At 40.7% G+C, this 89383-nt stretch carries 86 protein-coding genes, 1 tRNA gene and 1 rRNA gene; 22 read left to right on the top strand and 66 right to left on the bottom strand.

Translation table 11 applies throughout. The annotated features are described in order from the left end of the window. Both H3V11_RS10250 and H3V11_RS10245 read right to left on the bottom strand, forming a co-directional pair. Positions 1-933: ribosomal RNA gene (locus tag H3V11_RS10250) — 16S ribosomal RNA — on the bottom strand; the annotation flags it as partial. A gap of 95 nt (positions 934-1028) precedes the next feature. Continuing rightward, a complete protein-coding gene (locus H3V11_RS10245; RefSeq protein ID WP_198224827.1) occupies positions 1029-1169 on the bottom strand; it encodes a hypothetical protein in 141 nt (46 codons plus the stop codon). A gap of 401 nt (positions 1170-1570) precedes the next feature. Here H3V11_RS10245 and H3V11_RS10240 point away from each other — a divergent pair, with 401 nt between their 5' ends. Further along, positions 1571-2296 carry a 16S rRNA (uracil(1498)-N(3))-methyltransferase gene (locus tag H3V11_RS10240; protein ID WP_084585638.1) on the top strand — a complete coding sequence of 242 codons (726 nt, stop codon included), beginning with the start codon at positions 1571-1573 and terminating at the stop codon, positions 2294-2296. A gap of 65 nt (positions 2297-2361) precedes the next feature. Here H3V11_RS10240 and ppk2 read toward each other — a convergent pair whose 3' ends face one another. Together ppk2 and H3V11_RS10230 are read right to left on the bottom strand one after the other, a co-directional pair. Continuing rightward, a complete protein-coding gene (gene ppk2, locus H3V11_RS10235; RefSeq protein WP_025329815.1) occupies positions 2362-3255 on the bottom strand; it encodes a polyphosphate kinase 2 in 894 nt (297 codons plus the stop codon). A 139-nt stretch (positions 3256-3394) separates the two neighbouring features. Continuing rightward, a complete protein-coding gene (locus H3V11_RS10230) occupies positions 3395-4588 on the bottom strand; it encodes an MFS transporter (protein ID WP_198224825.1) in 1194 nt (397 codons plus the stop codon). Between the two features lie 392 nt (positions 4589-4980). Between H3V11_RS10230 and H3V11_RS10225 the strand changes: the two genes are divergently transcribed. From H3V11_RS10225 to H3V11_RS10215, 3 genes are read left to right on the top strand one after another with little or no spacing between them, the layout of a single operon-like run. Then, positions 4981-6396 (top strand): aspartate aminotransferase family protein, encoded by a 1416-nt coding sequence (locus H3V11_RS10225; protein ID WP_084547501.1) that lies wholly within the window; start codon positions 4981-4983, stop codon positions 6394-6396. Positions 6397-6449: 53 nt separating this feature from the next. Continuing rightward, a complete protein-coding gene (locus H3V11_RS10220) occupies positions 6450-7538 on the top strand; it encodes a GNAT family N-acetyltransferase (protein WP_198224823.1) in 1089 nt (362 codons plus the stop codon). Further along, entirely contained in the window at positions 7531-8421 is an 891-nt protein-coding gene (locus tag H3V11_RS10215; RefSeq protein ID WP_198224821.1) for an arginase family protein, read from the top strand. The genes H3V11_RS10220 and H3V11_RS10215 overlap by 8 nt, the downstream gene beginning before the upstream one ends. Here H3V11_RS10215 and H3V11_RS10210 read toward each other — a convergent pair. The 6 genes from H3V11_RS10210 to H3V11_RS10185 form a co-directional block, all read right to left on the bottom strand. Continuing rightward, a complete protein-coding gene (locus H3V11_RS10210) occupies positions 8403-9590 on the bottom strand; it encodes a DegT/DnrJ/EryC1/StrS family aminotransferase (RefSeq protein ID WP_198224819.1) in 1188 nt (395 codons plus the stop codon). The two genes, H3V11_RS10215 and H3V11_RS10210, sit on opposite strands and share 19 nt — an antisense overlap. A 30-nt stretch (positions 9591-9620) precedes the next feature. Then, positions 9621-10031, bottom strand: coding sequence for a multidrug efflux SMR transporter (locus H3V11_RS10205; RefSeq protein WP_198186731.1), 411 nt, complete (start codon positions 10029-10031; stop codon positions 9621-9623). Further along, positions 10031-10387, bottom strand: a complete 357-nt coding sequence (locus tag H3V11_RS10200) for an EamA family transporter (protein ID WP_041881574.1) — start codon at positions 10385-10387, stop codon at positions 10031-10033. Before H3V11_RS10200 ends, H3V11_RS10205 begins: the two co-directional genes overlap by 1 nt. Positions 10388-10421: 34 nt before the next feature. Beyond that, positions 10422-11243: a carboxylesterase gene (locus H3V11_RS10195; protein ID WP_084547506.1), complete on the bottom strand. Its 822-nt coding sequence runs from the start codon at positions 11241-11243 to the stop codon at positions 10422-10424. A 24-nt stretch (positions 11244-11267) separates the two neighbouring features. Further along, a complete protein-coding gene (locus H3V11_RS10190) occupies positions 11268-12014 on the bottom strand; it encodes an MtnX-like HAD-IB family phosphatase (RefSeq protein WP_198186730.1) in 747 nt (248 codons plus the stop codon). Positions 12015-12819: 805 nt separating this feature from the next. Next, positions 12820-14037: a LysM peptidoglycan-binding domain-containing protein gene (locus H3V11_RS10185; RefSeq protein WP_198207997.1), complete on the bottom strand. Its 1218-nt coding sequence runs from the start codon at positions 14035-14037 to the stop codon at positions 12820-12822. Between the two features lie 161 nt (positions 14038-14198). Here H3V11_RS10185 and def point away from each other — a divergent pair, with 161 nt between their 5' ends. From def to metF, 7 genes are all read left to right on the top strand, one after another. Continuing rightward, positions 14199-14702 (top strand): peptide deformylase, encoded by a 504-nt coding sequence (gene def, locus H3V11_RS10180; protein ID WP_025329805.1) that lies wholly within the window; start codon positions 14199-14201, stop codon positions 14700-14702. A 67-nt stretch (positions 14703-14769) separates the two neighbouring features. Continuing rightward, positions 14770-15711: a methionyl-tRNA formyltransferase gene (fmt, locus tag H3V11_RS10175; protein WP_084550139.1), complete on the top strand. Its 942-nt coding sequence runs from the start codon at positions 14770-14772 to the stop codon at positions 15709-15711. Beyond that, on the top strand, positions 15708-16961 hold the full coding sequence (gene rsmB, locus H3V11_RS10170; RefSeq protein ID WP_198224817.1) for a 16S rRNA (cytosine(967)-C(5))-methyltransferase RsmB: 1254 nt from the start codon (positions 15708-15710) through the stop codon (positions 16959-16961). Before fmt ends, rsmB begins: the two co-directional genes overlap by 4 nt. Then, positions 16927-17523, top strand: coding sequence for a DUF4390 domain-containing protein (locus H3V11_RS10165; RefSeq protein WP_025329802.1), 597 nt, complete (start codon positions 16927-16929; stop codon positions 17521-17523). Before rsmB ends, H3V11_RS10165 begins: the two co-directional genes overlap by 35 nt. Positions 17524-17528: 5 nt before the next feature. Continuing rightward, entirely contained in the window at positions 17529-19631 is a 2103-nt protein-coding gene (locus H3V11_RS10160; protein WP_084550136.1) for a PAS domain-containing sensor histidine kinase, read from the top strand. Then, positions 19618-20889 carry a sigma-54 dependent transcriptional regulator gene (locus tag H3V11_RS10155; protein WP_025329800.1) on the top strand — a complete coding sequence of 424 codons (1272 nt, stop codon included), beginning with the start codon at positions 19618-19620 and terminating at the stop codon, positions 20887-20889. The genes H3V11_RS10160 and H3V11_RS10155 overlap by 14 nt, the downstream gene beginning before the upstream one ends. Positions 20890-21053: 164 nt before the next feature. Beyond that, entirely contained in the window at positions 21054-21887 is an 834-nt protein-coding gene (gene metF, locus H3V11_RS10150) for a methylenetetrahydrofolate reductase [NAD(P)H] (RefSeq protein ID WP_025329799.1), read from the top strand. Between the two features lie 163 nt (positions 21888-22050). Here metF and H3V11_RS10145 read toward each other — a convergent pair whose 3' ends face one another. The 3 genes from H3V11_RS10145 to H3V11_RS10135 all read right to left on the bottom strand — a co-directional run bounded on the left by H3V11_RS10145 (position 22051) and on the right by H3V11_RS10135 (position 24447). Further along, on the bottom strand, positions 22051-22779 hold the full coding sequence (locus H3V11_RS10145; protein ID WP_025329798.1) for an amino acid ABC transporter ATP-binding protein: 729 nt from the start codon (positions 22777-22779) through the stop codon (positions 22051-22053). Positions 22780-22816: 37 nt separating this feature from the next. After that, complete coding sequence (gene rsmA, locus H3V11_RS10140; RefSeq protein WP_198224815.1) at positions 22817-23602, bottom strand: 16S rRNA (adenine(1518)-N(6)/adenine(1519)-N(6))-dimethyltransferase RsmA; 786 nt, start codon at positions 23600-23602, stop codon at positions 22817-22819. A 107-nt stretch (positions 23603-23709) separates the two neighbouring features. Beyond that, positions 23710-24447: a peptidoglycan DD-metalloendopeptidase family protein gene (locus H3V11_RS10135; protein WP_232335814.1), complete on the bottom strand. Its 738-nt coding sequence runs from the start codon at positions 24445-24447 to the stop codon at positions 23710-23712. Positions 24448-24654: 207 nt separating this feature from the next. Between H3V11_RS10135 and H3V11_RS10130 the strand changes: the two genes are divergently transcribed. Further along, positions 24655-25113: an FxsA family protein gene (locus tag H3V11_RS10130; RefSeq protein WP_025329795.1), complete on the top strand. Its 459-nt coding sequence runs from the start codon at positions 24655-24657 to the stop codon at positions 25111-25113. Between the two features lie 70 nt (positions 25114-25183). Here H3V11_RS10130 and lysS read toward each other — a convergent pair whose 3' ends face one another. Then, positions 25184-26707 carry a lysine--tRNA ligase gene (lysS, locus tag H3V11_RS10125; RefSeq protein WP_084550130.1) on the bottom strand — a complete coding sequence of 508 codons (1524 nt, stop codon included), beginning with the start codon at positions 26705-26707 and terminating at the stop codon, positions 25184-25186. Between the two features lie 636 nt (positions 26708-27343). On the opposite strand from lysS, the gene pgl reads away from it, so the two are divergent. Continuing rightward, the gene (gene pgl, locus H3V11_RS10120; RefSeq protein ID WP_198224813.1) at positions 27344-28042 is read left to right on the top strand and encodes a 6-phosphogluconolactonase; all 699 of its coding nucleotides are present in this window, start codon (positions 27344-27346) and stop codon (positions 28040-28042) included. 45 nt (positions 28043-28087) lie between these two features. Here the strand turns inward: pgl and H3V11_RS10115 are convergent, their stop codons facing one another. The 3 genes from H3V11_RS10115 to H3V11_RS10105 all read right to left on the bottom strand — a co-directional run bounded on the left by H3V11_RS10115 (position 28088) and on the right by H3V11_RS10105 (position 36361). Then, a complete protein-coding gene (locus H3V11_RS10115) occupies positions 28088-30568 on the bottom strand; it encodes an autotransporter outer membrane beta-barrel domain-containing protein (RefSeq protein WP_198224811.1) in 2481 nt (826 codons plus the stop codon). Between the two features lie 486 nt (positions 30569-31054). Continuing rightward, complete coding sequence (locus H3V11_RS10110; protein ID WP_198224809.1) at positions 31055-34270, bottom strand: autotransporter outer membrane beta-barrel domain-containing protein; 3216 nt, start codon at positions 34268-34270, stop codon at positions 31055-31057. A 1773-nt stretch (positions 34271-36043) separates the two neighbouring features. Beyond that, the gene (locus H3V11_RS10105; protein ID WP_078474189.1) at positions 36044-36361 is read right to left on the bottom strand and encodes a DUF3761 domain-containing protein; all 318 of its coding nucleotides are present in this window, start codon (positions 36359-36361) and stop codon (positions 36044-36046) included. 1626 nt (positions 36362-37987) lie between these two features. Here H3V11_RS10105 and H3V11_RS10100 point away from each other — a divergent pair. From H3V11_RS10100 to H3V11_RS10085, 4 genes are all read left to right on the top strand, one after another. Beyond that, positions 37988-38395 (top strand): hypothetical protein, encoded by a 408-nt coding sequence (locus H3V11_RS10100; RefSeq protein WP_198224807.1) that lies wholly within the window; start codon positions 37988-37990, stop codon positions 38393-38395. A 48-nt stretch (positions 38396-38443) separates the two neighbouring features. Beyond that, positions 38444-39139 carry a hypothetical protein gene (locus H3V11_RS10095; protein WP_198224805.1) on the top strand — a complete coding sequence of 232 codons (696 nt, stop codon included), beginning with the start codon at positions 38444-38446 and terminating at the stop codon, positions 39137-39139. Positions 39140-39200: 61 nt separating this feature from the next. Further along, entirely contained in the window at positions 39201-39638 is a 438-nt protein-coding gene (locus H3V11_RS10090) for a hypothetical protein (RefSeq protein ID WP_198224803.1), read from the top strand. 129 nt (positions 39639-39767) lie between these two features. Next, positions 39768-40847, top strand: coding sequence for an XRE family transcriptional regulator (locus tag H3V11_RS10085; RefSeq protein ID WP_232335813.1), 1080 nt, complete (start codon positions 39768-39770; stop codon positions 40845-40847). Between the two features lie 494 nt (positions 40848-41341). On the opposite strand, the gene H3V11_RS10080 is transcribed toward H3V11_RS10085, so the two are convergent. The 7 genes from H3V11_RS10080 to H3V11_RS10050 all read right to left on the bottom strand — a co-directional run bounded on the left by H3V11_RS10080 (position 41342) and on the right by H3V11_RS10050 (position 45548). After that, positions 41342-41722 (bottom strand): phage antirepressor N-terminal domain-containing protein, encoded by a 381-nt coding sequence (locus H3V11_RS10080; protein ID WP_198224801.1) that lies wholly within the window; start codon positions 41720-41722, stop codon positions 41342-41344. 2 nt (positions 41723-41724) lie between these two features. Then, the gene (locus tag H3V11_RS10075) at positions 41725-42264 is read right to left on the bottom strand and encodes a TIGR02594 family protein (RefSeq protein ID WP_198224799.1); all 540 of its coding nucleotides are present in this window, start codon (positions 42262-42264) and stop codon (positions 41725-41727) included. Continuing rightward, complete coding sequence (locus tag H3V11_RS10070) at positions 42261-42608, bottom strand: hypothetical protein (RefSeq protein WP_174830935.1); 348 nt, start codon at positions 42606-42608, stop codon at positions 42261-42263. The genes H3V11_RS10075 and H3V11_RS10070 overlap by 4 nt, the downstream gene beginning before the upstream one ends. Before the next feature lie 3 nt (positions 42609-42611). Beyond that, complete coding sequence (locus H3V11_RS10065; RefSeq protein ID WP_174830934.1) at positions 42612-43118, bottom strand: hypothetical protein; 507 nt, start codon at positions 43116-43118, stop codon at positions 42612-42614. Positions 43119-43259: 141 nt separating this feature from the next. Continuing rightward, on the bottom strand, positions 43260-43838 hold the full coding sequence (locus H3V11_RS10060) for a hypothetical protein (RefSeq protein WP_174830933.1): 579 nt from the start codon (positions 43836-43838) through the stop codon (positions 43260-43262). Continuing rightward, positions 43831-44754 (bottom strand): hypothetical protein, encoded by a 924-nt coding sequence (locus tag H3V11_RS10055; protein ID WP_174830932.1) that lies wholly within the window; start codon positions 44752-44754, stop codon positions 43831-43833. The genes H3V11_RS10060 and H3V11_RS10055 overlap by 8 nt, the downstream gene beginning before the upstream one ends. Next, positions 44748-45548, bottom strand: a complete 801-nt coding sequence (locus H3V11_RS10050) for a hypothetical protein (protein WP_198224797.1) — start codon at positions 45546-45548, stop codon at positions 44748-44750. The genes H3V11_RS10055 and H3V11_RS10050 overlap by 7 nt, the downstream gene beginning before the upstream one ends. A 507-nt stretch (positions 45549-46055) precedes the next feature. Here H3V11_RS10050 and H3V11_RS10045 point away from each other — a divergent pair. Next, positions 46056-46131: transfer RNA gene (locus H3V11_RS10045), tRNA-Ile, on the top strand. Positions 46132-46174: 43 nt separating this feature from the next. Here the strand turns inward: H3V11_RS10045 and H3V11_RS10040 are convergent. The 3 genes from H3V11_RS10040 to H3V11_RS10030 all read right to left on the bottom strand — a co-directional run bounded on the left by H3V11_RS10040 (position 46175) and on the right by H3V11_RS10030 (position 47110). After that, entirely contained in the window at positions 46175-46387 is a 213-nt protein-coding gene (locus H3V11_RS10040) for a CopG family antitoxin (protein WP_198224795.1), read from the bottom strand. Then, complete coding sequence (locus H3V11_RS10035; protein WP_198224793.1) at positions 46384-46665, bottom strand: BrnT family toxin; 282 nt, start codon at positions 46663-46665, stop codon at positions 46384-46386. Before H3V11_RS10035 ends, H3V11_RS10040 begins: the two co-directional genes overlap by 4 nt. Positions 46666-46729: 64 nt before the next feature. Beyond that, positions 46730-47110, bottom strand: coding sequence for a Panacea domain-containing protein (locus H3V11_RS10030; protein ID WP_198224790.1), 381 nt, complete (start codon positions 47108-47110; stop codon positions 46730-46732). 295 nt (positions 47111-47405) lie between these two features. On the opposite strand from H3V11_RS10030, the gene H3V11_RS10025 reads away from it, so the two are divergent. After that, positions 47406-48092 carry a S24 family peptidase gene (locus H3V11_RS10025; protein ID WP_198224788.1) on the top strand — a complete coding sequence of 229 codons (687 nt, stop codon included), beginning with the start codon at positions 47406-47408 and terminating at the stop codon, positions 48090-48092. A 175-nt stretch (positions 48093-48267) separates the two neighbouring features. Continuing rightward, on the top strand, positions 48268-48684 hold the full coding sequence (locus H3V11_RS10020; RefSeq protein WP_198224786.1) for a DUF3037 domain-containing protein: 417 nt from the start codon (positions 48268-48270) through the stop codon (positions 48682-48684). A gap of 151 nt (positions 48685-48835) precedes the next feature. On the opposite strand, the gene H3V11_RS10015 is transcribed toward H3V11_RS10020, so the two are convergent. From H3V11_RS10015 to H3V11_RS09915, 21 genes are all read right to left on the bottom strand, one after another. Beyond that, positions 48836-49315: a hypothetical protein gene (locus H3V11_RS10015; RefSeq protein WP_198224784.1), complete on the bottom strand. Its 480-nt coding sequence runs from the start codon at positions 49313-49315 to the stop codon at positions 48836-48838. A 46-nt stretch (positions 49316-49361) separates the two neighbouring features. After that, positions 49362-49811 carry a hypothetical protein gene (locus tag H3V11_RS10010; protein WP_198224782.1) on the bottom strand — a complete coding sequence of 150 codons (450 nt, stop codon included), beginning with the start codon at positions 49809-49811 and terminating at the stop codon, positions 49362-49364. Positions 49812-49871: 60 nt separating this feature from the next. After that, on the bottom strand, positions 49872-52886 hold the full coding sequence (locus H3V11_RS10005; RefSeq protein WP_198224780.1) for a hypothetical protein: 3015 nt from the start codon (positions 52884-52886) through the stop codon (positions 49872-49874). A 12-nt stretch (positions 52887-52898) separates the two neighbouring features. After that, on the bottom strand, positions 52899-53972 hold the full coding sequence (locus H3V11_RS10000; RefSeq protein WP_198224778.1) for a hypothetical protein: 1074 nt from the start codon (positions 53970-53972) through the stop codon (positions 52899-52901). Continuing rightward, the gene (locus H3V11_RS09995; protein ID WP_198224776.1) at positions 53965-55512 is read right to left on the bottom strand and encodes a hypothetical protein; all 1548 of its coding nucleotides are present in this window, start codon (positions 55510-55512) and stop codon (positions 53965-53967) included. The genes H3V11_RS10000 and H3V11_RS09995 overlap by 8 nt, the downstream gene beginning before the upstream one ends. Before the next feature lie 147 nt (positions 55513-55659). After that, positions 55660-56253 (bottom strand): tail fiber assembly protein, encoded by a 594-nt coding sequence (locus tag H3V11_RS09990; protein WP_198224774.1) that lies wholly within the window; start codon positions 56251-56253, stop codon positions 55660-55662. Positions 56254-56263: 10 nt separating this feature from the next. Continuing rightward, positions 56264-57562, bottom strand: coding sequence for a phage tail protein (locus H3V11_RS09985; protein ID WP_232335812.1), 1299 nt, complete (start codon positions 57560-57562; stop codon positions 56264-56266). A 27-nt stretch (positions 57563-57589) separates the two neighbouring features. Next, positions 57590-58300 (bottom strand): hypothetical protein, encoded by a 711-nt coding sequence (locus H3V11_RS09980; protein ID WP_198224772.1) that lies wholly within the window; start codon positions 58298-58300, stop codon positions 57590-57592. Positions 58301-58302: 2 nt separating this feature from the next. Beyond that, positions 58303-59715 (bottom strand): hypothetical protein, encoded by a 1413-nt coding sequence (locus tag H3V11_RS09975; RefSeq protein ID WP_174830914.1) that lies wholly within the window; start codon positions 59713-59715, stop codon positions 58303-58305. A gap of 76 nt (positions 59716-59791) precedes the next feature. Further along, positions 59792-60085 (bottom strand): hypothetical protein, encoded by a 294-nt coding sequence (locus tag H3V11_RS09970; RefSeq protein ID WP_198224770.1) that lies wholly within the window; start codon positions 60083-60085, stop codon positions 59792-59794. 6 nt (positions 60086-60091) lie between these two features. Next, a complete protein-coding gene (locus H3V11_RS09965; RefSeq protein WP_198224768.1) occupies positions 60092-60955 on the bottom strand; it encodes a hypothetical protein in 864 nt (287 codons plus the stop codon). A gap of 12 nt (positions 60956-60967) precedes the next feature. Further along, positions 60968-61393, bottom strand: coding sequence for a hypothetical protein (locus tag H3V11_RS09960; RefSeq protein ID WP_198224766.1), 426 nt, complete (start codon positions 61391-61393; stop codon positions 60968-60970). 2 nt (positions 61394-61395) lie between these two features. Next, complete coding sequence (locus H3V11_RS09955; protein ID WP_174830910.1) at positions 61396-61893, bottom strand: hypothetical protein; 498 nt, start codon at positions 61891-61893, stop codon at positions 61396-61398. Positions 61894-61906: 13 nt separating this feature from the next. Next, positions 61907-62791, bottom strand: a complete 885-nt coding sequence (locus tag H3V11_RS09950; RefSeq protein WP_174830909.1) for a hypothetical protein — start codon at positions 62789-62791, stop codon at positions 61907-61909. Positions 62792-62801: 10 nt separating this feature from the next. Beyond that, positions 62802-63554 carry a hypothetical protein gene (locus tag H3V11_RS09945; protein ID WP_198224764.1) on the bottom strand — a complete coding sequence of 251 codons (753 nt, stop codon included), beginning with the start codon at positions 63552-63554 and terminating at the stop codon, positions 62802-62804. 11 nt (positions 63555-63565) lie between these two features. Then, positions 63566-65197 (bottom strand): hypothetical protein, encoded by a 1632-nt coding sequence (locus tag H3V11_RS09940; RefSeq protein WP_198224762.1) that lies wholly within the window; start codon positions 65195-65197, stop codon positions 63566-63568. Positions 65198-65200: 3 nt separating this feature from the next. Next, on the bottom strand, positions 65201-65629 hold the full coding sequence (locus H3V11_RS09935) for a hypothetical protein (RefSeq protein WP_198224760.1): 429 nt from the start codon (positions 65627-65629) through the stop codon (positions 65201-65203). 12 nt (positions 65630-65641) lie between these two features. After that, a complete protein-coding gene (locus tag H3V11_RS09930) occupies positions 65642-67378 on the bottom strand; it encodes a hypothetical protein (protein ID WP_198224758.1) in 1737 nt (578 codons plus the stop codon). Positions 67379-67433: 55 nt separating this feature from the next. Next, positions 67434-67952, bottom strand: a complete 519-nt coding sequence (locus H3V11_RS09925; RefSeq protein ID WP_174830904.1) for a hypothetical protein — start codon at positions 67950-67952, stop codon at positions 67434-67436. Positions 67953-67965: 13 nt separating this feature from the next. Next, a complete protein-coding gene (locus H3V11_RS09920; protein ID WP_198224756.1) occupies positions 67966-69036 on the bottom strand; it encodes a hypothetical protein in 1071 nt (356 codons plus the stop codon). Between the two features lies 1 nt (position 69037). Beyond that, positions 69038-69352, bottom strand: coding sequence for a hypothetical protein (locus H3V11_RS09915; protein WP_198224754.1), 315 nt, complete (start codon positions 69350-69352; stop codon positions 69038-69040). A 91-nt stretch (positions 69353-69443) separates the two neighbouring features. On the opposite strand from H3V11_RS09915, the gene H3V11_RS09910 reads away from it, so the two are divergent. Next, positions 69444-69950: a hypothetical protein gene (locus tag H3V11_RS09910; protein ID WP_198224752.1), complete on the top strand. Its 507-nt coding sequence runs from the start codon at positions 69444-69446 to the stop codon at positions 69948-69950. A 117-nt stretch (positions 69951-70067) separates the two neighbouring features. On the opposite strand, the gene H3V11_RS09905 is transcribed toward H3V11_RS09910, so the two are convergent. From H3V11_RS09905 to H3V11_RS09820, 18 genes are all read right to left on the bottom strand, one after another. Further along, positions 70068-70481, bottom strand: coding sequence for a hypothetical protein (locus tag H3V11_RS09905; RefSeq protein WP_174830900.1), 414 nt, complete (start codon positions 70479-70481; stop codon positions 70068-70070). Beyond that, positions 70481-77014, bottom strand: a complete 6534-nt coding sequence (locus tag H3V11_RS09900) for a DEAD/DEAH box helicase family protein (protein WP_198224750.1) — start codon at positions 77012-77014, stop codon at positions 70481-70483. Before H3V11_RS09900 ends, H3V11_RS09905 begins: the two co-directional genes overlap by 1 nt. Before the next feature lie 19 nt (positions 77015-77033). Beyond that, positions 77034-78392 carry a hypothetical protein gene (locus tag H3V11_RS09895; RefSeq protein ID WP_198224748.1) on the bottom strand — a complete coding sequence of 453 codons (1359 nt, stop codon included), beginning with the start codon at positions 78390-78392 and terminating at the stop codon, positions 77034-77036. Next, positions 78389-78877: a hypothetical protein gene (locus tag H3V11_RS09890; RefSeq protein ID WP_198224746.1), complete on the bottom strand. Its 489-nt coding sequence runs from the start codon at positions 78875-78877 to the stop codon at positions 78389-78391. Before H3V11_RS09890 ends, H3V11_RS09895 begins: the two co-directional genes overlap by 4 nt. 181 nt (positions 78878-79058) lie before the next feature. Then, positions 79059-80642, bottom strand: coding sequence for a hypothetical protein (locus H3V11_RS09885; protein WP_198224744.1), 1584 nt, complete (start codon positions 80640-80642; stop codon positions 79059-79061). A 7-nt stretch (positions 80643-80649) separates the two neighbouring features. Next, a complete protein-coding gene (locus H3V11_RS09880) occupies positions 80650-80898 on the bottom strand; it encodes a hypothetical protein (RefSeq protein ID WP_198224742.1) in 249 nt (82 codons plus the stop codon). After that, positions 80891-81718, bottom strand: coding sequence for a hypothetical protein (locus H3V11_RS09875; protein WP_174830894.1), 828 nt, complete (start codon positions 81716-81718; stop codon positions 80891-80893). Before H3V11_RS09875 ends, H3V11_RS09880 begins: the two co-directional genes overlap by 8 nt. Then, positions 81699-82418 (bottom strand): hypothetical protein, encoded by a 720-nt coding sequence (locus H3V11_RS09870; RefSeq protein ID WP_198224740.1) that lies wholly within the window; start codon positions 82416-82418, stop codon positions 81699-81701. Before H3V11_RS09870 ends, H3V11_RS09875 begins: the two co-directional genes overlap by 20 nt. 72 nt (positions 82419-82490) lie before the next feature. Further along, entirely contained in the window at positions 82491-83186 is a 696-nt protein-coding gene (locus H3V11_RS09865; protein ID WP_198224738.1) for a helix-turn-helix domain-containing protein, read from the bottom strand. Positions 83187-83271: 85 nt separating this feature from the next. Next, entirely contained in the window at positions 83272-83712 is a 441-nt protein-coding gene (locus tag H3V11_RS09860; RefSeq protein WP_198224736.1) for a RusA family crossover junction endodeoxyribonuclease, read from the bottom strand. A 105-nt stretch (positions 83713-83817) separates the two neighbouring features. After that, positions 83818-83958: a hypothetical protein gene (locus H3V11_RS09855; RefSeq protein WP_198224734.1), complete on the bottom strand. Its 141-nt coding sequence runs from the start codon at positions 83956-83958 to the stop codon at positions 83818-83820. A 369-nt stretch (positions 83959-84327) separates the two neighbouring features. Then, the gene (locus H3V11_RS09850; protein ID WP_198224732.1) at positions 84328-84621 is read right to left on the bottom strand and encodes a DUF1364 domain-containing protein; all 294 of its coding nucleotides are present in this window, start codon (positions 84619-84621) and stop codon (positions 84328-84330) included. Positions 84622-84623: 2 nt separating this feature from the next. Further along, on the bottom strand, positions 84624-85223 hold the full coding sequence (locus H3V11_RS09845; protein ID WP_198224730.1) for a DUF1367 family protein: 600 nt from the start codon (positions 85221-85223) through the stop codon (positions 84624-84626). A 146-nt stretch (positions 85224-85369) separates the two neighbouring features. Next, positions 85370-85639, bottom strand: a complete 270-nt coding sequence (locus H3V11_RS09840) for a hypothetical protein (RefSeq protein ID WP_198224728.1) — start codon at positions 85637-85639, stop codon at positions 85370-85372. Then, positions 85632-86447: an ATP-binding protein gene (locus H3V11_RS09835; protein ID WP_198224726.1), complete on the bottom strand. Its 816-nt coding sequence runs from the start codon at positions 86445-86447 to the stop codon at positions 85632-85634. The genes H3V11_RS09840 and H3V11_RS09835 overlap by 8 nt, the downstream gene beginning before the upstream one ends. Then, a complete protein-coding gene (locus H3V11_RS09830; RefSeq protein WP_198224723.1) occupies positions 86441-87295 on the bottom strand; it encodes a hypothetical protein in 855 nt (284 codons plus the stop codon). The genes H3V11_RS09835 and H3V11_RS09830 overlap by 7 nt, the downstream gene beginning before the upstream one ends. A gap of 84 nt (positions 87296-87379) precedes the next feature. Beyond that, positions 87380-87619 carry a helix-turn-helix domain-containing protein gene (locus tag H3V11_RS11910; RefSeq protein WP_370570184.1) on the bottom strand — a complete coding sequence of 80 codons (240 nt, stop codon included), beginning with the start codon at positions 87617-87619 and terminating at the stop codon, positions 87380-87382. A 66-nt stretch (positions 87620-87685) separates the two neighbouring features. Then, on the bottom strand, positions 87686-87889 hold the full coding sequence (locus tag H3V11_RS09820) for a carph-isopro domain-containing protein (RefSeq protein ID WP_198224721.1): 204 nt from the start codon (positions 87887-87889) through the stop codon (positions 87686-87688). 138 nt (positions 87890-88027) lie between these two features. On the opposite strand from H3V11_RS09820, the gene H3V11_RS09815 reads away from it, so the two are divergent. Further along, positions 88028-88732, top strand: coding sequence for an XRE family transcriptional regulator (locus tag H3V11_RS09815; protein WP_198224719.1), 705 nt, complete (start codon positions 88028-88030; stop codon positions 88730-88732). Positions 88733-89383: the final 651 nt, after the last annotated feature.

The following is an 89383-nucleotide window of genomic DNA, read 5'->3' as shown; positions in this document are numbered from 1 at the left end:
GCGGGTCCCCGTCAATTCCTTTGAGTTTTAATCTTGCGACCGTACTCCCCAGGCGGACAATTTCACGCGTTAGCTTCGCTACTAAGACATCTAGTGTCCCAACAGCTAATTGTCATCGTTTAGGGCGTGGACTACCAGGGTATCTAATCCTGTTTGCTACCCACGCTTTCGAGCATGAACGTCAGTGTTATCCCAGGAGGCTGCCTTCGCCATCGGTATTCCTCCACATCTCTACGCATTTCACTGCTACACGTGGAATTCTACCTCCCTCTGACACACTCTAGTTATCCAGTTTCAAATGCACGTCCCAAGTTGAGCTCGGGGATTTCACATCTGACTTAATTAACCGTCTGCGCTCGCTTTACGCCCAGTAATTCCGATTAACGCTCGCACCCTACGTATTACCGCGGCTGCTGGCACGTAGTTAGCCGGTGCTTATTCTTTAGGTACCGTCAGCACCAGGTGGTATTAACACCCGGCTTTTCTTCCCTAACAAAAGTCCTTTACAACCCGAAGGCCTTCTTCAGACACGCGGCATGGCTGGATCAGGGTTCCCCCCATTGTCCAAAATTCCCCACTGCTGCCTCCCGTAGGAGTTTGGGCCGTGTCTCAGTCCCAATGTGGCGGATCATCCTCTCAGACCCGCTATGGATCGTCGCCTTGGTAGGCCTTTACCCCACCAACTAGCTAATCCAACATCGGCCGCTCAAATAACGCGAGGTCACTAAGATCCCCCGCTTTCCCCCTCAGGGCGTATGCGGTATTAGCCATCCTTTCGGACAGTTATCCCCCATTACTCGGTACGTTCCGATGCATTACTCACCCGTTCGCCACTCGCCACCAGAGAGCAAGCTCTCCGTGCTGCCGTTCGACTTGCATGTGTAAAGCATGCCGCCAGCGTTCAATCTGAGCCAGGATCAAACTCTTATGTTTAATCTTAGCTTTTTTGTAATCCCGAAGTTCCCTTCGGTTTCACTGGTCTGCTTCAAAGTTATTGACAAGAAATGTTTTTATCTTGTCTCTCTGAATCAGTGTGAGGCCTCTTGGCACTCACACTTATCGGTAATCTGTTCTGTTAAAGAGCGTTGCTTTCGACTGCGTTCTACTTTAAACTGTGCGTTTGTTTCGTGTCGCGTCATCAGCGAAGAAGGCGAACTATACGCCTCCACAAACCCCCTGTCAACTCCTGCTTGCATTTATTTTTGACTTTCTTCTCATTCAACTGTTTTACTTGCGTTTATTTTTGGTGCCTTTGACTCAGTTTGATTACTTTTCAAACTTTCATGACTTGCTTTGTCTGTGTGTTTATTAAACGAGCTGTGTATTCATATTCGTTAGTTCTAAGAATTAATACTCTTTAGATTGCGAAAAGGTATCATTGTTTATAATTTGTATTGCTGATATAAGAATTAATGTTTGTAGATTTATTTAAATGTATGGCTTATAGATTAGGTATTTTTATACTCGTTTTTGTATTTCTATAAACAATTAGAATAGTCATTTAATTTTTTAAATGTTAATCCGGCTATTTTTATTCTCTGGATTATTGATTGATTTTTTTACTACTATTATGCCCCGTTTTTATTTGCCGCCCAGTGTTTTAGTTTCAGATGCATTCTCTTTACCTGATACGGCTGCTCGCCATGTACAGGTGTTACGCTACCAGCCAGGTGAGGTAATTGAGCTTTTTGATGGGCTTGGAAAGGTCTATCAGGCTGAAATTACGTCAATGGGTAAGAAAAATGTGGATGTACTGATTCGTGAAAGTACAGATATTAATTTAGAGTCACCATTAAATATTACGTTGATGCAATCCATATCAAGTAGTGATCGTATGGATTTAACTATTCAAAAGGCTGTGGAACTGGGCGTAACTGTGATTCAGCCAGTACTGACGGAACGCAGTAGCCAGCGCTTAAGTGGCGAACGGGCAATGAAAAAACTTGAGCGCTGGCTGGATATTGCTATTGGTGCCTGTGAACAATGCGGCAGAACGGTAGTACCTCAAATTCAACCGATAACGGGATTGTCAGATGCATTGTGTGCTCTGGGTGTGGATGATTTAAAACTGCTGATGAGTTTAAACCAGCCCCGAGCATTAAATCAGTTTACACAGCCACAGGCAGTAGTATTGCTGGTTGGTCCTGAAGGCGGATTAAGCCAGGCTGAAGAAGAGCTGGCAATTAATCATGGCTTTAATGCAATCAGCACAGGACCCAGAGTATTACGGACAGAAACAGCATCTTTGGCAGCTATTGCGGCAATGCAGTTGCTATGGGGAGACTTTCGCGGGTAAATTAGAAAAATCCGGAACTGATAATAAAACCAGCCAGTTTAGTCTGCTATCTGGCTGGTTCTGTATTAATATTCTTCTGGTATATAACGATAAGGATAATTAGGTTCCTGATAATCACCCTTATCCTGACGTTTTGGTAATTCGACCTTTTTCCGTGGTGTCTTTTTATACGGAATTTCACTCAATATATGTTTAATGATATTCAGACGCGCTTTCTTTTTATCATTAGAATCAACCACGTACCACGGTGCCCATGAGGTATCAGTTGCCATAATCATTTCATCACGAGCCCGGGAGTAGTCATACCAGCGACTGTAGGACTTGATATCCATAGGAGAAAGCTTCCAGATTTTACGCGGGTCGTTAATTCGCCCAAGCATACGTCTATGCTGTTCTTCCATACTCACTTCAAGCCAGTATTTAAGCAGGATGATACCGGAATTAACTATAGCTTTTTCCATAAATGGAATAACTTCGAGAAATTCTTTACTTTCTTCTTCGGTACAGAATCCCATCACGCGTTCTACACCAGCACGGTTATACCAGCTACGGTCGAAAATAACGACTTCTCCAGCCGCAGGTAAATGAGGAATATAGCGCTGCATGTACATTTGTGACTTTTGGCGTTCACTTGGTGCCGGCAAGGCAATAGTTTGAAAAATACGAGGACTAACTCTCTCTGTGACAGCTTTAATTGCACCACCCTTACCTGCTCCGTCGCGACCTTCAAAAATAATACATACTTTTTGTCCGGAGGCTTTTACCCATTCTTGCAGGGCAACCATTTCACCCTGAAGTTTTTCCAGCTCTTTGTAGTATTTCTTTTGAGATAATTTTTTATGTTTGGTATTTTTATCTTGATTATGTTTGGTACTTTTATTCGGACAAGTGTTATTCTGGCTTTCTCCCTGCTCAGTATCAGGTATTTTGGTTTCAGATTGCTGCTGGTTTGCAGTCATAATACTTCCCCTATCTGTTGTTATTAATAATTAAAGTAAATTTAATATTAACAGATTATTAATGTTAACAGTTATTTGCAACATCAGTTACATGTTTTTACAATATTATTTACTGTTCTGTATACATGAATAAACTTAGTTATTGCAGATTTGCGGCAGCAGTGCGCTGTTCATCTTTTACTGTAAACCACCATACGATTAAACCGATGATAGCAAGAGCGACGCCAACCCATGCTGTACTTGTCCATCCCCAGCCGGCGGCAATGGTTAAGCCGCCTAAATAGGGTCCTAAGGCATTGGCAGCATTAAAAGCACTATGGTTGAGTGCTGCAGCCAGTGTCTGAGCTTCTTTAGCTACATCCATCAAACGAATTTGTAATAATGTACCTACAGCACCGCTCATACCGATTAGTACAACCTGAATACATATCCAGTAAGGATGATGCACTGCAAAAGGATATAAGGCCAGCATAGCAGCAGACCAGGCCAGTAAGCATGCTAATCCACCCATCACATGGCGACCGGCCAGGCGTGGCACGATAATATTGCCAAGAGTCATGCCTACACCGTAAAGACACATCACCAGTGGTACGCTTTTAGGTGACATACCGGTAATATCTTCAAGTGTTGAAGCCATGTAAGCATATATGCCAAACATGCCGCCAAAACCAATGGCTCCTATAGCCAGTGTCAACCATATTTGCCGGTTGGTCAGTGCACTAAGTTCACTCAGCGCATTGCTACCGCCTCCTTGCATACAATTTGCCGGTAAAAAAAGAGCTACCAGTATCACTGTTAAAGCAGCCAGTATGGCAACGATAAGAAAAACAACCCGCCAGCCTACTGCTTGAGCCAGCCAGCTACTCAAAGGTACGCCGATGGTAGTAGCAATGGTTAAACCGATCATCATTAATCCTACAGCCTGAGTTCTCTTATCCGGAGGCACCATAGCTGCGGCAACCAGTGCACCAACACCAAAATAGGCTCCATGCGGCAAGCCACTTAAAAAGCGAAATAACATCATACTGCGGTAATCTGGAGCCAGCATCGTGCCGAGATGTGTCAGAGAGAAAAATGCCATAAGCACCAGTAACAGGCTGCGCCTGCTAAAGCGTGCACCAAATATGGCAATAACCGGAGCGCCTATGACAACACCCAGTGCATAAATGCTGATTAGATGCCCTGCTATAGGTTCGCTTATATTTAAACCACTGGCGATATAGGGCAAAACACTCATGGTGGCAAATTCTGTAGTGCCGATTGCAAAACCGCCAACAGCAAGAGCAAATAAAAGCCAGCGGGGATGAGGAATGCGATTAGGTTCTGTGTTCATAGTTGTGTGATTAGGCTGATCAATAGTAGCCAGTAATATTGTGTGTTTATTGTGATTTAAGTCTAACTGATTGAGAAATATTAGTAAAAATTGATTTTAGTTTTTTTGCATAAGTCTATTGCGGATCATTAAATATTGTTTAGTTTTGTGAATATAAAATTTTATTTGGTTAGGGTGCAATCTATATATTGTCAGTGAATTGCTAAGCCAATATGTTTTACACATTTTCTTTTTTTAAATTAAGTGCAAAGATAATTGAATATTGAGCAGATAATGGTTTTATCAGGTTATTAGCCTTTGTTTCTTACGGTTTTGATGCTTTAGCAGGATATAATAGTATTAATTATGTACTTTTTATTAAGATGTTTTATTTTAAATGAATGGAATAAATGATGAGTAAGCCTAGTGCTCAAACACTTGTAAATCGTCCTGATGATGCACAGTTACTGGCAGATGAAGCAAAGTACTGTTCGTTTGGTGATACGGTACATTATGTGAATCCGCCAAAAATCTTTGATGGCTGCGAAGGCAGCTATATGTACGATAAAAATGGTACGCCTTATCTGGACTTACAGATGTGGTATTCGGCCTGTAATTTTGGCTATGCAAATGAACGGCTGAATGCTGTGCTGAAGCAGCAGGTTGATACATTACCGCAATGTGCCAGCCAGTATTTGCATCCTACTAAAATTGAGCTGGCTAAAACCATTGCTCTGGATATGAAACGTAAATTTGGTCATGATGGTCGTGTGCATTTCAATGTCGGTGGTTCTCAGTGTATTGAAGATTCATTGAAAATTATCCGTAATGCATCTGAAGGGCGTTCATTAATGTTTGCGTTTGAAGGTGGCTACCATGGACGTACTTTAGGTGCATCTTCGATTACATCCAGCTTCCGTTATCGCCGGCGTTATGGCCATTTTGGTGATCGCGCTATGTTTATTCCGTTTCCTTATCCGTTCCGCCGCCCTAAAGGAATGACGGCAGAAGAGTATGGCGAACATTTGGTGGCAGATTTTGCCCGCCTGTTTGAAACAGAATACCATGGTGTGTGGGATCCGAAAGCCGGACAAGCTGAATATGCAGCATTCTATGTGGAACCACTGCAAGGAACAGGCGGATATATTGTACCGCCACGCAACTACTTTAAAGGACTGAAAAAAGTTCTGGATCAATATGGTATTTTGCTGGTTGTTGATGAAATTCAGATGGGTTTTTATCGCACCGGTAAATTATGGTCAATTGAACACTTTGATGTAAAACCAGATATGCTGGTATTCGCTAAGGCACTGACCAATGGTATGAATCCGCTTGGTGGTCTGTGGGCGCGGGAAGAACTGATTAATCCTCAGGTATTTCCGGCTGGTTCTACTCATTCTACTTTTGCCTCAAATCCATTAGGAACAGCAGTAGGTCTGGAAGTATTTAAGATGATGGCCGAAACTGATTATGAAAAAATGGTTATGGAAAGCGGAGCGTATTTCCTTGAGGGCTTAAAAACACTGGAACAGCGCCATAAGGAAATAGGTGAAGTAGACGGTCTGGGGCTGGCTTTACGTGCCGAAATCTGCACAGAAGACGGCTTTACTCCGAATAAAGCTCTGGTAGACAAAATGGTGGATATTGGTATGTCCGGCGATCTGGACTGGCAGGGTCAGAAAATGGGGCTGGTACTGGATATTGGCGGTTATTACAAAAATGTCATTACTTTTGCGCCTTCATTACATATTACTAAACAGGAAATTGATCAGGGTATTGAATTGCTGGATCAATTGATTACACGTGCTAAAAAAGAGTTAACGGCTTAGGGCTGGTAATGGCAGCCGGCTGATATTCAGGCTGGCTGCCGTATTAGTAAATTATGAATTATCTGACTCAACTGGAACCGAATGAACTGGTCGACACTTTTCTGACCAGTCCGCCTCAGGATTTTACAGCATGGCAATTAACTAGCGGGGTACCGGCATTTGCTGCACGGTTTGATTTACTGACTACCGCAGAATCAGATTTTCAGCAAAAAATTCGCCATTGGCCGTTATTTAACTGGTGGCAGCAGTTTCTGAAACCTGAAACTTGTTTTATTGGTACTACTGTATCGGAATATGCCCTGTTTACTCAACAACAATCTGTGCAGCAGTTAGCTACGGAAATTAAACAGCATTATGGCAAAAAATATCCGCTGCTGATTGTGAAAGATATTCCTCAGCAATCACCATTACTGGATCATCAGGCAAATGAATATGCTGCATCGCTGATACAGGTATTGCAACAAGAAGGATTTATTGCAGTAGAAGGTCAGGCATTAGCCTGGGTACCGATAGATTTTAATGATATCGATGAATATTTAGGCCGTCTGTCTTATCAGCGGCGTAAAAACTTCCGGCGTAAATTAAAAACGCAATCGCTGGTAGAAATTGGTTGTATACACAGTGGTGATGCCTATTTTCAGAATAAGGCCGTTTTAGATGAGTACTATCAGTTATATCTGAATGTTTATAATCAAAGTGAAATCCATTTTGATTTATTAACCAAAGATTTTTTTGTGCGCCTGTTACAGGACAGCAGCAATCAGGCCAGGATTTTTACCTACCATTATCAGCAAGAACTAATTGGTTACAATATCTGTTTTGTTCTGAACGGTATGCTGGTAGATAAATATATCGGTTTTGTTTACCCTCAGGCACGGGAACTGAATCTGTATTATCTGAGCTGGTTTTACAATCTAAATTATGCCAAAGAGCATGGGCTTAAAGTTTATGTCGCCGGCTGGACGGATCCGCAAGTTAAAGCATCTTTAGGTGCACAATTTACTTTTACCAAACATATGGTGTATGTCCGCAATCCTGTTTTAAGAAAGCTACTGGCAAAAATCAGTACTCGTTTCGAACAGGATAAAATCTGGCAGGAAAATAGCAATCAGCCTACTCAGGATAGTAAAAAACATGAATAAAACGATAATTCTGGATTTTGACCACAGTACAGGATCTATACCAGATGCAGTAAGAATTGAACTTGGTCAATGGCAGGAAGTTATTCGTTTTGGTTGCTCTCAGACTAGTTTTAAGAAATTACAGGCTGAACTGAATCAGCAATTACCCGAACATTATGGTACGGTATTAACCGGCAGTGGCGACTATCATCATATTTCACTATTGTTGATTAACCGTTTACAGCAATTTTTCAGTGCCTCCAATCCGATACAAATCATTATTTTTGATAATCATCCGGATAATATGCGTTATCTGTTCGGAATTCACTGTGGTTCGTGGGTCAGTTACGTGGCGCAATTGCCTTTTGTCAGCCATGTACATGTATTAGGTATTACTTCAAATGATATAGGGGTGGCACACAGCTGGGAAAACCGGCTGGCGCCATTATTTCAGGGTAAATTAACCTACTGGTGTATGGATGTACGGGTTGGCTGGGCAAGAACAATTGGTCTGAAACAGGCTTTTCGAGCATTCTCCTCACCAGAAGAACTGGTAAGCGCTTTTATCCAGACACAGCAACAAACTAATGAACCTGTATATATCTCGATAGACAAAGATGTTCTGGGTAAGGACGTAGTACAAACCAACTGGGATCAGGGGCGCATGCAACTGGAACATTTATTAACTGTGATTAACGCTATGAATCAGCGGATTATTGGCAGCGATATTACTGGTGAAGTATCTCAGTGGGAATATACCAGCCTGCTAAAACGCTTACTGAGTGCAATGGACAAACAGGAACCTATTCCGGCTACTACACTGACTGCATGGCAGGAAAAACATCATGCTGTTAATCAGCAATTGCTTGCTGCTCTGGCTCATAATCAGCGCACAGCATCCTGAATAACTTCACATATCCGGGAAAATTGAGCATCAGTAAGCCACAGGCTGTTGGTAATAGTGAACATACGTGCAGCAAAATCTTCAGCATTCGGCATGGATGAAGCAGGTACAATCGGCTGCAAATAATCGTATTGAGACAGTGGATGAATAAATAACCGCGTTACCCCCAGCGGACTTGTCCATAGCTGTTTTAATACAGCATCGCGATGTTGGCCTGTAGGCAATAACACCATTAGAAAAGGCCATACACCCCGACCATGCTGATCGACGATCACCTCTATTCCAGAAATACTCTGCAATTGTTCAATACGCTGGTAGACCTGCTTTTGCAACATATCTAGAAATGCCGGTAAACGCAGGAAAGCATTAGCAGCTACATGTTGACGCCAGCGACTAACCCGATGCATTGGAATATCAAAATCAAAATCATCTCCAACGGCTGCAATCCATTGCTGCCGGCGCAATGCCTTTCTCCTGCCTTGCCCATAAACAAAATATAAACCGGCAGGATTATACAAAGCAGTGTATCCAAATAATTCCAGGGTTCTCAGCAACTCCCATTTGTACCGGCGTGGCAATAATTTTTCGGACATAGCTTGTAAATTACTGCGTAATTGCATATCACTGGCGGTTAACAAACCGCCTTCATACATAGTTAGCCCTTTACCGGCTGCCAGACTGAACAGCACAATATCGCCATGCTGCCCTACTTCTGCACCCAATGCCTGCGCTGCATCCTCTATCACACTAATCTGATAGGACTGAGCCAGCTGTTTAACGGTACTGACATCTGTCACCCGGCCGCCCAAGTGTGTAGGTATCACTGCCAATACCTGCTCATTTAACAGAGTACTTAACTGAGCGATATCCATATCGATACTACCGGGTTTTAAATCACATAACTGTAACTGTAAACCACAATGATGAACGGCCAGCGCAACCAGCGGACAGGTATATGCCGGTACAATTACGATTTTACGCTGTGGCTGTTGCTGTGCCAGTGTTGTTAACGCAATAATCAGTGCTGCTGTACCTGAACAGGTAAGCTGTACGGGCGGCAGATGCAATTGTTCGCTGACTCTGCTCGTAAGTGACTGACCAGCCGGCCACCAGTCAGACCACTTTAGCGGTAATCCGGCAGTAGGCGGGTTCTCATAGTAGTATGACATAAATAATACTAATCTTCTGAACCGGAAAAGTTAACACGGCTCATCATCTTTACTGTGCTCCTCCGTTTCCATGATCTCTTTTTCAGCCAGTGCTAAAAAGATAATACCAGCCACAATAAATATCGCGCCGAGGATGCGAATATTTGTAATGTGCTCATGAAACAGAAAAGCTGAAACCAGCATTACCGTAATTACTTCCAGATGCGATGCAGCAAATGCCGGACCAACCGGTGCTTTTTTCAACAGCATCATCCAGGTAAAAAAAGCACCAATATAACCGGCAATGGCAATATATACCCACGGCTGAGTAAATACGCGGGAAATCCAGTCCCAATCCGCAGCAAGCGGCTGCGCATGAATAGCAGTTAATTTAAAACTGCTCTGTCCCAATGTATCAAACAATAATAAGAGCGCAAAACCAACTATATAAAATTTACGCATTATGACGCTCCTACCAATACTACTCCGATGGTAATACAAAACATACCGACTAACCGGAAACGGGTAAGCTTTTCCTGAAACAAAACCCGTCCTACCAGCATCAGTACGATAATGTTAATTGAACCAAGCAAAATACCCTGTGACAATGGTACCTGACTTAAAAATGCTAGCCAAAGCAAAAATTCAGCGACATAGGAACCAATCCCAATCCACAACCAGTAATTACTGAACAGATCAATCCAGTAATACCAGCCATTGCGGTTATCTGGCGCAATGGCTGCATATTTAAATGCTATTTGCCCGAGCGTATCAAAACAGATATTGGCAAACCATAAAATGAATACAAGCATCGTCATATAATATTTCCTTTGCTGTGAGATAGATATTCACTTACGCTGTTTGCGCTATATGCTCGAAAAAGGCAACTGATTCATTGATTACTTCGCGCCGCTGCCGATCAATGGTAATCAGGTGATAGCTGTCATCCAGAACGATAAATTTTGTTACTCCGTTAACATATTTTTCTACCAGACGCGCATTAGTTTTAATATTGGCAATATCATCATGACCGGAATGCATAATCAGACAGGGAGCTGTAACCTGTGGCAACTGTCGCCGCACTATTTTGGCCAGTGCCTGCATTTCTGCCAGCGCCGGAAACGGATTACCGGCCAGGCCGGCACTGGCACTATCGCCACTGAACATACTGGCAGCAACAGTTGCACGAATACGTTCATCTTTCAGCCCGTACGGCGGTTTCTCTATAAATGAGGTTTTCTGAAATAAATGAAATTTTTTAAAAAACGGTAATAGCACAAAAGATTGTTTTGCCCAGAATGGAATAGACCAGCCATCATAGCTGAATGTTACACCATAGACACCCACACCCTTTACAAGCTCAGGCTGATCGGCCGCCAGTTTCAATGCCAGCAGCGCACCCATCGATAATCCTGCTACAAACAGACAATCGACTTTTTGCTTTAGAAATTGCGCAGCCTCCTGCACACTGGCATACCAATCATGCCAGGTAGTCTGACATAAATCAGCTTCATCACCGCAATGGCCGGCCAACTGCATGGCATAGACAGTAAAACCTGCCTGATGCAGTCCTTTGGCCAGAATACGCATTTCATTGGGTGTACCGGTAAGACCATGTACCAGCAGAACACCGTTGCGATTACCGGGTAAAAAATAAGAAGAATCTTGAATCATAATTATAAATCAGGTATTAATGCCTTATGCTGGAATCAGGCAGCTATTCTCGGTCGGAGCTTTCAGCAACTCAGGCAAAATGGCAGTAACATCGCCAAAATTCTTGATTGGATAATATGCAATCCGCTGTTGCTGACAAAAATCAATTAATTTATCTTTGGCAAATACCATATCTACTTTATCTGCCACACAAAAATCCGATGTACCATCACCAACATAAAAAATCTTTTGAAAACCAGTCAGTTTCCGACGGTGCTGACATTTACAATTACCACTGGCCTTAAGGCAGTGATCATTGGCATAAGGAAAATCCAGTGCCCAGCCATGCTGTTGATTATGCAATAAGCGATTGGCAAAAACCGGTAAAAAGTTCAGATTATACCGCTTAAGGATGGACTGAATGGCATAGTCCAGTCCATCACTGACAATATGTACATTTAAATTTCTGCTTTGTGCAAAGCTGATAAATTCACTAAAAGCAGGATCAATTTTAATTTGTGCCAGCACACTGTCCAACTCAGCCTGACTGGCCTGCATATTAGCAATCTGCTGATGCATGCATTCCCGCGAACCAATAATACCTTGCTGCCACTGCTGCTCAAATAAGGCACATTTCTCATTACCAAAATGATTCAGTAAGGTATCAGTAACATCTTTTTCACTAATGGTTCCGTCAAAGTCACACAATACTGAATACTGACTCAAATCGTTAGCATAAAAAAGTGACTGATGATTTTGCGGGCTTTCCGCAACGGGGAAGAAACAACTCATATTGTTCCATATAAAAATTACAAATGAAAACAGGCTGGCATTGTAACAAGGAAAATGAAAGATAATGCAAGATGCTTGAATATCTTAGTGTGTAAAGGCTAAACGTAAATAATTTCACTAAATTTTAGCCAATTACCCTAACATGATAATTGGCTAAATATGGCTGATAGATCGGAGATTAAGGGTACTAAATATATATTCTATAAATAGAATAATACCCGTTCACTTTGAACACTAATTTCAGTTTAATATAAAATAAACGAAAATACATGTCAGAAATGTATCTTATACTTTGCTGAAACTCAGATTACCTGTCTGCTATACCAAGCCGCCAAATCTGTCCACAACAGAACTAATCTATACAGATAGCTGATATGTCTAGATATTTTAACCGAATAATTGATCTATTTTAAAACATTTCTACCAGAAATTAAACTGACTGGATTTAAGTATACTTAATGCAATATCAATATTGGAAAGAAGTAAGCTAATAATTGTTATTTTTTCACAATAATTTAAATTATATAGATAATTTATTTAAATCAAATGGCATAAAATAATCAGAACCGATACTCAGTAAAGACGATTCAGAAACAAATAATTGTTTATCCGATATTTATTATTCTGATAAATATCGGATAATAAGCATAACTGCTATTTTTAGCAGCAGAGAATTTTGATATCTATGCTTATAGAGAGCAATAGATAAAACTATATAAAATAAAAGTGCGGATATATCCGCACTTTTATTCGATTCATTTCATCAGTAATACATTTTTTACCAATATATTATTCGCTGTTTCAATTAGTGAATTTCTTTGAATGAATTGATTAGGTAAGTTGAGTCCTGTGTAACATCATCCAGATCATGACCCGGGTTCATTACTAAATCTCCTATCTGCACAGCTTGAGATGCATTAATAATAAGAGCTGAAGACAAATTATCACTTACCCGATAAATCAGTGCCAGACCAACTTCCTCTGCCGGAATACTCAGATATTTAACCACACTGCGTGATTTCTTAGGCTCATTAGATAAATCAGCCTTAAGTTGGCGACTTTTTTTATACAGGCTAACTACGGTACCTTTATCAACTCCATCATTAGTACCTAAATTCAAAGTAATTGTCTGATAAGGACCTGCTTCCTGAATACCGTCCATTACAGAAACAATTTTACCTTTAATCTGAGTAGTGGGCCCATGAGGCATCATCTGGAACGGATCATGCTCATCTGTAATTTTTAACAGATAATCACCCTTATTAATTTCTGACGCTGAATTGGTAATAACCAGTGGCTGAGCTGTACGCGTAGGAACCTTAATCAGTGGTGTCTTACGGGTATAATACTCATCTTCAGGTAAGCTGGCTGCATCCTTTGGACTGCGTTCAGCCAGAGCAGTGTTCTGTCCGGCCAGCGTTGCTGCTTCACCACTAAAGCGTACCAGCTGTCCCAGATATTTATGGGTATCAGGATCAGTAATATTCTGTTCTATACGGTAAATCAGATAGCGACCAGGCTCTAACTGACGATCCGCATAGATACGGTCACCTGTAGAATAAATAACCCGGTTATCCGGTCCGGCAATCAGACGTGGTGCCTCTCTGGTTTGTTCTTTACTAATTACTTGCGGATGCTGCATAAACATACGGAAAAAATCGACATCTATGGTACTGATGCCATAACCAGAAGACAGATTACGTATTTGTGGCTGCAGTTTAATGGTTGGAATACCTCCGCTGTTATCAAAACCCAGACGCGGCTGCCCGTTAACATAGCGCAGACTTAAAACCTGTCCCGGATAAATTTTTTGCGGATTCCGAATCTGATCCCGGTTAGAACCCCACAGTTGCGGCCATTGCCAGGGGCTGTAAAGATACTTACCGGATATGCTCCACAAAGTATCACCACTTTTCACTACATATTGTGCCGGTGCATCCGGACGTAATTTTAATTTGGCCATTACCGGTGCAGATATTGCCATACTTAGTGCACACAGCAGAGTTATAATATGTTTATGCATGTAAGGTATCCTTAGGGAGTTTGCTATTTTAAATGATTGTGATATGACATAGTATGGATATTAGTATCAGTTTACCTGAATCCATATCAACAATCTTTAAAAAATCCATATTGCCATCATGTACTCAGGTCAGATTGATTGAACAAGGAATTAAACACATAATGGCTCTCTTAAACATTTTACAATATCCTGATGAGCGTTTACATACTGTTGCGCAACCTGTTACAAAATTTGATGACAGAATTCGCACGCTGGTACAGGATATGGCGGAAACTATGTATCAGGCACGCGGTATCGGACTGGCGGCAACTCAGGTTGATGTGCATGAACGTGTAGTAGTAATGGATCTGTCTGAAGAACGTAATCAGCTGCGTGTATTTATTAATCCGGTTATTACTTACAGAGAAGGTGATACCGAGTACGAAGAAGGCTGTTTATCTGTTCCCGGTATTTACGAGATGGTGCACCGCTCTGAGCGCATTACCGTTGAAGCCTATGATGAACATGGTGAAAAATTTACACTGGAAGCAGACGGATTACTGGCCATCTGTATTCAGCATGAACTGGATCACCTTGCCGGCAAGGTATTTGTAGAATATCTGTCGCCACTGAAACAGAACCGTATCAAAACTAAGCTTAAAAAACGCGCACGCGAAAGAATGTAACAAAACCTGTTGTCGGAATTTTTTATTGGCATAGCGATAGCTGTTATGCCTGTTGTGGATTTATTGCATGAAGCCTTCTGTTATTTTCGCCGGAACCCCTGATTTTGCTGCGGCTGCACTCAATGCTATTGTTGCAGCCGGTTTTAACGTGCCTCTGGTACTAACCCAGCCAGACCGCCCTAGCGGCCGCGGGTTAAAGTTACAACCCAGTGCAGTTAAAAAAGCAGCACTGACACACGGCCTTACCGTAATGCAGCCAACTACATTAAAAACGGCCGAAATTCAGGCGATATTGGAAAATCAGCAGGCTGATGTCATGGTTGTAGCTGCTTACGGGCTATTACTGCCACAGGCAGTGCTTAATATTCCCAGATACGGCTGTCTCAATATTCATGCGTCGCTGTTGCCGCGCTGGCGTGGTGCCGCGCCGATTCAGCGTGCAATTGAAGCCGGCGATCACGAAACCGGGGTATGTATCATGCAAATGGATGCCGGTCTGGATACCGGCTCAGTAATCAGTCGTCATAAATATACTATTAAAACAGACGATACAGCGAGTGAAGTCCATGATGCATTAATGCAGCTGGGTGCTGATGCAATTGTTGCTGATTTACAACAAATTAACCAGCTACAGCCAATTCCACAAAGTGAAACAGGCGTTACTTATGCTCATAAATTAAGCAAAGCTGAAGCACAAATTAACTGGGCCCGGCCTGCTGCAGAAATTGTACGAAAAATTCGTGCTTTCAATCCGGTACCCGGAGCATGGACTGTCTGGCAGGATAAACCGCTTAAAATCCGGCGCGCTAAAATAGTTTCATACACAGGCATACCGGGAATGGTTTTACACAGTAATGAACATGAACTGATTGTAGCCTGTGGCAAAGACTCCATCAGTATTGAAGAAATTCAGAAAGCGGGTAGCAAAGCCATGTCTGTAACCGCATTCCAAGCCGGTAATATCTTGCAACAGGGTACATTACTCGCTTCAGCGGAGACTGATGCATGAGTATGGCTCGCGCCCAGCAATTAGCAGCAAATATCATCGGCGAAGTCCTAAACGGATGTAATCTCAATGAAATTCTGATTCAGGTAATACAGCAACATCCTGAACTGTCAGCCTCTGACAGAGCTGCCTTGCAAGATCTTACTCATGGTAGCCTGCGTTATTTAGGTCTGTTGCAACAACTTGTACAGCAAATGACCACAGCTTCACCACCGGCAGATATTCGCCATCTTCTTATCATTGCTTTATACCAATTACATTTTACTCGCAATGCACATCATGCCGTTGTGAATGAAGCTGTGAATCATGCACGCCGATTGCACGGTGGTCGTTACCAGAAACTGGTTAATGCTCTGTTACGGCGCTTTCTACGCGAGCATGAGGACTTATTAGCCAATGCACTTAAACAGGATACAGCCCGTTTCAATCTGCCTGCATGGTGGGTAAACTATCTTAAAAAGCATTATCCTCAGCATTGGCATAATATGGTTACAGCAATGGCTCAGCATCCGCCTATGACATTGCGAGTTAATCGTCGCTATACTGATGCTGAGCAATATCAAACCAAACTGGCCGCAGCCGGTATACCAGCCAGAATTCTCGATACACACAGCATTATGTTGCAACAGGCAGTAGCCGTATCAAAGCTACCGGATTTCGCTTCAGGACATGTGTCTGTACAGGATTTTGGGGCTCAGCAAGCCATTCCTTTGCTCAATCCGCAATCCGGTGAGCGCATTCTGGATGCATGTGCTGCACCGGGTGGTAAAACAGGACATATGCTTGAATGGGCAGACTGCGATGTAACCGCACTGGATATAGATTCGCAGCGTTTTGAGCGCGTACAGGAGAATCTGCAACGCCTGCATCAGCAGGCTCATTTGCATTGTGCCGACGCAAAAGATCTGCACTCATGGTATGATGGCAACACTTTTGATGCCATTCTTGCTGATGTACCCTGTACAGCTTCAGGTGTAGTAAAACGTCATCCTGACATCAAATGGTTACGTCAGCCTCAGGACGGACAAAAAACTGCACTACAGCAGGAAGCTTTACTGGATAATCTGTGGCTTACTTTAAAATCAGGTGGGCGCCTGCTTCTGGCCACCTGTTCGATTTTTACAGAAGAAAACCAGCAACAAGTAACCCGTTTTTTAACCCGACATGCGGATGCCCGCGAGCGTCTCTCACGTATTTTATTACCGAACAGCAGACAAGATGGCTTTTTTTACGCGCTTATCGATAAAATCTAGTCTACTTTTTGCCTGTCTCCTCTGCCTGAGCATTACTGCAGCACTGGCCGAAGGCATAAGCACCACCCGTGCTCAGGCTAATATTACCAGTAATGGTCAGCTTTCCATCAATACACGTTTTAATACCCAGCTGCCCGACCAACTGAAACAGGCTCTGACTCAGGGCGTACCATTAAATTTTGATCTGAACTATCAGTTAACAGCCCCCACGCTCGCTTCTTACCGTAATCGGATTAATAACCTGATTGGCGGTGATAACCTTATACAGTACAAACTCGCTTATCACCCGCTGACTAACCGCTACCGTGTCAGCATGGGTTCCACGTTCTCTACCGAATACAACAGCCTTGATACCGCACTTAGAGCCGTTGGTGCTGTAGCCAACTGGCGCGTCCTGAGCAATGGCACACTCAGTGGTGTCTCTGCGAATGAAGTGCGTGCTGATGTTCGCCTTAGTCTGAGTATCAGCCAGTTACCCAAGCCATTTCAGATTAATGCTCTCACTTCCCATAGCTGGCAATTGGATTCCGGCTGGCATCGTCTAGTCATTAACGCGGACTGACCACAATGAGACGGCTGATTCTGGTCATGGCAGTACTCTGTGTAGTGACCCTGTATGTTCTGGCTGTCGCTACCGGCAACACTAATGTTTTCTCAAAATATTTCTGGTTTGCTTTTGGATTTGCTTCACTACTGGTACTGGCACTGATGCTGATGGCCGGTTCTTATTGGTGGAAATTGCTGCAAAGCCGGCACAGACAGGAGTTCGGTTCCAAAATTGCATTGCGTTTGGCTTCCATGTTTACCCTGGTAGCTGTATTACCCGGTTTATTTCTGTTCGGAGTATCTGCACAGTTTATCTCGCACAGTATTCATTCGTGGTTTGGTAACGATACAGAAGAAGCACTAAACCGCAGTATCAGCCTGAGTAAATCGGCTCTGGATTATGAGCTGGACAACACAGTTCGCCGGGCGGCCAATATTCAGATCGCCCTGATTGCAGCCAATGGTCTGGAACAACCACTAGTACCCGTTCTAGAGAAAAATGGCAAAAGCAGACAGTTCAGTCAGTTAGATATTTATAATTTAAACAATAAACGGCTTGAAGCCGAATATAATCCTCAGCACCTGTCCACTCCTGAACTTAACCCGAATCTGATTCAGCAGTTGCATAATTCAGGCTCTGTCCGTGAGATTGAAAGTATCAATAATATTCTTTATGCACAGGGCTGGCTGCTTTTACCCGGACACAACAGCGATAAAGCCCTGTTTTTCCGCCAGCCAATTCCGGCCAAAGTAGCACGGGATGCAACTCTGATTGAAGCGGCACGGGCAAAATATGGGGAGCTGAGCTTTACTAAACAAAGTCTGCAAACCTTTTTTCTGGCTACATTACTAATGGCTACCCTGCTGTCCATTATTCTGGCTCTGCTGGTGGCGTTATATTTTGCCCGGCAATTTGTTGCCCCTATTCTGTCACTTGCCGATGGTGCCCGTGCAGTGGCCAAAGGTGATCTGGACGTACAACAAACCATTTATCGCAATGATGAGCTGGGAAAATTAACCGGTCTGTTTAATCACATGACAATACAGCTGCGCCATTCACGTGAACAACAGGAAGCGGCCAGACATTATCTGGAATATATACTTAATAGCCTGACCACTGGTGTAGTTACCCTCAATCCAGAAGGATGCCTGATTACCTTTAATCAAATGGCGGAGAACATCCTTGGCCAGAATCTGAATCCGATACTCGGGCAAAATATCAGCCAACTTACAGAACAAAGCCCGCAAACAGCAATGCTGGCTGATGTATTTCAACAGATACTGACTACAGAATATCAGAACAAACCGGCGCAAATTACCTATAATCACAAAGATGAGGCTCTGATATTACTAGGGAAGGCCACACCTCTGCCCGAAGACAGCGGTGGCGGTACTGTACTGGTGTTTGATGATGTTACAGCTCTGGTAAGTGCTCAGAAAGAAGCAGCATGGGGTGAGGTTGCCCAGCGGCTGGCACATGAAATCCGTAACCCGCTGACACCAATTCAACTATCTGCCGAACGGCTGGCGTGGAAGCTCAGTGATAAATTAAACGAAGCGGACAGACAAATTTTAAGCCGTGCTACTAATACCATTATCCGTCAGGTAGCAGCAATGAAAGATATGGTTGAAGCATTCCGCAATTATGCCCGTTCACCGGCATTAAAATTCACAAACCTTGATTTAAATGAACTAATACGCGAGGTTTTGGTACTTTATGAAGGTAGTAATTGTACATTTACAGTTAATTTGAGTAAGATAGTAATGAATGTTAACGCTGACAGCGGAGCTTTACGTCAGGTTATTCATAATCTGCTGAAAAATGCAGTAGAGGCAGCTGCAGCATCTGACTCTCCTGAAGTAAGCATACAAACTGAATTAAATAGCGAACATATTCTTTTCTACGTAAGTAATAATGGTAAAACATTTAGTCAGGAGATGTTATTACATGCATTTGACCCTTATGTAACAGACAAACCCGGTGGTACCGGACTGGGATTGCCGGTAGTAAAAAAAATCATTGAAGAACACGGCGGGCGGATCCAAATCAGTAATCAGAAAAACGGACTGGCTTGTGTCAAAATAACCTTACCATTACAGGTGAATAGAAATGCGAAGCAGTGATATTTTAATTGTTGATGATGAAATAGGTATCCGCGATTTATTATCGGAAATCTTGCAGGACGAAGGTTATACCGTCACCACAGCCGAAAATGCCGATACTGCCCGCCAACTACGCCAGCAAACACGCCCTGCGATGGTATTACTGGATATCTGGATGCCTGACTGCGATGGGATTACCTTACTTAAAGAATGGGCAAAATCCGGACAGTTAACTATGCCGGTAGTGATGATGAGCGGCCATGCCAGCATTGACACTGCCATAGAAGCCACAAAAATTGGCGCACTGGATTTTCTGGAAAAACCTATTTCCCTGCAAAAACTGCTTAGTACCGTAGACCGTGCTTTAAAATACGGGCAAATGCAGGCTGCTTCCAATCTGACACTGGATAAGCTCGGTCACAGCCCTGCAATTAAAGAATTAAATCAGCAACTGGAACGTATAGCTAAATTCAGTACTCCGGTATTACTAACCGGTGAACTGGGCTCTCCTTTTGAACTGGTAGCACGCTCATTTCATAAAAGCTCAACTCCCTGGGTAGAACCCTCCAAAGTAGAACAAATCGTTGACGCTCCTATTGAATTATTGCAGAAAGCCACAGGTGGCATACTTTATCTGGGCGATATAGCCCAGTATGGTAAAAGTACCCAGCAAAGTATCGGTTTCATTCTGACTAAAGCAGACCGCTACAACGCACGCATTATCTGCGTTTGCAGCAGATCAATTAAAGAAATGATTACCGATCCGTTACAGGATAACAAGCTGCTTAATACCTTGTCATCACTAATTGTTGCCATTCCTCCGTTGCGTTCGCAGCTGGATGATATGGTATTTCTGGTTGAACAAATAACGACCGAACTGGCAGAAAGTCAGAAAATTCCGCCAGTAAAATTCACTACTGCCGCCTTGAATGAATTGCGTCAGTACGACTGGCCGGGTAATCTGGAACAGCTGCGCAGTGTTGTTAAAAGCCTGATGCTCACAGCAGAAAATAACGAAATTGACGTTAATGTTGTCAGTACTATTCTGAATCAGTTCAAACATAACCAGCCTCATGAAACCATGAACGGCTTCAATTTTGATCTGCCTCTGCGTGAACTGAGAGAGGATCTGGAACGACGCTATTTCGAATACCACATAGCTCAGGAAGGACATAACATGAGTAAAGTGGCTCAGAAAGTAGGGCTGGAACGAACTCATCTTTATCGCAAACTTAAACAGCTTGGTATTCAGTTTTCGCGCCGGCAAGCTGAAAAATAAATCAGATAAACCGGATAATAAATTCTCTGCAAATTTTATTATGAATTTTATTCATATTATTTAGCGGATTTTTCAAAGAAAATCTGCAATAAAACATTGATTGAGCATGTCTGAAACGTTATGGTTAGATATCTAACCATAACCTACGGAGAAACTGTTTAATCATGAGTTTTACCCAGTTGAGCTTTGAATTTTTTCCGCCGCGTACTGAAGAGGGACGGCGCAAACTGGCCATCACCCGCAAACAGTTAAGCCAATATCAACCTGAATATTTTTCATGTACTTATGGTGCAGGTGGAACTACACGAGCCGGTACATTGCAAACAATTACCGATATTATGAATGATGGAGTAGCAGCCGCTCCCCATCTGGCCTGTATTGGCGCCAGCCGTGAAGAAATGATCAGCCTGCTCCAAACCTACAAAGACATGGGCATTCGTCATATTGTAGCCTTACGTGGTGACGTTCCGTCAGGCGTGGGCTTTGGACATCAGGGGCTGCGCTATGCAAATGAGCTGGTTGCTCTTATCCGCCAGGAGTTTGGTGACTGGTTTCATATTGAAATTGCTGCCTATCCGGAATTTCACCCTCAATCACGCAGTGCTGAAGACGATATCAATCATTTTGTACGTAAATGTCAGGCCGGCGCCGACTCCGCAATTACCCAATATTTTTTCAATGCAGACAGTTATTTCTGGTTTGTGGACGAAGTGCAAGGCAGAGGAATAGATATTCCCATTATTCCCGGAATTATGCCTATTGCCAGCTTTTCCAAATTGGCACGCTTTTCAGAAACCTGTGGCGCAGAGATTCCGCGCTGGTTACGCCTAAAACTTCAGTCTTATGCAGATGATACAGCATCAATTAAAGCACTTGGGCTGGATGTAGTAACTGAAATGTGCGACCATTTGCTTCAGCAGGGAGCACCCAGCCTGCATTTTTATACTCTGAATCAGGCCGGACTTGTATCGACTATATGTCAGCGATTAGGTTACTAAAACTAAATAATAAATAAAATTAAAATATAAATTTGTTAATACAATACAAATGAAATAAGCCCTTATCGTCTTAATGATAAGGGCTGTAAAATCTGATTAATTTTTTATCAGCGAAATTATATGACTGTCTAATTTAAATTAATCACAACAAAATAATTAATAGCTAATGAGTTAACAACTGATTAAGAAACTGCTGAGCTCTTTCATGTTGCGGGCGCTGGAAAAATTCTTCCGGAGTAGCCTCTTCAACAATTTCACCATGATCAATAAATACTACCCGATCAGCTACTTCACGGGCAAAACCCATCTCATGCGTGACCACCATCATTGTCATACCACTAAGCGCCAGATCTTTCATAACTTTCAGCACTTCACCTATCATTTCCGGATCCAGAGCAGAAGTCGGCTCATCAAACAGCATTACTCTTGGTTCCATAGCCAGACCGCGGGCAATGGCGACCCGCTGTTGCTGACCGCCCGACAACTGCTGCGGAAAAGCATCGCATTTATGCGCCAGCCCTACTTTAGCCAGCAGTTCCTTAGCTTTGGCTTCAGCCTGCGCGCGACTTTCTTTTTTCACCTTCATCGGTGACAAAATAATATTTTCCAGAACTGTAAGATGCGGATATAAATTAAAATGCTGAAATACAAAACCAACCTCAGTTCGTACCCGATTTAAATCAGCTTTCGGATCAGCAACATTAATCCCGTCAACCCAGATTTCACCCTGCTGGATTTTTTCCAGCTGATTTACAGTACGAATCAGCGTAGATTTACCGCTGCCAGAAGGACCGCATACCACTACCACCTCCCCCTGACTAACAGTCAGATTCACACCATTAATAACATGCAAATCTTTAAACCATTTATGGACATTCTTAAATTCAATCATGTATTCCCCACATCCTGTAACTGTCTGCATTAATCATTCAGACAGAAGCGCCATTGTGCAACAAATGATTACTTAATGCCACATAAAGCTCTGGCGTAACCCGCTCTGGCCTGCTGCCGGGATCAATACCTACAGCCATCAATGCTGCATCATCTACTGATTCTTTCAGATTATTATGAATAGTTTTACGTCTCTGTTGAAAAGCCTGTTTGACCAATGCAGCAAAATGATTAAAATCCTCAGCAATACCAATGCGACCACACTGCGGAATCATTCGTACCACAGCTGAATCTACCTTTGGTGCAGGTATAAAGGCCTGAGGCGGCACATCAAGTAAATTTTCCATCTCAAAAAAATACTGCAACATGACACTTAAACGCCCATAATCATTACTGCCTGCTACTGCCACCATACGTTCAACCACTTCTTTTTGCAGCATAAAGTGCATATCTATAATATCATCAGCATACTGACCAAAACGAAATAACAACGGCGTGGAAATATTATACGGCAAGTTACCAACAATCTTTTTTTTGCCGGGTACAGTATTAAAATCAAATTGCAGGACATCACCCTCATGAATTAATAGTTTTGATGCAAATGGCAGCGTACGTAATCGGGCTACAATATCACGATCAATCTCAATCACATGCAGTTTATTGACAGCCATAGCAAGAGGTTCCGTAATTGCGGCCAGACCCGGACCAATTTCAATTACCATATCCTCAGGCTGAGGACGAACCGCACGCACAATATCCTGAATAATACTTTTATCCTGCAGAAAATTCTGACCAAAACGTTTGCGGGCACGATGTTCTTTCATAATACTTCCTTCAATTTTGCCCAATTATAAAATAAAACCACCATTCTCAACTTACCAGACTAATCAGTACAACGTACCTGTTAACATCTGCTTTCAGTAGTCTGACGCTAATTTGACAGATAACGTAAAGGATTAACCGCCTTACTATTCACTCGAACCTCAAAATGCAGTTTTACACCAGTGGTTCCACTGTCTCCCATGGTTGCGATTGTCTGTCCGGCCTGAACTTTCTGCCCATTAACAACTTTCAGGGAATCATTGTATGCATAGGCCGTCATCGTACTGTTACTATGCTTAATCAGTACCAGTTTGCCATATCCGCGCAGTTCCTCTCCGGCATACTCTACGATACCCGCTGCCGCTGCTTTAACCGGCGTACCACGGCTACCGGCAATATCAATACCCTTTTGCGTCTGACCATTAAATGTACTGATTACTTTTCCCCGTACCGGCCATTGCAAACGAATATCAGGAGCAAGTGTTGTAGTCGTTCCGATATCCGGTTTAGGTGCAACACGACCAGGCTGTCGTTTTACTCCCGCAGAACCACCTGATACAGAATTTGGTTTACGTACCCGAATCAACTGCCCCACTTCAATAGCATGAGGATTAGCCAGATGATTCCAGCGAACAAGCGTATTCACATCCTGATTAAATCGCAAACCAATGCGATATAACGTATCTCCGCGCTGTACCCGGTAATAACCATTTTGTGCCTTGCCATTCATTACCGGCGCTTTAGCCGGATTATTATTGGCACAGCCACCTAGCAACAAACAGCCGCCTAGCAACACGCTTAAACCGGAACGCCATAATATCCCGCTCAATTTCCATATCTGTATCATTGATTTACCAAAATCTTAACAAGAATCTGTATAGCATAGCTTGTTTAGTTAATCTTAGCTTGATATTAACATAGCTTTTCCCGCCTCATTGACTAGTAAGCCCCTCTTTTCAGACAGGCAGAGAAATCCATTTCACAACTGCTATATTGAATTCTTCGATCCTGCAACCATCTGTTAAAAATGTTATAGCTTAAAAGGGTAACTTACATGCGTTACATAGGTTGGGCATTACCGATACTGGCAGTACTGGAAGTCCTTTCCATTATTCTGGTTAGCAATCTGATTGGCGGCGGCTGGACACTGCTTATCATCTTACTGTCAATTGTCTGCGGTATTTTTATGCTGCGTAATATTGGCGTGTCCGGCTTATTTCTTGCAATGGCTACCATTCGTACTGGCAACAATGTATCGCTTTACCAGCTATTATGGCCAGTGCGCTACATATTCGCCTCCATCATGCTTATTAGCCCCGGATTTGTCTCAGATATATTTGCTGCCTTGTTATTACTACCTATTAGCGGCAAGCCTCTGACCGGCACAACCCAATCCTTCTCCCGTTCAACACAACCAGAACAGGGGGACATTATCGAGGGTGAGTACACTGTAGAAACCGATAACGAACAAACAGCTCACTCCGGCACACAATCAAATCTTCCACATAAATAACCGAATAACAAAACCAAAAGCCGCACAGAATTAATCTGGCGGCTTTTAAATTACAGAAAGGCGATTCTGACTACTCTAAACGCATTTGCGGAAACAGAATAACATCACGTATTGTTTGAGCATCTGTCAGCAGCATAATCAGACGATCCATGCCAATACCGCAGCCGCCGGTTGGCGGTAAACCATATTCCATAGCACGAATATAATCCGCATCGTAATGCATTGCTTCATCATCACCAGCATCCAGCTGTGCTACCTGAGCTTTGAAACGCGCAGCCTGATCTTCAGGATCATTTAATTCCGAATAGCCGTTAGCCAGTTCGCGTCCGACCACAAACAACTCGAAACGCTCGGTTAAACCCGGTTTAGTATCCGATGCACGTGCCAGTGGTGATACTTCTACCGGATAATCCACAATAAATGTAGGCTGCCATAATTGCGCTTCCGCGCACTCCTCAAATAAAGCCAGCTGCAAACTACCCAGACCCTGAGCCATAGGTAAAGCTCCGCCCAGTTTTTTAATTTCAGCCTTCAGCCAGGCCTCATCCGTCAGCTGTTCATCCGTATACTGCGGATTAAAATGTTTAATTGCTTCTACAATAGTCATACGAGCAAACGGCTGGCTTAAATCTACCTCCTTACCGTTATAACTCACCACAGCACTGCCTGTTGCCTCAATAGCAGCAGCACGGATTACCTTTTCTGTCATGTCCATCATGCGCTGGTAATCACCATAAGCCTCATAGAATTCCATCATCGTGAATTCCGGATTATGGCGTGTACTCATGCCCTCATTGCGAAAATTACGGTTAATTTCAAACACACGCTCCAGACCGCCCACAACCAGCCGTTTCAGATAAAGCTCAGGAGCCACACGTAAAAATAAATCCATATCCAGAGCATTATGATGCGTAACAAACGGCTTTGCTGTAGCTCCGCCCGGAATCGGATGCATCATCGGTGTTTCCACCTCCAGATAGCGCTCACCTACCATCACATTCCGTATCGCCTGAATAATCCGACTCCGTTTCACAAAAGTGTCACGCGTTTGCTCATTGGTAATTAAATCTACATAGCGCTGGCGATATTTCTGCTCCTGATCAGCTAAACCGTGAAACTTATCAGGTAATGGTCGCAAAGACTTAGTCAGCAACCGCAGACCAGACACCCGTACCGTAAGCTCACCGTGATTGGTTTTCATCAGTTCACCTTCAGCACCCACAATATCACCCAGATCCCAGTGCTTGAATGTATCATGAACTTGCTCACCAACACCCTGATTGTTGATATACAGCTGAATACGGCCGGTCATATCCTGAATGGTCGCGAAGCTGGCTTTACCCATATGACGTTTCAGCATAATACGTCCGGCTACCTTTACTGGAATTGCCTTTTCTGCTAGCGCATCCTTATCAAACTCATCATAAAGCTGATGCAAATCTCCGGCAAAAGCATCCCGCTTAAAATCATTTGGAAAAGCAATTCCCTCAGCACGAATCGCCGTCAGCTTCTCACGGCGGTGTGCCATAATCTGGTTTTCATCCAGTTGTTCTTCTTGCGCGGCAGCTACCGGCGCATTCTGCTGTTCACTCATATGCATCCTCATACTATATGCAATTGTTATCAACTAACAACTGCCCGCCTAACACCATTGAGCATAGTATTAAATTCAGGCAATAAAAAATTAAAAATAACCGCCTATTTTAAGTCAAAACAGCCAGTTTGACATCTAAAACACCTGATTCAGTTACAGCAATCCCATATTGCCATAACAAATTTCTTCAACCAGCAGCAATAACTTAACACCATCCGGCAGCAAAAACTTTAAACATCATCCCAAAGAAATAAATTATTACCAAACTGTAACCAAAGCACATAAACCTGCCCGGGTAAATTAATGATAGCAACATCTCTGATATCAGCTAAACAGAAGAGCAGACTTGAGCATAAATTTATCCGTAGCAATCTATAAACAGCCAATATTGAATATATATTTCTTGATTATTTATTAAAATAGCATAAAAATAACAATAAAATATTAACCGTCAACCTGTGCCATATCCGTTAGCGCATACGAAAATACCAACAGTCTATTATTTGTTTTAACAACAATTACATTGAAATACAACTCATTAACCCATTACCAGCGAATAATAATTTTAATATTAAATTTAACAACCTTATCGCTGTATCACCAATAAAACCCAGATATATCTTTCAGGAGATGAACATGTATCAGTTACATCTTTATGACACACCTATTGCGATGAATACAGCTCTGGCTACAGCTATTATTGCCAACCTGCAAAATGCAATTAATCTGCGCGATTGCGCTTCTCTTGCCGTTTCAGGCGGTCCGAATCCGGTAGAGCTGTTTGAGATACTAAGCAAAGCGCAACTGGCATGGGAGAAAGTTTATATTACTCTCGTGGACGAGCGCTGGGTTGATAAACACCACGAAGACAGCAACGAACGGCTGATTCATACCCATTTACTACAAAATAAAGCTAAAGCAGCACACTTTATCAGCCTAAAAACAGTAGCTGAAAATCCATATGATGGTGTGGATGAAATTCAGGCACGTCTGGAGCAACTATTACCCTTACCCATAGATGTACTGGTATTAGGCATGGGAGACGACGGGCATACAGCATCGCTTTTTCCTCATGCTGAAAATTTATCCAAAGGCCTGGATATGCACTCCGAGAGAATGGTAATAGACATGAAACCCCTGACTGCACCGCATGATCGTATTTCCCTGACTTTACCGGTAATATTAAATAGCAAACATCTATATCTGCAACTTTCCGGCAAAAAACAACAACAGGTACTACAACAGGCACTGGCCGGAATCAATAGTAACGATATGCCAATCAGAGCTGTTCTGCATCAGCAGAAACTGCCATTACAGATTTATCTGGCTCAATAAAAAATGCGCTGGGTAAAACCGGCGCATTGACTAAATTCAGCATAATTACCAGGAATAGCGATAATTAAAATTAATGCCAAATTTCTGCTCTGTATGCTGACCGCTCGCATAATCAAGCTTGAAATCAGCGTGATTATTTGAATTAAAATCCACACCCAGCCCTGCTTCATACAGACCACTGTTACCAGCTCCGGTAATACGCATATTGCTATCATCAACAATAGCATGTCCCAGACTGTTTTTATCATGTAACCAGTAAGCACCTGCATACGGATGCAGATTCACCTTATTCAGCGCCAGAGTAGTTTTAATTGCCGCACCTAACTGACTACGAGAAAAAGTCGTACTCTTCGTATAATCATCACCGGATAAACGACCGGCAGTTATACCAACTTTAGGTGTGATTACCCATTTATCAGAAAGGCTGAAATCTTTACCCGCATCAACACTCAGACTATTACTATGCCATGTAGCCTTATCCATTTTGTTGGCATTAGCTTTCAGATGGCTATAACGATAAGCCGCATCGGCAAACCAGCCTGCTGTATTATACCAGCCGACATAAACACCAGTAGTAAGTGCTTTCAGATTACCGTCCTTATAATTACCATTAAAATCTACACTAGAATGCCCCTGCCCCACAAAAGCACCCAAATAAGTCTGATTACCGTCATTACCCAACGGTAACAAATGATCATAACCTAATTGCAAACTATATGATTTTTGCTTAAAACCAGAGGTAGTCAACCCATAGCTTGAGCCAGTACTGTCAAAATGATTATTGGTATAATTACTGTCCAACCACATATTATTAACATGTGACTCATTTTTCAGACTGTTGAAGCGTGCATTTAAAGGTTTTTGCATCTGATATACAAACTGGCTGGCCGCCTGACGCATACTGATAAGTGAATTGGCAAAATCACTAATTTCATGCCGAGGGCCATAATGACCGCCTCCGGCTGATGCGGCACCATTATCATTACTTAGAATCCAGTCATTTCCGTTCTGATGGAAGAAATAGCGATATCTGCCAACATCAACATAATTCTGAACCATAGAGAATGATCCGTCACCACCTTCAGACTCAACCAAAGTTATCTGAATATTCGGTTTTTTAGGCTGTTTACGACTATCTGCCACACTGATTTTATGTTCACCATGAACCTGACCATGAATTTTAATCTTATCAGATTGTCCATCGGCCAGACTGGTATTCATATTAAACAGACTATTGCTACCATTTAAATCGCCATTTATTGTCAGAGTTTTAAATTTACCACCCTGACTGAAAGAAATAACTGAATCATGAATATTCAGCTCATCCAGGACACTATCACCATTGATTGTCCATGAAGAACCATTATTCAGATTAAAAGTTATTTTAGGTGCCCGCTTCGGATCCTGATCAATATAAATACGTCCTGCCAATTGAGAATGATCCGCAGTTAAAGTAAATGGCTGTAATGCAGCAACCTGCTCATCTCCTATGGCATCATCCTCCTCAGCATCTTCAACATAATAACGATGATCATTGACACCCAGTAAAGCATCCTGCCCGATTAACTTACTGTCTTTAATTGTAAATGTATGTTTATCCGCTTCCGTCTGAGTAGTTGCCAGCATAATGCCAATACCTGACTTTATAGTACTATTTTTAACATTTACTTCACTTCCGTTATTCAGATAAAAACCTGAACTGAGCGGATTAGTAAGATTTATTTCTGTGTTGCTAACATTGGCAACAGCATGATTCTCTGGACTCTGATTCACTATATCTATGCCAAAATTAATATATCCATCACCTTGTATTTTCATATTATTGACATTGACGAGTGCATTATTATTATCCGAAACTTCTATAGAAATTGCAGCTGAATAATCACTATCTTTATCTAACTTTATTTCTGAATCATGAATATTCGCTGTGCTGGCAGCTGTACCAGCCCCAGTAGCCGCTATATAATATGCATCAGAATGAGGAGCAGTGATTGTAAAATCAGCCTGTGAATCCAGATATCCTCCGCTAAGTTCAATTCCTTTAATACCTTCGTCAAATTCTTTTGGCTGCCCCTGCAAGCTAAAATGAACACCCTTAGGCATCACAAACCGTGCATTGCCCGTTTCTGATTCAAAACTGACACCTGTATGGTCTATATCTTCCCGATGATCTCCGTACTTTTTATTATTTAAATACGAGGTATCTATTGTAATTTCAGTATTTGGAGAAAATTCTGCCGTTAATGAATGTGCAGTATTATTTGATTCATGAATCCGGAACATCGACAAGTTATGACCATCTTCTCCGGGAGCTCCGGTAAACAACTCTTTAAATTCACTCTCAGTAGGAATGCCATTATAATATTGATCAGCTGTAATAATAATTTTATTATTTTCCGGATCTGGCACCTTACATCCGTCTATAGCATGACAAGTATTAGCAGCTACACTATAAGCTGACAATGATCCCAGAACAACTAGCAGAATAGTTTTTAACTTTAATGGCGGGTGTATTGATTTCATCATATAAATTAATCTTTTAACACAAATAAAAAATAATATCACAATATTTATAAATTAAGTTAATATTTGTTTATTACAATTAAATTATTTTTTATCATATAATAAATTTAATTACACTCTTGCCTTAAAATTCCATTGTATTAATTTATTCATTTAAATTAATTACATTATCTTATAATTTTATTCAAATAAATCCTGTTTATCTTTTACTTTATTGTTGATAGCAATATACCCCTCATGTTGTGGGTAAATAATCTATTAAATCATACCTTAATAACATTTGATCTAATAATATTTTGCATCGTTTGGCGGTAGTACAGAATCCTTAGTAATCAGCTTATTCAGGTAAAGCCTGTTCATCATAATTATTCAGAGAGTATAGAAGTAATAATTTTTATAAAAAAAAGTCTTTAATTTAAAGTATTAATAAAAAAACAGGATTGAATCATAAACGATCAACCCTGTTTTGATTAAATTATCACAACTTTATTACCAGTTAACCTTTAATCCTACAGAACCATTTACAGGTGATTTCACATGTGAATCTCCGCCATTAGACCATGTATGGCCAATTTCACCATAAGCTTTCACCTTGTCGGTAATATCATAGCTACCACCAATAGCCATTTCAGTATTAGCATGCGAAGCACCGGCATTCAATGTAGTTGATGCTGCCTTTGTTTTAAAGGTAGTGTGATTTGCACCATTTGGTGAGTAGAAGAAATTAACCCGGGCATAAGGATGGAGCACACCTTTATTTACCTGATAATTACCTTCCAGACGACCGCCCAGACGGAATAACCACGCATTATCATGATCCTGTTTAACCGTGGTATTACCACTGATATCAGTATCATTTAAATCCAGCCATTGATGAATAATCTGTGCCTGAGGTTCAAATTTCCAGCTGCTGCTACCAATAGCAAATGGCTGACCGACCTCAATAGAAGCAGTAACACCATGACCTTTTTGCTTACTATTTGAGGTGCCATCAGGTTTGATATCTACATTATGGCGTGCACCCTGTAATACAACATCCATATAGGCACCATTATCTCGGGTGTAATTACCATAAGCACCTAGGAAATAAGATTTAGTACTATTTTTACCAACCTTACCATTAATGCCGCTGGCAAAACCATTTACATCAAGATTTCCATGTAAATAACCTAAGTAGCCACCAATACGCAGACCATTATTGCTCCAGATATCGCTACCAACCTGCAAACCGGAATAGTTACCTTTACTACGGGTATTAGCTGTTCCATTCTGACGAATATCGCTACGATTAGCAATTACTCTGCCCCAGCTCATCCGTTCATCAGGAGTAGGAGTAGCACCAATACGCTTATGCATATCACCGAGCATCAGACTGTCTGCCTGATGTAACTGGGCACTAACTGCACTATATAAAGGTACTTCTCTACGATAAGTTGTTTTTGTACCGGTTTCCTGCATTTTTTCAGAGTAAAGATTCCATTTATTATCTTCACTCTTTTGCAGCCTGTACTCATATGCACCGGCGTCAACATGATCGCGCAGTAATGTGAAAATATCGCCATCAGCAGTACCATCAACGGAGACAATTTCAATGCCATTTGTACCGGCTGTACTTGCACCCAAACCACTAACTTCAGTTAGATCAATGGCTGTCTCACCACTCGCATTTCCACCGATATGTAATTTATCAGCATTATTTTGCTCAGGTGTTACTTCCAGAAGCAGTTTACTACCCTTTTCACCATGATAGTCACCCTGAATGGTCAGACGGTCACCAACATTATCGTTAACCAGATTAATATTACCGGCATTGTTTACATTACCTGAAATAGCAACTTCGTTCTTACCGGAAGAATTGTCAATCTTATCAAGTTGTACTTCCGCCCCAGATCCGATATTCAGGTTTTGTGTATTAAGGTCACCGGTTAGAGTTAGTCTGGCTGATTGTCCGAGATGGATATTTTCCCAGTTAACAATACCAACATCACCTGCACTATTACTGGTAGAAGAACCGCGAAGATTAGTATTAAGGTAGAGTTGGTCATTACTGCTGTCTTTACCATTATCTATATCATTGCCGCCGTCCAGCATAGTAAGACCAGTAATATCAGCACCATTATTGATAGTGAGAATATCACTACCATGACCCAGATTAATATTACCGGTTACTTTTGCTCCGCTATTAATAGTAACTAAGGAGTTGCTATCGCCATCTTCAATTGCAATACCTGATGCAGCAGAAACATCTGCTCCCTTATTAAGGATAATACTACTGTTTGAAGCTGGTAAACCATTGGTAGAGATGCCTGCACCGGTACCACCCGCCACCTTACCTGACGTTTCTATTGACACAGCACCGCCGGTCATATTTATTGCACTGATACCATCAGTACCGCCAGTAATGCTTCCTCCGGTCTGCTTTACTGCTATACCTCTTTTCTCACCAGAATCCGCCCAGTCAATATTAGTTGCCTGTATACCAGCACCACTAGTACCTGTTACATCACCTCCGGTTGTGATTTCGGTATCACCTTTACCTAAATTTGTCGCAGCAATTCCGGTTTCTTTACCTTCAATACTACCTGTTTCCTGAGTGATATTGATTGCATTCGCTGTTTCACCATTGAAAACAGAAATGCCGGTACCATTCTTCTCCGGTCCGTCTGCAATCACCGTACCCACTGTGCTAATAGTTGTAGATCCGGTACCGGAATTTACAGCACTGATGCCTGTTGCTGTACCCTGAATTCTACTGCTTTCTTTTAATTGCTTAATATTGATATCAGTCGCATTTTCATGATTTTCAGCAATAATTCCACTACCAGTATTAAATATGTCACCATTCGGATTCATCGGATCTATGGTATCATCAGTATCCACAGGTATTGATCCGGTTCCCGTTCCTTTACCTGTAACATTTCCGCTAATATTGATATTGATAGCCTCAATACCCTGATTATTCACCACGATTCCATTAACTGAACCGTCAATATTGCCTGTTTCAGCCTGACTAATATTAATTGCTTTTGAGTTTTGCCCATTATCTGCATAAATACCTACCTTAGCTTGTACCGTACCAGCAACATCTATATTAGTAGATCCTTTACCGCTATTAGAAGTTGTAATACCAATATTTTCACCCTTAATAGTACTGCTGCTTGCAGTCTGGTTTACAGTCAAATTGGTAGCATCTTCAGAATTGGTTATTGAAACAGCATCGTCAAATTTTGGCGTATCTGTATCACCTGGTATCATTTCATTTCCTGATGAAATGACATCTCCGGAAATATCAACTGTTGTTTCGCCTGTTCCGGAGTTTATTCCCCAAAGACTACCACCTTTCTGGCCGGTACGATCAACTTTAACTCTTATATTTTGACCATCTGCCAAACCAAGAACGTCAAAAACCCCTTCCTGTGAAGTAATTGGATCATCGGAAGGAATACCAATGAATGCAATATCCTTGCCATCAGGTCTGTCCCGATCTGAAATGACAACTTCCCCTGCTGCATTAGTACATATTTGATTTTGCTCCGAAGTAGAAACACACTGAGCCTGAGCTACATTTGCAGTTAAAGCCAGTGCACCAATCACTGTTGTGACAACCTTGGCTCCCACTACTTTCCCGCTTTTGCGAGCCAACTCAGAAGTCACAACATAAGCCTGTTCTCTGGCATTCCAAATCAGTTTGTATATTTTATTCATTTGGCAATCAATCTTTAATAAATTAAATTAAGTTAAGTTAACGAAACTCAAATATAATGCATTTTAAATTTAACACTTTATTACTTTAATAATCAATTATCCTATATAGACAAAATTAGGTATTTTTTTGTCATAGGTCAAATTATATTGTTTTAAAATATTTATATTTATTAAGTTGTATTTTTATGTTAAATGATATTATATTTATCTCATTGAAAATAATTTCACCGAATAAAGAATAAAATAGTGGAAAATAGAGAGTAAAATGTAATTTACATCATTAATTTATTGAATTTAATAAATTTAATTATAAATTTTAATAAATGAAATTATTTTATTGCTTAGTAGTCTATAACTTTATAAATACTCATTATTTTTTAATAAGAAAATTATTTATGAAAAGTTTGAGATTTATTGAACAGAAAAGGTAAAATATTGTGTTGAAATATCAAAAAGATTTTAATGAATTTAAATGTTCTATAAAATATATTATTAACTTAACATTCATTACAATTGCTGGCTTAAGTAAAAAAATTTTACCATCAAATAATAGCCAATCATCAAACTGACAATTCAAAAATAAATAGTCATTGATAAATTAAGAAAATTATAATAATAAATTTATATTATAAAATATTTAGTTAAATCTTTAATATAAGAGATAATTGATGGGTCATGAGCAATTCGAACGCTCGACCTACGGATTAAACGGTATAACATTATCAACTCACTTGCGCCAGCCGGAACGATGAAACAGACGTGGAAAATCAGAATGAAGAGAAACTTCAAGATAAAAGAAATACGTCACTAGATAAATAATTTATTACAGGAAGCAACCTAAAAGACCGAGCTCAGCAAAAAGCGTGAAGTACTTAATATTGTACTCTCTATATCCGCCAGAGCACTGCCAGATACCTCAAGAATGGCAGTAAAATAATTTTACAGTTAAAGATCATCAGTATTTATTTACCTTACATATATAGGAATATCGAACAGATGAACTGCCATTTTACATATACATCATTGTAATTTTATAGTATATGGATTTTATTTATATGTTTAATCTACATAAAAATGATTTATATGTATCGCATTTTCACTTTGCAGAAAAATGCGTGAACAAGTTATACCCTGTGCGACTACGCACTGCCATCATAGAGAAGTAATCTTTAAAGAAAAGAATCTATATCATATTCCATGCATAAATATGGATACGTAAGCAATGTTCCTAAATAAATAGTAAAATAGCCTATTGAGGCGATACAACGCAATGGGAGACCAGCTCACACTTTCTAAAGGAAGCTGTCACAATTCAAACTTAAATCGTCAGCAACGATCTGCCCAAATAGCCAGAAAATTGTATAAGAATTAATATAGAACAGATCCAGAATTATCAGTAAATTAACATCTAAAATCTCTAATATTGAATTTACTACACAGGCGCAAGCAATTTTTGATAAATTTGTGCAATGATTTAATTCAACATCAATCACACAATAATATCGTTTATAATATTGAAAGCTAAAAATTAACAATGATATTTATTTACCAGGTAGTCAATGGTAAAAATGAATCCACATTAAATCAGCTTTAGATGTACTTTTAATTAAACTTATCAGGATTTAAATTTCTTTATACTTTTACTAATTACTTTGGTTGCACAGGCAACCAAAGTAATTGTATAAAAGCGGCAGTAGCCTTTCTTAAAATTAAATATTTTTAAGTGCAGAATACTACTTTAAAAATATTATTCTCACACTATTGCTTAAATTTCTATCGTGCTATTCCACCGTGTCGCGAACAAGCCCCTTTTCCTGCTTTAGTTGAAGTTCCATCATTACATTTAATAGTATTTTTAGGTTGTTCAGTTTTTGGTTTTTTATTTGATTTTCTTCTTGTTGGCAAATCATCATAAACAACCCCGCCATGATGAGAACATGTACCCCTTCCGGTTGAAGTTGAATATGTGCCATCTGCACATTTTGACTTCACTTCCGGATCATTTGCATTAGTTGTGATTCTTGCAAATCCTGATTGTGAGAAAAAAAAGCATAAGAAAAGCATGGCAAATCTGCTACTGATTTTTATCATAACTTTCCTGCAATTTATATAGTTAAAATATAAATAATTTTTAACATATATTTATTCTAAAAATCAAATTTTTAACTAAATTATCTATGTAATTTTGCATTTTAATCATTAAAAAATTATTTATACAACGTTCTGTCTATACTTGGTATATTTAATATTATTATTCTTATTAATAAATTTTACGGTTTTACTGCTCTGTAACAACGGTTCCAATTTTCTAGTCAAAGTAGTAGCTAATAAAATTAATCATTCTTAATCATTTCAACTACTGTATTAATCAAATCAGAATCATATTCCAGCAGAAACCTTCAAATAATAAAAAACCAGTAACTTAGCCTTCTCCGGCTCTTCAGCATAAGCAGTATCTGGCAAATAGCCCTGCTTTACTGGCTGTTGCCTATCCGGGGCGGGAGGGGATTTAGTTTAAAAATCCTTATTCTTAATTTGTTTTTTAGTCATTTTTCAAAATCCTCAGGAAATAAAGACTTAAATCAGCAAATTTTTTGAGTTCAAATCAACTTAATTATCTTATCTATTTTAACGATATATTTTTTTAAATTTTTATAACTGAGAATTAGGTTATGGGTATTTCAGCTGAAGAATTTATAAAATTACTATGAAAAAATCTTTTAAATTTTAGCGATTTAAAGGTGATATTATTCAATTAATACAGACTAAAGTATCTAATGTAGACATATCTGGAATTAAACGGCCTACAAACAAGAGTAGCGAATTTTGATTATTACTTAAAAAATACAATATGAGCTTAAATAGCTCGGATCTAGAAATACTATTACTGGTAGCACTGAAATCAGGAATACATGACCAGCAGAAGCTTTGAGTGAGAATTCAGCCAGCATGATTCATGACATACATGGGCTACCAGGCTAGTTGAAGATGGTGTTTCAATGCATGGCATTAGATATGAGCGGCTAGAAATCTCTAGAGATAGGTGCAAAAATATGCTCATTTAGTACTGAAGCATTTAATCCAGCCTACATTAAAGATTAACAATATCATGACATCAAAATGGTACAGTTTTGTCACAACAGATAATACAAGGGAAGAAATGATAAAATGCGTAGAATATTAGAATATATGGAGGAGAAATGGTGGGTCGTGAGCGATTCGAACGCTCGACCAACGGATTAAAAGTCTGATAAATAATTATCTAAGTTATTGTTTTTTAATAAATGAACCGCCTGCACATTTTAGTTCATTTAATTCGATTTTAGTTCAGTTTGGCTTAAATAAGGCAAAAATTACTTGTCATTAAAATTCGATTTCTACAACTAAACCGTAGTTTTGCTTCTAAGTATAAGCATTAACTATTGTTCAGTTGTCGTGATTATATTTTATTTTGATTATCCAACAACGACCGAGTTAAAGTTATTGTAATCTCCACTGAAGCTAAAGAGGCTTATTATGAACACAATTAATTATTCTGATGGTTATGACGATTGCTAGGATAGAAAACTTGCCAGAATTCAACCGTTGCGATTTCCACAACGGTTGAAGATGTACGTAGTCTTAAAGCAGATAATGCCAATTTGATTTACTAAACCTGATTAACTAACCCAAGCCAGCTAACCGCTGGCTTTTTTATTGAAGCAAAAGGAATGAAACATGGAAAACGAGCTGATAATTACCCGTGACATCGTTGAAAAGTATGAGAATAAATTCATTGAAAATGATGATCGTAAATTTGTTGTTGATACATTTAATGAGGTTTTTCCTCATGGTGCGAAAACCTCAGAAATACCAAAATTAATACCAGAACTAGAAGATGACTATTCTTATTTTGTAGGTTGGCTGTTAAAACAAGTACCTTCCACAGATACACCTGTAGTGCTTGATACATTACAAGATAGTATTGTTCATAATGGCGATGTTATTGTTAAAGGTGATGTAATTATTGATGACAATTCAGAATTTTCGATTTATATAAAAGGTAAAATTAAATTTGAAGGGAAACTAGAGATTAATACCAACCGAATACCTATATATGTCAACATCAATAAATCAGATACATAGTATAGAAAAAGCCAGCCAAAACGCTGGTTTTTTTATTGGAGAATAAAAATGGAAGCTAAAAAAGAAGAGTTCATAGTTACCGAGAAATGGCTTAAAGAAAGGAAAGCTTGTAAAGATGGGCTTCAAGCTTTTAAACAGCATTTCCCTAATGGTGGAGAAGCTTTAGAGGTATTGAAGCGATGCGGAGAGTTAAATTATATGGATTTTGGAGAATGGTTAGTGGATCACTTACCTCCCATTTATCCACCTTTAGTACTTAGTACTTTTGTAGGTAATCTTTTCTACCCAGGTGATGTACATATTAAAGGCGATATCTCTACTCAAGGGCTTATTTACATCAAAGGAAGCCTTAAGGTAGATAGGAAATTAACAGTCAATAAATATGGGATTGTCTATTCCTATAAAAACTGTGTAAATGCAGATGAGATTGATATTAGTGAATATGCACGTATTTCCTCAAATACTAAAGCTAATTCTATTAGCATGAGTAATTGTGCTTTTATTATCAGGGATACTGTAGCTAATAGTATAAGCTTGCGTGATTCTGCTGAGATTATCAAAAATGTTATAGCTAAGGTTATTAATTTTAAAGGCGGTTTTATCACTGGCGATGTTGATGCCGATGAAATTATCAACGATGGCGGATTGATTAGGGGAGACGTTAACACTTTCACCATTGAAAATATTAATGGTGGTGGAGTTAAAGGAAAGATTACTTATAAGCGTTCTGATGAACATAAATAAAGCCAGCTAACCGCTGGCTTTTTAATTAAGGTTTATAAACTGCAATAAAAAGGAATTTGAGATGAGTGGACAAGTTAATTATTTAGTAGAGGCTCCTGAGTTAGGGCAAGAATGTTATTTTTTGTATATTAAGCCAACCCCCAATTATTTATTATACAATTGGGGAGGTTTCTTTTTTGAAAAAGAACGACTTGCCCTGCATAGAGTTTATCCAACTAAAGAGGATGTTGTAAGAGCCGCTGAATTCGTAAAGAACTTCTACATATCGCATAAAGAACAATTAAACTATTTGACATCTGAACCTGAGCCCGGAACCGAAGTATGGTATGGCTATGGTGTCAATTCGAATGACATCGAATCTACAAATTTTGACCCTAAAAATACTTTTCACCAAGTCTTATTAGAGACCTTCCAACTTTATGGAACTCATGAGGACTTAATAAAAGACATGAATCTAATAACCGAAGCCTTAGAAGAGGAATACAAAAAAGCTCACTGAACAGTGGGCTTTAATTTTGAACTTAGGCTAATCAATCCAAGCACATTTAAACAAGTGTGCTTGTGTGGATTAGTAGACATGCCAGCATTAGCTGGCTTTTTTATTAGCTATAGATAAGAGGTAATCATAATGTTCAATCCAGATCAACTTAAATTTGCTTTAGATCTACGCGGATTATCAAAGGCAGATCTGGCGAAAATGATGGAGGTAACACCTAGAACAATAACTAATTATCTTAAAGGAAGAAGTGAGCCTGATCTAAAAACATTGGGGAGAATCTTAAGATTCTCTCCTGATTTTTTTAAAAGGGATGATTTACCTGTTATTAGTGAGCATGCTGTCAGTTTTAGATCTTATGCCAGAATGCCTGCAAAATATAAAAAAATGGCTTTAAGCTATGGTGTAACTGCTTTTATTTTGGATGATTGGATTAATAAAGAGTTTGAACTAAAAACAGCAAATCTTCCTGATTTATCCTCTCTTCCCCCTGAAACAGCCGCACAGACATTAAGGTCAGAATGGGGCTTAGGTAATAAACCTATTCCTAATCTTATTGCACTACTGGAATCAAAAGGTATAAGAATTTTTTCTATATCTGTAAAGGCGAAAGAGATAGATGCTTTTTGTGTATGGAATAATAGCACTCCTTTTATATTTCTCAATAATCAAAAATCGGCTGAACGAAGCAGATTTGATGCGGCTCATGAATTAGGACATTTAATTCGCGATACTTCAAGTATGAAACATGATGGTTCCTTTAATGCTAATAACAATGATGGCGAAGATACCAGGCAAATAGAAAAAGACGCTAATACTTTTGCGGCGGCATTTTTGATGCCAGAACAGGCTTTACGCCAATATCAAATTACTCAAATTAGTATTGAGCAACTTTTAAACCTAAAGGCAATATTTGGTGTATCTATTACGGCATTAGCGTCTCGGATGTATAGTTTAAATATGATTACAGAATGGGTATATAACAGAGTATTATGCCCACAGTTCGCTCAACTGAAATACCGAACAAATGAACCAAGACCAATGAAGAAAGAAACATCAAAGGTTTGGGAAAAATTACTTCTCCTATTAGAAGAAGACAACATCTCAATAAAAGAGATCGCAAACCAATTAAATATACATGAAAATGACATTTCAGATCTAATATTCAAGTTAACAAAAAACTCAAGAAATCAGCTTAGAATTGTTAAATAGATTGTAGTCCCCTCAATGACGGTAAAATCCTGCTTAGTGATTTCAATAGCTCGCTTAACGACCTTAACCAGATTGGCATCAACGTCACGTAAATTGTTCAGAGAACGACTGCCTAGTTTGTACATATCTAACCTTTCACGAATAAAAAAGCAGCCATAACGGCTGCTGTGTATTGACTATTTAAACTTATTTATATATTATTAATTTATGTTTCCCCTTTAGTACATTTAAAGCCCTCAAAAACTCCTCCGGCTTGAGGGTATTTTTTTGCCATTCATACATTGGGCGAAGTTGGCCTTTACCATCAATATATTCAACCAATCCAAAATTGGATTGGATAAAAGAATCAGGTATTTGTGCTGTAATATTCTTAAAAAAAGCCAGCACCTAGCTGGCCTTTATTTTATAGTTTCAACTCCTATACCATATAATAAAACCCAGTAAAGCTGTACTTTACTGGGTTTCTGTCATCACAAGTCAAAAACATTGAATGATTAATTTAATGATTTAACTAAATGGGCAAAATTAGGAACAGTCCAGTAATAAAACAAAAAGTCCGCGCATTCATCCTGATAATTAATGATGCTTTGCTTCTTATCAACGGCTACTTGATTGGGATTAATTAACATCATCCAGCTTAATAGCTTCTTTAATAGCAAGCATAACATGCGCCTGCTTTGTCCATTATTCCCAGGCACAACTATCTCAGCAATACAATTATTAAAGCTTTTCTTTAGCTTTTTATATTGTGATGGCCAGCTTAAACCTATATTTTCTACGATTGAACGCATAGGCACATAAAGTTGATCATTATGTTTAAAAATCTTGGTATGTGGTCCAATAAAACTAAGATCTAAATAAGTCTCAACTTTCATACTTAAGCCTCATTTGTGCTTAGTTTTCCGGAAGAAGTTAGAACAGGGAGCGCATATCGACCAGGTAAAGGAGATGATTTAACTGCCTTGCCTGACCATATGCTAGGCCAGTAATAACCTGTTACCCTACTTCGTGAAAAAGCGGCAATTTTGACCTCGTCCCCCTGATTACCGCCCAGTACCATCAGATTACCTTTTGCATCTACACCCACAACAAAACCAACATGACCGCCACCCTGCCGGGTAAAAGTAACAATACAGCCATATGCGGGCTTATCCAGCTTAGTCATTAATTGAGCGTTATCCCATTCTCTGGCTCTGAACCAGTTTTTGACCACATACCGCCCAGTTTCGCCCAAACAGTGCCCGACAAATAAACCGCACCAGGGCGTTTCATCTTCACGCCACCATGCTTTGTTTTCCGTACCGTACTTACCCATATCATCAAGCCATTTTAAGATTGTCGGGTTGTGTTTAACACCTTTAATCTCACGCAAACCGATGTATTTACGTGCTTCACTAATCCATGCTAATTCATTCATTTCAAATTTCCTTCATCTTTTTTATGTTCAGAATCGCCTATCAAGCGTTCTGCTTTGCTACAAACAGAATTAATTAGTTTTTGAGATAGTCTTGGAGCTGTAGCCTTAAAAGCGTCCAGCAAAGAGGTTGTTGTCATTCCGGCAAATACACCGGCACCAGCAAACAGCCATGGGTGATTGGGTGGTAACAGATACTCTGTAATGGCAGCGGCAAAAACCATGCCTATAACAACCAAAATCAAAGTTAGTAACACTCCATAGCGTTTATGGTCAGAAACAACCAGAGAACCCAAAAAACCACCTGCAAGGGCAAAGCAATTCGCTAGCGAAAATACGCTATCCATTACTTACCGCCTTCTTTTTAATTTTTTTTGGTCTTCAAGCTTTTTGGTGTATCTGATGAGACTGAAACCAGCCAGTCCGCAAAAGAATGCGAAAATCAGATAAGTGAACATACCGGTAGACAATGGCGGATACGCGGCCCAGAAAGTCCCTGCGATTACCGACCAGACAAGAGCCGACCATATCAGTAACCATCCTGACCAGATATTGCTTTTATTTGATTGGTAAATAGCAGCGTAAAGCTGGAGAAGCGCGGTACCAGTCAGAACGATAACCATCAGATTCGGGGGAATATGCTGAAATTTGGCATATAAATCTTCATGCAGTATTTCCTTACCGCTAACATGGAATACAAGTGCAAAGCCAAGCATAACGGCACTGTTAAGCATTTCAATTGCGCGAGTACATGTACCAAAAATCCATTGCTGAAATTTATCCGGCAAAAAACGTAGATCCAAAATAAAACCGAGCACCGACTGCGTTTTCGACAGCACCCTTAATATAAAGCTCATGCCTGAGCACTCCTTTTGTTAGTGAAGTAACACGTTTAATGTTATTGCCTAAAAAAGCATCACTAAGGGCATGTTCCTTTTTCTTAGACGGATAAAAAAAACCACCCTTTCCAGGGTGGCTGGTTTTGAAACTATCTGACTTCAGACTGGTACAGATGTAGGACTTCCTGGCTCGCTGCTGATATGCGTATGTGTATCGCCGATATTCTTACCATTATGTTCTACGGTTCCGTCTTTCACTTTAAGACCGCCGGTAATCACTGGAGCACCGCCCTCGGAAGTAGTGGCTCCGCCATCGAGATTCGTCTGGCTCAACAGCGTATTTACTCCGGTTGCGGTCATCTGGGTATGATCCAAAGTTGTATTTTGAGATTTGATCTTGATATCAGGTGCATCAATGAGCACAGAGCCGGTTGCAATCAGCTCAATATTTTTCTGTCTGAAACGTCTGATTTCTGTCATGTTACCTGTAGGCGGATTGCGATAAGCCATAATAAGCGGAACGCGGACATCATTAGCTATTGCAAAAGACACCCAGACAGCATCACCCTCTTGTATCAGTATTTCAGTATCTGAATGAAGGTCACCTATAGGGTAAGCAATCTCTGCTTCAGGATAGATACCCGAATTGTTATCTGTTAACCCGAATATCTCTACTCGCGCCCTATGTTTTGCCGGTATATATTCTTTAACTACCGCTGCATATAAACTACTACTCATTACTACCCTCTCCCGGATTTCTTACGCCTAACCAGAATCTGGAACAACTTTCCTCACCAGATCCGCCTGTACCCGCCGCCTGCATAAAAGAATGTGCCGCAGTAATAATGACAAACTTACAGCCGCCTGTCTGAATAACATCTCCGGCATTGATTTCCGGCGCATAACGGCTGGGCAGTACCTTGGCGTTGATCAGGACATCAGTCATCGCATTTAGTTCAGCCTGAGTTTTTTCCGGAACAAAGACTACATTACGCTTTTTATCAAAATTACCTCTGATAGCACTGCCATCGTTTGCACAGCTTACATATGAAGGTACCTCATGCCGCTCCAGGAATTCACTGCGCTGAGTATGATCACTCAGTATCCGGTCACCAATCCCCATCTTTGGTTCTTGATTGGATAAATCGTAAATCCGGGCAAATTCAATAGTATTTGTTTCCGGCACAATATGTACGACACCGCTATGTTCCTGACAGATTTCCTGTATTTGGTGGCTTGGATACTTGCCCTTATACAAATAGAACTTATTTACGACAAAATCTTTCTCAATGGTTGCTTTCGCTCCGCAAGCCTTATAAATTTTAGACAGGCTGGTTTTTTCCAAAAAAATACCCTTATTCGCAACATAGCTTATCGCGATAGTATTACTGTGCAAGGCAATAATTTGCCGAAGCTGTACCATTCCACCCTGATAAACATCACTGATATTGTCGCGAACATAATTAATGGTTACCGGTATCTGATAAGGACCAACTAATAACTCCTTTCCTTCTTGCAAAAAAGGTGCGATAGATTCATCAATGCGGATAGTGGCTTCAAGGGTGTAAGGAATCGGTACCAGTGAACTGCGGATAATGGCCGAAAATATAGCCGAACCATCAATATAACTACCGTTTTCAAGCTGAATTAACATGATGGCCAATCCTGTTCTGTCTGACTGGTAACAATTCCCTTCACTTTCATATTCGAATTAGGCTGAATCTGCATATCCACACTTTTGATAGTCGGTACTTCATCCGCGATATACGGCATCATGAAAGTAATCGGGAAATTAAAAGCGTGGCAGATAATATTAGTGCGCCCTGATATGGGTACTGCCATTTCTTCAACTTCAAAACCATCGCTAAGCATTCCCCATGTATTAAAGGGTTTACCGTCATGTTTCCATGCAATTGGCCAGCGATGATTCTTAAAGCGGAAAAAATACATGCGCAGAAAATCCATAATGCAGGTAATGGATTCCTGTTCGTGCGCAAAGACAGCAATCTGTACGTCCCACTCTTTAAAAGCCAGGCGCGTATCATAGTAAACAGAATCATCCTGAGTTAATAACATGGGTTCGCCCTGCACTCTTGACCAGCCACGAGAAGGTTGTGCCGGCCTCATTGCAGAACCGAAAGCAATCACAATTACTGGCAAACAGGCATCAACCGCCTCGTTATTGTCATTATCATTACGCCAGATACTTTTAAGCATGGCCTCAACATCATCTACCATCCTGGACGGTGCAATTCGAAACCGTTCGGCTTGCGGACGCTGGCAGAACTTCTTTAATTGCTGGGTAATGGGTTTAATCTCGCATATTCCGGTGCCTACAAAGCTTGTGAATGCTTCTTTTACCCTTGAAGACATGCCGGCATCACTTACAGCTTTTTCAGATTCTAAGGGCGGTCTATCTACCTTATTACCACTATCATCATTAACCATATATCTTATCCGTAGAAATATCCGCCAATCTTACTGTTGGTTTTTCAGTTAAAAATCTTTGTTCCCTTTGCCTCACAATTTGGCAAGAATTTAGCCAAAATTGTATATATATTTTACTAAAATTAAGTAAATAATAATATTAATATTTTCATTATTTATTTATGATTTATATATGTTTTTTGTTTTTATTCTCAAAATAAATTTATAAATATATAAAAAATATTTTACTTTATAAAATTAGCTGTGCTATGATGTTTTTGTGGTTTTAAATTTACGTTTTTTTATCACCACAATACCAATTGCAAACGTTTAATTTGTGTAACAAATTAACTTACTCTATGAGATACCGATCAGGCGGGTGCAGTACATAAGTAAGGGTAGTACCTCTAATTTGCAGCAGTTTATTTTTGGGTAATTGAGTAGGGCGGTAGATTAGAGTTTGGTCAGTACCTGAAGCTGACCACCCTTAACGGGTCGGGTTATTTCTCTTTGTCCTGTGAAAATATCGGGACTGTAGCTCAGTGGTAAGAGCAGTGAACTCATAATTCATTGGTCGCAGGTTCGATGCCTGCCAGTCCCACCAACAAAAAAGCTGCCTATTGGCAGCTTATTCAATTCTCTAAAATTCACTTAGTCCATTTAATATCAAGCTTACGCTTATTTTCGGCGCAATCTTTTAAATACATATTCATTAAAACCTGATACGGTAATCCGGTTTCATCAGCCATATTTTTGAAATAAGTAATACTATCTTCATCAATCCGAATAGTGATTGTTTTCTTTAACTGTCCGGAATACGGATTGCGTTTTGCTTGACTAAAATCGTACTCTTTTTTCATAAATGTGCCTCGTATTGTTTGCGTTCTTGCTTGGTAGCAGTCCTTGCAGAAATCAAACGGATTGTATCGCCTCTTTCACAATGAATAACCACTAATATGCGTAAATTCTCACTCATCCCTAGCAATATGAAACGGTCTTCATCTTCGGAATGATCTGGATCATTAATTATCAAGGCATTTTCGTCCCAAAATACTGTAACAGCTTCATCAAATGAGACGCCGTGCTTTTTGATATTGCTTGCTGCTTTTTCCGGATTCCATTCAAAGCCATTAATCATTCTATCCCCTTTAGTTGTAAATATATTATATTTATATCTTAAATATACAACAAGTAGTTAATTTTCATATAGATGATTTTTTCATATCATCTATGGTTATAACTGTATCAATGGCACCTGCACTCCAGGAAGAATCCTTGCGGTGTGTTAAAACAGATAATGAAATTACATCTAAATGGCCAAATTTATTAAAAACCTGATCAAGAAAATACCAACTTATAAAATCATCATCCGACATCATATATACAATTGCCTCATCTTTAGGAGTTAATATCCGAATATAATCCCTAAAAGCACCAGAACCATAATTTCTCAATTGATAATAAAGTGAAGGAATAACAGGACCGAATCTCCAACGAACAAAGTTATCATCTATCAAAACACTATCTTCAAAGTTCTTTAAATAAAAGAACTGAGCAAAGTACATCAGTTTATGGATCTTCATAGGAGTTAAATCATTAACTCCTTTATTTTTTTGCTACCTTAATAATTGAATTAGCTACTGCAATAGCTGAATAACTCATTATAAAAATAATATGGTTTATATCTAGAACAAGATTTATTTTATTTTAATTAAGTAAAAAGTAAAATTTTATAATTTATTTTGTAACTCTGAATTTGGTTGTATTTTTATTCTTCGGGTAGAATCCATGTTTTTAAGCAGCCAAGGCATGTTTTGTGAATTAGTCCGTTTATTGGGTGTGTAACAATTACCGTTCTATTTGCTCAAAGAGAATAATATGAAACAACCTGAAAATAAAAAAACCGCGCTACAAGAACAGATAAGAGATTTCAGGATACGCAGGTTAAATGAATGGATAAAGGAACACCCTGAATTAAAAATGGGCTGTAATTCACATGTGTCACAACTCAGACATGGTAAGAGTGCATTCGGAGATAGGGCCGCACGCAATATTGAGTATAAATGGGGTATGCCTGACGGCTATCTAGATGGTATAGTCCCTCCAGAAAATAATTTTGTATCTATCAGATATTTTGATACTAAAACTTACTTTAATCGGTTAGACAGAGAAATTACGAATAAATCTTTAATTACTGGTAACGATTTACTAAGAGGGATAGATTTACCACGAACTAAGTTCAATGGTCTGTTCAGTCATCCTGTATCTGAGAATACAATTAAATTACTGTCGATCCAGGGTGACACAATGTGCCCGGACATTTCGAATCAAGATGTGCTTTTGATTGATACCTCAATACAAAGATTGGTCGGAAATGGGATATATGTCTTCATAATGTATGATCTGGTTTATGTTCAGAGATTACAGGCAACACCTTCAGGTATTATCTCTATAACAGCTAACCCTCAGTATGAAAATATAGCTATCACTGATTCAATGGAAAACGATTTAATTATCGTAGCAAAATGTATAGCAAAAGTTCCTTTTCAAATCCAAATGCTGTAAGACAGCACCAGCCAACTTAATTTTGATTCTGTAACAAAATCAAGCCAGCCATGCGCTGGCTTCTGATATTGTATTTATAGTGTTTAAGCATTTGCGTTATAAATGAATTTAATTCATTATGTATATAGGAATTTACCCTTTGAATTAAAACTAATAAACTAAATAATGAACTATTATGAAGACTGATATGAACATGCTAGCAATGCGTTTTGCAGTCGTCCGTTTTATGCCTCATATCCAAACTCGCGAATTTTCGAATGTGGGAATTATTTTAATTTGCCCGAACACCGGTTTTTTCGATTATAAATTAGAGATTGAATATCAGCGTTTAAGTTGTTTTTTTAGATATTTCGATGCTAGTGTTTTTAAACAGGCATTGATTTCTTTTTCTGATGAGCTGGATAGAATTAAATCTAGTTTAGAAAAACACTCCTATAAAAAACCAGAAACTCTTCGAGCATTACTAGATCATCTGGCCAAACCCAGAGATGCAATTATTTGCACAAGCGACATAGGTGTCACAACAGGATCAAGTGAACAAGAAGAATTAGATCACCTTTTTGGTTATTATATCGGGCATGGATTGAAATAAAAAAAAGCCAGTAAACACTGGCTTTAATGTCTTTCGGAGGATAAGAAAGACTGATGATAATATATTCAGTATTGTAACTTAAGCTAACAAATCAAAATAAATATATGTGTAAAAACAACAAATATTATAAATTAAACAATTCTTTAGCTGATTAATGAATCTTACGTAAATAGTCATAAGAATCTTCTGGATCACTATGAATATAAATGCCCTCATTTGGAGATAAAAAGGCAAATTCTTCATAATTATCTGCGCAATCTGAATCAACACGGATAACCTTATATTGTTGATTTTGATTAATACGTGTTTTTATTTTTTGCCAATAAGCAATCGCTTCTTTATAGTTTTCTTCACCTTGATACATCTTGGTAGATTTATTAATTTTATTAATGAGCTGTTTTCCACTATAAGTAATTAATTTTTGTCTAAAATAAAGTTTTCCATGGCATTTTTCTTCAAGATTAGTCTTGTGATAATCTTCAAATCCATGCTTATTTATAGCAATTTTATATTTTTCTCCAAATTGCCCTTTCCCTGCCCATGTACCATAACTATCAGTCACAGGATTGTCAAAAGCAAATGTTAGCTGCGTAATTAAAGAAATGGATATTGCCAGTAATAATTTTTTCATATTATTCTCAAAGGGTTTAATCTAATAATAGATTACAAATCAATTTTTAATTTCCACTATAATTTACATTTTTAAAACATAATTCATATAAATGTCCGGCTGCTTTATTTCGTTTCAGACAAATATATTTCTGCCAATCGTTGCCAATTTTTAAATTGGCATCTCTGTATGACATTTTTGCATCATCATTTTTAGTATATTTCTCATTTTCTGATGCTAACGAATTGAAGCGACAGTAACCTGTTTTATCAGAACAACTAAAAAAATCTGCATGATACTCTATACCGTTAAATTGTATAACGGCATTAATATTTTGTTGGCTATAAAAGACGTTAGTCAAACATGAACCTTTGGTGATTTGACCCTCTTTAATTAAAACACATTCATCTTTACTAAAGTCTTCTGGTGTTAATTTCATCTCGTTTTTAATAAATTCAGCCTTAGCAACTGTAGCGAGAAAGAACAGCAGTATAAAAAAGGAATACTTTTTAAGCATTATTTTCTTTCGATAATTAATGTATTTATTTGTATATTATCTTAATAATTAAAAGTTAAATCAACCTGTAGTACCACCGCTAACGACATGCGCAATCCGTGGTTGTGATACTTGTCTAGTTGGGATATGCGCAATGGAACCGTTCTCAGTTTGCGTGCTGACATAGCCGGCCAGAGCAAGCTGACGTGCCGAGTTGGTAGGTTTAGGTGGTGATGGTGCAACTTCCTGTGGCTTGATATTTACCTGCTTAGACTGAACTGCCTGTGTGTTAGCCTCTTTTTTAGTCTGAATTGCTTTCTGCACCTGCTGTGCTGGTTTAGTTGATGGGTTGTTAATCACATTTGCTTTGGCTTTGAAGGTATTAATACTTCCTCCTTGACGTTTAAGCCATTGCTGCTGGGTTTCATTAGCTTTTTTGCCATTAAGCCTCATAGATTTTTCAAGTTTTGCTGAATTAGGAACATTTTTTCCAGCTAGTAAAGGTAAAACCCCACTACCAATGTTGTATACTAAATAGCGGTTTTCATCTGTAATTGGTATACCATAACGTTTCAAAGCAGGATCAATTTCTTTAGATATTAACAATGCCATAGCCATTGTGTTAATTCGTTTATTGCGCCTTGGATCATTCGCTTTTAGTTTATTACTGTCATTAATTTCATTCATTCCAATTGCGGCTGCTTCTTGTGGGAATTTTTTTATCAGATCATTCCATGTTTGCCTGGTAAATTGACCAACACCAACAGCATTTGTACTGGAATCCTTACCGGTCCAGCCACCCTCTTTTAATGCAAATCCGCGTAGTGTAGCTTCACTGATTTTGTATCTCTGAGAAGCTTCATGCAGATGTTCATCTACACCGCCACCAAAGCGAAATGCATAGTTAGGCATGCCAGAAGGTAATACTTTGGGACTGTTGGGAGTAAGAGCTGTTGCTGTGACAGTAGCCACACCTTTGGCTGTCTGTGTGGTCATATCTTTTTTATCAATTCTGGCACGTTCCTGCGCATATGGATCACCTGCATACAGGTGGCGGTTTTTATTTTTTTTGCGACGTTCAGCTTCGGTTGCCAGATATTCTTTCACAGTACGCACCCGTACACCGGCTTTCAATTTTCCTTCTGCTGTAGCTGATTCAGAAATCATTTTGACACCGGTTTTCGGATCGGTAAAAACGGTAACGATGTGACCAATGTTTTTATAGCGACCATTATTTTCTTTTGCCATACCAATGACCATACCATCTTTGAGTTTATCTTCGGTGATCTGGTTATCCTGCATGGCTGCGCCCTGCTTCATGGCAAATTCAACTTCACCCGCAGCACCACCACGTGCCGCAGCAAGGCGCATGGCTTTGGCTTTGTTTGCTGATATGGTGCCGGCACCGATATTGCGGTTAATGTCTGCTATGGTTGCCTGCTGTACGGCATCTACCCAGCCTGAACAGTCAATCACATTTTTTTCCAGTTTTTTTGCACCCAGATGATAGCCTACCTTGGCGTGTTTTTTGGACATAGAGGCAATGGTATTGCTGATAAAGCTGCCTGCACTGGCAACAGCTTTATTAGTGGCTTGACCCACACTGGATTTATCCCATGTTTCTTTAACTGCCTTACTCGCCTGGACTACTTTTGTTTGTACGGCCTTAGTGGTTTCTTCAACTTTCTTTTGAGCTGTTTTGACAGTTGCAGCCGCTTCGTTGCTCAGTTTCTGTATTGGCTGCGGCAGGGTTTTGTATACTTTCTGCATGCCTTCTTTGGCAGTGCTCACAAAGCCATCCCATGAGCTAAGCATTTTCTTACTGGTTTCCGGATCAATTGCTTTATCCAATCTCTCCATACCATAATCGACAAGTGCTGTACCACCTATGGCACCGGCAAGCCCGCCAATCACTCCGCCTATAGCTGTCCCATAGCCGGGCACGACTGAGCCGATTGCCGCTCCAGCCTGCATACCTGCCCAGCCACCAGCTAAACTGCCGCCCAGTCCGGCCACATTTTTTACGTGCTGCTTATTCTTATCAGCACGATCCATATTGCTGTTTTCAACACCAAAGACATCTAATGCTGCCAGTCCCATTCCGAGTAAACCGCCGATTTTGCCGAATTTACCCAGTTTGCGTCCAAGTTTGCCCAGTGCGCCCATTTTACCATTGGCAGATGTTTTACCTTTGCCGCCTCCGATAGCGCGTCCGAGTTTTTTGCCGGCACTACCTATGCCGGTTAATGCTTTACCTCCCCAGCGGGCTAAACCGGTTTCACCAAGTGCACCTGAGAGTATATTAACACCCGGTATTATGCCGGCTATTGCACCCAATACGCCCAGTCCCGGTATTTTTTTGAATAGTCCGGAAAATATTCCGTTGCTTTCAGATCCGCTGCCGCCGCGCTTTTTAAGAATCTTTTTCAGCAACTTGGTTTGTTCTTGCTGTTCTTTCTGGCTTTTGATGAACCTGCCCTTTTCATCCCTTTCCCGCTTCCGCTGGCCACCTAGTAATTCACGCGGAACAGGGCGTACCAAGCCGTAATCAGGGTGAGTGGCATTGATTACCCGCGGGTTTTTGCGTGGCGTTTTCAAGCCGGCCGCCTTAGCTGCCTGCGGGTTCATTTTACGGACCGCATCAGAATTCGGTATGTTTTTTACTACTCGCGGTGTTTTAACCGATGGCAGTTTTTTTTCCTGTGTTTTGACCAGGTCGGTTGAACTGATAATCCGTTTAGACTGATTGACCAGCACGGGCAGGCTGTTTTTTGCAACGCCAGATGAATTACCAGAGAGGGTACCGGGAACATTGATGGTAATAACTGGGTTAGCTGCCTTTTTGGATTTGCTCAGATTGCGTAATATCAGCTCAGTATTATCCAATGTCTGATTAACACTGGTGTCGATACTGTCTAGTTTGCCATCTATCGCGTCCAGTTTTTTGCCGGTTTTACTGGCTTTATTTGCCGGTTTTGACTGACTGACAGTTGGTGTTTGCGGATTTTTTTTACGTCTTTCGAATCGGACACCTACCAGAAAGCCATTTTCATCGTGTTCCGGTATGGCAATTTTGTCATTACTTTCGCTGGCCATTCCTGTTTATCCTCATACCGAATAAAATGCTTTATTTATTTTGTCTACCATCTGAGATGATGTTTGTTCGGTCGGAGTTGGTCGATTAATATCGCTCGCGATTCCTGTTAATGAATCCATAATGGCGGCAGTATCTTTAAATTCATTATCAGAATTGAGGCGATAGGTAGTCGAACGGCCAGAATCGGTACCGGCTGTATTACTGTCGTTATCATTCACGCTTAGCCGCGCTATGGGTTCTTGTGCTGAATCCATCACCCATTTATTAATATCAAGGCGCATGCTTGGCTGATGTTCTGGCTGTGCTTTTTCCGGCGGCATGCTTAGACGGCTGTTTGCATACTCCAGTGAACTAATGCTGGCTTTTAACACAGCATTGTCTTTCTGTGCTGAATCAAAAGCAGCCTGTAAGTTTTGCAGTTGATCATTCAGTTTTTTATTGGTTTCCTGATCCTTAACCATCTTCTCCTGCATAAACGTATATTTTTGTGTTATGCAGTTCATAATCGCCGCCTTTTCTTCCAGTCTGACCTGTTTTATGGCCTCACGCTGTTTCAGTGTCAGACGTTTATCATCGTCCTGCAGGTCGAACATGATACTGTCGGCCACATAGCCGCGATTACTGTCATAATTCGGTATACGGACATAATCGAACCCATAAAAGCCGGTCGGGTTTTCTGTCGTTGGGCTGAACACACTGGAAAATCCGCCAAGTTTATTTTTAAACCATTCCCATGCAGTGCGCCCAAACTGATTGTCGATAAACTCTGCCTGATGCTCGATAGTACCGTCCTCGTAAGCTTTAATGCTGATAGTCCGGATACATGGCTCAATAGGTATTAACTGTAACTTACCCTCTGGATTGGCCGTCATACCCATCTCCTGCGGCATCAGTCCGAATTCACTCCGGACACCGTGACCAAGATAACCGATCATATCGCCTTTCTGCACCATTTCCTGTACTGAATCGCTATTGATCAGGCTGACTACTTTGGATAAATTGAAATTGCGCGGTTGTCCGCTATATTTACGGTTACGGTTAGTAATGTTGTAACGGATAATACCGGTACGCATTTTGTTACTCATATCTGTTTCCTTGTTTGTGTTTGAATCCATTTTCCTCATCATCTTCAGCACTATTTTCTTCACGTGCCTTCAACATATCAGCGGCATACAGCTCTGCATCTGATTCGTCCATCTGCAATTGATCTTTCATGAAATTAACCATGCTGGTTTCGCTAAAGTTCTGCTCGTTAAGTTCTCTGAATACGCTGAGGATATTACCGGCGGACATACTGCGGCGTTCCTGTACATCCTGTTTTTCTTTTTCCATGGCCGTTTGTGCGCCAATGAAGGTAATCTGATAGGGTCGCTTATAGAAAGTACCGCCATATTTGAGCTGCATGTGTACATCAATGCAGTGATCGACAAATGCGGTAAAGCCGGATCTGATAAAGATGGACCGTAAGGCAGCTTGTGCAGAAACGCGATAAAAACCACCGTCACCCAGCCCGCCGCTGAGCTGGTCGGAAAAACCGAGCATAGACAGATCGTGACCGAGTACAGCCGCCAGTACCCGTGCATAAAACATGACATCATCCAGGTTATAGACTGAAGCATTGCCTGAACCGCTTAGGGAGTGGTCCACTTGTACTAGCTGTTTCTCATCAAATACGGGCATAAGATGGGTAAAGCGTCTGGATATGGGCTTACCACTTCTAACGGCTTCATTGACATAATCCGCACTGTTTTTGAGAATGCTATACAGGTTATTCATGAAGTGGTCCTGCTGGGCTTTGTTCATATTGGACATATTCGCTGAGATCATGCTTTCGCGCACTGAATCCAGAATACGGCTTGAATTCAGTCCGAACAGGGCATTTTGCAGCATGTAGAATGGTCCGCCTGCATCCTGTAAAAATGAGCCGCCTACCAGACTAGGCAGAGGTAAATGTTTATCCGGATCATCTTCACATACATTGGTTTGCCAGGCGTTATACAACATCCGCTGCTGAGGTACAGAACCCATGCGCTGTAAGCGTAAACGGGCTATCTGTTTATTGCTCATTGGTGTCAGGTTGTTGTTACCCTGTTCCAGTGCCATCAGATAACCTACGGTTTTTCCGCCGCGCTCCATAGCAATAATATTCGGCGTATTAAAGTCTGCATTGTGCACAATGGATAAAATGCCATCTTTCGGCCGGCCGTAGATACGTGCATAGGCATCACCGTATACCGTTGCGTTATAGGTAATTTCGTATGCCATTGCATTGAGCATGGGTGATAAATTATCCCGTAACTCATTAATGTATTTAATTTCTTCTTTAGTGGCTTCCGGTTTGGATTCAATGAAAAATACCTCACTGGTATTTTCATGTGCGCCCAGAGATTGTGTGACATGCAGATTCAGTGCTGTCGCTATTATCGGACTGCCAGACATGAAGCTGTAGTTGTCATATATTTGCTGTCGTGTTTCAACCGATCGTGAATCAGCACTCAGGGATTGACTGATAGTAATGGAATCCATATCAGCCCAGCTCCGTGCGCCGGCATCTATTAGCTGCTGAGAACTGATATCAAATTGATTACCGTTTAAATCTAATATGATGGATTTTGTTTGCGACATAAAAAAAGCCCAGTATCTTTGGGCTTTATTATGCTTTGCTAGTTAAGGGGAGTTATGGTGCGTTCCCTTATTATTGAAATAGATGATGCTTAGTGGTTGTACGATGTGTCAGTATAAGTAAGATCGTCACGTTACAGGCTCTCACCTTTACTCTTCCGGCGTGCGCGGCAATTCAGAAATTAAGCCTTTCTGATACTTCAATAAAGCAGCTCGGTACTTCCGCCAAGCAAGCAATCCCTTTTCTGCTTCCGTCGCTTCTTCTTCGGTATCGGCAAAATCAATCATATCTTGGTATGCTGCTATTTTTTCAGCAGCAGCCGATAGCAGTGTATTAATTTTTGCCTGCCGCTCATTATTTATTTGCTGCTGTCTCTGTGCCTCGGCTTCTGGTGACATAACCCATTTGTTTTCTTTTTCTACCCAATGATGAAAAGAATCAGGACAAGGGGTAGTTGTCACTGTTTCCGGCAATTCACCCGGTTCACTGATTTTAATATCTTGTCCGGTTTCTTTGCTATAAACCGTTTCGCCACGATGGTCTGCGATGTATTGCCATGATTCGCCACTCCATCGCGCGATATAACCGGCCTTAAATTCTGGTTCTATTGCCTCAACGCATAGCCTTGGTATTAGATAATGTCCATTACTTTCTAATGGGTCTAAATCTGCGGTAGTCATACCGATAAAATAGTTATTTTCGTCCAGCTGGCAAACGGGAATAGTTGGTGAATATTTTTTCATTCATTACTCCTTAAATCTTAATACAGGCAAGCAGTGCAATATTGCGTGGTCGTGTTTCTGCTGATGTTCTTGCTACTGCCGCATTGTCAAATTTAACTTTAAAGTTTAGTGTTAATGGTGTGACCGTTCCGATTTTTGCAGTACTTACATTCTCTCTGCTAAAAACACCATCGGAATAATCCTTACCCACAAAAGTGATATCACCAATTTCACCAGTCATACGCTGTACTGTATCTGACTGGCGGCTCCCTAACTGCCTGCCATTATCAACGCCTCTACCCTCATCATATGCGCGTAAAAACTCACCTCTTAAATCCGGCAGGTTAAAGGTGGTTTTCCCGTCTCCAGCCCCAAATCGGGTACCAATGGCCGCATACAGACTGGCATATGATGTTCTTGATACCGCTGCGCCGTTAGCCTTTAACCAGCCAACAGGTGCGGTATCCATAGCGAAAAACTGCACAGCTCCGGCAGGCGTGGCATTAATATCTTTGCTACCGTCAAACGGTATGCCATTAATACAGGCTGCATTCTGTAGTTTTGTGGCGGTTGCGGCATTGCCTGATGTATCCTGATTACCCTTAATATTGACACCAGGCAAATCTATATCTGTTTTGGCATTAAAAGTAACGCCACCGATTTTACGCGCCGCAATTTGACCGGCATATGTAGCAGTGGAAGCATTACCGGTTGTATCTTGGTTACCTCTGGTATTCACGCCGGGCAGATCTATGTCTTGTGTACCGTCAAAGAAAACCCCGCCAATATTGCGTCCCTCAAATAATTTTGATGCTGTAGCGGCATTACCGGAAGTATCCTGATTACCTGGTAAATTTACGCCAGGTAATTTACCCATTAATTCCCTAATTTCGGCAAACTGTCCATCAATCATGCCCATATCGGCATCAGCGGTACTGGAATCTATAATGGTTACCGTATGATCGTCCAGCGACGTGATAATCAGATTACATGTTATATAAGCTATTTTATGCGGGTTGATGTAATCAATCATTTCCTCGGCAGGGTGAGAAATAATGGCAAATTCAACGCCACTGTACTTATCAATTAGCTTTATGGTTTTAATGCCATATGAAGTGGTTTTATCAACAACAGCGATTCGAAGTGCTATTTGCTGCTGACCTATATTTTTTCCGACCACATCAAAAGTACCACGCAGATTATTTTTATCATCATAAACGTCGGCTTTACTTATTTTGATTTTAAATCCGTTTGCATCACGGCTATTATCAATTGCAGCCTGATAACCGGATTTTGTAATTTTAACTTTTAGTCTGTCTTCATTTGCCATCTTTAAAAAACCCTGCTTACTGAATTATTAGCTATTATCAGCGGTAAAAAAGGCTAAAGAGTACGTTGTTCCTTCACCGAATACATTTACGCCGAACTCAGTGACTTCTTCTTTCTGTTCTTCGGTACAATCATATTTAGAGACAGAATATTCAGTACTGTCCCCTAATAAACTCACTCCGGCCTCACAAGATGTTTCTTTGACAATTTCTGAAATAAACAATCGGGCAGGTAGTGTATTTTTTAGCATCTCTGCTATTTCATAAGGGAAGTCTCTTGCTTCCCGCTGGGTCAGATTAATGCGGATTCTGGAAGTCAGAAAAAAATCATTTTTATTAAGCCCTGTCTTTTCTATCTCTTCTTCGGTTATAAGTCCTAACGGGTATTTGGTTTCTTTGTGATGCCAGAGTTGCTGGATTTCAAACTCATTCCCCCACGTGCATTTAATAAACGTTTTCAGAAAATGTGTACCGCGCTTGCCGTTGCGGTATTTCCACGCCAGCAGTAAATAGCGCATATCATCTTCAGCAATACGGGTAATATCGAAGTTAGCAATATTGCCGTTAATCAGATGTTTGGTTATCAGCTCATAGGAACCAAGATACGGAATACCCATGACATTGCAGTCAAAACCGTCTTTAAACAGATATTTCTGAAACAGAACGATAAGCAGATCTTTGAACTCTGCTTCCAGTTCATCCGCAGCATGGGATTGTTGTAAGGGTATCAGGTCATACATAATTAATCCGGTATCAGTCCCGTGGTGGTAATAGTTAACGAGCTTTCATCTACATAACGGAATGATTCCGGGAAATTAAGGCTGTTATCGGTAACGGTGATGACAATATCGCTGGTACCGTCATTTAATTCGGTAATTTCTTCTTTTATCTGTTTCGTGATATTGGAAACATTAATGCGCTGTCGGCCAGTACGTGCCCAGTACGATAACCGCCCGTAGCGGTCCAGAATCCACTGTTTTACTTTTTGGGAAATGGCGGCTGAATCATGTAATGGTGATAACCACAGATGGACATCAATATTAATTTTATTTTCAGCTACAGGAACAAATTTAACCCGGTAACTGTTATCAGCCGCTTTAATGATCGATGTTATTTCGCTTTGAGCTTCCTCACTGCTGATACCGTCTTTAATAAACGAGATAAACAAACAGTTAATATTGTCGCTATCCGGTTTTCTGACTTGTTCTTCCGTATATTCATTCCACACCGACAAAAATACAAACGGACGCATTTTACGGGTAATCAATTGCGAAAATTCGCCCAGATATACGGCATTTTCATCATACATGTACGGGTATTTACTCAGTTCCCGCATTTCTGATATTGAGGCTGGCGGACTGCCCGCCTTGAGTTCCTCAGTAGCAAAAAATGACAGATACTCTTCATTGTCGACCGAATATTCCAGACTAAACTGGGTTCCGATTTCCAGATTGAACCCATAATAGGATTCTCTGATGCTAATTTTGAATTCTTCACCAATGCCCGGCACATAACCGAATTTATCTTTCAATCCGAAAGTGATATACAAATTCAGAAGTTCATCACCCATCACATGATAAACATTGTCGTTGTAATTAATGTTATTGAAACATTCAGCCTGTTTGAATACTGTGTTATTGGATATTTTGCTTACTTCAACCGCAATCATGCACTGTCCGGAATCCGGCACCGGCAAAGGTATACGGTAAAACGACTTAAATTCGGTTACTTTATGGGTAAAACTGCGTTGCTGGTATTGGATTACGGTGATTTCACTCTCACCATTAGCCGGAATAGTCGCACCATCACGGATCACCCACTGTCTGGAACGTGTATCCAGCAATATTCGCCCTGCTATCAGGGTTAAAGGCTGTCTGAATTCGTTTTTAACGGTTAAACGGGCAACTTTAGCCTGACCTAACGGCAGCATTTGTTTAGCAGCAGCATCAGCCAGCACAAATGAATCCCGCGCTCTGGTCCACGTTTCAGACAAGCCAAGATCAATTTGCGTGGATAACATGGTCAGCATTTGTGCCATGGCTGCCAGTTGCTGGCTAACGGTCACATCTCCGAGGCGGATTCGTTCTGCCAGTGCAGGGCTGTTACTCAGTTCATTTATTGCTGCCTGATAAAACTCATCTTTCGTATAAGCCATAAAAAAAGCCAAATTATTTTAATCTGGCTTAATTATCGGTTTGAATGCCGTGGCAAAAAGACACTGTTCCCTTATTTTAAAGTGAAACCGTATATTCTTTGGCACCATCATTTAACTGGATATAGAACAGGATTTTATCCGTTGATACTTTTTTGAAATAGATGTGCAGATTATTGTTATCGATTGCCTGGAGCACAGGAATATCCTGCCGCATTTTGGCAATGATTTCATCACCGTCAAAAGCACCGATTGGTTTCTGTAGATATTCTTTCAGATCGATACCGTAATTAGAACCCAGATAAGCATTGGTCAGTGTGTTGATCCAGTGCTCAATTTGCTGCCAGATAAACTTTGATGTAACTTTAGTCATAATATTTTAAGAAAGCGTTGGCATAAAGGTGGATTCCTGCACAAAACGCAGTGACAGTTCTTCCAGTGCCTGTTCTGTACGGGTGAGCTGAACACTGGTACTGGCCAGTTCCATGGTGTAGCGTTCGTTGTAGTAATCTTCCAGTGCCTTATTTGTACTGTAAATAATTTTTACTGAAAACGTCCGGTAAATAGCCGGCATTACAGTACCGTTTGAGGGCGTGGTAAAGGCTAATTTCTGGCGTGCCCATTGTTTGATTGTGCCGCTAATATCATCAAGAACAATCAGATTCATCTCGGTAAGATTATTCTGCTGCGGTATATTCATGGACGCAGATCCAAGCAAATGAACATCACCGCTGATATCAATCGGGTTTAAATCCAGCGACTGCACAAACAGATTAAACTTGCTCAGATGCGGCTGCACACCTTCAACCGGCTGTCCGCTCAGACCGTCACTGATTTCCAGTACATAAAAGTTTTTGCGCGACAGTGTTTTGCTATCTGCGGCTTCAACAATCTGCTGCATGTCTTTCATGGACAATCCGCCGGCAAACAGTAATGCCTGATCACTGGGCTGCCCGTTTTCATAAGCACTAATGCCAAGATCCTGAAATGTAGTAGACACCAGCTTATCGAATTTCCGGTCTGCCTTGTGCCCCAGTTTATCCAGTTTTTGGACAACTGAGGTCATTGCGGCATTGGTACCATAATTAATTGCACCGGCAGCCAGTGAACCTAATGCACCGCCTCCCAGGGCGTTTGATACCGTACTGCCCAGCTTGCCGGCCAATCCGCCAGCAACACCGCCCAACAGTCCGCCGGCTGTTTGTGCCAGATCACCGAATAAACTGGTTTGATAGATTGACATAAATTTCACTGCCTAGATGGTTACAATCGGACACGCAAACATTTTTTTAGGCAGTTCCGCCCGGTACGCATTGAGATCATTTTCAATCTCAGCAGAAGAACGGCCGAACGGATCTAAACCATGATTTTTGGTTGCTTCCTGTAACCTTGCAGTTTCCAGATCAACCAGAAGTTGTGCCAACGGTTTAATAACAGCCCAGTCAGATTCACTCAGAACCGTAGCAGCCGTTATTAATTTGGCATTATCGATTATTACCGGGCAATTATCTTCTAATGTCACGACACGTCCGTTAACTAAATCACCATAGCCGGAAGCTTCATTAACCGCTTCTAAAAACAGGTTTTCAATCTGTTCCTGACTAAAGAAATTAATCTGCCGTGTAGTGATATAAGTAGCGGCCAGCTCGCTAATGCTTTTACCGTTGACACTTGTTTCCATGCTTAAATATTACCCTTTTCATGTCCGTAATAATGATAAGATATCTGACCGTTGTACTTAAACGGACTGGTGCGGTCTTCGGCTTCCAGTTCGGCAGCATCAAAGCCATGCAGATAAGCATTTTTGCACGCGAATTTAAGCGTGTATTCTTCCGGAGTGCCGCGATAGACATCAAAATCGAACATATAACGCGACGCAACCGTTCGTTCAGTAGCATGTAGCCGTAAAAACTCTGCAACCGGTCCTTGTACCGTATCTAAGAATGAAATAGAGTTCGTAAAAAATGTTCGTGGAGCCTGTGATGTGCCGGTTTGTATGCCGCCACCAAGAAATACAGGTATAGATTCTTCAGAAATGTTATTCGGCAGAGGAAAACTAATAGTTAAAGCAGATAACTCTTCATGGCCATGAATCACCATGGTGTGTTCTGAAGCTAAAGCAATTACTCCGTACTTTGCCACATTCTCAAGAACATTTTTTTGTGCTTTAGGAGTATACATATTACAACTTTCTTTAAAACAAATTTGAAACGGCACTAACAGTGTCATTAATCAGCTTACCGGTAGCACTTAACCGGCTGTTTTCGACATCTTTGGCATCCCATGAACGCTGCGATCCCAAACTAATCTGTACAGTGGCAAAAACATCGCCTAATGCACAGGTCGGATTGGTTAACGGACGACTGATATTTTCAATAACCATTGGCGCATAAGTAATACCACGGTATTTGAGCGCAACATAGGAAGGTGCCTCGGAAGGAAAAACCAGCTTAACCAGACTGTCCGTTCCGGACATATCGCCACTGAGAAGACTGCCGGCATCACTGAGGGCATCCTGCACGTTGTTTAACAACATTGTGCCGTCTGCCAGTGATTTCGGATAAGCCATTTTCCATAATGTCTGTATTGGCTGCTCAACTTCACTTACAGGATCTGCATAAGCTCTGAAAACCAAAGTTCCATCAATTTTCAAAGGCTCATGCCCGGTAAAAACCTGTGTTGAATTCAACTTGGTAATACCAGTCCTGCCTTCGCCAAGTTTCAAAAAATTAGAGATGGCAGACAGCGCACCATTTTCAGGGTTGTTACTGTCTGCCTGTTTTGCATCAATAGCCTGTATCAGGTTGGGAATCATGCCGGTTTGCAGCATGGCAGCCAAAGTCGGACTTTTACTGTCAGCAGTGTAATTCTCAAACGGAGATGACCAGCCGAACTGCTGTGCCAGTGATGAATCAATCAGCGGAGCACTGACAGCCTGACCGGTTATATTGCCTGCTTTATCGCATGGTGCTATAGAAGCAATCAGTTGCGAGTTCAGGCTCCCCCAGTTTGATGTCAGAGTGTATTGCTTTGAAAGCACCTCCACTCCGGCATCAACAAGTGAATTAATCCACGACATGATTGACAGCCTATTTATTCAAGCCAAGTTTTTCACGTTTGCGCATTGATTTGAGACGCTTTAAATTCGCACGACCGCTGTGAGATTTCAGATGCATTTTTCTGACAGCTTTTTTCTGCCCTGCGCTCAATATGACACGCCCTGATACCCGCTTTCTGATCTTCAGCTTTTTACCTTGTCTGACCACCCATTTTTTCTTGTAAAGAGCATCCATAACTGCCTGCTGATTACCATTGGATTGTGCTGAATCCAAAACAGGTTCTGTACTGCCATCATTCTCATCGAAAGCAAATTTCTCAATATCATCCAAACAGGCTTCTTTTCCTTCCGGCAAAGCATGACGCAACAGTTCCTGTATATTGGCTGCGGCTTCTTCATCATCATCATTGATAAACGCTTCAAGCTCATCAGGATTGACACGAAATCTCGACATATATGTAGCTGCTGCTTCATAAGCAAGATCGATGTACTGTGCTTCTTCATCGCTTATTTCGCCATCTTCATTTTCATCACAGCCCTCAGCCAACAATGACAAAAAGCGGTCACAAAGCGTCTCACCTTCGTCCAGTTCGCTTTTATCAGTTTCAGCAAACTGATGAACGGCTGATGCGGCTTTCAGTTTGAGATCACTCATAGCGTAAGCTGAACGGCTGTCTGTTGAATCAAACACCACACCATCTGTGACCATTGTTTGCTGTACCGGTTCCGGTAATTTTTGATGAAAAATTTGAGTTATCTGGCGGATTTCTTCTGGTATTTGCATATTTTTTTTCCTTAATCAGATGAGTACATATTGGTATTACCAACTACCTGACGTACCACACCTTCGATGCCAATATTAATTACCCAATCCATGCGGTCATCCGGGTAACGTTCATTACGATATACACTGTAGGTATAGGCCACGCCGCCTAAGCTCTTACTTATTGTCAGCCAGCCGGAAGCCTCCGCCCAGTTCAGAACCTTTTCCAGTTCTTCTTTCTGTTTGCGGATCCGTTCTCCCATCGGTTTTTGTAAGTGCGATTTGCTATAGCGTCCAAAGTAATGCATTAACCAGAAAGTGATTTCGGCTGCACTGGTTAATTTACTAATACCCGTTTTTTGCGTACCGGAAAGGCTGTCTGCCCAAACGTAACCACTGGCGTTGTGATATTCCTCATAGATACAAGGATTAATCCGTGCTTCAGCCAGTGCTGCGATTTCAACCACATCAGGCTGATAAATCTGGGTAAAGTTAGTACCGGTAAGCATATAGTCACTACCGGCTATTGGCTGTTGCAACGGTGGAAGCCCGAAGCCGTTCAGATTACCGTTACGCACACAGGAATAACCGACTTTCTGACCTACCGAAGATAACTGGACAACGCCGTTTTTATAGGTTGGGTCCTGTCGTTTGATGGGTGTCCATGTCCAGTCTATATACATGGATTGCTGTTCATCCCATTCAAAAAGAGATTTCCAGCGTATAGCGGCATCAGGTGATAAATTACCCGGAATATCGGCAAACATTTTGCGATTGTTGTATACCGCTGCTCTGAACAATGCATCAATCAAAGCCAGATTTGATGAATCTGTCATGATGTAATAATATTGCAGACTGGTTTTTTTGATCTGCTCGGCAGCCGCCTGAAAGTCTTCATTCGTGATCTGACTAGATCCTTCATAGAAAGGTTCTATACCTTCACCAACCATTTGACTACTAAATGCGTCTGTAGTTAGTACTACGTTAGCCTGCTGATTGGCTTCGACTATTAACCAGTCACCATAAAACCTTTCCGCAACATTACCCAGATAGTAAGACTGACCAAAATCATCAACAGCATTAATATCTGTTGAACCGGTAATTTCATACAGTATATTGCCGGTAGCGATTTCGGTACCCTTGCTGTTGTATTTGCGTTCTCTGATTTTTAAGGTAACCTCAGTATCTGTTTTACCTCGTTGAAGCTGTACATAGACACCTTCATTAATACAGTCCGCAAGTTTAATGCTCAGGAACCAGTCATCATTTTCTTCAATTTCTTCCGGTGCATCTTCAAAGATAGAAATATTATCGTTTGGACCATGTCTGATAACGATATAGTTGTTTACTGCCTCACTGCTGACTAGCCGCATGACCACAGCGGCCGGTGCTCCAACGGTAAAAGCATCCACTACCTGAATATAGGTGCTGTTCAGCTCTGATTCACGCAACGATTGAGCATCACCCAGATAACGCTTTAATTTATCAGATGATACAAGCATAGGCTTATCAATGCGGCCGCGTGAGGCTTTCAAGACAGTAGCAAACGTCTGATCACCGGTCTGTTGTAACAACCGGTCTGTACGATCAACAGGTAAGTTGATTTGTACGCCCGGCTGCTGGCCGACAAGCGGTGTTGTCTGATAGATATTCTGTCCGCTCATGGCTTATCCTTTATGAACATCAACAATAATGCCGAGGGTTTTACCATCCCATCCGTTAACGGCATTGAATGTATCTGCATTATTGCGAATCTGAGTTAATGTATCCTTAGAAACAGAGGCTGATACATCCATTTCACCGGGGCGCATTTCTATATTAAGCTGTGGAATCACATAAGATGTCGGCGATATATTGCTGATAAAAACCTCTTTAATGGTTTTGGTTTTAGTACCTTCCGGTGGTACCGCATCAGCGTTATCAGCTTCGTCCACTTCCGGTGGTACCACATCAGCGTTATCGGCTTTGCTACCCTTTGTTTGCTCATCTACAGAGTTATTTACTTGCAGTAAAGTATCTTCATTGTCTGTACTTTTCGGGGGACGACCACGTTTCTTTGGCGCATCAGACGAAGTATTTGATGGATTTTTGGCCATTATTACCTCCCTTTATTCAATATCGGTTACGGTTATCAGTGCTGCTGCTGAAGCCATATTTGCGAGAGGATTCATCGTGTCTGTAATAGCACCAAAATAGTATGCGCCCTGTTCACCCGCACTATTAATACTGAATGGTGTGATAATAGGGGCTACTGCTTGTCCAGTAAGATAAGGATTACCGGCAACCTGATCTGAGCAGCCAATGGCAAGTATCTGGAATGAATCCCTAACAGGACGATTTAATTTAGGTGAAGGTGTATAGAATACGTCGTATAAGCCAGCCCATTTACCTATCCGGTAAATACCCGGTCGTTTTCTTTCGCCGCTCTTAGTAAATATGCTCGGATCCATTGCCTCAAAATATTTAACGGCAGCCATACCTACATAAATTACGCCCAGACTGCTAAGTTGAGTACGCGCAACCATTTCGGTGTCAACCTGTGACAGGCTGTAAGAGAGGTCTTGAACAATGCTGGCAATATTGCGCTGGCTTAAACGATTTAACCAGTCAAGAGAAAATTGATGCTGATATGATTGGGCTACTTCATACATACAATCAATAGCCACCATATGGCGTTCGTTATAAGACTGAGTACGCAATGCGATTGTGGCTTGTGTGGAAGGATCAATATTCACCTCACTCTGCCATTGTGCTCTTGCTTCAGAGGTAACGTTATAATATCCGCTGAAATAATGAACACCGAAGTGTTTGTATTCAGCATGTGTAACAACTTTAGGCCGTTTATCCTTCATAGTGGCATGTTCATAATTAACATCTGCACTAACACGGATTCTTGTACCGGCAGGTAATGGCGGAGTTACCGTTACATCTATTTTACCGGTATCAGTATTCTGGCAAAGTATAGCTACCTGATATGAAGTTTTATCACCAGGAAAACTAAAAGTAGCAGCAGCAGTAAATGTGGTGCTGTTAGTACCGGAAGGTTGCACAATTACAGCAGGAAGCCCGTTAATATAAGCAGTAGCTGTATTACTTCGGATCGGACAGCCCTGAGTATCATTTTCGTGCAGGGTAATTAAAGCAGTATATTGTCCGTTATCACCTTGTGTAGCATCAGCAAAACGTTTGCCTTGCAAATAAGGTTTACCGGAATTCAGTCCGTCTAAACTATCGCCATAATTATAGCCACCAACGTTACTATCAGCCCGATGACTAACCTGAATAATGCGTCCTTCAAGTCCGCCATTATTAATACCTACAGGACATACACCAGAAAAAGGTATCTGCTCATTAAATGCAAGTAAAATAGCAGTCAAAGCCTGTCTTACTTGCAAGGCACCGCCGGATACATTAGACACTTCATCATATACACCAACCGATTTAAGGTGGGTATCTAAGCCTAAAGCGCGGGCATAATTCGGATTAATCAGCGGCAGTGCTGAACGTATTGCACTATCTAAAACAGCATCTGGAACATCACGACCGAATTTCTGCCGGTATATTCCTGTTTGCTTAACTGTTGAATCCAGAATCAGTTGCTGAGTATTAACGACACGATTGCCCTGCTCCTGAACTGTATCCGGTAACGAATGCAACAAATTCTGAAAAACCGGCGGCATGGACTGGCTCACTGTATCTGAGGCACTGTCAAAAACGCCACTCTTTTGTTTTTCCTGTTGTAATCCCCGGATAAACTCACCGGTTTCAGCCTGATCAGCTAAAGTCACATTATTCGGATTTAATGTTGAAGAACCATTGTTATTTATATCTGCATTTGCACCCATTTAAATCTCCATATTTAGGGTAAAGAATCGCAGTAACTATTTTCTGATGGTTCAATCACGCTTTTTCCGGCTGTTCCCTTTTTTTAAAAATCAGTTCGTCACTCAAGTTAGCACTTTGTTCTACCGGCTGTAATGTATACAGTTTGGTCTGTCCGTTAATTAAACTGAGTGTCGATGTAATGTCTACAACTTCATAGCTTAAGTTAATATTCGGCATCATCAGATAAATGCGGTCATATTTCTGAACCGTAAACTCACCTTCATTGCAAGGTTCAATCATGGCTGTATATATCTGTACAGAATACGTTGAGCCTTCACCTGCAATTTCTGCCATATCCAGATTATTAGTAAATTTCACATGACAAGAACCTTGACATGTCAGCTCATATTCTGATTCATCACCAATACCACCCAGTACACCAGCTCCGCCTATCGTCGGCTCATTTCCATCTCCACCTCCCAGTTCCTTCGGTTTTCTCAGTTCCTTTCGGTATACCGCTGCTTCAATAGATAAAGGGTGATGACTGGTTACTGTTTTGACGGCGTGATTAATAGAATCACTGATTATTTTCATATCAATCATGGTGCTAATTTTCTTTGCTAATCTGGTCTTTAATTAATTTGACGGCAGCTTGTAAATCCGGAGGTAAATCGGTACTACTGAGCAGACGGGCAATTGCACTGATTTGTTCCTGTTTTGACATTTCATCAACCCGTTTTTTTACCAGTTCTTCAGGACGCAAGTTTGTACCGCGTATACTGGCTTTTTTATTCGGGTTAAAAGCATCGGCAAGACGATCAGGAAGCTGGCTGTTGCGTGACTGGCGTACTTTGATATTGCGCCAATCTTCTTTATCTATTTTTTCTGCAAATTCTCTGGCCTGTTTACGCCCAATTGTTCTGGCTCGTGAGTTAGGATTATTACGATAGGTATTCAGATAGTTCTGCATATCCCTGATCATCGACGGGGAGCGCATACACATACGTGCCACATATAAAACATGCTTACAAGCAAGTCCTGTTAGCTGCGGATTACGTATTTTCGGATAACCTGTTTCAGACTTTCCGTAAGCAAAACCACCAAGCGTGGCTAGATAACGGTACCAGTAACGATGCCGGCCGCAATCACAATCAAATCTTACCGGCCCTTTAAGTACATCTGCTGCAAGTTTTTGGGTAATACTTCCTCCGCCACTCAAAGCAGCCTGAAAATTCAGAAACTGTACACTTACCATATGGTGGGTATCAGTAGATCTGGCACTGGCGTTTACCCGGAAAGTAATAACACCATTCCGATCCCTACGTGCGGCAATAGCCGTATTAATCTCTTCCTGAAAACGTTTGATGTCTTCTTTACGACTACGGTCTATAACGGATTTAAAGGAAATACCTATTCCTATGCCGCTGCGTTTGAAATCCTGCTGGCGTAACTGCATTTGTTTTTTAAATGCACGCAAATCAGCAAAATCTAATTTTCTGGTATTAACACCACTATTCAGATTGATGTTCTTTAAAACTTCCTCAGCCTGAGTTGTACGGCGCAAATCTATATTACCCAGATTCAGAATATTCAATGCACCCGAACGTATCCCGTCTGCCCGTTTTTCTCTGTCACGAATAATTTTCAGAGATTCGGCAATGGTTGGAGGTCTGACCATATCAATACAAACTCATGCCGTTATTCTGCTTACGTTTACCACTGGCAGCTTTAGTGATTGCGATTGCATTACTCAGTGGAATAAATCGCCTTGCACCGGTCTGAACGGGTAAATCAACATCAACTTTGCCCGTAATCGCGGCAGAAACGAACCAATCAGCACGATTACCGTATACAAACTGATTCGTCAGACTGGAATCCAGAGTTTCTCTGGGCATAACATAGTGAGTAATACAAAGATCATATGGCTTTGTATTTCTGCTGGTTTCGGCGATATTACGGAAAGCGACACCAACTGCTATAGCATCAATAGGCATGGAACAAATAAAAAAAGGAATTAATAAGCACCCATAATAAAGGCGTTATGCAGTCTTTAATCTAATGTTCCACACTTACAGAAAGTCAGAAATGAATGATGATGTTATAGATCTGTGCGCATCTATAGGTCACTATGCTGAAAAGCCGTTATCAATAACCTCTGCTATCACGACCGAAGAAAACGGCAGAGCACTTTTACTCTTTGACTGCGCTACCGAATATGATTTTGAGGGAAAGGATAAATTTATCCTGATTACTGATTCTACAATTTCAGAAGAATTCGATATGTTATTCAAACCGAACGAGTTCCATGAAGCACTGGAAGCCTATCACGAGCTGAAAGTAAGGGATCAGATTGATCTGGGCGAAGAATTAATGCGATTCGATATCAGTCAGAATATTCAGCCAAACGGTGTCACAGACAACGGTAAACTTCAATATGATATTGATGGTTTAAGTAACGGCAATATAGCTATTCTGGCTACCTGTCTTTATTTCATCAGATATATAAAAAATGTAGGAGTTCTGGAAGCGTGTACCAAATTTGCAGAAACCAGCAAGTCTCTGTACGAACCGGGCACGATTCTGTCATTTTGACAAATCACAGCTAAGTTAAGGGTTTTCTCCCTTTTTTCTGCCTGAAATAAAACCGCCCTTAAAGAGCGGTTTTTATATCTTATCTAGAATCTCTGCTGTATCAGTCTGCGCAGCTCATCATGGTTTTTCCTGTATATCACTATCATAAAGTGTCCAGATATTACCCAGCTCATCAATTTGAAAGCTATTGCTACCCTTCAAATAAGCTTCCTTATAAAACTCCCTGAACTGTTCAGCGGCAGCAATAACGGCTGCTTCACTGGCAAAATTACCATAAATGCCGGCTATCGGATCATTGATTAACTCTTTGCCTAGTTCGGCATGGTGATTATTCAATACCTTTTTCAGAGCCGGCCAGTAAACGCCATACTCCAGATACACCAATGGATTCTTGGCAATTCGCTTGATAATGACATCAGCGGCAAACTGTACAAAGTCGGAATTTCCGGTATTGGTTTTTAGCTCGTCGGCTAATCGGGCAGCTTCGGTATTTGCCTGTTCCTCGGTAATCATATACTGGTATTCCATCATCAGTTCCCCTCTTCAATATCAAGATTAAATTCTGAAATAAGTTCAGAATAATTTTCCTGTAAGTATTGCCACATTTTACGCTGGAATATCCAGACATTATTCGGTGCTTTGGTCGCTTTGTCTATGACTTCATTATCCCTTGCACGTCCTTGACCTGATTTATTACGCCAGCCGATTTCAGAACCGGCACGCTCGGCAATCATGCGGAAACTGTCTGCATTATCGTCCAGTGCCTTTTTAGCCTTCCAGGTATCTCCGGTCATATAAACATAATCTTCCGGCGAGCTGACCTTAAACCGTTTACGCGCCTCTTCAACAGCAGCTTTAATTGGCTGGTATTCCTGTTCCATTAATTTACCGGATCTGCCGATTGAAAAATCATCAAAGTTGGGAATGTCTTCAAATAAATTTCCCATTAATTCTCTGACCCAGCCGTTAGCAATTTCTGTGACCGTATCCATCGTTTCTGCTGCATTAATCTGGGCAATAATATGATCAGCCCGTGATTTATCAGGAGTGAAGATCAGATCTCTTGAAAATCCCAGTCCAGGTGAAAAATATTTCAGGCTGAAACCCATATCTTTAAACTTAAGATTAAATTTTTGCGCAGCATTTATAATTTTAACCACAAAATCTTCTGATTCAATTTTTATAAAATTATCCAGATTATCAGTTTCACATATACTTCCTTGATATTTTGCATATAATTTCTGCTGTTCTGCTACATTTTTCCATTTCTCGATACTGTCTGAAGCAGCAAAGTGATTTATATACTCAGGATTGAATACATAAGGGAAAACACCGGCAACATCCAGAAAATATTCTTGCGGATCTAACTCATGTGTTATTTTCATGTCGGGTAACATGGCCTCCAGCTCAGGAATATACTGAAAAGCATAATCCCAACTGTTACTAACCTTATTGTTATTCATAGCCAGACATTTTCTGTCATATTCGGCCAGATACTGCAAAGCTTCCTGATAGCCTTCGCCATTTTTTTCAATCATGGCGACTATATTTTCCGTATTATACGGAGTTGCAAAGAAATAATTTACCGGAGTGGGTTCGCTTGAAGCAGGCCTGTCTTTATCAAAATAGCGCAAAATCAAGGATTGATTCCGGTTTAAACACAGTAAGCGATAATAGACATTACCATTACTATCAGTGAATTTAATCAGGCCGCCTACACCTATTCTGTTTTCCTTATAAGTGACATACTGTCCTTTTTTCACATCCTCAATAGTATCGTTTGTATAACTGCCCTCCAGACTAAGAGATTTATTCAACTCTTCCTGAGCCACATGCTGCATGCGGCGATTGGTTTCTAACTGATTCTTCCATTCACGCCGGATCTGTGAATCAACACCTTCACGCAACTTAAATTTATCACGATCAATATAGAAGAATTTGTCTGAATTAACAGAAGTTATAAAGTCATCATCACTCTCTGTATCGTAAGAATAGGCCTCAATAACCTCTTCAGATAACTGACGACGTTTATTCTGCAAATCGGTTAATTTATCCTCATAACGCTTAATTGTCGCGGCACTGGTTTTTTTTCTGCCTGCGTTTTCTATGGATCTTTTGACGTCCTGAATATCACGTTCGATACCAAATAATTCGTTGAGATATTCGCGGCCAAAGTCCTCCAGATTTTCGTTTTTCTTTAAAAAGATAGCTGTTTTCTGGCAGGTTTGCAGATTGACATTCTGACTGTAGCGCGTCTGAGCAATACGTTTGGCACGGGCAGCATCGTCAATACGTTCCTGAAATGTTGCCATGGCGGTTTTATCACCTACCATGCTGATCAGAATATCCTGCTGTTCACGGGTAAGGGATCCGGTTATGACTACCTGATCGCTTTTATCGTCTTTGAGTAAGGTATTAATCCAGTCGGATTTTTTATTGACCAGTCTGCGCCGGTAAGTATCAAAAGTACCGTCTGCATCGTAAAAATATACCGTTACCTTGCCGGTCAGGTTCCCTTGTCTCACTCCGCGACCGTTACGCTGGTGTAAACTGTCCGGTGTCCAGCCGATAGTTAGGTGATGTATGGCCTGACAACCTTTTTGCAGGTTAATACCGACTTCGGCTTTTTTATTGGCAATAATAATCTGATATTTATTGTCCTCATCACCAGCATTAAACCCTTCTTGCACATCCAAAATCTCATCTGGCTGTGAATTATACTGACCGGAGATAAAGGTTATTTTACCCGCCGGTATACCGCAATGTTTCACTAGCAGTCGTTTAATTTTGGTGTGGCTGGACAACATGTCACAGAAAATAATTTGTTTGACGGTCTTTTGTGAGCGGCGTAAACCATCAATTCCGCGCGGGTTGGCCATTTCAGTTTTAACATTATCGATTAACGCTGCCATTTTTGGCGGAATGCTCATATCCGCATTTAATGACAGCTTATCCATAATCGCCTCAAAAGCCATCTGAGTATTGAAGTCGTCGGAATCCAGAATAATCCGTTCACCATCATATATGGCAGTTACCTGTACGGTATATTCAGTCGCAATAATTTCTTTGTTTTCGTCCCTGAGGATCGTTTCTTTCAGCACATTTTCAGGAGAAGTAAATTTTCCCAGCCGAGTGCGCTTGTCTTTCAGTTTTTTATTATTGAATTGCGTGCAGACTTGTTCTGCGAGTGATTTATCGTCTGTATAGTAAAACGTCGCCCTTTTATCCAGATCAGGATCAACAATAAGATTATTCATTTTGTTAATCAGGTTAAAGGGAGCCGCCATCAGTTCTACCGGTTCCCCTGTTTCACTGCTGATTCGGTTAAAAATATCCAGATCTTCCGGATCGACAATTGCATCAATTTTGGTTTTTGATGCCAGTACCATTTCTTTGGCAACTGAATATGCCACTTTATATTCATGCAGGCGATTGCTGGTGTCATCTGATAGCTTAATTTCTGTTTGCTCTTCTTCTGCGGAGGGTAGGAAAAAATCACTGCCGACTGATTCTGCATCCTCAATTACAGCAACATCCTTAATCAGACTGCGTAATGCAGCCAGATTGCGTAAACCGGTAAAGGTACGGTAAGACTTCATATGACCGGTAATTGACATTTCCTGTTCTTCACTGAAATTACAAACTGTATCCATGAATGCATCTGAACCTGTTGCACCGAGCATAATACTGTTTATACGTTCCTCACCTTCGGTCAGTGTGGCCATGGAGAAGATTTCCAGTGGTGAGTTCGTTATTGGTGTTGCCGTCAATCCCAGAACACCAGTACCATTATTTTGCCGGCGTATGTACCATGCTTTGGCTTGTGCATCCAGTCCCATGCTCGAGGCTATAGGTGTACTGAGAAATTTACCGCCTTTAAAATCGACTATTTCTTTTGAGTTTTTAAAGGCGTGACATTCATCAATGACCAGTGAATCAATTCCTAAATCTTCCAGATAAGGTGCTGCCGTCGCATCTTTTTTACCGCGAATCACATCTGTAACTTTGGCCAGCTTGGATTTTTTCTTTTCTTCCGCCGCCGCACGTATTGCTCTGGCATAGGAATCATCTACATCACGCAGGTGATTTTCGTATTTATCGATAGTTTCATCTTTCAGCCGGATACGTAAGAATGCCTCATAGGTCATGAAAATCTTTTGGTGCCGGTTTTCCATAATCCGGTTCAGGTCTGCATCATAATCAGCCGGACGAACTACCGGATTTCCTTTTTTATCGACGCTCAGGCCGACAAACAGACAACCATCACTGCTACTGTATATCGGAGCTTTATAACCTGCCTCACCCTTGGATTTCTCACCTCTTACGGCTTCTTTGTACCAGTTAGAAAGTACATTATTCGGGACAACAAACAGGGTTTTCTTTTTTAAGCCCAGATTATGGTTGTACTGGACAGCTAATAAAGCAGTGGCTGTTTTACCAAGTCCTACATCAAAACTGTTGATACCGCTGAAATTTCGCGCCATACGGCGTGCGAAGGCATTCTGATAACCGTGGAATTTCCATTCGGGACTAATTCCGTCAACCTGAAGCGGTGAACGGTCATCAATCTGGCTGAAATAAATGTTTTCCGGTTGATTGGCAATACTTTGTAACCGGGCCATAATCTGCGGATTAGCTTTAACCCATGTATTAAACTGAGTGTTATAACGCCGGATCATCTCATCCAGTTTATTTAACGCTTCCTCCTGGGTATACGGTTTCACATCCATACTGCCCAGTGTAACCGTACCATTTTTCAGATAGTCGCCGACACGGTTTTTCAGTTTATCTTCAAATGTAATGTAGTTCTTTCCGGACGTATCAATATCAACAAAATATTTTTTATTTTGCTGGTTTTGTTTTATTGATGACTGATCAGAGATAAACATCTGAACAAATTTCAATAATTCCTGCGGCTGTATCATGGGACTGCGCATGTCAAAAGCCATACGCTGTAAATCCATTTTATTTGAACGCTGATACGCGACATCTTTCATGTGCTGCAATTTATCTTTGATTGCCGCATCTGTGGTTTTAGCTATTTCCTCATCCAGTTTATGCAGTACCTTGGCCAGATTACCAACAAAGAAATCATCTGCGGATATAACGGATTGACCATCAGCAGCGATTATCCAGTCATCATCGTGTAACGGGTCGAATTTACCACCATCGGCAGTGACAATAGCACGAGCTTTTTCAATATCAATATTAAGGGTGCCGGTAATATATTTATTTTGTTCCAGCTTTTCTTTAGCAGCCAAATCAATTTTAATATCTTCAACTTTACCTAGCCAGTAATCAGAAAATCCTGCTTTACCACGGTAATGAATTCCAATGAATTTAACCGCAGCACGACTGTTCGCATCTATACTGGTGTCGGTTTTACAGCGGTAGTATTTGCGCATGGCTTTAGCCAGAACCGGATACAATGTAACCAGATCATCGCCATTATTTCCGCTATCTGCCTGTACCTGCTTACAGGCTAAACCAGTTGCAATAGCCGGGAATATGTCTGTAGCAGTAGTATTTTCATTCAGGGATTTAAATACATCTGCTGCCCATTCGGGTATATTCTGGCTCTGACAGGTTTCATTCAGATAATCTACCGCTCCTTTAAACTGTGCCCATGTCACACCAGTATTGACTGCTTCAAGCGGAGTGCTGATTTGTGTAACCAGTCGCATCAGCTCTGCTTTATCGTCACTAATAACCGTTGCTGCTGCATCTGCCACCCATGTACCATTTTGCAGCGTGAGAATCTCACCATTCAGGGCAAGGGTGTCTCCCTCACTATAGGTTATTTCCGGTGTTTCGGCGGCATTGAGCAAGTCCAGATTAATACGGCTGTCTGTGCCGAATTTATGTATTAATTTAACGATATTCTGAACACTGTCATCGTTAATGACACGATCTATATCTCTGAATTTGGCAGAGTTCTTTTTGACAAATTCACCCAGTACGAATCGTTTGCCTTCACCTTTAAAATACTGGCCGTCGACAAACTCGCTCCATAAAACATTCGTTTCACGCAATAAGTCGTTATTGATACCTTGTAGCTGATCGATAGCATCGAGCACAGAACGGCTGTGTTTTTTGAATACCACTATATCAACAATAGTGTCTGCATGTGCACTGCCAAAAATCTTATTGGGCAGCCGATACGCGCCTTTAAATTCGGCCAGTAACGATAAACGTGTTCGTAATTTCTGATCATTCCCGCTTTTACCGCTAACAACACGCGGGGGAACAACAAAACAGGCAAGGCCGTTTGGCTTGAGTTTGGTTAATGCACGGCGCATAAAATAGGATTCCAGACTGTCTTTCTGAAATAGGGAATCCTTGAACTGATTACCACCGCGATCACTATTTTTACCAAAAGGAACATTGGCAATAATGGCATCGTGCGTTTCATCCGGCGTACTGGCCGCATACTGTTCAAAGGGTGAAATAGTCACACTCTGACCAACACCACTATTGACCAGTTGGTTAATACCACCGGATATACCGTCCAGCTCTACTGCATCCATGACCGCATCAGGCGGACTGGTTGCTGCAAAAATACCGACACCGGCACACGGATCTAATACACGGCCGCCTTTGAATCCCATTTCTTCCATCAGTGCCCACATAGCGTTAGCGACTGGCTTAGGTGTGTAATATTCATATGCACTACCCTTTTTACCATCGGCAGAGGTCAAATTACCACCATTGCCAGTGTATTGAGCCAGTATGCTGCGATCCGCATCCGTTACCTGATCAGCACGGCGACTGCCTGATGTGAATTGTTTAAGCAGTGCTACTGCGGCATTATTGGCATCCTGCCGCTGTTTGCGTGTCTGGTTTTCTGTATACGAATAAAAAATACTGGTGTCTTTCTTTTCCTTTCGTGCCGGCGTTTCCGTCTGTTGTTGAGGACTGTTACGCATACCTAGGAGAGTACGTAATCTCTGTACTTCGCGGATTAACCCTAGTTTTTTAAGCGGGCTGGTCTGCGCATTACGCTTCAAAATCGTATTTTTGAGTTGATTGAGAAGTCTGATTTTTTCTATGCTATTTAATGACATCTGGAACCTGTAAAACTAATTAAGCGGATAACTTATCGAGCGCATCTGTCTGCTCAGCATAAGCATTCATTGCGTCTACTAGTAATTTCTCCATCTCTGCATTTCCTGAACCTTCATAAATTCGGGCAATTTGTTCTAATCTGGTATCAAAATCAGGTGCTGTTATGTCTTCGGTTCCGGCAATAATATTTTGCAAAAATTGCTTATCATCTTGAGATGCCGGTTCTGTGGTTGGTGCCGTTTTTTCTGAATCTTTCGCCTGTTGTTGGATCTGTTTAAAGCTATTAATCTGATCTGTTAACTGCTTAAGAATCTCCCTTTTAGCGGCAATCCTTTCTTCTGTAACGCGAAGATTTTCCTCACGCTTTGCCCGCTGTGCATTTGCCTCTGTAAAACGCTTGCTGTTTTTACTTGCCAGTTTCATGGTACGACGACCGATTTCATTAATATGCTGATCTTTGCCATTCTCTGGTGCGACCAGAATAGTGATATCTTTTTTATTGAGCATCCACCGCCATGCAATCAGATTGTCATCAGGTTTTAACTGATTCGGTGTTTTATCCGGATTGTGCAGAAAACAAGTAATAACCTGTCCATCAGTAAGCTCAAACACCATAGCAACATTGGTAGTACCGTTTTTTTTGAATGGTTTTGAAATCTGTACACCTTCTGGTGCAACCTGTAATGAATCATCACCGCAACGATTAAAAACACGGCCGAATGTAACTGCGGTCTTTTCTAGTTTGACTTGAGGCACTACCAGTGCATCTAAAACGACCATCTCGCCCTTCTCGTTATAGATTATTTCTTCTATTACAGAATCAAATACAGGTGCTTCCAGTAATTGTTCATCCGCATCAGTATGCCGCATATCATATAAGGCTCTGGCTGCTGCAATATCGGGGTCTTCCCAGTCGAATAAATTTTGTTCCATGGCATTCTCGCTATCAGTATCAAAAGGAAGTGATTCAATGGTGGCCGGCTTTTTCTTATCGCCATATTTAAGCCACCAGCTCAACTGTGCTGCTGTACAGCAAACAATACTTAGCGGTATGAAACTGGTGCATTCTGTATAAACAGACGCAGCATCCTCTTCGGATAAAAAACCAAGCATGACTTTATGCTCATCAAAGCCGCCATCTTTGCTTCGCTGATTCAGGATATAAACCGTATTTGAATCAGGAAACTGCCCTATATAACAATCAACAGGCTCACCATCTGTGCCTTTGGTATCAGAAAACTCGCCATAGCTGGCATTAGCCATATAAACAGGTATTACTCCGGGCTTAATGCGATAGCCGCCAATAGGAACTTCCACTTTTACCGGCATACCGTAATAACTGGTCAGTAAACCTTTTATGTCTGTGGTGTAATTCATGCGGCCTCCGTCACATCGATATTGGCTAATATTGCCCTTTTCTCTGCTATTGCACGATCTAGCATTTCCTCTTCTTCAGCAAACAGAATCTCTTTACGTTTTTGTGTTGATTTCATTCCTTTCGGCAGTTCAATCTTTTTTCTGCTCTGTGCACGCTGAAACTTAGTTGAGTTCTGATCTACGATTTTGATAACTTCGATAATGGCCCGTTTAATATCATCCTGTTCCTTAAGCGGTATCACCTTTTTATTAAGTTTCACCTGAAAAACGTCACCAGACTGTTTAACCCGTAGAACTACTTGCTGACTGTCATCGAATACCAGATATATCTGACGATAAGAGATACCGTTTTCTCGCTTTAAATTGCCCTCAACCCATGAGGAAGCAATATTGGCACCGGCTCGCTTGAAAGCAGTAAGCAGCTTTTTTGGTGCTGTTTTAGGGTTATCTGTTAGATCTTCCCATGTAAATAATGTGTTATTCATTAGTTTTAATCCTGATACAAATCCTGAACAAATTATTGCTTATACAACTGTGTGAATTTGCCGGTGTTCCCTTGCTTAGAGGACATAAAAACACGGTGTCTGAAATTTCTCAGACACCGTAAAATGAGGATTGAATAAATAGTAGGGATTAATCGGATACGGATTAGCTGTAGGTATTTTGTTAAGTCTGGGCGGCTGCCAGTTCTTTCTGTTCTCTCTGTTTTCTGAGCTGTTCACGTAAAGCTCGGCGTTTTTCCTGTTTATTACCAAATACGCCAGCTCTGTCACTGACGTTATAATGCACACGCTCAAGAAAAGCGAAACTGAATGAGTCTATGATATCGGGTGATGGAATACCCTTTTCGCGCATCTTTTGCTTACTCATCATTTGAAATCGGGTTTTTTCTGTAAATGAATATGGTAAATGGGTGGCCTGATAAATCATGGTTTCTTTTATCTTGCCGTCTAAATGCGGTAATTTACACCGGCCGTCTCTGATAGCATCTCGTAATCCGACCATAGCCTGTGCCCGCAGATTAATAAACCGGCTTTTATTTTCTGTTTTGAAACACGGATTTCCCCAGCTTACCCGTTGCACATCCACACCCTCATCTTCCAGATCTTTGCACAACTGCAACCCGTTACCACCGGCATCAACCAAAACACGGGCGTTTGAAAGTTTCTGATACTCCTCAATGATTCTTCCTCTGAACTGGCGCATATCAATACTGTTGCTGTACACCAGCAAGGAGACAAACTCTACACGGCGGGCATTACCATTACCAATGACTTTAGCCAGCACACAGACGGAATAGTCACGATATTCGCCCATTGCAACGTCACATAGCAAAAACCAGCCATATTGTTCATCTTCCCCTATGATAGGTTTATTCTGTCTCAGTGCGCGATTTATCATCCGGCGGTTGATAAGGGTTTTTTCCTCATCTTCGGCAAACTCACCCAGTACACGGATACGGTATTCTACCGAATCACGACCACCACACTCTTGTATCCGGTCCTTTATCCATTTCCATGATACATGCGGCGCATCTTCCGAATTAAAGCGCAGATTGACCCAGCCATCATCAGGCTTGTTTAAATAACTGAGTTCATGATGTGTCTTATAGAAAAAACCTACTGTTTTAGTTCCCTGACTGAGCAATAAGGTTTTATTACAGTCCTGTGTCTGCGTACCCATAATCACAGCAAAATGACTATCCGAAACACCAGTGGCTTCGTCGACAATTACAAGCTGATTAAAGCGGTGTTTACCGGCAATAGCAACTGAATCAGAATTACCAAGCGCAATTTTATGAATAAACCATGTTTTCTTATAGCCAGTGATATACCAGCTTTCTGTTTGATCATTTATACGTTGAGTTAGCCAGTCCAGTGCGGGAATTGATTTCATGTGGGTTAAGCGGTCTGTCATTTCTTTCCAGACACCGTCTGCTACCTGCTGTAAAGCCGCTGCACCAACATAGATATTGGAACCTATTTCCTGCTTACCGTCATAAACAGAAACAGGAAAACAGGTAAGAAACCACAGACAAATACAGGCAACGGCCGCAGTTTTACCGGTACCGGTACCTGAAACTACGGATACTTTTGCACGCGGGTCTTCCATGGCTATGGCCAGTTTCTGCTGATCCGGAGTTAAAGACAACCCGCATATATCAAAACAGAATCCGACCAGGTCATTCTGATAACGTTTCACGAACTCGTGATAAACCGGCAGATTGATTATTGAAACCTTACGACTCATGAACTGCTTATCTGCCCGCTATGGTTTTTATGATTGCCTGACAAGCATTTCCAATAGTTTTGGTTATAGAGTTTGCTGCACCGGTAATCACAGACAGTATGGCTTCAAAACGCTGCTGTTCGAGGCTTTTCTTATCGGCATTCTGCCATTCAGACGTTTGTGTCAACCCAATAACCTCAGTCACAGTTAGACTGAGTGTTTCCTGATAAGAGTTGTTTTTCAGTTCAAGACAACATTGTGCAAACATTTCACGCATCTCTTTGCCATAACTGACGCGCTCCTTCATTGAACAGGGCATTAAAGAGAAACCGGAAGGACGGCATGCCATCCTCACCTCCTTCTTTCTGACATTCCAGACAGAAGCCGGAATCGCATTCGCGTAAAGCAACAATATGGTCCAGATATTGAGTACCGGCATCAAATGCCTGCATCAGTTCTTCATAATGAGTTTCACTCATGGATAGAATCAGATTGGCATTGTCTGTTATATATTTATCTATACTGACACCAGCTATTTCCAGTGCCTGATTAAACGTAATATTCAGCGGCAATATCTGTGCTGCTGCTGTGGCAATACGCCATACTTCGGTCTTATTGGTGGTGTTTTTGATATAACCGCCTAGTACAACCCGTTCAATGGCTTCCATCCATTCACCAGTAAGAGGCAGCATCCATAACCTATCAGGTTCATCAGAATCAGCATCAAGAACAAATTCATATTTTAAAAACGGCTGTTCATGCGGTTCAGCCAGTAAACCTGGTGCTTTTACCGGATAATCTTTATCTGTTATCAGGTAATCTTCTATAGTTGCGCCGGAATCTTCATCTACCACAATATTCAGGTTAGTGAAGTTAACGTTATAGTAATAATGAATCATGGCTGCATAGCGTTCCTGTGCAGTCCATTCACTTACGGGCAGACTGGTGTCCGTAACAATACCCTCTAGTGCTCTGGTAATTCCTCTTTCATTGAACTCAACCGGAATATTGCATAAGTCAATAATGTCCCCGATACTCAATTCCCGAAATTTGGCATGAATTCTGGAGGTAACAAAATCAGTTATAAATTTCTTCATTAGAATTCTCCATATTTTGCACTTCTTGTGCGATCAGCATTCTGTGTTCCTGAGCTTTTCGGGCAGCCTGTAGGCGGTTTTCTGCACCAAGTTTCGCCAGTTCTTCAAGTGCCTCTGGTGAAGCATCCACTTTGGTTTCAACACTGATATTGTTGCCGTATGTATTTCTGCCCAGACGGGATAATGTCCATTCAATTGATTTGATTATCAGTTGTGAACGTAAAACAGACTTCACGTTTTCATCCGGTATTAATTTACCGTCTGAAGTTTCTTTCATTACAATATCAGTGCTTGAATCGCGTGCTACACGGATTCGTTCATCATGCATTTCATCCATGTGCGCTTGGCCGGCCGTGTTATATAATTCAGACAAGAAGCCTGATTTATCCTCTGCCATCCAGCGATAAAAGGTTGCTCTTGTCGGCATACCGGGCAGCCTTAGAACATCACTTAACGTTCTGAATTCACCTGTTTCCTCATCTACTTTCAGCCATTCATCCAGTATTGTTAAGAACAATTCAGGACTAAACCGCTGCTGTTTCTTACGTTCTTCTATTATTCTGGCAACCTCTTCCACTCCCTTTTCCAGTGAGTTCTTTTTAGTCGCTGCTGCTTTAGTTTTTGCAGATTGGGTACGTTTACCGGTTGCCGGTGGTTTAGATTTTGCTTTATTCGTACGGGGTGGCTTTTTTACTTCCATTACTGTCTCGCAGTGCATTTATTACTGATGGCTCGCGCGCGCGCGTAATAGCGTGTCTCTTTTTTCAGTATTTCACTGTTCTGACACATTCAACTGACTGAACAGATCATCCTTAAGATACGGTTGCGCGCGCTGTTCTTTAGCGGTTTGTATTTGCCGGGTAACTGTCTCTGTAGATTTTAAAGAAGCGGAAAGCTCATTTATTAAATGTTCCACTTTTGCACCGTTACGCAAATCTGGCCATTCTTCAGGATTCAGTTCAATCATTCGATTTATGGCATCCAATAACTGTCTGGATAGTTTGAGTGTCTGCTGCTGTGAGGAAATAATAAGGAGATAATTTTTCATTTCAGTATCCATAGCATCTGCAAGACAGGCTAGATACTGTTGGCTGGACTGGATAATGATTCGTTTGATATGAAAAGCGGCTCTGGTTTCTTCATCTTCACTGATAAAGCCAACGAGATAATCAAGGCTGACACCATATAATTCAGCCAGTTGAACTAACCAGTAAATCGGTATCGGTTTTTTTCCGTTTTCCCACTCACTGAAATGAGATTTATTGAGGCCCGGTACTTTGTCACAAACATCTCTTGAACTTAATCCGATTTGTTTTCGTATCAATAAAAGACGCTGACCGATCAGGTTGCTCATCGCATAAACGCGTTCGCGTTTCTGATTTTTTGCTAATTGCTTATTCGGACTGCCGGTAGTTGCGAAAACTACTTCTTCAGCATTGTGGACATCACCTACAGGATACTGCTTCATACTCAACTTTCTTAAAACTACCATAACCATAACGAAAACCAATTGCACCATTCAGTTATTCATTATTTGTTTGTAAATTTGAAAGTTATGCTCCTTTCGTAATAACCGGTTTAATCTCTACATCCACGCCCGGTCTTTGTCCGGTAGTGCAATACTGTTTGATTACCCGTATATCTATAACCTGAACATCATCTTTATAGACAATGCCGTTCATGGCATCCAGAACTGCTTTTGTGATGTTGTCGCTATCCGGTTTTTTTACCGGGTGCAGTTCACCTGACAAAGCCTTTTGTTTTTTTCTTTTTGTCCAGCTCTCAGGTATAGGAAATCTGGCACAGATTGATACTGCAACAGCTTCATCGGTTATTTTCCATCCTTGGCTGTATGCAGCAAGAGACGCTACATCCCTGATCAGTTTTTCATACTTTCTTGTGTTTTCCGGTGTATAAGCATGGCCTGATCGGGTAATTCTCGGACGTGCTTTCCCATGAGGCGGACCATCTATTACAAACTGCAAATTACTCATATTTCACCTACTAATTTAAAACATTTACAACTTCGAATATTTGCCATCGTATGCCTACGAAACGTAGGCGGCATACGTTTCTTATGCCTACGTTTGGCCGTAATATTATTCAAGCTCCGTACCAGCCAGAAGCCCTGCTTCGACTTGCAGAATCAAGTTAATTGTTCCCATACCTATGATTCTGGTCTCTGGCATAAGCAGTTGCTGAATATCTTTTACATCCTCAGTGGTAATTTGGTTATTCATTTTTACTTCCTGTCTATGGTCGCAGTGGTCTATTGATGTATACATGTTTTCTCCATAGCCGGCTTAACTTGCATCTGCATCTATCTTTATGAAACCCGTTATTGGCTTTTTTAATTTTCTTATTCCGTATATAAGCTTAACCCGTATAGTAAGATTACCCAGTATAGGCTGCTTTAAATCTTGAGCCTTGAATACATACAGAGGTATGATCAGTTTTTTGAATATTACGACAGCAATCTTATGCAGCCATGTAAGGTTATATCTACAGATTATTCTTGGATTTTCAAAATTTGGAGCGATGTATACAGGGCAAAACAAAAACCAGCCAGTGTGCGTAAAGTCAACTCTTTCAACTTCCATTTTTCTACCTCAGTTTATTTGTATCAGATTATTTGCATTCAATAGCAGTTGCGTCCTCAGTACCCCCTCTGCGTGGCACAGGCGCGCGGTTTCTTTATCCAGTATCGTTGTTCTTCTATCCGCCTCATTATGGCAGGCACTGCATGCGTATGCGCCTAATAGATCACTGGGTTTAATTCCGGTACCGCAACTGCCTGCCAACCTGTAATGAGCGAAAACCACTGTTTCAGGATTACCGTTACAAATACCGGGCATGCGCACCTGACATTGCTGTCCTCGTGCTGATCGGGTTATTTTGCTCATGATTAATTTCCTATAGATAAAAGCTCATCAATAGCCTGCTGCGCCTCATCTTCACTAGAGAAGCGGTTACATAAAATCATGTTCCAGCAAACGGTGAAGCAGGCTTTATAGAAGGCGTTAAACTCGTTCTGATCCATACTGGCAAAACTGATTGATTTAGGTTCTTTCACTACGCCAGCCGGTGTTACGCAAATATTAAAATATCCGGCTTCAATAGTTAGCCAGCGACGAAATGAATTAATGTCTTTGTCTATAACGGGTAGTTTTTCGGCGCGCTTTTTAGCCAGTAAGTTAAGTGCTTCCTCTGCGGCTTTAACAATAATGCCTTTATTACCGGCGAACTTATCCAGCCTCTTTGCTACCCACAGCACCACAGCCCGTTCTTTAGGGGTGATAACTCCGCCTGCCGGTTGCCAGTAATCAAAAGCAAAAGGCAGTAAGCCACCAAAAAATAAACGGTGATGAGGCAGGCTCCGGTCTTTTTGTCTTGTTACTTGTATCTTTACCGGTTGGCCAATCTTAACTTGCTTGAGACTATCGGCATCAATCGCTGTAACTGGTCGGAAGCTGCCATCAACCGCCTTAACTGCTACTATTTCCATGATTAAAATTCCTCATGAGTGATATTGTTCATAATATGAAGTGCTCGATTCCTTCATACGTCCCAAATAGATCAGCATTCATCTCTTGTTGCCCTCAGTCATAGAAAGCAACCACACATGCGCTGCCTCTTTGATATATTTAATTTTCATTTTTTACCTCTACGCTTCTCAACATCCCGAATGAATGCTTTCATTGCCTTTTTATTTTTATTTTTCTCCATTCCGCACCAAATAATTGGAATTGCCAAAAACGGGAAAAACAGGATAAATATCAAGATAACAGGAGCAAATACACCATTGGCTTCTATAAATCCTTTAAAGTTTATGATTCCATCCCAGATAGGCTTAAATATTGCCTTTAGCGTGTCCACCCATATAAATACCCACACCCAGAAAGCTAGTTTTAAGTTAGCCACGATAAGAATCCCAGTCAAAACCAAGAATTACTCCACCGCCTTCCTTTATGCGGTCGTAAATTCGTTCACCTAGCGCAGCCTTGAGCTGGTCTTTGTTCAGGTTGCTAATAAAAATGGTCGGATTCATGTTCTGATAACGAGCATTAATAACATCAAACAACGCCCGGCTTTCCGCGTCTGTGCCCGATTGAATGCCTACCTCGTCAACTATCAGCAGGTCGTAATTTCCAAACGCTTCGATAATTTCCGTTTCTGAATATTTGGTGTTGTAGCTTTTTGATTCTCTAACCAGTCTGTTGATTTCTGAAACACTGGAAAATCTCGCTGTACCACCATAGTGTTTAATGACATGTGAAGCCACCGCGCAGGCAAGATGTGTTTTGCCTGTACCAGCTTTGCCAATCATTGTTAAACAACGTCCGGAATGTCCTTGAGGCTCTTTAAATTCTTTTAAAAATTTTTCAACGTTGTTAATTATCTCTTTTTGCTTTTGACTGTTCGATTTATAGTTGTCAAGCGTTTTACCTTGAAAGCGTTTAGGAATACCGGAATTGCCTAGAAGCTCATCAATCCGCCTGCTTTTACGTTCTTTCTCTGCTTCCTTCAGCTTCTTATTTTCATCTGCAATTCGCTTTTTTTTGCTATCACGTTCGCAACCAGGGCAATTAGTTATCCTGCCGCTTTGGTATGTTGTTTGTTTATATCTGCCATGCTTACTGCATGTAACAATATCTTTTTTCGTCACTGCGAATTGCGGTAATTTATCCAGTATTTCGTTTACTGTTGTCCATTCGTTTGTTTCTACCATGACAGCACGCCTCCTTCCGTATGCTTTGGAATTTCTTTAACGCTAGGCTTAGGGTTGTTTTTAACGCTTGGCTTAGTTGATTGAGTTTGATTATGGCTTTCGAATAACCACGAAGCAGAAAACCCTTGCCAGTTTCTTTCTATGCATATTCGTAAAGCATTCTCAAGCGTTAACTTAGCCTTATTCGCTTCTCGTTTGATTCCATCTAACGCCGTTTGAGTGAGAGGCGCATTTTTTGCTTTGCGTATAGCAATAAAATCACTGGCAATCTGTTCATCTATGCCTTCAGCCAAGAGTAGCTTCATGCCTTCATTCCAATTTTTCTGATTTATGGCTTTTTTGGCTTTTTTGGCTGTTTCGGGTTTTTCGGGTTTTTCGGGTTTATTTATATTTTTATTATTATTATTCTTTTCTTTGTTAGAAGTATTAGTATTTATTAATGCACAGGGATTTTCCCCGTCGGGGATTTCGCCTGTCGGGGATTCTTCCTGTTTGGGATTTTCCCTATTGGGATTTTCGCTTAAATCATCACTGGCAGCCTCGGAGTTTGTAATTTGCGGAGTATCATAAACTAAATAATCAACCTCACCAGTCGATCTTCGTTTCATGATTACATAGCCTGCTTCCTTCAACTCTTTCAGCATTGCGTATAACGCATCTGTTTTTGAATGTTTCCGGCAGCCTTTAGTTTCATTTTCCAGAGCTTTAACAATTACTGACCAGTCATCCGGTTTTGAAAGTAAAGTACACAACAATCCTCTGGCATCAAAAGATAATTTGCCGGGCTGAAAAATTATATTACCAACCACCGTAAATTTATCCTCACGCTTTGTTCTAACTACAGCCATAACTTACCTCTGCTGTTTCTGTATCTTGATTATTCAAAATCTGAGTTGTCCTATTGGACGTTGATTTAATACTCATATTTCACCTTAATTTAAGCTAACCAGTGAGTAACGCGCGTATCGTTTCCCTAATATGTCATCTTTTATGATTAATGAATTGATGACATAGCCTTGCTGTCGTAAATCGTAGATACGCGCACCCAGTCTCAGGCAATTGAATTTGCGCAAGACTTCTAAGAGCGTTAAAGCGTTTCCTGCCTGTAGGTAATCTAAAATCTGCTTGCTTTGTGAATAATTTTCGTTGTTGTTAATAACATTTTCTTTCACAATAAAAACGATTAATCGTAATTAATTAAGACTTTATTTATCTGAATAATAAAAATTATTTTGCATTTAATTGTTTGCATTCTTATACGCCTCAACTAATTGCTCAGATGTAATAGATGGAAAATTCTTAAGAATTATTGGAATTTGCTTAAGTGGGATATAGCCCTTTTTCTTCCATTGATGGACTGCTTGTGCAGACACGCCCATTAATCTGGCCAGCGCAGCCTGTCCGCCGGCCTGATGAATGATATTCTGGATAATATCAATCATTTTTAAATTTTCCTCAAGTTTTAATTGATTAAAGATGATAAATACTTTATTGTAAAAAATCAACTTAAACCTGATTATTGACGTGAATAATATAGCAATTTACATTGTTTGAAACTAAAAGAGACGCTAGGAATATTAATGAACAACTCAAACACAATTCACAAGCGAATAGAGCTGGCAAGAATTAGAACAGGAATGTCGAGACTGCAATTAGCAAAGATAATGAATGTCAGCCCTCAAACTGTACACGCATGGGAAACCGGAAAAGCTACACCGCGAACTTCAAGATTGCTAAATCTTGCAAAAGCCTTGATGGTAAAGCCGTTATGGCTACAGGCCGATGATATAATCGCAGATAATCAATCTGTGGATGATGGCCTGCTTGCGATTCCTCTAAATGCTACTCAGCCCGAAGTCGCACAGGTGCAGACGAATACGCATACCCCAATTCATATGTACGATATCAGCTTAAATAATGACTTTATGGATGTTGAATGGCTTCAGAGAAAAGAAGAAGAGCCAATATATTTTAGGAATACATGGTTTACCAGCAGGCACATTAACCCAGACAATTTAAGAGCTATCCGAGCGCAGGGTGAGAGTATGTCCCCTATGATCGATAATCAGGATATTGTGTTAATAGATACTGAGGATAAAATCATTAATGACGGCGAAGTCTACGCTGTTATTTTTGATGGCAGTTTTTACTTAAAAAAAGTAAGAAAGACAGCAGTAGAAATATTATTAATTAGTATCAATCCGGCATGGGAAACGATATCTATTCCAATCACGGAGAAAAATAAACTTAATATCCTGGGTCGTAAAGTTTGGCGTGGCGGATAAACTAAATATCAACTTAATGGTCGCATATGCGGCCATTTTTTTTGGCCACCAGATACCAAAAATGAAACAAATTTAAAAATAACTTTCTCATTTATTCAAATTTTTATTTTTTAAATATGCTTAAAACCTAACAAAAAAGCAATTTAAATCAAATTGAAATTTAAAATTTCTTTATTATTCAAATTTATAACAACTTTTACATTTTTAGAAATTTAAAATTATCAATTTTTAGTTGATTTTTAAATTTTCCTAGTTTACTATTCACTCATACCAACCGCATCGGCTCAGGGTAGCGGAATATAAAAGCCCGAGGCAAGTTTGAAAGCTTGCTGGCAAGCCGTTAAGCCCTAGCGGGCAGCCAAAACAAAATTGGTAAGTTCATGTAGGACTTACAGACAGAAAAGTCTAAAAATCCAAAGAACTTTATGAAAGGAGAACGACTTTAAATATTAATTTTTGATAGATTTATGAAACAACAAAAGTTAAGTTAATATTAAATTTTTAAAGAAAGGAAATGTAATGAAAACTTACTATTTTTATAAATTATTACTTTAAATTCTTTTCCGTACTTTAAGTTGATATACGGGCGAGCTAGTGAGTATGCCTGTTGGGAACATCGCCCGACCAGATTGCTAGTGCTGCAAGTTTCTA

This window comes from Snodgrassella sp. W8158 (genome assembly GCF_016100435.1).
In the GTDB taxonomy this organism is placed as follows: Bacteria; Pseudomonadota; Gammaproteobacteria; order Burkholderiales; family Neisseriaceae; genus Snodgrassella; species Snodgrassella alvi.
This window is presented reverse-complemented; position numbering and strand designations above follow the sequence as displayed.

Excerpts from the sequence above, each read along its gene's own strand:
- H3V11_RS10240 (WP_084585638.1), top strand. The coding sequence starts at position 1,571 with ATGCCCCGTTTTTATTTGCCGCCCAGTGTTTTAGTTTCAGATGCATTC.
- ppk2 (WP_025329815.1), bottom strand. The coding sequence starts at position 3,255 with ATGACTGCAAACCAGCAGCAATCTGAAACCAAAATACCTGATACTGAG.
- H3V11_RS10230 (WP_198224825.1), bottom strand. The coding sequence starts at position 4,588 with ATGAACACAGAACCTAATCGCATTCCTCATCCCCGCTGGCTTTTATTT.
- H3V11_RS10225 (WP_084547501.1), top strand. The coding sequence starts at position 4,981 with ATGAGTAAGCCTAGTGCTCAAACACTTGTAAATCGTCCTGATGATGCA.
- H3V11_RS10220 (WP_198224823.1), top strand. The coding sequence starts at position 6,450 with ATGAATTATCTGACTCAACTGGAACCGAATGAACTGGTCGACACTTTT.
- H3V11_RS10215 (WP_198224821.1), top strand. The coding sequence starts at position 7,531 with ATGAATAAAACGATAATTCTGGATTTTGACCACAGTACAGGATCTATA.
- H3V11_RS10210 (WP_198224819.1), bottom strand. The coding sequence starts at position 9,590 with ATGTCATACTACTATGAGAACCCGCCTACTGCCGGATTACCGCTAAAG.
- H3V11_RS10205 (WP_198186731.1), bottom strand. The coding sequence starts at position 10,031 with ATGCGTAAATTTTATATAGTTGGTTTTGCGCTCTTATTATTGTTTGAT.
- H3V11_RS10200 (WP_041881574.1), bottom strand. The coding sequence starts at position 10,387 with ATGACGATGCTTGTATTCATTTTATGGTTTGCCAATATCTGTTTTGAT.
- H3V11_RS10195 (WP_084547506.1), bottom strand. The coding sequence starts at position 11,243 with ATGATTCAAGATTCTTCTTATTTTTTACCCGGTAATCGCAACGGTGTT.
- H3V11_RS10190 (WP_198186730.1), bottom strand. The coding sequence starts at position 12,014 with ATGAGTTGTTTCTTCCCCGTTGCGGAAAGCCCGCAAAATCATCAGTCA.
- H3V11_RS10185 (WP_198207997.1), bottom strand. The coding sequence starts at position 14,037 with ATGCATAAACATATTATAACTCTGCTGTGTGCACTAAGTATGGCAATA.
- def (WP_025329805.1), top strand. The coding sequence starts at position 14,199 with ATGGCTCTCTTAAACATTTTACAATATCCTGATGAGCGTTTACATACT.
- fmt (WP_084550139.1), top strand. The coding sequence starts at position 14,770 with ATGAAGCCTTCTGTTATTTTCGCCGGAACCCCTGATTTTGCTGCGGCT.
- rsmB (WP_198224817.1), top strand. The coding sequence starts at position 15,708 with ATGAGTATGGCTCGCGCCCAGCAATTAGCAGCAAATATCATCGGCGAA.
- H3V11_RS10165 (WP_025329802.1), top strand. The coding sequence starts at position 16,927 with ATGGCTTTTTTTACGCGCTTATCGATAAAATCTAGTCTACTTTTTGCC.
- H3V11_RS10160 (WP_084550136.1), top strand. The coding sequence starts at position 17,529 with ATGAGACGGCTGATTCTGGTCATGGCAGTACTCTGTGTAGTGACCCTG.
- H3V11_RS10155 (WP_025329800.1), top strand. The coding sequence starts at position 19,618 with ATGCGAAGCAGTGATATTTTAATTGTTGATGATGAAATAGGTATCCGC.
- metF (WP_025329799.1), top strand. The coding sequence starts at position 21,054 with ATGAGTTTTACCCAGTTGAGCTTTGAATTTTTTCCGCCGCGTACTGAA.
- H3V11_RS10145 (WP_025329798.1), bottom strand. The coding sequence starts at position 22,779 with ATGATTGAATTTAAGAATGTCCATAAATGGTTTAAAGATTTGCATGTT.
- rsmA (WP_198224815.1), bottom strand. The coding sequence starts at position 23,602 with ATGAAAGAACATCGTGCCCGCAAACGTTTTGGTCAGAATTTTCTGCAG.
- H3V11_RS10135 (WP_232335814.1), bottom strand. The coding sequence starts at position 24,447 with ATGATACAGATATGGAAATTGAGCGGGATATTATGGCGTTCCGGTTTA.
- H3V11_RS10130 (WP_025329795.1), top strand. The coding sequence starts at position 24,655 with ATGCGTTACATAGGTTGGGCATTACCGATACTGGCAGTACTGGAAGTC.
- lysS (WP_084550130.1), bottom strand. The coding sequence starts at position 26,707 with ATGAGTGAACAGCAGAATGCGCCGGTAGCTGCCGCGCAAGAAGAACAA.
- pgl (WP_198224813.1), top strand. The coding sequence starts at position 27,344 with ATGTATCAGTTACATCTTTATGACACACCTATTGCGATGAATACAGCT.
- H3V11_RS10115 (WP_198224811.1), bottom strand. The coding sequence starts at position 30,568 with ATGATGAAATCAATACACCCGCCATTAAAGTTAAAAACTATTCTGCTA.
- H3V11_RS10110 (WP_198224809.1), bottom strand. The coding sequence starts at position 34,270 with ATGAATAAAATATACAAACTGATTTGGAATGCCAGAGAACAGGCTTAT.
- H3V11_RS10105 (WP_078474189.1), bottom strand. The coding sequence starts at position 36,361 with ATGATAAAAATCAGTAGCAGATTTGCCATGCTTTTCTTATGCTTTTTT.
- H3V11_RS10100 (WP_198224807.1), top strand. The coding sequence starts at position 37,988 with ATGGAAAACGAGCTGATAATTACCCGTGACATCGTTGAAAAGTATGAG.
- H3V11_RS10095 (WP_198224805.1), top strand. The coding sequence starts at position 38,444 with ATGGAAGCTAAAAAAGAAGAGTTCATAGTTACCGAGAAATGGCTTAAA.
- H3V11_RS10090 (WP_198224803.1), top strand. The coding sequence starts at position 39,201 with ATGAGTGGACAAGTTAATTATTTAGTAGAGGCTCCTGAGTTAGGGCAA.
- H3V11_RS10085 (WP_232335813.1), top strand. The coding sequence starts at position 39,768 with ATGTTCAATCCAGATCAACTTAAATTTGCTTTAGATCTACGCGGATTA.
- H3V11_RS10080 (WP_198224801.1), bottom strand. The coding sequence starts at position 41,722 with ATGAAAGTTGAGACTTATTTAGATCTTAGTTTTATTGGACCACATACC.
- H3V11_RS10075 (WP_198224799.1), bottom strand. The coding sequence starts at position 42,264 with ATGAATGAATTAGCATGGATTAGTGAAGCACGTAAATACATCGGTTTG.
- H3V11_RS10070 (WP_174830935.1), bottom strand. The coding sequence starts at position 42,608 with ATGGATAGCGTATTTTCGCTAGCGAATTGCTTTGCCCTTGCAGGTGGT.
- H3V11_RS10065 (WP_174830934.1), bottom strand. The coding sequence starts at position 43,118 with ATGAGCTTTATATTAAGGGTGCTGTCGAAAACGCAGTCGGTGCTCGGT.
- H3V11_RS10060 (WP_174830933.1), bottom strand. The coding sequence starts at position 43,838 with ATGAGTAGTAGTTTATATGCAGCGGTAGTTAAAGAATATATACCGGCA.
- H3V11_RS10055 (WP_174830932.1), bottom strand. The coding sequence starts at position 44,754 with ATGTTAATTCAGCTTGAAAACGGTAGTTATATTGATGGTTCGGCTATA.
- H3V11_RS10050 (WP_198224797.1), bottom strand. The coding sequence starts at position 45,548 with ATGGTTAATGATGATAGTGGTAATAAGGTAGATAGACCGCCCTTAGAA.
- H3V11_RS10040 (WP_198224795.1), bottom strand. The coding sequence starts at position 46,387 with ATGAAAAAAGAGTACGATTTTAGTCAAGCAAAACGCAATCCGTATTCC.
- H3V11_RS10035 (WP_198224793.1), bottom strand. The coding sequence starts at position 46,665 with ATGATTAATGGCTTTGAATGGAATCCGGAAAAAGCAGCAAGCAATATC.
- H3V11_RS10030 (WP_198224790.1), bottom strand. The coding sequence starts at position 47,110 with ATGAAGATCCATAAACTGATGTACTTTGCTCAGTTCTTTTATTTAAAG.
- H3V11_RS10025 (WP_198224788.1), top strand. The coding sequence starts at position 47,406 with ATGAAACAACCTGAAAATAAAAAAACCGCGCTACAAGAACAGATAAGA.
- H3V11_RS10020 (WP_198224786.1), top strand. The coding sequence starts at position 48,268 with ATGAAGACTGATATGAACATGCTAGCAATGCGTTTTGCAGTCGTCCGT.
- H3V11_RS10015 (WP_198224784.1), bottom strand. The coding sequence starts at position 49,315 with ATGAAAAAATTATTACTGGCAATATCCATTTCTTTAATTACGCAGCTA.
- H3V11_RS10010 (WP_198224782.1), bottom strand. The coding sequence starts at position 49,811 with ATGCTTAAAAAGTATTCCTTTTTTATACTGCTGTTCTTTCTCGCTACA.
- H3V11_RS10005 (WP_198224780.1), bottom strand. The coding sequence starts at position 52,886 with ATGGCCAGCGAAAGTAATGACAAAATTGCCATACCGGAACACGATGAA.
- H3V11_RS10000 (WP_198224778.1), bottom strand. The coding sequence starts at position 53,972 with ATGAGTAACAAAATGCGTACCGGTATTATCCGTTACAACATTACTAAC.
- H3V11_RS09995 (WP_198224776.1), bottom strand. The coding sequence starts at position 55,512 with ATGTCGCAAACAAAATCCATCATATTAGATTTAAACGGTAATCAATTT.
- H3V11_RS09990 (WP_198224774.1), bottom strand. The coding sequence starts at position 56,253 with ATGAAAAAATATTCACCAACTATTCCCGTTTGCCAGCTGGACGAAAAT.
- H3V11_RS09985 (WP_232335812.1), bottom strand. The coding sequence starts at position 57,562 with ATGGCAAATGAAGACAGACTAAAAGTTAAAATTACAAAATCCGGTTAT.
- H3V11_RS09980 (WP_198224772.1), bottom strand. The coding sequence starts at position 58,300 with ATGTATGACCTGATACCCTTACAACAATCCCATGCTGCGGATGAACTG.
- H3V11_RS09975 (WP_174830914.1), bottom strand. The coding sequence starts at position 59,715 with ATGGCTTATACGAAAGATGAGTTTTATCAGGCAGCAATAAATGAACTG.
- H3V11_RS09970 (WP_198224770.1), bottom strand. The coding sequence starts at position 60,085 with ATGACTAAAGTTACATCAAAGTTTATCTGGCAGCAAATTGAGCACTGG.
- H3V11_RS09965 (WP_198224768.1), bottom strand. The coding sequence starts at position 60,955 with ATGTCAATCTATCAAACCAGTTTATTCGGTGATCTGGCACAAACAGCC.
- H3V11_RS09960 (WP_198224766.1), bottom strand. The coding sequence starts at position 61,393 with ATGGAAACAAGTGTCAACGGTAAAAGCATTAGCGAGCTGGCCGCTACT.
- H3V11_RS09955 (WP_174830910.1), bottom strand. The coding sequence starts at position 61,893 with ATGTATACTCCTAAAGCACAAAAAAATGTTCTTGAGAATGTGGCAAAG.
- H3V11_RS09950 (WP_174830909.1), bottom strand. The coding sequence starts at position 62,791 with ATGTCGTGGATTAATTCACTTGTTGATGCCGGAGTGGAGGTGCTTTCA.
- H3V11_RS09945 (WP_198224764.1), bottom strand. The coding sequence starts at position 63,554 with ATGCAAATACCAGAAGAAATCCGCCAGATAACTCAAATTTTTCATCAA.
- H3V11_RS09940 (WP_198224762.1), bottom strand. The coding sequence starts at position 65,197 with ATGAGCGGACAGAATATCTATCAGACAACACCGCTTGTCGGCCAGCAG.
- H3V11_RS09935 (WP_198224760.1), bottom strand. The coding sequence starts at position 65,629 with ATGGCCAAAAATCCATCAAATACTTCGTCTGATGCGCCAAAGAAACGT.
- H3V11_RS09930 (WP_198224758.1), bottom strand. The coding sequence starts at position 67,378 with ATGGGTGCAAATGCAGATATAAATAACAATGGTTCTTCAACATTAAAT.
- H3V11_RS09925 (WP_174830904.1), bottom strand. The coding sequence starts at position 67,952 with ATGAAAATAATCAGTGATTCTATTAATCACGCCGTCAAAACAGTAACC.
- H3V11_RS09920 (WP_198224756.1), bottom strand. The coding sequence starts at position 69,036 with ATGGTCAGACCTCCAACCATTGCCGAATCTCTGAAAATTATTCGTGAC.
- H3V11_RS09915 (WP_198224754.1), bottom strand. The coding sequence starts at position 69,352 with ATGCCTATTGATGCTATAGCAGTTGGTGTCGCTTTCCGTAATATCGCC.
- H3V11_RS09910 (WP_198224752.1), top strand. The coding sequence starts at position 69,444 with ATGAATGATGATGTTATAGATCTGTGCGCATCTATAGGTCACTATGCT.
- H3V11_RS09905 (WP_174830900.1), bottom strand. The coding sequence starts at position 70,481 with ATGATGGAATACCAGTATATGATTACCGAGGAACAGGCAAATACCGAA.
- H3V11_RS09900 (WP_198224750.1), bottom strand. The coding sequence starts at position 77,014 with ATGTCATTAAATAGCATAGAAAAAATCAGACTTCTCAATCAACTCAAA.
- H3V11_RS09895 (WP_198224748.1), bottom strand. The coding sequence starts at position 78,392 with ATGAATTACACCACAGACATAAAAGGTTTACTGACCAGTTATTACGGT.
- H3V11_RS09890 (WP_198224746.1), bottom strand. The coding sequence starts at position 78,877 with ATGAATAACACATTATTTACATGGGAAGATCTAACAGATAACCCTAAA.
- H3V11_RS09885 (WP_198224744.1), bottom strand. The coding sequence starts at position 80,642 with ATGAGTCGTAAGGTTTCAATAATCAATCTGCCGGTTTATCACGAGTTC.
- H3V11_RS09880 (WP_198224742.1), bottom strand. The coding sequence starts at position 80,898 with ATGCGTGAAATGTTTGCACAATGTTGTCTTGAACTGAAAAACAACTCT.
- H3V11_RS09875 (WP_174830894.1), bottom strand. The coding sequence starts at position 81,718 with ATGAAGAAATTTATAACTGATTTTGTTACCTCCAGAATTCATGCCAAA.
- H3V11_RS09870 (WP_198224740.1), bottom strand. The coding sequence starts at position 82,418 with ATGGAAGTAAAAAAGCCACCCCGTACGAATAAAGCAAAATCTAAACCA.
- H3V11_RS09865 (WP_198224738.1), bottom strand. The coding sequence starts at position 83,186 with ATGAAGCAGTATCCTGTAGGTGATGTCCACAATGCTGAAGAAGTAGTT.
- H3V11_RS09860 (WP_198224736.1), bottom strand. The coding sequence starts at position 83,712 with ATGAGTAATTTGCAGTTTGTAATAGATGGTCCGCCTCATGGGAAAGCA.
- H3V11_RS09855 (WP_198224734.1), bottom strand. The coding sequence starts at position 83,958 with ATGAATAACCAAATTACCACTGAGGATGTAAAAGATATTCAGCAACTG.
- H3V11_RS09850 (WP_198224732.1), bottom strand. The coding sequence starts at position 84,621 with ATGAGCAAAATAACCCGATCAGCACGAGGACAGCAATGTCAGGTGCGC.
- H3V11_RS09845 (WP_198224730.1), bottom strand. The coding sequence starts at position 85,223 with ATGGAAATAGTAGCAGTTAAGGCGGTTGATGGCAGCTTCCGACCAGTT.
- H3V11_RS09835 (WP_198224726.1), bottom strand. The coding sequence starts at position 86,447 with ATGGTAGAAACAAACGAATGGACAACAGTAAACGAAATACTGGATAAA.
- H3V11_RS09830 (WP_198224723.1), bottom strand. The coding sequence starts at position 87,295 with ATGGCTGTAGTTAGAACAAAGCGTGAGGATAAATTTACGGTGGTTGGT.
- H3V11_RS09820 (WP_198224721.1), bottom strand. The coding sequence starts at position 87,889 with ATGATTGATATTATCCAGAATATCATTCATCAGGCCGGCGGACAGGCT.
- H3V11_RS09815 (WP_198224719.1), top strand. The coding sequence starts at position 88,028 with ATGAACAACTCAAACACAATTCACAAGCGAATAGAGCTGGCAAGAATT.